This is a genomic window from Rhizorhabdus histidinilytica (assembly GCF_900167915.1).
GTDB lineage: Bacteria > Pseudomonadota > Alphaproteobacteria > Sphingomonadales > Sphingomonadaceae > Rhizorhabdus > Rhizorhabdus histidinilytica.
The window spans coordinates 1-110,754 of sequence record NZ_FUYM01000011.1 but is presented as its reverse complement, the minus strand read 5'-3'; the positions used below and the strand labels follow the sequence as shown (position 1 = coordinate 110,754).

At 68.8% G+C, this 110,754-nt stretch carries 108 protein-coding genes, 1 tRNA gene and 1 pseudogene (1 of these 110 only partly in view); 34 read left to right on the top strand and 76 right to left on the bottom strand.

Annotated features, from left to right (window positions below):
* Positions 1–16: the 5' end (the start) of a hypothetical protein gene (locus B5X82_RS20935; RefSeq protein ID WP_079650118.1), read on the bottom strand. It extends 290 nt beyond the left edge of the window; 16 of the gene's 306 nt are visible here — the first part of the coding sequence; it begins with the start codon at positions 14–16; its stop codon lies off the left edge, out of view.
* Between the two features lie 132 nt (positions 17–148).
* Complete coding sequence (locus B5X82_RS20930; RefSeq protein ID WP_079650117.1) at positions 149–1,429, bottom strand: Xaa-Pro dipeptidase; 1,281 nt, start codon at positions 1,427–1,429, stop codon at positions 149–151.
* A gap of 68 nt (positions 1,430–1,497) precedes the next feature.
* On the opposite strand from B5X82_RS20930, the gene B5X82_RS20925 reads away from it, so the two are divergent.
* Both B5X82_RS20925 and B5X82_RS20920 read left to right on the top strand, forming a co-directional pair.
* Positions 1,498–2,046 (top strand): hypothetical protein, encoded by a 549-nt coding sequence (locus B5X82_RS20925; RefSeq protein WP_079650116.1) that lies wholly within the window; start codon positions 1,498–1,500, stop codon positions 2,044–2,046.
* Between the two features lie 60 nt (positions 2,047–2,106).
* The gene (locus B5X82_RS20920; protein WP_079650115.1) at positions 2,107–2,292 is read left to right on the top strand and encodes a hypothetical protein; all 186 of its coding nucleotides are present in this window, start codon (positions 2,107–2,109) and stop codon (positions 2,290–2,292) included.
* A 69-nt stretch (positions 2,293–2,361) separates the two neighbouring features.
* Here B5X82_RS20920 and B5X82_RS20915 read toward each other — a convergent pair whose 3' ends face one another.
* Genes B5X82_RS20915 through B5X82_RS20905 form a run of 3 tightly spaced genes read right to left on the bottom strand, consistent with a single transcriptional unit; the run spans position 2,362 to position 7,673 of the window.
* Positions 2,362–5,427 carry a CHAT domain-containing tetratricopeptide repeat protein gene (locus B5X82_RS20915; RefSeq protein WP_235862755.1) on the bottom strand — a complete coding sequence of 1,022 codons (3,066 nt, stop codon included), beginning with the start codon at positions 5,425–5,427 and terminating at the stop codon, positions 2,362–2,364.
* A gap of 5 nt (positions 5,428–5,432) precedes the next feature.
* Positions 5,433–7,256, bottom strand: a complete 1,824-nt coding sequence (locus B5X82_RS20910; protein WP_079650113.1) for a M48 family metalloprotease — start codon at positions 7,254–7,256, stop codon at positions 5,433–5,435.
* Between the two features lie 39 nt (positions 7,257–7,295).
* Positions 7,296–7,673 (bottom strand): hypothetical protein, encoded by a 378-nt coding sequence (locus tag B5X82_RS20905; protein WP_235862754.1) that lies wholly within the window; start codon positions 7,671–7,673, stop codon positions 7,296–7,298.
* Between the two features lie 334 nt (positions 7,674–8,007).
* On the opposite strand from B5X82_RS20905, the gene B5X82_RS20900 reads away from it, so the two are divergent.
* Positions 8,008–8,901, top strand: coding sequence for a TonB-dependent receptor domain-containing protein (locus B5X82_RS20900; RefSeq protein ID WP_079650111.1), 894 nt, complete (start codon positions 8,008–8,010; stop codon positions 8,899–8,901).
* Between the two features lie 19 nt (positions 8,902–8,920).
* On the opposite strand, the gene B5X82_RS20895 is transcribed toward B5X82_RS20900, so the two are convergent.
* Positions 8,921–9,238 carry a DMT family transporter gene (locus B5X82_RS20895; protein WP_029548761.1) on the bottom strand — a complete coding sequence of 106 codons (318 nt, stop codon included), beginning with the start codon at positions 9,236–9,238 and terminating at the stop codon, positions 8,921–8,923.
* 46 nt (positions 9,239–9,284) lie between these two features.
* Here B5X82_RS20895 and B5X82_RS20890 point away from each other — a divergent pair, with 46 nt between their 5' ends.
* The gene (locus B5X82_RS20890; protein WP_079650110.1) at positions 9,285–9,929 is read left to right on the top strand and encodes a DUF1345 domain-containing protein; all 645 of its coding nucleotides are present in this window, start codon (positions 9,285–9,287) and stop codon (positions 9,927–9,929) included.
* 46 nt (positions 9,930–9,975) lie between these two features.
* Here the strand turns inward: B5X82_RS20890 and B5X82_RS20885 are convergent, their stop codons facing one another.
* From B5X82_RS20885 to ispG, 3 genes are read right to left on the bottom strand one after another with little or no spacing between them, the layout of a single operon-like run.
* Positions 9,976–10,455 (bottom strand): GNAT family N-acetyltransferase, encoded by a 480-nt coding sequence (locus tag B5X82_RS20885; protein WP_079650109.1) that lies wholly within the window; start codon positions 10,453–10,455, stop codon positions 9,976–9,978.
* Complete coding sequence (locus B5X82_RS20880; RefSeq protein ID WP_079650108.1) at positions 10,452–11,339, bottom strand: DMT family transporter; 888 nt, start codon at positions 11,337–11,339, stop codon at positions 10,452–10,454. Before B5X82_RS20880 ends, B5X82_RS20885 begins: the two co-directional genes overlap by 4 nt.
* Before the next feature lie 43 nt (positions 11,340–11,382).
* Positions 11,383–12,507 carry a flavodoxin-dependent (E)-4-hydroxy-3-methylbut-2-enyl-diphosphate synthase gene (gene ispG, locus B5X82_RS20875; RefSeq protein ID WP_079650107.1) on the bottom strand — a complete coding sequence of 375 codons (1,125 nt, stop codon included), beginning with the start codon at positions 12,505–12,507 and terminating at the stop codon, positions 11,383–11,385.
* A gap of 179 nt (positions 12,508–12,686) precedes the next feature.
* On the opposite strand from ispG, the gene B5X82_RS20870 reads away from it, so the two are divergent.
* The 3 genes from B5X82_RS20870 to B5X82_RS20860 all read left to right on the top strand — a co-directional run bounded on the left by B5X82_RS20870 (position 12,687) and on the right by B5X82_RS20860 (position 15,044).
* A complete protein-coding gene (locus B5X82_RS20870; RefSeq protein WP_079650106.1) occupies positions 12,687–13,643 on the top strand; it encodes an isoaspartyl peptidase/L-asparaginase family protein in 957 nt (318 codons plus the stop codon).
* Entirely contained in the window at positions 13,643–14,485 is an 843-nt protein-coding gene (locus B5X82_RS20865) for a S1/P1 nuclease (protein ID WP_079650105.1), read from the top strand. Before B5X82_RS20870 ends, B5X82_RS20865 begins: the two co-directional genes overlap by 1 nt.
* Positions 14,486–14,591: 106 nt before the next feature.
* Positions 14,592–15,044 (top strand): hypothetical protein, encoded by a 453-nt coding sequence (locus B5X82_RS20860; RefSeq protein WP_079650104.1) that lies wholly within the window; start codon positions 14,592–14,594, stop codon positions 15,042–15,044.
* Between the two features lie 152 nt (positions 15,045–15,196).
* Here B5X82_RS20860 and B5X82_RS20855 read toward each other — a convergent pair whose 3' ends face one another.
* The 26 genes from B5X82_RS20855 to B5X82_RS20730 form a co-directional block, all read right to left on the bottom strand.
* On the bottom strand, positions 15,197–15,394 hold the full coding sequence (locus B5X82_RS20855; protein ID WP_079650103.1) for a hypothetical protein: 198 nt from the start codon (positions 15,392–15,394) through the stop codon (positions 15,197–15,199).
* Positions 15,395–15,401: 7 nt separating this feature from the next.
* Positions 15,402–16,304 carry an SPFH domain-containing protein gene (locus tag B5X82_RS20850; protein WP_079650102.1) on the bottom strand — a complete coding sequence of 301 codons (903 nt, stop codon included), beginning with the start codon at positions 16,302–16,304 and terminating at the stop codon, positions 15,402–15,404.
* Positions 16,305–16,441: 137 nt separating this feature from the next.
* Positions 16,442–16,969, bottom strand: coding sequence for a peptidoglycan-associated lipoprotein Pal (gene pal, locus B5X82_RS20845; protein WP_079650101.1), 528 nt, complete (start codon positions 16,967–16,969; stop codon positions 16,442–16,444).
* A gap of 66 nt (positions 16,970–17,035) precedes the next feature.
* Positions 17,036–18,355 carry a Tol-Pal system beta propeller repeat protein TolB gene (gene tolB / locus B5X82_RS20840; protein WP_079650100.1) on the bottom strand — a complete coding sequence of 440 codons (1,320 nt, stop codon included), beginning with the start codon at positions 18,353–18,355 and terminating at the stop codon, positions 17,036–17,038.
* 67 nt (positions 18,356–18,422) lie between these two features.
* On the bottom strand, positions 18,423–19,229 hold the full coding sequence (locus tag B5X82_RS20835) for a hypothetical protein (protein ID WP_235862753.1): 807 nt from the start codon (positions 19,227–19,229) through the stop codon (positions 18,423–18,425).
* Positions 19,229–19,732 carry a protein TolR gene (gene tolR, locus B5X82_RS20830; RefSeq protein ID WP_079650098.1) on the bottom strand — a complete coding sequence of 168 codons (504 nt, stop codon included), beginning with the start codon at positions 19,730–19,732 and terminating at the stop codon, positions 19,229–19,231. Before tolR ends, B5X82_RS20835 begins: the two co-directional genes overlap by 1 nt.
* Positions 19,732–20,430, bottom strand: a complete 699-nt coding sequence (gene tolQ / locus B5X82_RS20825; RefSeq protein WP_079650097.1) for a protein TolQ — start codon at positions 20,428–20,430, stop codon at positions 19,732–19,734. Before tolQ ends, tolR begins: the two co-directional genes overlap by 1 nt.
* Positions 20,430–20,894 (bottom strand): YbgC/FadM family acyl-CoA thioesterase, encoded by a 465-nt coding sequence (locus B5X82_RS20820; protein WP_079650096.1) that lies wholly within the window; start codon positions 20,892–20,894, stop codon positions 20,430–20,432. The genes tolQ and B5X82_RS20820 overlap by 1 nt, the downstream gene beginning before the upstream one ends.
* Positions 20,895–20,992: 98 nt before the next feature.
* Positions 20,993–22,024, bottom strand: coding sequence for a Holliday junction branch migration DNA helicase RuvB (gene ruvB, locus B5X82_RS20815; RefSeq protein WP_079650095.1), 1,032 nt, complete (start codon positions 22,022–22,024; stop codon positions 20,993–20,995).
* Between the two features lie 66 nt (positions 22,025–22,090).
* The gene (locus tag B5X82_RS20810) at positions 22,091–24,097 is read right to left on the bottom strand and encodes an O-linked N-acetylglucosamine transferase, SPINDLY family protein (RefSeq protein ID WP_235862752.1); all 2,007 of its coding nucleotides are present in this window, start codon (positions 24,095–24,097) and stop codon (positions 22,091–22,093) included.
* A gap of 11 nt (positions 24,098–24,108) precedes the next feature.
* A complete protein-coding gene (ruvA, locus tag B5X82_RS20805) occupies positions 24,109–24,738 on the bottom strand; it encodes a Holliday junction branch migration protein RuvA (RefSeq protein WP_079650093.1) in 630 nt (209 codons plus the stop codon).
* Entirely contained in the window at positions 24,735–25,232 is a 498-nt protein-coding gene (ruvC, locus tag B5X82_RS20800) for a crossover junction endodeoxyribonuclease RuvC (RefSeq protein WP_079650092.1), read from the bottom strand. The genes ruvA and ruvC overlap by 4 nt, the downstream gene beginning before the upstream one ends.
* A complete protein-coding gene (locus tag B5X82_RS20795; RefSeq protein ID WP_079650091.1) occupies positions 25,229–25,630 on the bottom strand; it encodes an endonuclease domain-containing protein in 402 nt (133 codons plus the stop codon). The genes ruvC and B5X82_RS20795 overlap by 4 nt, the downstream gene beginning before the upstream one ends.
* A gap of 59 nt (positions 25,631–25,689) precedes the next feature.
* Entirely contained in the window at positions 25,690–26,433 is a 744-nt protein-coding gene (locus B5X82_RS20790) for a YebC/PmpR family DNA-binding transcriptional regulator (protein WP_079650090.1), read from the bottom strand.
* Positions 26,434–26,506: 73 nt separating this feature from the next.
* Positions 26,507–27,835, bottom strand: a complete 1,329-nt coding sequence (locus B5X82_RS20785) for a dihydrolipoamide acetyltransferase family protein (RefSeq protein WP_079650089.1) — start codon at positions 27,833–27,835, stop codon at positions 26,507–26,509.
* 6 nt (positions 27,836–27,841) lie between these two features.
* A complete protein-coding gene (locus tag B5X82_RS20780) occupies positions 27,842–28,846 on the bottom strand; it encodes an alpha-ketoacid dehydrogenase subunit beta (RefSeq protein WP_079650210.1) in 1,005 nt (334 codons plus the stop codon).
* 133 nt (positions 28,847–28,979) lie between these two features.
* The gene (locus B5X82_RS20775) at positions 28,980–30,239 is read right to left on the bottom strand and encodes a 3-methyl-2-oxobutanoate dehydrogenase (2-methylpropanoyl-transferring) subunit alpha (protein WP_079650088.1); all 1,260 of its coding nucleotides are present in this window, start codon (positions 30,237–30,239) and stop codon (positions 28,980–28,982) included.
* Positions 30,240–30,434: 195 nt separating this feature from the next.
* Positions 30,435–31,865 (bottom strand): ATP-binding protein, encoded by a 1,431-nt coding sequence (locus B5X82_RS20770; protein WP_079650087.1) that lies wholly within the window; start codon positions 31,863–31,865, stop codon positions 30,435–30,437.
* Positions 31,862–32,569, bottom strand: coding sequence for a response regulator (locus B5X82_RS20765; protein WP_079650086.1), 708 nt, complete (start codon positions 32,567–32,569; stop codon positions 31,862–31,864). Before B5X82_RS20765 ends, B5X82_RS20770 begins: the two co-directional genes overlap by 4 nt.
* On the bottom strand, positions 32,566–33,261 hold the full coding sequence (locus B5X82_RS20760) for an EF-hand domain-containing protein (protein ID WP_079650085.1): 696 nt from the start codon (positions 33,259–33,261) through the stop codon (positions 32,566–32,568). Before B5X82_RS20760 ends, B5X82_RS20765 begins: the two co-directional genes overlap by 4 nt.
* Positions 33,258–34,466, bottom strand: a complete 1,209-nt coding sequence (locus B5X82_RS20755; protein WP_079650084.1) for an ABC transporter permease — start codon at positions 34,464–34,466, stop codon at positions 33,258–33,260. Before B5X82_RS20755 ends, B5X82_RS20760 begins: the two co-directional genes overlap by 4 nt.
* Positions 34,466–35,194, bottom strand: coding sequence for an ABC transporter ATP-binding protein (locus B5X82_RS20750; RefSeq protein ID WP_079650083.1), 729 nt, complete (start codon positions 35,192–35,194; stop codon positions 34,466–34,468). Before B5X82_RS20750 ends, B5X82_RS20755 begins: the two co-directional genes overlap by 1 nt.
* Positions 35,184–36,596 (bottom strand): efflux RND transporter periplasmic adaptor subunit, encoded by a 1,413-nt coding sequence (locus B5X82_RS20745; RefSeq protein ID WP_079650082.1) that lies wholly within the window; start codon positions 36,594–36,596, stop codon positions 35,184–35,186. Before B5X82_RS20745 ends, B5X82_RS20750 begins: the two co-directional genes overlap by 11 nt.
* The gene (locus B5X82_RS20740) at positions 36,596–38,101 is read right to left on the bottom strand and encodes an efflux transporter outer membrane subunit (RefSeq protein WP_223811189.1); all 1,506 of its coding nucleotides are present in this window, start codon (positions 38,099–38,101) and stop codon (positions 36,596–36,598) included. Before B5X82_RS20740 ends, B5X82_RS20745 begins: the two co-directional genes overlap by 1 nt.
* A 247-nt stretch (positions 38,102–38,348) precedes the next feature.
* Entirely contained in the window at positions 38,349–39,191 is an 843-nt protein-coding gene (locus B5X82_RS27310; RefSeq protein ID WP_079650080.1) for an OmpA family protein, read from the bottom strand.
* A gap of 22 nt (positions 39,192–39,213) precedes the next feature.
* Positions 39,214–39,555, bottom strand: coding sequence for a DUF4398 domain-containing protein (locus B5X82_RS20730; RefSeq protein ID WP_139385151.1), 342 nt, complete (start codon positions 39,553–39,555; stop codon positions 39,214–39,216).
* A 134-nt stretch (positions 39,556–39,689) separates the two neighbouring features.
* Between B5X82_RS20730 and B5X82_RS20725 the strand changes: the two genes are divergently transcribed.
* The 4 genes from B5X82_RS20725 to B5X82_RS20710 all read left to right on the top strand — a co-directional run bounded on the left by B5X82_RS20725 (position 39,690) and on the right by B5X82_RS20710 (position 43,049).
* The gene (locus B5X82_RS20725) at positions 39,690–40,667 is read left to right on the top strand and encodes a retroviral-like aspartic protease family protein (protein ID WP_079650078.1); all 978 of its coding nucleotides are present in this window, start codon (positions 39,690–39,692) and stop codon (positions 40,665–40,667) included.
* Between the two features lie 60 nt (positions 40,668–40,727).
* A complete protein-coding gene (locus tag B5X82_RS20720; RefSeq protein ID WP_079650077.1) occupies positions 40,728–41,279 on the top strand; it encodes a peroxiredoxin in 552 nt (183 codons plus the stop codon).
* A gap of 2 nt (positions 41,280–41,281) precedes the next feature.
* The gene (locus tag B5X82_RS20715) at positions 41,282–41,947 is read left to right on the top strand and encodes a hypothetical protein (RefSeq protein ID WP_079650076.1); all 666 of its coding nucleotides are present in this window, start codon (positions 41,282–41,284) and stop codon (positions 41,945–41,947) included.
* A 67-nt stretch (positions 41,948–42,014) separates the two neighbouring features.
* Positions 42,015–43,049 carry an LLM class flavin-dependent oxidoreductase gene (locus B5X82_RS20710; RefSeq protein ID WP_079650075.1) on the top strand — a complete coding sequence of 345 codons (1,035 nt, stop codon included), beginning with the start codon at positions 42,015–42,017 and terminating at the stop codon, positions 43,047–43,049.
* A 151-nt stretch (positions 43,050–43,200) separates the two neighbouring features.
* On the opposite strand, the gene B5X82_RS20705 is transcribed toward B5X82_RS20710, so the two are convergent.
* The 4 genes from B5X82_RS20705 to B5X82_RS20690 form a co-directional block, all read right to left on the bottom strand.
* Positions 43,201–43,998, bottom strand: coding sequence for a DUF72 domain-containing protein (locus B5X82_RS20705; RefSeq protein ID WP_079650074.1), 798 nt, complete (start codon positions 43,996–43,998; stop codon positions 43,201–43,203).
* A complete protein-coding gene (locus B5X82_RS20700; protein WP_079650073.1) occupies positions 43,998–44,348 on the bottom strand; it encodes a GFA family protein in 351 nt (116 codons plus the stop codon). The genes B5X82_RS20705 and B5X82_RS20700 overlap by 1 nt, the downstream gene beginning before the upstream one ends.
* 17 nt (positions 44,349–44,365) lie before the next feature.
* Positions 44,366–44,719: a DUF1428 domain-containing protein gene (locus B5X82_RS20695; RefSeq protein WP_079650072.1), complete on the bottom strand. Its 354-nt coding sequence runs from the start codon at positions 44,717–44,719 to the stop codon at positions 44,366–44,368.
* A gap of 75 nt (positions 44,720–44,794) precedes the next feature.
* On the bottom strand, positions 44,795–45,691 hold the full coding sequence (locus B5X82_RS20690; RefSeq protein WP_079650071.1) for a LysR family transcriptional regulator: 897 nt from the start codon (positions 45,689–45,691) through the stop codon (positions 44,795–44,797).
* A 93-nt stretch (positions 45,692–45,784) separates the two neighbouring features.
* On the opposite strand from B5X82_RS20690, the gene B5X82_RS20685 reads away from it, so the two are divergent.
* The 3 genes from B5X82_RS20685 (at position 45,785) to B5X82_RS20675 (ending at position 50,739) form a co-directional block, all read left to right on the top strand.
* Complete coding sequence (locus B5X82_RS20685; protein ID WP_079650070.1) at positions 45,785–46,936, top strand: acyl-CoA dehydrogenase family protein; 1,152 nt, start codon at positions 45,785–45,787, stop codon at positions 46,934–46,936.
* A 151-nt stretch (positions 46,937–47,087) separates the two neighbouring features.
* Positions 47,088–48,689, top strand: a complete 1,602-nt coding sequence (locus tag B5X82_RS20680; RefSeq protein ID WP_079650069.1) for a carboxyl transferase domain-containing protein — start codon at positions 47,088–47,090, stop codon at positions 48,687–48,689.
* Between the two features lie 181 nt (positions 48,690–48,870).
* Entirely contained in the window at positions 48,871–50,739 is a 1,869-nt protein-coding gene (locus B5X82_RS20675; RefSeq protein WP_079650068.1) for an acetyl-CoA carboxylase biotin carboxylase subunit, read from the top strand.
* A 3-nt stretch (positions 50,740–50,742) separates the two neighbouring features.
* Here the strand turns inward: B5X82_RS20675 and B5X82_RS20670 are convergent, their stop codons facing one another.
* The 8 genes from B5X82_RS20670 to B5X82_RS20630 all read right to left on the bottom strand — a co-directional run bounded on the left by B5X82_RS20670 (position 50,743) and on the right by B5X82_RS20630 (position 58,217).
* Positions 50,743–51,441 carry a class I SAM-dependent methyltransferase gene (locus B5X82_RS20670; protein ID WP_079650067.1) on the bottom strand — a complete coding sequence of 233 codons (699 nt, stop codon included), beginning with the start codon at positions 51,439–51,441 and terminating at the stop codon, positions 50,743–50,745.
* Positions 51,434–51,892: an RrF2 family transcriptional regulator gene (locus tag B5X82_RS20665; RefSeq protein WP_079650066.1), complete on the bottom strand. Its 459-nt coding sequence runs from the start codon at positions 51,890–51,892 to the stop codon at positions 51,434–51,436. The genes B5X82_RS20670 and B5X82_RS20665 overlap by 8 nt, the downstream gene beginning before the upstream one ends.
* A gap of 84 nt (positions 51,893–51,976) precedes the next feature.
* A tRNA-Gly gene (locus B5X82_RS20660) sits at positions 51,977–52,050 on the bottom strand.
* 256 nt (positions 52,051–52,306) lie between these two features.
* Entirely contained in the window at positions 52,307–53,317 is a 1,011-nt protein-coding gene (locus B5X82_RS20655) for a copper resistance protein B (RefSeq protein ID WP_079650065.1), read from the bottom strand.
* Positions 53,314–55,005 (bottom strand): copper resistance system multicopper oxidase, encoded by a 1,692-nt coding sequence (locus B5X82_RS20650; protein ID WP_079650064.1) that lies wholly within the window; start codon positions 55,003–55,005, stop codon positions 53,314–53,316. Before B5X82_RS20650 ends, B5X82_RS20655 begins: the two co-directional genes overlap by 4 nt.
* Before the next feature lie 75 nt (positions 55,006–55,080).
* Positions 55,081–55,686, bottom strand: coding sequence for a hypothetical protein (locus B5X82_RS27095; protein ID WP_235862751.1), 606 nt, complete (start codon positions 55,684–55,686; stop codon positions 55,081–55,083).
* 65 nt (positions 55,687–55,751) lie between these two features.
* On the bottom strand, positions 55,752–57,131 hold the full coding sequence (locus B5X82_RS20635; protein ID WP_079650062.1) for an amidohydrolase family protein: 1,380 nt from the start codon (positions 57,129–57,131) through the stop codon (positions 55,752–55,754).
* A gap of 72 nt (positions 57,132–57,203) precedes the next feature.
* Complete coding sequence (locus B5X82_RS20630; protein WP_079650061.1) at positions 57,204–58,217, bottom strand: helix-turn-helix domain-containing protein; 1,014 nt, start codon at positions 58,215–58,217, stop codon at positions 57,204–57,206.
* Positions 58,218–58,441: 224 nt separating this feature from the next.
* On the opposite strand from B5X82_RS20630, the gene B5X82_RS20625 reads away from it, so the two are divergent.
* From B5X82_RS20625 to B5X82_RS20615, 3 genes are all read left to right on the top strand, one after another.
* Positions 58,442–60,757 carry a TonB-dependent receptor gene (locus B5X82_RS20625; RefSeq protein ID WP_079650060.1) on the top strand — a complete coding sequence of 772 codons (2,316 nt, stop codon included), beginning with the start codon at positions 58,442–58,444 and terminating at the stop codon, positions 60,755–60,757.
* Positions 60,758–60,830: 73 nt separating this feature from the next.
* Entirely contained in the window at positions 60,831–62,948 is a 2,118-nt protein-coding gene (locus B5X82_RS20620; protein ID WP_079650059.1) for a PQQ-dependent dehydrogenase, methanol/ethanol family, read from the top strand.
* A 39-nt stretch (positions 62,949–62,987) separates the two neighbouring features.
* Positions 62,988–63,467 carry a GlcG/HbpS family heme-binding protein gene (locus B5X82_RS20615; protein ID WP_079650209.1) on the top strand — a complete coding sequence of 160 codons (480 nt, stop codon included), beginning with the start codon at positions 62,988–62,990 and terminating at the stop codon, positions 63,465–63,467.
* Between the two features lie 12 nt (positions 63,468–63,479).
* Here B5X82_RS20615 and B5X82_RS20610 read toward each other — a convergent pair whose 3' ends face one another.
* Complete coding sequence (locus B5X82_RS20610) at positions 63,480–63,674, bottom strand: hypothetical protein (protein WP_079650058.1); 195 nt, start codon at positions 63,672–63,674, stop codon at positions 63,480–63,482.
* Positions 63,675–63,942: 268 nt separating this feature from the next.
* Between B5X82_RS20610 and B5X82_RS20605 the strand changes: the two genes are divergently transcribed.
* Positions 63,943–65,331 (top strand): OprO/OprP family phosphate-selective porin, encoded by a 1,389-nt coding sequence (locus B5X82_RS20605; RefSeq protein ID WP_079650057.1) that lies wholly within the window; start codon positions 63,943–63,945, stop codon positions 65,329–65,331.
* 46 nt (positions 65,332–65,377) lie between these two features.
* On the opposite strand, the gene B5X82_RS20600 is transcribed toward B5X82_RS20605, so the two are convergent.
* From B5X82_RS20600 to B5X82_RS20580, 5 genes are all read right to left on the bottom strand, one after another.
* Positions 65,378–66,220 (bottom strand): TorF family putative porin, encoded by an 843-nt coding sequence (locus B5X82_RS20600; protein WP_079650056.1) that lies wholly within the window; start codon positions 66,218–66,220, stop codon positions 65,378–65,380.
* A 214-nt stretch (positions 66,221–66,434) separates the two neighbouring features.
* The gene (locus B5X82_RS20595; protein WP_079650055.1) at positions 66,435–67,952 is read right to left on the bottom strand and encodes a SulP family inorganic anion transporter; all 1,518 of its coding nucleotides are present in this window, start codon (positions 67,950–67,952) and stop codon (positions 66,435–66,437) included.
* Positions 67,949–68,638: a carbonic anhydrase gene (locus tag B5X82_RS20590; protein ID WP_079650054.1), complete on the bottom strand. Its 690-nt coding sequence runs from the start codon at positions 68,636–68,638 to the stop codon at positions 67,949–67,951. Before B5X82_RS20590 ends, B5X82_RS20595 begins: the two co-directional genes overlap by 4 nt.
* Before the next feature lie 251 nt (positions 68,639–68,889).
* The gene (locus tag B5X82_RS20585) at positions 68,890–70,221 is read right to left on the bottom strand and encodes an ATP-binding protein (RefSeq protein ID WP_176152646.1); all 1,332 of its coding nucleotides are present in this window, start codon (positions 70,219–70,221) and stop codon (positions 68,890–68,892) included.
* Complete coding sequence (locus B5X82_RS20580; protein WP_079650053.1) at positions 70,218–70,928, bottom strand: response regulator transcription factor; 711 nt, start codon at positions 70,926–70,928, stop codon at positions 70,218–70,220. The genes B5X82_RS20585 and B5X82_RS20580 overlap by 4 nt, the downstream gene beginning before the upstream one ends.
* A 241-nt stretch (positions 70,929–71,169) precedes the next feature.
* On the opposite strand from B5X82_RS20580, the gene B5X82_RS20575 reads away from it, so the two are divergent.
* Positions 71,170–71,433 carry a hypothetical protein gene (locus B5X82_RS20575; protein WP_235862750.1) on the top strand — a complete coding sequence of 88 codons (264 nt, stop codon included), beginning with the start codon at positions 71,170–71,172 and terminating at the stop codon, positions 71,431–71,433.
* Positions 71,434–71,513: 80 nt separating this feature from the next.
* On the opposite strand, the gene B5X82_RS20570 is transcribed toward B5X82_RS20575, so the two are convergent.
* The 6 genes and pseudogenes from B5X82_RS20570 to B5X82_RS20550 form a co-directional block, all read right to left on the bottom strand.
* Entirely contained in the window at positions 71,514–73,085 is a 1,572-nt protein-coding gene (locus B5X82_RS20570) for an AMP-binding protein (protein WP_079650052.1), read from the bottom strand.
* A gap of 48 nt (positions 73,086–73,133) precedes the next feature.
* Entirely contained in the window at positions 73,134–73,598 is a 465-nt protein-coding gene (locus B5X82_RS20565; protein ID WP_079650051.1) for an SRPBCC family protein, read from the bottom strand.
* An 11-nt stretch (positions 73,599–73,609) separates the two neighbouring features.
* Entirely contained in the window at positions 73,610–74,662 is a 1,053-nt protein-coding gene (locus B5X82_RS20560; RefSeq protein ID WP_079650050.1) for a Rieske 2Fe-2S domain-containing protein, read from the bottom strand.
* 11 nt (positions 74,663–74,673) lie between these two features.
* Complete coding sequence (locus B5X82_RS20555) at positions 74,674–76,761, bottom strand: TonB-dependent receptor (RefSeq protein WP_079650206.1); 2,088 nt, start codon at positions 76,759–76,761, stop codon at positions 74,674–74,676.
* 186 nt (positions 76,762–76,947) lie between these two features.
* Positions 76,948–77,087 (bottom strand): annotated as a pseudogene (locus tag B5X82_RS27380) (arsenical resistance protein ArsH); the annotation flags it as partial.
* A gap of 100 nt (positions 77,088–77,187) precedes the next feature.
* Positions 77,188–79,887: a LuxR C-terminal-related transcriptional regulator gene (locus B5X82_RS20550; RefSeq protein WP_235862749.1), complete on the bottom strand. Its 2,700-nt coding sequence runs from the start codon at positions 79,885–79,887 to the stop codon at positions 77,188–77,190.
* Positions 79,888–79,957: 70 nt separating this feature from the next.
* Between B5X82_RS20550 and B5X82_RS20545 the strand changes: the two genes are divergently transcribed.
* Positions 79,958–80,641: a type 1 glutamine amidotransferase domain-containing protein gene (locus B5X82_RS20545; protein WP_079650048.1), complete on the top strand. Its 684-nt coding sequence runs from the start codon at positions 79,958–79,960 to the stop codon at positions 80,639–80,641.
* Between the two features lie 10 nt (positions 80,642–80,651).
* On the opposite strand, the gene B5X82_RS20540 is transcribed toward B5X82_RS20545, so the two are convergent.
* Positions 80,652–81,512 (bottom strand): acyl-CoA thioesterase, encoded by an 861-nt coding sequence (locus B5X82_RS20540; RefSeq protein WP_235862748.1) that lies wholly within the window; start codon positions 81,510–81,512, stop codon positions 80,652–80,654.
* A 69-nt stretch (positions 81,513–81,581) separates the two neighbouring features.
* Between B5X82_RS20540 and B5X82_RS20535 the strand changes: the two genes are divergently transcribed.
* The gene (locus tag B5X82_RS20535) at positions 81,582–82,097 is read left to right on the top strand and encodes a MaoC family dehydratase (RefSeq protein WP_079650046.1); all 516 of its coding nucleotides are present in this window, start codon (positions 81,582–81,584) and stop codon (positions 82,095–82,097) included.
* On the opposite strand, the gene B5X82_RS20530 is transcribed toward B5X82_RS20535, so the two are convergent.
* Genes B5X82_RS20530 through B5X82_RS20515 form a run of 4 tightly spaced genes read right to left on the bottom strand, consistent with a single transcriptional unit; the run spans position 82,043 to position 85,389 of the window.
* Entirely contained in the window at positions 82,043–82,675 is a 633-nt protein-coding gene (locus B5X82_RS20530; RefSeq protein WP_079650045.1) for an FMN-dependent NADH-azoreductase, read from the bottom strand. The genes B5X82_RS20535 and B5X82_RS20530 overlap by 55 nt on opposite strands.
* Positions 82,668–82,982, bottom strand: a complete 315-nt coding sequence (locus B5X82_RS20525) for a Rieske (2Fe-2S) protein (protein ID WP_079650044.1) — start codon at positions 82,980–82,982, stop codon at positions 82,668–82,670. Before B5X82_RS20525 ends, B5X82_RS20530 begins: the two co-directional genes overlap by 8 nt.
* The gene (locus B5X82_RS20520; RefSeq protein ID WP_079650043.1) at positions 82,982–84,142 is read right to left on the bottom strand and encodes an acyl-CoA dehydrogenase family protein; all 1,161 of its coding nucleotides are present in this window, start codon (positions 84,140–84,142) and stop codon (positions 82,982–82,984) included. The genes B5X82_RS20525 and B5X82_RS20520 overlap by 1 nt, the downstream gene beginning before the upstream one ends.
* Positions 84,143–84,168: 26 nt before the next feature.
* The gene (locus B5X82_RS20515) at positions 84,169–85,389 is read right to left on the bottom strand and encodes an aromatic ring-hydroxylating oxygenase subunit alpha (protein ID WP_079650042.1); all 1,221 of its coding nucleotides are present in this window, start codon (positions 85,387–85,389) and stop codon (positions 84,169–84,171) included.
* 87 nt (positions 85,390–85,476) lie between these two features.
* Here B5X82_RS20515 and B5X82_RS20510 point away from each other — a divergent pair, with 87 nt between their 5' ends.
* Together B5X82_RS20510 and B5X82_RS20505 are read left to right on the top strand one after the other, a co-directional pair.
* Positions 85,477–86,301, top strand: a complete 825-nt coding sequence (locus B5X82_RS20510; protein WP_235862747.1) for a sugar phosphate isomerase/epimerase family protein — start codon at positions 85,477–85,479, stop codon at positions 86,299–86,301.
* Positions 86,298–86,822 (top strand): VOC family protein, encoded by a 525-nt coding sequence (locus B5X82_RS20505; RefSeq protein WP_079650040.1) that lies wholly within the window; start codon positions 86,298–86,300, stop codon positions 86,820–86,822. Before B5X82_RS20510 ends, B5X82_RS20505 begins: the two co-directional genes overlap by 4 nt.
* Here B5X82_RS20505 and B5X82_RS20500 read toward each other — a convergent pair.
* Positions 86,814–87,293: a VOC family protein gene (locus tag B5X82_RS20500; protein ID WP_079650039.1), complete on the bottom strand. Its 480-nt coding sequence runs from the start codon at positions 87,291–87,293 to the stop codon at positions 86,814–86,816. The genes B5X82_RS20505 and B5X82_RS20500 overlap by 9 nt on opposite strands.
* Before the next feature lie 7 nt (positions 87,294–87,300).
* Positions 87,301–88,107, bottom strand: coding sequence for an SDR family oxidoreductase (locus B5X82_RS20495; protein ID WP_079650038.1), 807 nt, complete (start codon positions 88,105–88,107; stop codon positions 87,301–87,303).
* Between the two features lie 198 nt (positions 88,108–88,305).
* Here B5X82_RS20495 and B5X82_RS20490 point away from each other — a divergent pair, with 198 nt between their 5' ends.
* Positions 88,306–89,232, top strand: coding sequence for an SDR family oxidoreductase (locus tag B5X82_RS20490; protein WP_079650037.1), 927 nt, complete (start codon positions 88,306–88,308; stop codon positions 89,230–89,232).
* Positions 89,233–89,258: 26 nt separating this feature from the next.
* The gene (locus B5X82_RS20485; protein WP_079650036.1) at positions 89,259–90,032 is read left to right on the top strand and encodes an SDR family oxidoreductase; all 774 of its coding nucleotides are present in this window, start codon (positions 89,259–89,261) and stop codon (positions 90,030–90,032) included.
* Positions 90,033–90,228: 196 nt separating this feature from the next.
* Here B5X82_RS20485 and B5X82_RS20480 read toward each other — a convergent pair whose 3' ends face one another.
* Together B5X82_RS20480 and B5X82_RS20475 are read right to left on the bottom strand one after the other, a co-directional pair.
* Positions 90,229–91,575: an aromatic ring-hydroxylating oxygenase subunit alpha gene (locus tag B5X82_RS20480; RefSeq protein WP_079650035.1), complete on the bottom strand. Its 1,347-nt coding sequence runs from the start codon at positions 91,573–91,575 to the stop codon at positions 90,229–90,231.
* On the bottom strand, positions 91,572–92,927 hold the full coding sequence (locus B5X82_RS20475; protein ID WP_079650034.1) for an aromatic ring-hydroxylating oxygenase subunit alpha: 1,356 nt from the start codon (positions 92,925–92,927) through the stop codon (positions 91,572–91,574). Before B5X82_RS20475 ends, B5X82_RS20480 begins: the two co-directional genes overlap by 4 nt.
* A gap of 103 nt (positions 92,928–93,030) precedes the next feature.
* Between B5X82_RS20475 and B5X82_RS20470 the strand changes: the two genes are divergently transcribed.
* Positions 93,031–93,564 (top strand): VOC family protein, encoded by a 534-nt coding sequence (locus B5X82_RS20470; RefSeq protein ID WP_079650033.1) that lies wholly within the window; start codon positions 93,031–93,033, stop codon positions 93,562–93,564.
* Between the two features lie 71 nt (positions 93,565–93,635).
* Entirely contained in the window at positions 93,636–94,193 is a 558-nt protein-coding gene (locus tag B5X82_RS20465; RefSeq protein WP_047169499.1) for a carboxymuconolactone decarboxylase family protein, read from the top strand.
* A 49-nt stretch (positions 94,194–94,242) separates the two neighbouring features.
* Here the strand turns inward: B5X82_RS20465 and B5X82_RS20460 are convergent, their stop codons facing one another.
* Positions 94,243–96,720, bottom strand: a complete 2,478-nt coding sequence (locus tag B5X82_RS20460) for a TonB-dependent receptor (RefSeq protein WP_079650032.1) — start codon at positions 96,718–96,720, stop codon at positions 94,243–94,245.
* A 256-nt stretch (positions 96,721–96,976) separates the two neighbouring features.
* On the opposite strand from B5X82_RS20460, the gene B5X82_RS20455 reads away from it, so the two are divergent.
* From B5X82_RS20455 to B5X82_RS20445, 3 genes are read left to right on the top strand one after another with little or no spacing between them, the layout of a single operon-like run.
* Positions 96,977–97,273 (top strand): putative quinol monooxygenase, encoded by a 297-nt coding sequence (locus B5X82_RS20455; RefSeq protein WP_079650031.1) that lies wholly within the window; start codon positions 96,977–96,979, stop codon positions 97,271–97,273.
* A complete protein-coding gene (locus tag B5X82_RS20450) occupies positions 97,270–98,907 on the top strand; it encodes a class I adenylate-forming enzyme family protein (protein WP_079650030.1) in 1,638 nt (545 codons plus the stop codon). Before B5X82_RS20455 ends, B5X82_RS20450 begins: the two co-directional genes overlap by 4 nt.
* The gene (locus B5X82_RS20445) at positions 98,904–99,200 is read left to right on the top strand and encodes a putative quinol monooxygenase (protein ID WP_079650029.1); all 297 of its coding nucleotides are present in this window, start codon (positions 98,904–98,906) and stop codon (positions 99,198–99,200) included. Before B5X82_RS20450 ends, B5X82_RS20445 begins: the two co-directional genes overlap by 4 nt.
* Positions 99,201–99,344: 144 nt before the next feature.
* Here B5X82_RS20445 and B5X82_RS20440 read toward each other — a convergent pair whose 3' ends face one another.
* The 5 genes from B5X82_RS20440 to B5X82_RS20420 are packed head-to-tail and all read right to left on the bottom strand — an operon-like array spanning position 99,345 to position 104,885.
* Positions 99,345–100,757 carry a dihydrolipoamide acetyltransferase family protein gene (locus B5X82_RS20440; RefSeq protein WP_079650028.1) on the bottom strand — a complete coding sequence of 471 codons (1,413 nt, stop codon included), beginning with the start codon at positions 100,755–100,757 and terminating at the stop codon, positions 99,345–99,347.
* Between the two features lie 11 nt (positions 100,758–100,768).
* Positions 100,769–101,779 (bottom strand): alpha-ketoacid dehydrogenase subunit beta, encoded by a 1,011-nt coding sequence (locus B5X82_RS20435; protein ID WP_079650027.1) that lies wholly within the window; start codon positions 101,777–101,779, stop codon positions 100,769–100,771.
* 14 nt (positions 101,780–101,793) lie between these two features.
* Positions 101,794–102,768: a thiamine pyrophosphate-dependent dehydrogenase E1 component subunit alpha gene (locus tag B5X82_RS20430; RefSeq protein ID WP_079650026.1), complete on the bottom strand. Its 975-nt coding sequence runs from the start codon at positions 102,766–102,768 to the stop codon at positions 101,794–101,796.
* Between the two features lie 10 nt (positions 102,769–102,778).
* On the bottom strand, positions 102,779–104,110 hold the full coding sequence (locus tag B5X82_RS20425) for an aromatic ring-hydroxylating oxygenase subunit alpha (RefSeq protein WP_079650025.1): 1,332 nt from the start codon (positions 104,108–104,110) through the stop codon (positions 102,779–102,781).
* A gap of 13 nt (positions 104,111–104,123) precedes the next feature.
* On the bottom strand, positions 104,124–104,885 hold the full coding sequence (locus B5X82_RS20420; protein WP_079650205.1) for an SDR family NAD(P)-dependent oxidoreductase: 762 nt from the start codon (positions 104,883–104,885) through the stop codon (positions 104,124–104,126).
* 234 nt (positions 104,886–105,119) lie between these two features.
* Here B5X82_RS20420 and B5X82_RS20415 point away from each other — a divergent pair, with 234 nt between their 5' ends.
* Positions 105,120–105,815, top strand: coding sequence for a TetR/AcrR family transcriptional regulator (locus tag B5X82_RS20415; RefSeq protein WP_079650024.1), 696 nt, complete (start codon positions 105,120–105,122; stop codon positions 105,813–105,815).
* Here B5X82_RS20415 and B5X82_RS20410 read toward each other — a convergent pair.
* Positions 105,803–106,534: a ThuA domain-containing protein gene (locus tag B5X82_RS20410; protein WP_079650023.1), complete on the bottom strand. Its 732-nt coding sequence runs from the start codon at positions 106,532–106,534 to the stop codon at positions 105,803–105,805. The genes B5X82_RS20415 and B5X82_RS20410 overlap by 13 nt on opposite strands.
* A gap of 71 nt (positions 106,535–106,605) precedes the next feature.
* Between B5X82_RS20410 and B5X82_RS20405 the strand changes: the two genes are divergently transcribed.
* The 3 genes from B5X82_RS20405 to B5X82_RS20395 are packed head-to-tail and all read left to right on the top strand — an operon-like array spanning position 106,606 to position 109,333.
* A complete protein-coding gene (locus B5X82_RS20405; RefSeq protein ID WP_079650022.1) occupies positions 106,606–107,811 on the top strand; it encodes a CaiB/BaiF CoA transferase family protein in 1,206 nt (401 codons plus the stop codon).
* Positions 107,808–108,179, top strand: coding sequence for a Zn-ribbon domain-containing OB-fold protein (locus tag B5X82_RS20400; protein WP_079650021.1), 372 nt, complete (start codon positions 107,808–107,810; stop codon positions 108,177–108,179). Before B5X82_RS20405 ends, B5X82_RS20400 begins: the two co-directional genes overlap by 4 nt.
* A gap of 2 nt (positions 108,180–108,181) precedes the next feature.
* On the top strand, positions 108,182–109,333 hold the full coding sequence (locus B5X82_RS20395) for a thiolase (protein ID WP_079650020.1): 1,152 nt from the start codon (positions 108,182–108,184) through the stop codon (positions 109,331–109,333).
* Between the two features lie 75 nt (positions 109,334–109,408).
* On the opposite strand, the gene B5X82_RS20390 is transcribed toward B5X82_RS20395, so the two are convergent.
* Positions 109,409–110,533: an OmpA family protein gene (locus tag B5X82_RS20390; RefSeq protein ID WP_079650204.1), complete on the bottom strand. Its 1,125-nt coding sequence runs from the start codon at positions 110,531–110,533 to the stop codon at positions 109,409–109,411.
* Between the last annotated feature and the right edge of the window lie 221 nt (positions 110,534–110,754).

Sequence of the window (110,754 nt, the reverse complement as noted above, 5' to 3'; positions counted from 1 at the left end):
CGTTCAGCAGATCCATGACTACCCAATTCCGCACATCCTGAGGAGCCATTGAGCAAAGGCGAAATGGCGTCTCGAAGGAACGGTCAGATAAAGGGCGCGATGCTCTAAGGAAGGCTTGCCCGGGCTGGTTAAGCGGCGGACAACCGCGTTATCGGATCAGCACCCCGCCCTTCATGACATGATCGATCCGTTCGAGCGCGGCGATGTCGGCGATCGGATCGGCCTTCACCGCGACCATGTCGGCATAATGGCCCGGCGCCACCGCGCCGACGTCGGCCGACCAGCCGAGCAGCTCCGCCGCCGTCACCGTCGCCGCCTGGATCGCCTGCATCGGCGTCATCCCGTAGCGGACCATATATTTGAACTGCCGGGCGTTGAGGCCGTGCGGATAGACGCCGGCGTCGGTGCCGAAGCTGATCTTCACGCCCGCCTTCACCGCCTTGCGGAACCCCTCGCGCTGGGCGTCCGTGGTCTCGCGATTCTTGCGGAGATGGTCGGCCGGCCATCCCTCGCGGGTGCCGACCTCCTCGATATAGTCACCGTTATAAATATCCATGTCGAGGAACACGCCCCTGGCCTTGGCCAGCGCGATACCCTCGTCGTCGATCAGCGAGGCGTGCTCGATCGCACGCACCCCGGCACGGATCGCCGCCTTGATCCCCGCCGCGCCATGCGCGTGCGCCGTTACCCAGCCGCCATTGGCCTTCGCCGTCTCGACCGCGGCGCGCATCTCCTCCTCGCTCAGCTCCTGCACGCCCGGCTCGGTCCCTTCGGCGAGCACCGCGCCGGTCGCGATCAGCTTGATCGAGTCGACCCCGCGCTGGAAGAGCTGGTTGACCTTGAGCCGCACGTCCTCGGGACCGGTGACGACGCCAACCCGCATGTCGGCGGGCAGTTGCACGTCCGGGGCGAAGCCGGTGACCTCGCCGCCGCCGCCCGGCACGGTGATATAGGCGCCGACCACGCTCATCCGCGGCCCCTCGACGTCGCCGCGGCCGATCGCGTCGCGCAGCGCGACGTCGCTGTATGCGCGGAAGGTGCCGACATCGTGGACGGTGGTGAAGCCGGCGTGCAGCGTCTCGCGGGCGTGGCGCGCGCCGACATAGGCGATCTCCTGCTGGCTGTGCAGCAGGGGTTCGGCGACGTTGTTGGTCTGCCCCCAGTCGGCGAGATGGGTGTGCATGTCGATCAGCCCTGGCAGCACCGTATAGCCCGACCAGTCGAGCAACGCCGCACCCGGCGGCGGCGGGGCATAGGGGGTGACGGCGGTGACCCGGCCGTCGTCGATCCGGATCAGCCGGTCGGCCAGGACGACGCCCTTCTCGCTGTCGATCAGCCGCCCGGCGCGGACATAGCTGGTCTGCGCCTGCACGGCGCCCGCGGCGAACAGCGCGAGGCCGATCACGGAACAAAGACGACGCAAGGCCATTCCCAAGGCTCCCCCTAAGCGAAATATCGCTCTTTTCTTCCCGCAATTGCCGCCGCTAGGAAAGTGCCATGATCAAGCCCGCCCTCCGCATCGCCCTGCTGGCCATGTTCGCGGCCCCGCTCGCCGCCGCGGGCCGGGACGCCCCGCCGCCGGACAATGGCCAGGCCGGGAACGCGCAGGCCCCCGACGAGGAGGGGCGGCTCCAGTCGATGGGCAAGAGCGCCGGGCGGATCGCGAGCCAGCCGGCACGCGATGTCGGCGTCGCCAAGACCGGCATTCCGATCCCGCTGCAGAAGGCGTGGGACGCGCCCTACAGCCTGAAGGGCATCCGCACCTGCCGCGACATCTCGCGCGCCTTCCACGAGCTGACCGACGTGATCGGTCCCGACTTCAAGGCCGGCGATGTCAAGAAGGAGAACAAGGCCGGCAAGCTCGCCGAGGCGGGCGGCAAAACGATCGTCAACTCGATCATCCCGTTTCGCGGCCTCGTCCGCGAGGTGACCGGCGCGGCCCCCGCGCAACGCCGGCTCGAGCGCGCGATCGCGGCGGGATATGCGCGGCGCGGTTTCCTGCGCGGAATCCATCAGACCCGCAAATGCCGGACCAAGCTGTTCTGATCTTGTGGCCCACGCGCGCCGCGCTATCCTCTCTGCCCAAGGAATGAAGGAGAGGAAGACATGCTCGTCATGTTCGTCGGCACCGACCGGGTCGAAACCGCGATCAACGCCCATCAGGTGACCTTCATCTCACAGGTCAGCGACGGCACCCGCATCCGCTTCGGCGAGGGCCGCAGCGTCACCGTCACCGAACCGCTCGCCGAAGTCATCGAAAAGCTCAACACGGGCCTCCGCCCGCACGAGTGAAGCGATAGAGCGATTTCCAGGCAGATGGAAACATCTGCCGACTCGGAAATCGCGGCCGCTCCATATGGCTCAGCCGTCGTCGGAGCCGATGACGGTGAACGGCGCCCAGGCGGCCGGATGCGCCCAGGACGGCGACCAGCCGGGCAACGCCGATCCGTCGGCGCGGCGGCCGGTACGCACCGCGCGCATCGCCTGCTGCAACGCCGCCGCACGACTGAGCCCCGCCTTGCGCGCGACCAGCGTCTCGACCGTCAGCGCCGCCGTCGCGTCGTCGGCCACCCGCCAGCGGCTGGCGAGCAGCGACCCCGCCCCGGCATAGAGGAAGGCGCGGCCGAGGCTCGACAGGCTGTCGGCGCCGGGGGTGCCGTCGGCGGTGGCGGTGTTGCAGGCGGACAGGATCACCCAGTCGGCCGACAGATGCATGCCCGTCACCTCCGACGCCGCGAGCAGGCCGTCGTCCTCGGGCGATCCGGTCTCGGGCGGGGTGAAGGCGAGGCCAGGCTCGCGCAGGCCGCCGATCTCGCCCGGCAATATGCCATGGGTCGCGAAGGCGATGATCCGCGCGCTGCCGACCGCCTGGTCGCGGCGCACCGACCCCTCGGTCGCGGCGGTGCCGAGGTGCAGCAGCTCGGGGGTCGCGCTGAGCGTCGCGGCCATCGCCTTGAGCTCGACCTCGGTGCCCGGCAGCGGGCTCAGCTCGCGCAGCGCGGAAGGATCGGCCAGCCCCTGGCCCGCTCGATCGACCGGCTGCGGAATGCGCAGGAAATCATCGATGTTCCGCCCCTCGCCCGCCGGCCCGACGAAGGCGGGCGCGCCATAGCCGACGAACTGGACCTGCCCGCCTGCGGTCGCCGCCACCGGGGTCACGGGCGCCGCGCGCAGCACCGACACCGCCGGCAGCACGGTCAGCGCATAACGGTCGGCCAGCCACGGCGTGTCGCGCAGCGCCGCCGCGTCCGCGCTCCCCGTGGCCGGTGGCGCCGTCGGCAGCAGGCCGAGCGGCAGCTCGGCGAGCGCCCCGCCGGTCACCACGAACAGGCCGCGACTGCCGGCCAGCGCCGGTTCGACCGGGGCGATCAGGTCGCGATAGAGGCCGAACGCCGCCGTGCGGTCGAACGGCGGCCAGCCCGGCGCGGCGTCGCCGCAGCCCTTGGGATCGACCTGGCAGCGCAGCCGGCGGACCGTCTCCGCGACCACCGCCGCCCCGCCATGGCGCGACCAGCGAACGTCGCCAGGGCCCAGCGCGAAGCTGTAGAGATCATCCCCGGCCGCAACGATCAACAACAGGCCGTCCGCCGCGCCGAGGCGCCCGCGCGCCTCGCCGAGTGCGACGCTCTGCGCGCCGATCAGCCGCGCATAGCTGGGAAAGTCCTGTGCCAGGCGGCGATCGGCCTCGGCCAGGTCGCGCGCATTGGCGGCGATCAGGTCGCGGGTCTGGGCGATGCGCGCACCGTCGCCGGCGATGAGCTGGCGGAGCAGCCGCGCGTCGAGTTCGGCGGCTCGGTCGGACAGGTCCTGCTGGCGCCGGACCAGCGCGCCGAGCGGCCCCTCCCCGGCGGCGGTGCGGGCGGCGGTGCGCGCCATGCTGCGCGCGGCCGCCGAGACCGACAGGTCCTGCGCGGCGAGGAAGGCCTCGGCCCGGAGCGCCGCCGCCTGGCCGGGCGAGCGGGCCGCCTCGGCCCAGTTCGCGCGGATCAGCGTGGCGAAGGCGCCGGCCAGCGGATCGAAGCGGCTGGCGTCGCCGGCCTCGGCGCGCGCAATCGCCTGCTGCGCCCCGTCGCTGTCGCGCGCGTCGCCGATCCGCCCCGCGCGGCGGCGGCGGACGATCTCCGCGGCCTCGCGTGCCGCCTTCACCGCATCGGCCGGGCGGCCAAGCGACAGGTAGAGATCGGCGAGATCCGCCAGCGCCTCGGCCAGCGCGGGATGGTCGGCGCCGAACGCCGCGCGGCGTGCCGCCACGCCTTGCTCATAATAGGGCAAGGCGGCGTCGAAGCGGCCCTGCGCCGCCAGCACATGGCCGAGCCGCAGCCGCGCCGTCGCGATGTCGGGATGACCGGCGCGCAGCGTCCTGAGCCGGATCGCCAACGCCTGTTCGAACAACGGCTGCGCCTCGGCGGCCTTGCCCTGCCGCTCCAGGTTGACCGCGACGTTGGACAGGCCGATCGCCGTCACCGGATGATCGGTCCCATAGGTCCGCTGCCAGATGGCGAGCGCACGGGCATAGAGCGGCGCGGCGCCGGCATAGTCGCCCTGCCGGTTCAGATTGTGCGCGGCATTGTTGTAGCCGGTCGCGGCGGCGAGCCCGTCGGGGTCGATCGCGGTGCGGATATCGAGCGCGCGCCGATAGGCCGGGGCGGCGTCGGCATGGCGCCCCTGCCCGTCGAGGTTGAAGCCGAGATTGTTGTAGCTGGTGGCGACCGCCGGATCGTCGGGGCCCAGCTCCGCGATGCGCACCGCGAGCGACTGGCGGTAGAGCGGCTCCGCCTCGATCGGCCGGCCGAGTGCGTCGAGATTGGACGCGACATTGCCCTCGATGAGCGCGAGGTCGAGATCCTCGGGCTCCCAGCGCTGCGCGATGCCGAGCGCCCTGGCGTAGAGATCGCGCGCCTCGGTGAAGCGCCCCTGCCGGCCGAGCGCATAAGCGAGATTGTTATAGGCGAGCGCGGTGGCCCGCCCCTCCTCCCCTGCCTTCGCCCGCGCCCGCCCGAGCGCCGCGCGATAAAGGCCCTCCGCTTCGTCATAACTGCCGAGCGCCTGGAGATTGGCGGCAAGGTTGGAAGCGGCCTGCTCGCTCAGCCGGTCGTCGGGACCCAGCTTCGCGGCGAAGATGGCGAGCGCGCGGCGGTAGAGCGGGGTCGCCTCGGCCGGCTTGCCCTGCCGCACCAGCCAGCCGGCGATCAGCGACAGCGTGCCGCCCACCTCGGGATGGTCGGCGCCCTTCGCCGCCTCCTCGATCGCCAGCGCCTCGCGGCCGAGCGCGATCGCCTCGTCCCATCGCCGCGCGGCGGTGGCGGCGCCGATCCCCGCCTCGATCCGGGCCAGCCGCGTGTCGGCGTCCGGCTCCGCTGCGGACAGCGGCGCCGCGAGCACAAGCGCCAGCGCGGTGAGCAGGCCGCCTGCCCGGCCCGGTGGCATCGTCCTCATCCGCCGAAGGGCAGCTTGAAGCCGAGCGGGTTAGACGGCTGCTGCGCGGCCTGCGGCATCGCCGCCTTGCAGCGTTCGGTGATATAGTCGCGGCCCTTCACGGCCATGCAGGCATTGTAGACGAGCTGCGCGCCCGCCATGTCGCCGGCTGCGATGTCGCGCTTGATCTCGATGCTCTTGAAATGGTCGGGGTCCTTGAAGCGCGCCTTGCCCTCGGCGATCAGGGCGTTGCTGTCGCTCATGTCGCCCGCGCCGATCTCCATCTCGGTATAGCTTTCGTAGAGCTGGAGGTTCTGGACTCCGCTGCCGGTGCGCGCCGCCTGGAAGAAGCTCCCTGCCTGCGCGACATTGCCCTGGTCGCGCGCGGCGAGCCCGGCGACATAGTTGACGAAGGTCGGCGCGGTGCGGCTGCCGGCGCCGAGCGCGCGGAGCTGGGCCGAAGCGCCCGCATAGTCCTGCGCGAAATAGCTGGCCCGCGCCTTCATATAGGCGTTGCGCATCGCCACCGTGCGGGCGAATTCGGGCTTGCCCTTGATCCGGCCGATCAGCGCGCCGGTGTCGATCGGCGGATCGGCGGTCGGATAGCCGGCCTGGAAATAGGCGGCCAGACCCTTGCGCCGCTCCTCGGGCGGAAGATGGGTGTCGCCGCCCATCGAGCGGGTGATGTTGCCGAGGTTGGAGACCAGCGCCCCGCCCGCCGTCTTGAGCAGGCCCGACCCGAAGCCCTGCATGCCCGCCCCGCCAGTCGCGGCGAAGCCCGCCACATTGCTGGTGGCGAAGCCCTTCATCGCCTCGCCCATGCTGGCCTGCGCCGCGTCGGCCGCGGCCTTGCGCTTGTCGTAGGAGGCCTTCTGCGCCTCGAACGCCTTCTGGAGCCGCTCGAACACATTGGCGTAGCTGTCGATCGTCATGTTGCTGCGGATCAGCAGGTCGACCGCCAGCGCGTCGGCCTCATTCTCCTGGTCGCGGTTCCACGAGGTCGCGAAGATGTCGTCGACCGCGAAGCGCAGCGCCTCGGCCACCGGCGCTGCGCGGCGGGCGCCCGCGTCCATCCCGCTCTGCATCGTCGCCAGCGAGACGTTGCCGCCGCTCCGCTTCATCGCGGTGAAGGCGCTGCCCGCGCTCCACGCGACCGACACCGCCTGGGTCGCGCCGCGCGCGCCGGCGATCGTCTCCGCCTTGGCGAAATGCCCGAGCAGCAGGTGCGAATATTCGTGGGCGAGGACGAACAGCACCTCCGAATCGGACTGCGCCGCCTCCAGCAGCCCCATCGACACGACAATCGTGTTGTCGGGCAGCGCCTGCGCCTGATAGGCCTCGTCGGCGCGGAACAGCAGCTTGGGCGTGCGTTCGAGCGGGGCATAGGGCCAGGCCTTGCCAAAGGCCTCGAGCACCGGCCGCAGCTCGCGCTCGAAGGCGGGGATGTCGACCAGGTCCATCCGTGCCGAGCGGGTGTTCATCACCTGCGCCGACAGGCCCATGGATCCGGCGGTGTCGCCCGCCCCGCTGCGCATCTTGTTGCCGGAGACGCATAGGTCGCCAGCGTCGAGGGTCGAGATGAACGGTGCCTTGTCGATCGAGAATTTGCCGCGCGCCTTCTTGTCGACCTTTTTCACCGCGGCCAGCGATCCGGCCGGCGGCACCGGGCAGCCGGTGAGCGGGACATAGGGCGCGTCGGGGAGCGAAGCCACCACCGGTTCGGCCGGGGCGGCCGCGACCTTGGCGGGCGCGGCGGCGCGCTTCTTCTTGGGGGCGGCGTCGATCGTAGGGGCGGTGCCGAGCGCAATCGCCACGGCCGCCAGGATCATGCTGTGTCGCATCTGAAAAACCCTCCTGTTGTGCCCCCCGATCTCCCTTCGCTACTTGCCCCCGCCGCAGCCGAGCCCCAGCGACTGCTGCAAACCTTCCTCTTCCATTTTGGCGAAGCTCATCGCATTGGCGTCGCACTTGATCGCCGCGAGATCGCCGACATAGTCGACCGTCGACAGGCGCAGCCAGGCGAGCTTGCCGTCGAGCCGCACGCCGACGAAGCCGGCCTTGGCGCCGACCACCTGCGCCCCCGCCGATCCGGCCGCCGGCATCGACGCGACCGGCACGTCCCGCAGCTTGGTCCCCGCATCGTCGTAGATCGGCAACGGATCGCGCTTATAGGCCTTGATCGCCGGGGCGTCGGCCGCCTGCGCCACGGCCGGCAGAACCATCCCCGCCGCCAGCACGGCCATCACGGCAAGACGCATCGACTCTCGCAACATAGCATACCCCTGTCATGCCCCCCGTCCCCATCTCCTATACGGGACGGGAGAGCGCCCGGTTGCCCCAGGCAAGACGAAATCGTCGGCGGCCAGCCTTAACGTCCGGAAACGCCCGCCGCTGTCATCTCGATCACAGCACCGGCCATCTCGTCTTGCGCCGAGCATAGCATGGCGTTCGGGCGCTGGCGCGTGATTCGGGACACGGCCCCCGCCCCGCGCACGGCAATATTTCTGACGCCCGGATGACCCGCCTCCGACTCGCGGGCGCCATCGCGCGGTCATCGCTCGCGGCTAAAACCACGGGGACAGGGGGAAGACCATGCGACCGCTCATCGGACTGGCGACGCTCGGCCTCGCCATGCTGCCCGAACCGGCCATTGCCCAGCCGCTCGCCGTCGCCGATGCGCCGGCCGGCTGGATCGGCCTGCGCAACCGGCCATTCAGCGTCGGCCGGCTGATCGGCGAACCCCGCCCCCATCGCACCGATGTCGCCCGCGTCCGCGCGCTCGGGCCGGCCCCCGACGGGGAAAGGCTGATCAGCTTCGCACGCAGCAGCACCGATGCGCCGTCGCCATCGCTGCTGCTGCGCGATGCGCCGCGCTTCAGCCGCCTGCCGGGCAGGCAGACCGATGACTATGAGGTGGGGTTGCGCGGCACCCTCGCCGACCCGATCACGATCCAGGCGGGCTTCTCCTACAACAAGTTCCGCAACCTGGAGACCAGCCTGCGTCAGAACGGCCGGCTGATGACGGCCAGCGCGGGCAAGGCCAAGACCTATGGCGTGGAAAGCATGGCACGCTGGACGGCGAACGAGCATGTCAGCCTGTTCGTCGCCGCCGCCTATCGCGAGGGCCGGCTCAAGAACCGTGTTCGCGACGGCCGGAAATTCCGGCTCTCGTCCGACCGGTCGGCCTCGTTCGGCGCGGTGGTGCTGATCCCGGCCGGCGCAGGGCGGATCGCCTTCATTCCCAGCCTCGCCTATCAGTCGGCGATGAGCCTCGGCCGCGACGGCGGCGGCCTGGGTGCGGCCACGCTGGTCAACGCGCAGCTCGGCTACGCCTTTTCCGATGGTTTCGAGGTCGAGGCGCTCGCTGCCAACCTGCTGGGCGCCCGCCATGCCGGCCCGCCGGTACGGGGCGCCGCCGCGCAGATCGCCGGCGAACCGCGCGTCTTCGGCATCCGCGCGCGGCTTCGCTTCGGGACCGGCCTCTGAGCTTCGCGGCCCGGCCGCCTCAATGCGCGGTCAGCTTGAGCCCCGCGATGCAGGCGACGATCGCGAAGATAAGGACGATGCGCAGCGGCGTCGCCGGTTCGCCGAACCAGGCCATGCCGACGATCACCGTCCCGATCGCGCCGATCCCGCCCCAGACGGCATAGGCGGTACCCATCGGGATCGACCGGCTCGCGACCTCGAGCAGGCCCATCGACAGCGTCACCGAGGCGAGGAAGCCCAGTGTCCAGGGAATGTTGCGGAACCCGTCGACGAAGCGCAGGCAGGTGGTGAAGCCCACTTCGAAGCAACCACCGACGATCAACCATATCCAAGCCATGCGGCGGGCCATAGCGGGGCGATCCCGCTTAAGCTAGACGGGGGCCATGGCAGCCCCGCTCGATCTCGGCCACCGTCTCGCGCCGCCGCGCTTCCTCGCCTTCCTGGCGCTGGGCATCATCGGTTTCCTCGTCGCCTTCCGCTCGATGGGCTGGACCCGCGCGGCGATGATCGGCTTCGACATCGGCGCGATCGTCTTCCTGCTGTCCTGCCTCCCTCTGCTCGGCCGCGCGCCCGATGCGATGCGCGAGTCCGCCGAGCGCAACGACGCCAACCGCGTCACCCTGCTCGCGATCACCGGAACGGTGTGCAGCGTGATCCTGGTCGCGATCGCGGAGGAGCTGTCGGCGCGCGGCGCGGCGAACCCCGGTATCGTCGGGCTGATCATCGGCACGCTGCTGGTCGCCTGGCTGTTCAGCAACATGGTCTATGCGCTGCATTACGCGCATCTCTTCTACAGCCGCGACGCGAAAGGCGGCGACGCGGGCGGCCTCGGCTTCCCCAGCGAGGACGAGCCCGATTATTGGGACTTCATCTATTTCGCCTTCACGCTGGGCATGACCTTCCAGACTTCCGACGTCGAGATCGGCGGACGGGCGATCCGGCGCGTGGTGATCCTCCACTGCTTCGCCGCCTTCATCTTCAACATCGGCGTGCTCGCCTTCACGATCAACGTGCTCGGCGGCGGGTAAGCGGGGGCGCCGACACTCTGCCCGTCATGAAGGGAAGGCCGAAGCCCTACTCCTTCAGCGCGGCCAGTGCGTCGCCGTCGAGCCGCCAGGGCTCCCAACCCTCCATGTGACGGCCGCCCAGTCGGCGGTAGAAGCCCTTGGCCAGTTCGTTCCAGTCGAGCACGCCCCAGTCGATCCGCGCGCAGTCGTGCGCCTCAGCCTCGCGGCCCAGCGCCTGGAATAGCGCGCGGGCGACGCCGCCGCCCCGCGCGTCGGGATCGACGAACAGGTCCTCCAGATAGAGGCCGTGACGGCCCGTCCAGGTCGAGAAGTTGAAGAACCACACAGCGATGCCGACCACCCGGCCGCCCTGTTCGGCGACATGGGCGAACACCTTCGCCCCGTCCCCGAACAGCAACGCCGCGAGCCCCTCGGGAGTCGCCTCGACGGCATCGGGCGCGCGCTCATAGACGGCAAGCGCGTGGATCAGGCGGAGGATGTCGTGCTCGTCGCCGGGGCGGGCGCGGCGGACGATGGGGTCGGTCATGGGATCACGTCTCTTTCCATATTGGGTGCCCGGGCCGCTATCAGGCAGCCGGCGACGATCAGCGCCGCCCCCGCCAGGGTCGCCAGCCCCACCTTCTCCTCGAAGAAGACAAAGCCCCACAGGCTGGCCCAGATGAAGGCGGTGAACTCGACGGGGGCGAGATAGCTCGCCTCGGCGCGCGCATAGGCCCAGCTCAGAAGCACCAGCGAGACCGTCGCGAGCAACGCCGCGAACAGGATCAGCGGAACGTCGCCGGCCGGCGGCAGATGCGCGAACCAGGGCATGGCGAGGGCGAGGCACAGCGCCATGAACACGCTCTGGAAGAAAGCGACCTCATAGGGATCGGCGACCTGCGCCTGCCGCCGCATCAGGATGATGTTGTAGGCGTAGGCGACCGCCGACAGCAGCACCGCCAGCGCGCCGAGCAGGGCATCGGGCCCCATCGCGGCATGCGCCTGCCCCCAGAGGATGACGAGCACGCCACCGAACCCCATCGCCGAGCCGAGCAGCGCGCCGCGCTTCATCCGTTCCTTGAGCAGCAGCACCGCCAGCCCCTGCGCGATCAGCGGAGCGATGAAGGTCAGCGCGATCGCCTGTGCCATCGGCGTGCGCGCGAGCCCCCAGAAGAACAGCATCGCCATCACCGCCGACACCGCCCCGCGCTCGACGTGCAGCCGCATCGCCGCGCGCGATGGACGGACAGGGCGCGACCACAGCCAGGGAATCGCGCCGAAGCCGATTCCGGCGAAACCGCGCCAGAGCAGCGTGTCATAGGTGCCGATCGCGAGCGCGAGCGCCTTCACCACCGCGTCCATCGACGAAAAGACGGCGATGCCGAGGCAGGCGACCGCGAAGGCGATCGCCGGGGAGGCCTGCCTGCTCATCGGGCGGGACGGCCCCGGCCTCGGCCGGGGCGACGGACTGGCGTCATTCGGCCGCTTGCGCCTGTGCCGCCTCGGCTGCCTCGATCTCGGCGGCCTTCGCCTCGACCAGCCGGACGATATGGTCGACCATGTCGGCGCCCTGCACGGTGTGGTCGGTGACACCCGACAGATAGACCATATGCTTGCCGGCGCCGCCGCCGGTCAGGCCGATGTCGGTCTCGCGCGCCTCGCCGGGGCCGTTGACGACGCAGCCGAGCACCGACAGCGACAACGGCACGCGGATATGCTGGAGCCGTTCCTCGAGCGTCTGGACGGTGCGGATCACGTCGAAGCCTTGGCGCGCGCAGGACGGGCAGGAAACGACGCGGACGCCGCGATTACGGATACCGAGCGCCTTCAATATCTCGAAGCCGACGCGGACCTCCTCCTCGGGTTCGGCCGACAGCGAGACGCGGATCGTGTCGCCGATCCCGGCCCAGAGCAGGTTACCGATGCCGATCGCCGACTTGACGGTGCCGCCGATCAGCCCGCCCGCCTCGGTGATACCCAGGTGGAGCGGGCAGTCGACCGCCTCGGCCAGCCCCATATAGGCCGACACGGCGAGGAACACGTCCGACGCCTTCACCGCGACCTTGTACTCGTGGAAATCATGGTCCTGGAGCAGCTTGATATGGTCGAGCGCGCTTTCGACCAGCGCCTCGGGGCAGGGCTCGCCATATTTCTCCAGCAGGTCCTTCTCGAGGCTGCCGGCGTTGACGCCGATCCGCATCGAGCAGCCGTTGGCCTTGGCGGCGCGAACGACCTCGGCCACGCGTTCGGCCGAGCCGATGTTGCCGGGGTTGATGCGCAGACAGGCGGCGCCCGCATCGGCCGCCTCGAGCGCGCGCTTATAGTGGAAATGGATGTCGGCGACGATCGGCACCTTTGCGGCGCGGACGATCTGCTTCAGCGCGGCGGTCGACGCTTCGTCGGGACATGAGACGCGGATGATGTCGGCGCCCGCATCCTCGCAGCGGCGGATCTGGTCGATCGTCGCCCTGGCGTCCTCGGTCGGGGTGTTGGTCATCGTCTGGACGGTGACCGGCGCGCCGCCGCCGACGGCGACGTTGCCGACCATGATCTGGCGCGACTGACGGCGCTGGATGTCGCGCCACGGGCGGATGGACATGGTATTCCGTTCTTTGAAAAGCCTCGGCGCCCGTATAGGCTGATTCCATCCATTGGAACAGCCGTCACGCCGGCCCCCGCCGGCATCCTCGCGGAGCATCGCTCCGCAGCCGGGACGGCTGGATCCATTCGACATTGCGGGCGTCCCGCGGGGCGCCCCTCCTGCTCAGGTGATCAGACGTGACCGAACTACGCTCCCTCACATCCTATTGGAGCGGCCCGGCCGAAGGCTGGACGCTCGTCATCCACGGCGGCGCAGGCCAGCTCCGCCGCCTGCTGCTCGGCAGCGACGCCGAGGCGCACGCCACGACGGTGCTGACCGCCGCGCTCGACGCCGGCGCGACGATCCTCGCGGGCGGCGGCACCGCCGTCGACGCGGTCGAGGCCGCGGTGCGCGTGCTGGAGGACGACCCCTATTTCAACGCCGGCCGCGGCGCGGTGTTCAGCGCCGACGGGATCAACGAGCTCGACGCCGCGATCATGGACGGCGCCACGCGCGAGGCGGGCGCGGTCAGCGCGGTAACCAAGGCGCGCAACCCGGTGACGCTCGCCCGCGCGGTGATGGAGCAGAGCCCGCACGTGATGCTGACGGCATCGGGCGCCGACCGCTTCGGCGCCGAGCACGACATCGAGCAGGTCGCCCCGGCCTGGTTCCACACCGACGAACGCTGGCGCCAATATGAGGAGCTGCGCGCGGGCGGAACGTTCGACGCGGACCTCAAATATGGCACGGTCGGCGCGGTCGCGCGCGACGACAAGGGCCGGCTCGCCGCCGCCACCTCGACCGGCGGGCTGACCGGCAAGCGCTGGAACCGGATCGGCGATTCGCCGGTAATCGGCGCGGGCACCTGGGCCGAGGACGCCGGCGCCGCCACCTCCTGCACCGGATCGGGCGAGCATTTCATCCGGGTGGGCGCGGCGCACGAACTGTCGGCGCGGGTGCGCCTCGCGGGCCAGTCGATCGGCGAGGCGGGCGCGGGCGTGATCGGCGAGATCGGCGCGCTGGGCGGCATCGGCGGACTGATCAGCGTCGATGCCCAGGGCCGCGGCGGATGGTGCTTCAACAGCCAGGGCATGTACCGCGGTCTCGCCCGCGCCGACCAGCCGCACATCGTGGCGATGTACGGGGACGATTGATGTGGCGATGGCTGATCCTGCTGGCGGCCCTGCTGGGGCTCGCCAGCCCTGCCCATGCCTGGTGGGAATATGGGCATGAGACGGTCGCGACGATCGCGATGCAATCGGTCCGGCCCGACACGCGGCAGGCGATCCGCCGCCTGCTCGCGCGCAGCGACCTGCTCGAGACCCCGACCTGTCCGGCGCGCACGATCGAGCAGGCGTCGGTCTGGGCCGACTGCGTCAAGACGCTCAAGGACCGCTACAGCTATGCCTATAGCTGGCACTATCAGAATGTGGACGTGTGCCGGCCGTTCGACATCAAGGCCAACTGCCCCGACGGCCATTGCGTGTCGCGCCAGATCGAGCGCCAGTTCCGCCTGCTCAAGGACAGGAGCCAGCCGCAGCGCGTGCGGGTCGAGGCGCTGGTCTTCCTCGTCCATTTCATGGGCGACCTGCACCAGCCGCTCCACGCCGGCGACCGCCACGATCGCGGCGGCAACGACATGAAGGCCGATTACGGCTTCCGCCCCAACACCAACCTCCACAGCATCTGGGACGGGCTGCTCGCCGACCGGGCGATATCGACCCCGCCGGCCGGGCCGGGCGGTATCCTCGCCGAAGTGCCGCCGGCCGATCGCACGACCGAGGCGGCGGGCTCGGTCGAGGACTGGAGCCGCGAGAACTGGCAGGTCGCGCACGAGGCCTATGCCGCCCTGCTCGGCGACGCCTGCGCGCCGGTCCCCGCGACCCGGCCGGTGCTGACCAACGCGACGATCGCCGCCCTCGTGCCGGTGATGCGCCACCAGATCGCGCGCGGCGGCCTCCGCCTCGCACGGCTGCTCGACGAGGCGCTGGGATAGATTTTAGGACGTCATCCCAGCGAAAGCTGGGATCTCCCTTCCCTTCGTGCGACAGGCGGAAGGCAGGGAGATTCCGGCTTTCGCCGGAATGACGATGGGAGCCCGAATGCGCTACTTCCTCGATACCGAGTTCAACGGGTTCGGCGGCGACCTGCTCAGCCTTGCGCTGGTGCCCGAGCATGGCGACCAGGACTATTATGTCGTGATCCCGAACGAGGGCCCCTATCATCCCTGGGTCGAGAAGCATGTCGTCCCCTATCTCGACATGGTGCCCCGCAACCTGCTCAACCGGCTCGACCGGGTGGCGGCGGCGCACGACGTGGCGGCCTATCTCGGCAACGATCCCGACGTGACGATCGTCGCCGACTGGCCTGAGGACATCGCCCTCTTCTGCCGGCTGCTGCTGGTCGGCGAAACCGAGATCGTCGACGTCCGCCACATGCGCTTCGAGTTCCACCGCACCCCCGGCTTCTCGACAGCGCGCAACAGCCAGGTGCCCCACAACGCGCTCCACGACGCCCGCGCGTTGCGGGATCATCTGCTGTCGCTGGAGGATTGAAGGAACGGGCGGATGAGCGACACCTCATCTTCCGTCATTCCCGCGAAGGCGGGAATCCATCAGGCCGCCTGGTCGAGCCTCTGTCGGTTCGGAGTTCGTCCGCCGGTAGATTCCCGCCATCGCGGGAATGACGAAGAAGAAAGGGTCGTCCGCTAATCCTTCCCCACCGCCGGCCGCCCGCGCGGGCGCTTCTCGGCCGGAGCGAGCCTGACCCCGCGCCGGGCGAGCGCCTCGCGCAGCAGGCATTCGATCTCGGCATTGACGCTGCGCAGGTCGGCCGCCGCCGCGCGTTCGATCGCGTCGAACAACGGCTGGTCGATGCGCAACGGATAGGCCTTCTTCGCCGGCATGGCCCGCCTATTGGTAGAGCGTGCCGGCGTTGACGATCGGCTGGGTGTCGCGCTCGCCGCACAGCACCACCATCAGGTTGGACACCATCGCCGCCCGACGTTCGTCGTCGAGCTCGACGACGCCGCGCGTCGACAGCTGTTCGAGCGCCAGCTCGACCATAGACACCGCGCCGCTGACCAGCGTCTGGCGCGCGGCGACCACCGCCTCGGCCTGCTGGCGGCGAAGCATCGCGCCGGCGATCTCGGGCGCATAGGCGAGGTGGGTCAGCCCGCATTCGTCGACGGTCAGCCCCGCCACCGCGAGCCGGGCCTTGAGCTCGGTCTTGAGCGCGGCGTTCACCTCCTCATGATGGCCACGCAGGGTGATCTCCTCGGGCCCCATGTCGTCATAGGCATAGGCCGATCCGATGGTGCGCACCGCTGCCTCGATCTGGACGATCACGAAGTCGCGATAATCGTCGATGTCGAACAGCGCCTGGGCGGTGTCCGACACGCGCCAGACGACCTGCGCCGCGATCTCGATCGGGTTGCCGCGCCGGTCGTTCACCTTCAGCGCTTCCGACACGACGTTGTTGGCGCGGACCGAGATCAGCCGCCGCGACATCCACGGCCAGACCCAGCGCAGCCCGGTCGCGCGATCGGTGCCGCGATAGGCGCCGAACAGCAGGATCGCCGCCGCCTGGTTGGGCTGGAGGATGTAGAAGCCGCTGATCGAGAGGACGAAGCCGAGCATCGCGAGGATCGCGACCGGCAGCATCGACAGTGGCCCCTCGTTCGCGATCAGGCCGACGATGGTGACGATCGCGATGCCGAGCAGGACCAGCGCGACGAGCAGCATGAACCAGCCGCTGGCGGTGGCGGCGGGTCGCTCGCGGCTCGCCTGCAGTTCGGCGAAAGAGGATTCGTCCATTCCACTCTCCTCCTATAAATATGATATCATATTTATATCAAATCACCGGCATCGGCAACGCCGGCGCGCGCAGCAAAGAAAAGGGCCGCCGGCATCGTGCCGACGGCCCCATCCTTTTGGCTGTTCCGCGTGGCGTCTTAGTTGGGGACGACCGTCACGGCGCGGCGGTTCTGCGCCCAGGCGCCCTCGTCCGAACCGGTCGCGACCGGGCGTTCCTTGCCATAGCTGATCACCGAGATGCGCGAGGCGGAGACGCCCGCGCTGACCAGGAAGTTCTTCGCGGCATTGGCGCGCCGCTCGCCGAGGGCGAGGTTGTACTCGCGGGTGCCGCGCTCGTCGCAATGGCCCTCGACCGTCACCGCGACGTTCGGATATTTGGCCAGCCAGGCCGCCTGTTTGGTGAGGATCTCCTGATCTTCCGCATCGACGTCATAGGCGTCGGTGGCGAAGTGGATGGTGTCGGTGCCGGCCTGCGAAAGGAAATCGGCGCGCGAGCCGGGGACCGGACCGGTCGACGGCGGCGGCAGCGGCGCTTCCGGCGCGGGCGCCGGGGCGGTGGTGGCCGGCGGGGGCGGCAGCTCCTCCGGCTTCTTCTTGGCACAAGCGCTGATGCTCAGCGCCAGCGCCGAGACCAGCGCGATCTTCATCGTCGTACGCGCCATCATCAAATCTCCTTCCAACTGATTACGGATCAATAACGTGTTTTATTCCCAAAGGCTCCCGGAAAACCGTCAGGGCAGCAGCGGGCCCCATGCCGGATCCGACCCGTCGAGCGGCGTCGGCACCGGCCGCTCGTTGACCCCGGTCAGGTCGACCGACCAGAGATCGGCCTTGCCCGAACCCTGCGCCGTCCGGAAGAACATGATCACCCGGCCGTTGGGGGACCAGCTTGGCCCCTCGTCCTGCCAGCCGTTGGTGAGGATCTTCTCGCCCGATCCGTCGATGTTCATGATACCGACGTTGAAGCCGCCGCCGATCCTGGTGAACGCGATCAGATCACCGCGCGGGCTCCAGGCGGCGCTGCCGTAGCGGCCCGACCCGAAGCTGATGCGGTTCTGGTTCGAGCCGTCGGCGTTCATCACGTAGAGCTGCTGCGTGCCCGACCGGTCGCTTTCGAACACGATCTTCGATCCGTCGGGCGAATAGCTGGCGCCGGTGTCGATGCCGGGCGAAGTGGTCAACCGCTGCGGCGTGCCGCCGCTCGAGGACACGCGGTAGATGTCCGTGTTGCCGCCGATCGCCATCGAGAAGACGATGTAGCGGCCATCGGGCGAGAAGCGCGGAGCGAAGGTCATGTTCGGCTGGTCGACGACGAGCCGCTGGGTGCCCGATCCGATGTCGTACACATACACCCGTGCGCGGTTGTTGGTGTAGGACATATAGGTGATCGTCTGCTGGTTCGGCGCGAAGCGCGGCGTCAGTACGATCGTCTGGCCGTTGGTCAGGAAGCGGTGGTTGGCGCCGTCCTGGTCCATGATCGCCAGCCGCTTGATGCGGTTTGTCTTGGGGCCCGTCTCGGAGACATAGACCACGCGGCTGTCGAAATAAGGCCCTTCGCCGGTCAGGCGGGTGTAGACCAGATCGGCGCATTTGTGCGCGGCACGACGCCATTGCGCCGGCTGGACGACGAAGCCCTGGCGGGTCAGCTCGGTCCGTGCCAGCACGTCGTAGAGATAGCAGCCGACGGTCAACGATCCGTCGCCATTGGCCTGGACGAAACCCTGGATCAGCGCCTGCGCCCCGCTCTGCGTCCAGAACATGTAATCGGGCGCGGTCACCTGCGGATGGGTGACGGTCTGCAACGCGCTCTTGGGCAGCGGGCTGAACAGGCCGCTGTTCTTGAGGTCGTTGGTGACGACGTCGGCAACCCGCTGGCCGAGCGCGGCGGTGTCGCCGGCGGGCGTGTTGGCGACTGCCGGGGTCGGCATGCCGGGGATGGCGATCGGCATCGGCTGGGCGATGCCGCCGGTGATGTCGACTTCGAGCTGCGCCGCGGCGGGCGCGGCGAACAGGGCCAGGCTCAACAGCGACAGGGCAAGGCGAAAACGCATTCTCGTCTCCTCTGCCCCGTTCCGGGATGTAGACCCGAAATCGGGGGTACAAGTCAAATTCACGGGCTCAGCTCATCTGCGCCGGACGGAAGGTGAAGATCAGGTCCTGCCAGGCGTCGAACAGCTCGGGCGGCAGCTTGTACGGCGCGCAACGCTGGAGCGCGCGGGTCGCCGCCTCGTTCATCTGCCGCACATAGGGCTGGTTGGCGGGGGTGACGCCGAGATTGCCGATCACCTCTGGCGCCGCCGCGATCGATCCGTCCTTCTTCAGGCGCAGCCGGATGCGGCTGATGATGCTGGTCGTGTCGGTACCGCCGGCCGGGATGGTGTAGCAGGGCTTCACCTGACTGGCGATCAGCGCGACCAGGCCGTTCATCGCGATCGGGCTGATCGCGGCGGCACGCGGCGCGGCGGCCTTGCCGGTCGACTTCGCCACCGGGATGCCCTTCAGGAAATCGCTGCCCAGCGAAGTCGCCTTGGGCTTCGGCTTGGCCGGCGCGGGCGTGGGCTTCTCCGCCGCCTTCTCCGGCGCAGGATTCGGCGCCGGTTTCTGCGGCGTCGGCTTGGGCGCGGGCTTCGGGGTCGGCGCGGGCTTGGGCGGCGCTGGTTGCGGCTTCGGCGGCTCCGGTGTCGGCTCGGGCGGCGCTTCCTCGACGGTCGGCGCGACCTCGGGCGCCTCGGCCGCCTGCGGCGCTTCCTTCGACACCTCGGGCGCGGCCGAGGTCAGGCCGACCTTGTCGACGAGCATCACGTCCATCGGCTCGCTCAGCTTGGGCAGCTTGCGCACGCTCATCAGGTTGAGCGACAGGATCACGAGCAGGGCGACATGCCCCGCGATCGATATCCCCAGTCCGGCGCCTTCCGCCCGGTCCATCACGGCACCGCCGGCTCGGGAACCTCGTCCCCGTCGATCCGGCCGCCGGTCGCGGCCGGCGCGGCGCCATCCTCGCCCAGGGTCACGAGCGCGACCCGGTTGAGCCCGGCATGGTTGAGCGCGCCCATCACCGCCATCACCCGGCCATAGTCGAGCGCCCGGTCGGCGCGCAGGAAGATCTGCGGACTGTCCTTGCCCTTGCCCGCGGTGCTGGCGATCTGGGCGAACTGGTCGGCCATCGCCGAGATCTGGATCTCGCGATCGTCGATGAAGACATGGCCGTCCTTGTCGATCGACAGCTGGATCGGCTTCTTGTCCTGGTCGAGCGCGCCGGCCGAGCTTTCGGGCAGGTCGACGGGCACGCCCGCCAGCAGCAGCGGCGCCGTGACCATGAAGATGATCAGCAGCACCAGCATCACGTCGACCAGCGGCGTGACGTTGATGTCCGCCATCGGCGCGCGGCGCGCGCCGCGGCCGGAGACGGGACCGGAGCCCATGCCCATCAGGCGCGCTCCAGCTCGCGGCTCAGCGTCATGTGGATCGCGTCGCCGAAGCGATGGAGCTGCCCCTCGATCTTCGAGACGCGGTGGAGCAGCCGGTTATAGGCGATCACCGCCGGGATCGCCGCGAACAGCCCCAGCGCGGTAGCGAACAGCGCCTCGGCGATGCCCGGCGCGACGACGCCGAGCGAGGTGTTTTGCGAGGCGGCGATGTCGGTGAAGCTGCGCATGATGCCCCACACCGTGCCGAACAGGCCGACGAACGGCGCGACCGAGCCGACCGTGGCGAGGATGTTGAGCCGGTCGGACAGGCGATCGACCTCTGCCCCCGCCGCCGCCGCCATCGCATTGGCCAGCCGCGCACGGGTGCCGTCACGGTCGACCGGCTGTCCGTTGCGCACCGACCGGCGCCATTCCGCGACCCCGGCCGAGAAGACCTTGGCGGCGGGAATATCCTGCCGGCCGGGGCCTTCGTAGAATTTGTCGATGTCTTCGGATTTCCAGAAATCGGTCTCGAAGCCCCTGCTCGCCCGGAACGCGCGGCCCAGCGCCATGCTGCCCGAGACGATGATCGTCCAGGTCCAGATGCTAGCCAGCAACAGGCCGATCATCACCGCCTTCACGACGATGTCCGCCTGCAGGAACAACGCGATCGGCGACAGGGCCGATGTCGATGCGGAGACCGCCAGATCCTGCATCATCAGTTCAATCCATCCCTTTCAATCGTTCGCCCATTCAATCGCTCGAACGTCTCGATCCAGTGGCGGGGCTGCCGCTTGGGCCGGCCATCCGGGCCGACCAGCGCGACCGAGACTTCGGCCTCGGCCACTGTTTCGGTGCCCCGCATGACTCTCTGATGAACGACGCACAGGGCCCCCCGCATATTCCCGACCCGGCTGACAATAATCAGCTCGTCGTCGAGCCGGGCGGGCGCCCGGTAGCGGATCGTCATGCCGGTCACGACGTAATTGCCTTCGCCCCGTTCCATCGTCCCGCGCTGGTCGATCCCGGCGACGCGCATCATGTCGCTGCGCGCCCGTTCCATGAACCGCAGATAGCTTGCATGGTAAACGACCCCGCCCGCATCCGTATCCTCGAAATAGACGCGCAGCGCGAACAGGTGCGCACCGTCCTCGAAGCGACCGGAATAAGGCGTTTCATGCATGCAAAGCTTGTTTAGGCGATCGAGAGCCGAAATGAATCCCCTTTGACGGGATTTTCTTCGATTCAACGCGCGGGAGGGTCATCCCGGCGTCCCATCGGTCATACCCCGTCGAACAGGCCGTCCTGGCCCGCCTCGGGCGGCGGGTTGAGGCCGAGATGCTTCCAGCCGCGGCCGTTGAGGCAGCGGCCCCGCGCGGTGCGCGCGATCAGGCCGAGCTGGATCAGATAGGGCTCGATCACGTCCTCGATCGTGTCGCGCGGCTCGGACAGGCCGGCGGCGAGCGTCTCCACCCCGACCGGGCCGCCGCGGTAGATGTCGGCGATCATGTGGAGGTAGCGGCGGTCCATCGCGTCGAGGCCGAGATTGTCGACCTCCAGCCGGTTGAGCGCCTGGTCGGCGACCTTGGCGTCGACGATGTCGGCGCCCAGCACATGGGCGAAGTCGCGCACCCGGCGCAGCAGCCGCCCGGCGATGCGTGGCGTGCCCCGCGCGCGCCGGGCGATCTCCATCGCCCCGTCGGAAGCGATCGGCAGGTCGAGCAGGCGGGCGGCGCGGCTGACGACGCGCTCCAGCTCCTCGACCGTGTAGAATTGCAGGCGGATCGGGATGCCGAAGCGATCGCGCAGCGGCGTGGTGATCAGCCCCTGCCGCGTCGTCGCGCCCACCAGGGTGAAGCGCGGCAGGTCGATCCGCACGCTGCGCGCCGACGGCCCCTCGCCGATCATCAGGTCGAGCGCGCGATCCTCCATCGCCGGATAGAGCACCTCCTCTACCTGCGGCTGGAGGCGGTGGATCTCGTCGATGAAGAGGACGTCGCCGTCCTCGAGGTTGGTGAGCAGCGCGGCGAGGTCGCCCGACTTGGCGATGACCGGGCCGGAGGTGGCGCGGAACCCCGCCCCCATCTCCTTGGCGATGATCTGCGCGAGCGTCGTCTTGCCAAGGCCGGGTGGCCCGAAGAACAGCACATGGTCGAGCGCGTCGCCGCGCTGGCGCGCCGCCTCGATGAACACGCGCAGATTGTCGCGCGCCGCCTGCTGCCCGACGAATTCGTCGAGCGACCGGGGCCGCAGCGCGGCGTCGACATCCTCGGCGCGGCGGCCGGCGGACAGGAGGCGATCGGTATCGGTCATGCTCGTCGCCGTTCCCTAACCGTTCCCGGGGGCCGCTGTCGAGCGCCGTTGCCCTTCCCGTCCATCTCAGGGAGCGATTTCGATCGGGGCCGGCGGCAACCCCGCCAGCCGGCGGGCATGCGCGGCGCGATAGCCGGCCTCGATATGCCGGGCGAAGGCGGTGCTGTCGAACAGTGGCGCGGTGGTGCGCTGCGCGGCGAGCCGGGCGCGGATCGCCGCCAGCGCGGGGCGATCGGTAGCGAGGGCCAAAGCGAGCCGCTCATAGTCGGCGGCGCTGTCGGTGACGAGCTCGGGCAGGCCGACCGCGCGCAGCAGGCTGGCGCAGACCCGCGCGGCGAAGCCCTCGCCGATCCGGGTCACGATCGGCAGCCCCGCCCATAGCGCGTCGCTCGCCGTGGTGTGGGCGTTGCAGACGAAGCTGTCGAGGAACAGGTCCGCCAGCCGCTGCCGCGCCAGATGCTCGGCCACCGGCAGCTTGGCGGCGAACACCAGCCGGGCGGGATCGATGCCGTGCCGGCGCGCATGGCCGCGCAGGTTCGCTGCGGCGTCGGCGTCGTCGTCGAGCAGCCACAGCACGCTGCCCTCGACCCGATCGAGCAGGCGCATCCAGATCGCGAACAGATCAGGCGTGATCTTGTAGCTGGCGTTGAAGCTGGCGAAGACGAAGCCCCGTTCTGGCAGGCCGACGTCGGCGCGGCCGAGCGGCCGGTCGGCGATCGGGCGCCGGTCGTCGTTCACCTGATAGCTGTGGGGAAGCCAGATCGGCGCCTCGCTGTAATGCGCGAGCTGATCGGGCGGGATGACGGTGCGGTCGGCGACGATATAGTCGATGAACGGCGCGCCCATCGTCCCCGGATAGCCGAGATAGGCGATCTGCACCGGTGCGGCGCGCCAGGCGAACAGGGCCGATCGCGTGTCGGCGGTATAGCCCTTGAGGTCGATCGCGACGTCGATCCCCACGCGCCGGGCGAGCGCGACGATCGCGCGGTCGTCGAGCGCCCGGACGTCGTGGAAGTGCTCGACCGCGGCGACCAGCCGCCGTCGCATCGGATCGTCCGACGCCTGTCCGTAGGAGAAGGCGTGGACCTCGAAGCCGGCGCGATCGTGCAGCTCGAACAGGCGCGCCATCAGGTGCATCGTCGCATGATCGTGGAAATCGGCCGAGAAATAGCCGATCCGCAGCCGCTCGGCCGGTGCGATCGGCCTCGCGGGCACGGTTTCCGCTCCGACGACGCGGGGAAAGTTCGCCGCCGCATGGCGATCGGCGCGCAGCCGGTGCCGGGCGGGCGAATCATCGAGCGCCAGCATCATGAAGGGCGGGACCGGCGGCCCCTCGATGCCGAGCGCCGGCAGCCGCGCGGCGTCCTCGGCCATCGCGTCCCAGTCGCAGATGCGGGCGCGCAGATAGGCGCGGCGGATGCGGGCGGCGTCATGGCCCGGCTGGCGGGCAAGCGCCTCACCGAACGCCGCGATCGCCTCGGGAAACCGGCCGAGCTGCCGCAGCGCCATGCCCATATTATTGTACGTCCGGGCCGTGTCGGGAGCGAGATCGAGAGCGCGACGATAACAGGCCAGCGCCTTCTCCAACCGGCCGAGCGCGACCAGCGCGTCACCCTTCAGCGCATGCGCGGCGGCATAATCGGGCCGCAGCGCGATCGCTGCCTCGACGCGCGACAGCGCATCGGCGGAACGGCCGAGGTCGTAGAGGACGTTGCCCAGGTTGAAATGCGCCTGGGCTAGGCCGGGATCGATCGCGATCGCCCGCTCGAAGCTGCGGATCGCGGCATCGCGCCGGCCAAGGTCGCGCAGGCTGTTGCCCAGATTGACATGACCGGCGGCATTGTCGGGCTCGATCATGGTGATCCGCGCGAACAACGCCGCGCCGGCAGCCGGCTCGCGCAACCGGGCATGGGCGATGCCCAGCATCTGGAGCAGCGGCACCGCCTTCGGGAAGCGTTCGAGCAGCGGCAGCCCCTGGCCGAGCAGCGAGCGCATCTCGCCGCGCCGCTCGATCGCGCGCAATGCGTCCATCTCCGCCGCGGGCGGCTGCGCCGCTGTCGCCGGTTCCCTCACGGGGCGTCGCGTTATTTCGCCGCCTTGCGCAGTGCGAGACGGACGACCGCGTCGAGCGTGGCGCCGTCGCCCAGCTCCTCGATCGCAGCGCCGACCGCCGCGCTGGCCTCGGCCGGCTTGAAGCCGAGATTGGCGAGCGCCGACAGCGCGTCGGTCGACACGCCGCCCTTCGCGGCGGGCGCGGCACCGAGGCCCGGGCCGAGCACGACGCCGCCCATCTTGTCCTTCAGCTCATTGACGATACGCATGGCGAGCTTGGGGCCGACGCCGTTGGCGCGGGCGATCATCGCCTTGTCGCCGCTCGCCACCGCGCGCGACAGCTCGCCCGCGTCGAGCACCGAAAGGATCGCGAGCGCGACCCGGCCGCCCACCCCCTGGACGCTGGTCAGCAGGCGGAAGGAATCGCGCTCCCCGGCCGATCCGAAACCGTAGAGGGTGATCGCGTCCTCGCGCACCTGCATCTCCGTGAACAGCAGCACGTCGCCGCCCCCCGGCTCGCCTTGCGAGCCGTCACGTGAAGCGCCCCCTATCGCCGACAGGGTTCGGGCCGAGCACCAGACGAGATAGCCGACCCCGCCGACGTCGAGCACCGCATGGTCGGCGCCCGCTTCCGCCAGGACGCCGCGCAGCCGCGCGATCATGCGACCACCCGGCGCATCGCGCGCGCGCTGGCGAGGTGATGGGCGTGGGTGACCGCGACCGCCAGCGCGTCGGCCGCGTCGGGGCCCGACAGCTTCGCGCCGGGGAGGAGAACCTTGACCATCGCCTGCACCTGCCTCTTCTCCGCACCGCCCGTGCCGACCACGGCCTTCTTGACGATCGAGGGATGATATTCGCCGACGCTCACCTCGGCGAGCGCGGCAGCGAGCAGCACGACGCCGCGCGCCTGGCCGAGCTTGAGGGTCGACTGCGCGTTCGAGTTGCCGAGCACCTCCTCGACCGCCGCCGCCTCGGGCCGGTAGGTGCGGATGATCTCCGCCAGCGCGCTGTGAAGCAGGTAGAGCCGGCGGGACAACTCCATCGACGGCTCCGTCCTGATCTGGCCGTTGGCGACATGGCTCAGCCGATTCCCGTCGGCGGCGATCACGCCCCAGCCGGTCGTGCCGAGCCCCGGATCGAAGCCGATCAGGATCACAGCCCCCCCTCCCTTTCAAGGGAGGGGGCCGGGGGGTGGGTGAAGCGCGCCGGCATGGACCGCGCCTTGATCAGGATCGTATCGAGCACACCGTCGATGTTATCGCGCACGTCCACATTGGTGAAGCGCAACACGGTGAAACCCTGCCTCAACAGATTCGCGTCGCGCACGGCATCCGCCTCCGGATCATGCGTATCGCCGTCGACCTCGATCACGAGACCGATCGAGGCGCAGAAGAAATCGGCGATGTAGGGCTCCAGCACGATCTGGCGGCGGAACTTGAAACCATCAAGCTGGGAGGATTTCAGGCGGGACCACAGCCTGTATTCCATCGGGGTCTGTCTCGACCGCAGATTACGGGCGCGATCACCGAGATGGGCCTTGATCCTGAGCGCCACTCATTACCTCGCCACTCACCCACCCCCTGGCCCCCTCCCTTGAAAGGGAGGGGGAACTCTTACCCCAGCTTCGCCATCACCTCTTCGGGCACGTCGTAATTGCCCCAGACGGTCTGGACGTCGTCGTCGTCGTCGAGCGCGTCGATCAGCTTGAGGAGCTTGGCGGCGTCGTCCTCGCCGACCGTCACCTGGGTCTGCGGGCGCCAGGCCAGCTTGGCGCCGTCGGGCTCGCCCAGCACCGGCTCGAGCGCCTTGGCGACCTCGTGCAGCGCGTCCTGCGCGGTCCAGATCTCGTGGCCGTCCTCGGACGAGCTGACGTCGTCGGCGCCGGCCTCCAGCGCGGCCTCGAACACCTTCTCGGCGTCGCCCGCCGCGAGACCATAGTTGATCAGGCCGAGCCGGTCGAAGCCGTGGCTGACCGATCCGCCCGCGCCGAGATTGCCGCCATTCTTGGAGACGATCGTGCGGACGTTGGTCGCGGTGCGGTTGCGGTTGTCGGTGAGCGCCTCGATGATCAGCGCGACGCCACCGGGGCCGAAGCCCTCATAGCGGATCTCTTCGTAATTGGCGCCGTCGCCGCCCGCGGCCTTGTTGATCGAGCGCTCGATATTATCCTTCGGCAGCCCTTCCTTGCGCGCGGTGATCACCGCCTGGCGCAGGCGCGCGTTCATCGCCGGATCGGGCAGACCCATGCGCGCCGCAACCGTGATCTCGCGGCTGAGCTTGGAGAACAGCGCCGAGCGCTTCTTGTCCTGCGCACCCTTGCGGTGCATGATGTTCTTGAATTTGCTATGACCGGCCATTGCCGTCCCGTCCCGAGCTATCGTTGAGTGGCGCGCTCTCTAGCGCCCGGTACGGGGGGGTGGCAAGTCGGCTTCAATCCACGAACAGCAGCGCGGGCGTCTCGATCAGCCGCTTGAGCGCCTGGACGAAGCTGGCGGCGTCCCAGCCGTCGACGACGCGGTGGTCGCACGAGATCGACAGGTTCATCAGCTTGGCGGCGACGACCTGGCCGTCGCGAAACACCGGACGCTCGACCACCTTGTTGGGGCCGATGATCGCCACCTCGGGCCGGTTGATCACCGGCGTCGTCGCGATGCCGCCGAGCGGGCCGAGCGAGGTGATGGTGAGCGTCGATCCCGACAGCTCCCCCGACGTCGCCTTGCCGCTGCGCGCCGCCTCCGCCAGTCGGACGATCTCGCTCGCGAGCTGCCAGACATTGCGGTCCTGCGCGTTGCGGATCACCGGCACCATCAGCCCGGCGTCGGTCTGCGTCGCCATGCCGAGATGGACCGCGCCCGAGCGGGTGACGATCCCCGCCTCGTCGTCATAGCGCGCGTTGATCATCGGGAAATCGGGCAGCGTCCTGCAGATCGCGGTGATCAGCAGCGGCAGCATGGTGAGCTTGGGCTTGGCGCCGCGCGTCGCGTTGAGATCGGCGCGCAGTTCCTCCAGCTTGGTGACGTCGATCTCCTCGACATAGGTGAAATGCGGGATGTGACGCTTGGCCGCCTGCATGTTCTCGGCGATGCGGCGGCGGAGGCCGATCACCTTGACCTGCTCGTCGGCGCGGACGCCGCCCGCCGGTCGATAGCCGCCGCCGGCATTATAGGCGAGGAAGGCGTCGAGATCGGCATGGCGGACGCGGCCGTCCTCGGCGGCCTTGACGTCGGCGAGGTCGATGCCGAGGTCCCTGGCGCGCTGGCGGACGGCGGGGGAGGCGAGGACCTTCCTTTCCCCCCTTCCTGCAAGGGAGGGGCTGGGGGCGGGTACCGTCGGCGCAGCCGGCGGCTTTTCCCCGGCCTCGATCGGTGCAGGCTCGCTTCGCTCGCCACTCACCCCCGACCCCTCCCCGGAAGGGAGGGGGGAAGGGGAAGGCTCCGGCTTCACGACCTGGGCCGCTTCGTTCGGCGCGACCTCGACCGCGGGTGCCGGCTCGGCTTCGGCCTCGACCGGGCCCTCGCCCTCGACCTCGAACACCGCGAGGATCGAGCCGATCGCGATCTGCTCGCCGACTTCGCCCGCGATCTTCACCACCTTGCCGGCGACCGGCGCGGTCATCTCGACGGTCGCCTTGTCGGTCATCAGGTCGGCGAGCGGCGCATCCTCCTCGACCATGTCGCCGGGGGCGACGTGCCAGGCGACGATCTCGGCCTCGGCGATGCCCTCGCCGATGTCCGGAAGCTTGAAACTATAGGTGCCCATCTCGGATCAATCCTGCATCACGCGCTTGAACGCTTCGGTCAGCCGCACCGGACCGGGGAAATAGGCCCATTCGAGGCTGTGGGGATATGGCGTGTCCCATCCGGTCACGCGCTGTACCGGCGCCTCGAGCCAGTGGAAGCAATGCTCCTGCACCAGCGCCGACAGCTCGGCGCCGAAGCCGCTGGTCTTGGTCGCCTCGTGGACGACCATGCAGCGCCCGGTCTTCTTCACCGATTCGACGACCGTCTCGATGTCGAGCGGGACCAGCGTGCGCAGGTCGACCAGCTCGGCGTCAACGCCGGTCTCCTGGATCACGCTGTGCGCGACATGGACCATCGTGCCATAGGCGAGGACGGTGACGTCGTTGCCCTCGCGCACGACCCGCGCCTTGCCGAGCGGCACCGTATAATGGCCGTCCGGCACCGCGCTCTCGGCGAACTTGCTCCACGGCTGGACCGGACGGTCGTAATGGCCGTCGAACGGGCCGTTGTAGATGCGCTTCGGCTCGAAGAAGATCACCGGATCATTGTCCTCGATCGCGGCGATCAGCAGGCCCTTGGCGTCGTAGGGATTGGACGGGATCACCGTCTTGAGCCCGGCGACATGGGTGAAGATGCCCTCGGGGCTCTGGCTGTGCGTCTGGCCGCCGAAGATGCCGCCGCCGAACGGGGTGCGCACCGTGATCGGCGCGGTGTACTCGCCCGCCGAACGGTAGCGCAGCCGCGCCGCCTCGGAGACGAGCTGGTCGAGCGCCGGATAGATATAGTCGGCGAACTGGATTTCCGGCACCGGGCGCAGGCCGTAGGTCGCCATGCCGACCGCGACGCCGATGATGCCGCATTCGCTGATCGGCGTGTCGAACACGCGGGTCTTGCCGTATTTCTTCTGCAGCCCCTCGGTCGCCTTGAAGACACCGCCGAAATAGCCGACGTCCTCGCCCAGCACGACGATCTTCTCGTCGCGGCCCATCGCGACGTCGATCGCCGAATTGATCGCCTGGATCATGTTCATCGTGCGGGATTCGCCGGTCATGCGACGATCTCCCCACGCGTCGTCCCGGCGGAGGCCGGGATCTCGGGAGACTTCCGCGCGCCCTTGCCTCCTGAGGTCCCGGCCTCCGCCGGGACGACGATATGCGACACCCTCATATCCCCGCCGCCTTGCGCTCGTCGTGCATCTGGGCCGACTGTTCCTTCAGGTGCCACGGCATCTCCTCGAACACGTCCTCGAACATCGAATCGAAGGACTGCTTGAGGCCGTCCTGGAGGATGCCGTTCTTCTCGGCTTCCTTCTGCGCGGCCTTGACCAGCTCGGCGACTTCCAGGTCCATTGCCGCGTGCCGCTCCTCGTCCCAGATGCCGAGGCCGATGACGTGCTTCTTGAGCCGCGCGATCGGGTCGCCGAGCGGCCATTTGCCACCCTCCTCGGCCGACCGGTACTTGCTCGGGTCGTCCGAGGTCGAATGGCCCTCGGCGCGATAGGTGAAATGCTCGATCAGGGTAGGGCCGTGGTTGTTGCGCGCCCGGTCCGCCGCCCATTGCGTCGCGGCATAGACGGCGAGCGCGTCGTTGCCGTCCACGCGCAGGCCGGCGATGCCATAGCCTATCGCCCGCGCCGCGAAGGTCGTCGCCTCCGCCCCGGCGAAGCCCGAGAAGGACGAGATCGCCCACTGGTTGTTGATGACGTTGAGGATGACCGGCGCGCGATAGACGGCGGCGAAGGTCAGCGCCGAGTGGAAATCGCCCTCGGCGGTCGATCCCTCGCCGCACCAGGCCGCGGCGATCCGCGTGTCGCCGCGCGCCGCGCTCGCCATCGCCCAGCCCACCGCCTGCGGATATTGGGTGGTGAGGTTACCCGAGATCGAGAAGAAATTGGCCTGTCGCACCGAATACATGATCGGCATCTGGCGGCCCTTCAGCCGGTCGGCGCGATTCGAGTAGATCTGGTTGATCATGTCGACGATCGGCCAGTCGCGCGCGATCAGCAGGCCCTGCTGCCGGTAGCTGGGGAAGCACATGTCGTCATAATCGAGCGCGTGGGCGGCGCCGACCGAGGTCGCCTCTTCGCCGGTGCACTTCATGTAGAAGCTGGTCTTGCCCTGGCGCTGCGCGCGGTAGAGCCGCTCGTCGAAGGCGCGGGTCAACGCCATGCTGCGCAATATCTTGAGCAATGTCTCGGGCGCGAGGCGCGGGTCCCATGGTCCCTGCGCCCGCCCCTCGTCGTCGAGCACGCGGACCATCGCATAGGCCATGTCCCGGACGTCGCGCGGGCTGGCATCGATCGGCGGGCGGCGCACCGCCCCGGCGACGGGCATCTCGAAGTCCGCGAAGTCGACCGTGTCGCCCGGCCGGAAGGCCGGCTCGGGCACGTGAAGCGACAGCGGCGGCAGGTTACGGCCCGTCATGCGCAGCTCATCCTCATACCTAATCGGTCAGCACTGCTGACCCTTATCGAGCCTATAGCCCCTTGGAATAATATTACAACAGCCATTCCTAAAATTACAACGGCTCACGGACTCGCCGGACAGCGATCCTTCTACCGCCATTCCCGTCGTCACGAAATCTCCGTCGTCCTCGCTTTCACGGGAGGACCGGCCGCGTCAGTCCCGAATCGGCAGGCGGCAGATCGCCTCCAGCCCGCCGCCGGCCCGATTCGCGAGGACCAGGCTGCCGCCATGTTCCTGCGCGATGGCGCGGGCGATGCTGAGGCCGAGGCCGATGCCACCAGTCGCGCGGTTGCGCGACGGTTCGCCACGCTCAAACGGCCGGAACATCGCCTCCAGCGCCTTTTCGGGGAGTCCGGGCCCGCGATCGGCGATCCGGATCTCCGCCTCCGCCCCTATCCGGGCGACGCCGATCTCGACCCCGCCACCATAGGCGACGCCGTTGTCGACCAGGTTCTGGAACAGGCGCTTCAACGCCATCGGGTCGCCCGCCACCTCGGCCGGTTCGACCGTGCCGAGCGCCACCGGCCGACCAGTCTCGCGCTCGTCTGCGGCAAGGTCGGCGAGCAATCGGTCGATCGCGACCGGCTCGACGATGTGGACGCTGCCGGTGTCGCGAACGAAGGAGATGGTCGCGGCGATCATCGCGCGCATCTGCTCGATGTCGGCCTGGACCTTCTCGCGCATCTCGTCGGGTGCGCCCTCGATGCGGAACGCGATCCGCGCGAGCGGGGTGCGCAGGTCGTGCGCGATCGCGCCGATCATGTTGGTTCGCTCGGCCAGATAGGCCGACAGCCGCTGCTGCATGCGGTTGAGCGCATGGGCGGTGACGCGCAGCTCGGTCGGCCCCTCTTCGACGATCAGCGGCGCCTGCGGGTTGGCGCCCATCCGGTCGGCGGCATCGGCGATCCGGCGGATCGGCTTGGCGAGCGCGCGCGCGAAGAACCAGGCGAAGGGGATGACGGCGAGCAGGCTGAGCCCGAACAGCATCAATATGCGCTGCTGCCACGAGGCGAGCCAGGCGCGGGGCGGGGTCCGCACCACGCGCCAGCCGCCGTCGGTGCGCAGCCCGGCGATGACGGTATCGAAGAACAATGGCTCGCCGCGGCGGACGATCACGCGGCGGTCGCCGCGGCGCCCGAACGGCATGTTGCTGCGCTGGTCGGGCTCGAAGAACAGCCGGACATCCTCGATCGGTACGCCGATCCGGTCGGCGAGCCGGGCGGTGAAGACGTCCGAGCTGACCATGTTCGGATCGGGCAGCGGCGGCGCCGGCCGCTGCACCGCGCCGAGCCGCCGTTCGCGCTCATGATCGTCGGGGTCCGGCCGGGCGGGCGGCGCCGGCGACAGGTCGACCGGGCCGGCGCGGCCGCGGGGGACGACCATCACCCGCCAGCGGCGCTCGCGCGGGATCTTGCGGCCGGCCAGCGCTTCAGCGATGTCGGACAGGCTGTTGAAGTCGGGGCGCGGCGGCGGGGACCAGACGAACAGCGCGACGGTGACGACGAACACCACCGCGACGCTGGCGAGCAGCAGCAGCAGTGTCTGCCAGAAGATCGACAGGCCGCCGCCGCGGACGCGGGTCATTCGCCCTCGACCTTCAGCGTGAACATATAGCCTTCGTTGCGGATCGTCCGGATCGGATCGTCGGGGCCGAGCTTCTTGCGCAGCCGACTGATCGTCACGTCGATCGCGCGGTCGAACACGTCGCTGTCGACACCCTTGCCCGCCTCGATCAGCTGGTCGCGGCTCAGCACGCGCTGCGGCCGGTCGAGAAAGGCGGCGAGCACGCGGAATTCGGCGTCGGTGAGCGGCGCGGCCGGCGCATCGAGCCGCCGCACCTCGCGCTGGACGATGTCGAGCGTCCAGGCGCCGAAGCGGCGGACCGCCCCGCTGGTGCCTGCCGCAGCGGCCTCCTCCCCCCGGCGGCGCAGCACCGCGCGGATGCGGGCGAGCAGTTCGCGCGGGTTGCACGGCTTGGGCAGATAATCGTCGGCGCCGACCTCCAGCCCGATGATCCGGTCGGTGTCCTCGCCCATCGCCGACAGCATGATCACGGCTGGCCCGCCGGGCTTGCGCACCCGCCGCAGGATCGACAACCCGTCCTCGCCGGGCATCATCAGGTCGAGGACGATCAGGTCGGGGCGCTCGGCGGCGATGCGCGCGTCCATCTCGGCGCCGTCGGCGGCGCTCTCGACGCGCAGGCCGTTGGTGCGCAGGAAATCGGTGATCAGCGTGCGCAGGTCGCCATCGTCGTCGACCACAAGGATCAGCGGATTGCCGCCGCTCATCGCCGCTTCTCCTTCGCCTTCTCCTTGACCCGTTCGAGGCAGGCCGCGTTGGCGGCGATCTGCGCGGGCGTCCTGGGCAGCTGCGCGAAGCTCAGCGCCTTGGTCTGCTGCGGATCGAGATCGGCGAAGCGCTCGGCGGCGGCGGCGCGGAATTCCTGCGCGGTGATCGCGCGGTTGAGGTCGCCGTCGGCCGCCGCCACCGGATTGGGGATGTTGAGGAAGGCATAGCGGCCCGCACCGATCGCCCCGTCATAGCCGGCCCCCGCACCCGGCCGCCCGCTGCGCCGTTTCGCCGGACGCGGCCGATCACGATCCTCGTCCTTCGCGCCGCCATCGGCCGGGCGCTCGGGTCGCCGCTGGTAGAGGCGGATCTCGGGGGCGACATCCTGCTCATAGGCGCTGACCTCGTCGGGCAGCAGCTCGCCGCTCTTGTCCTTGTCGAGCGTCGCGAAGAAGCGGTCGCCGTCGAGCATCAGCTCGCCCACCGTCAGCACGCCGTCCTTGTTGCGGTCGGCCTGGTCGAACCAGCGCCGGACGGGATCGTCACCGTCCCCCTTGGGCCGGAACGGCTCGCCCATCGGCGAAAGGAACAGCACCGGCCGCACCGCCTCGGGACAGACCGGCGGCGGCCCGTCACGCCGGGCAGCGGCGGGCGATGCGAGCAGCAGGGCGAGGAGGAAGGCGCTTCTCATTCGTGCCGCAGTGCCTCGATCGGGTTGAGCGAGGCCGCGCGCCGCGCCGGGAAGTAGCCGAACACCACCCCGATCAGCGCCGAGAAGATGAAGGCGACGAGGTTGATCTGCGGATCGAAGATGAACGGCACCTTCAGCACCGGCGCGAGGATCAGCGTGGAGACCAGCGCCAGGAACAGGCCGAGCAGGCCGCCCAGGCAGGCGAGCGTCACCGCCTCGACCAGGAATTGCAGCAGCACCTCGCGCGCGACCGCGCCGATCGCCAGGCGGATGCCGATCTCGCGGGTCCGCTCGGTCACCGAGACGAGCATGATGTTCATGATGCCGATGCCGCCGACCAGCAGGCTGACGGCCGCCACCGCGCCGAGCAGCGAGGTGAGGATCTGGGTGGTGCCCGACAGCGTGTCCGATATCTGCTTGGTATCGAAGATGTTGAAATCGTCCTCGGCCGCGTCGGTCAGGTGGCGCCGCTCGCGCAGCAGGTCGCGCAGCGACGCCTGGACCCGCTGGCTGTCATAGTCGGCGTCGACCGAGACCATGATCATGCGGACGTCGCGATTGCCGGTCATCCGCCGCTGCACTGCCTTGTAGGGCATCAGGACGATGTCGTCCTGGTCGTTGCCGAAGCCGCCCTGCCCCTTCGGCGCCAGCGCGCCGATGATCTCGCACGAGATGTTCTTGATGCGGAAGCGCTGGCCGACCGGGTCCATGCCGCGGAACAGCCGGTTGCGGACGGTGTTGCCGACGATGCAAACCGCCTTGCCGGCCTGTTCCTCGGCCGGCGAGAAGATACGCCCGCTGGTGAAGGTCCAGGGCTGGGCGGTGAAATATTCGCGGTTGGTGCCATTGACCGTCGTCGACCAGTTGGCCGCGTTGTAGACGGCGGTGCCGGTCGACTGGACGAGCGGCGCCACCGCCTGCACGCCGACGATCTGGGTGCGGATCGCGTCGAGGTCCTCGATCTTGAAGTCGGGCGGCTGCGGCCCGCCGCCGCCGCGTCCGAAGCCCTGGCCGGGCCGGACTTGGAGAACGTTGGCGCCCAGGCTGGAGATCTGCTGCTTGACCGCGGCGGTGGCGCCCTGGCCGAGCGTCACCATCGTCACCACCGCCCAGACGCCGATGACGATGCCGAGGATGGTCAGGAACGACCGCAGCAGGTGCCGCCGGATCTCGCGCACGGCGAGCAGGAAAGTGGTGCCCCACATCAGGCCTTCACCCCGGCGCCTTCAGTCACCTCGAACCGCTCGACCAGGCCGTCGCGGAAATGGACGATGGTATGGGCATAGGCCGCCATGTCCGATTCGTGCGTCACCATCAGCACGGTGATTCCGCTGTTGCGGTTGAGGTCGGTCAGCAGCTCCATGATCTCGATCGAGCGTTCGGTGTCGAGATTGCCGGTCGGCTCGTCGGCGAGCAGCACGTCGGGATGGGTGACGATCGCCCGCGCGATCGCGACGCGCTGCTGCTGGCCGCCCGACAGCTCGGCGGGGGTATGGTCCCACCAGTCGGCGAGGCCGACCTTGTCGAGCGCCGCCATCGCGGCCGCGCGCCGCGCCGTCTTCTCCTCGCCGCGATAGACGAGCGGCAACTCGACATTCTCCAGCGCGGAGGTGCGGGCAAGCAGGTTGAATCCCTGGAAGACGAAGCCGAGATAGCGCCGACGGAGCAGCGCGCGCTGGTCGCGCTCGAGCTTCTCGACATGGTGGCCGCGGAACAGGAACTCTCCGGCGGTCGGCACGTCGAGGCAGCCGAGGATGTTCATCGTCGTCGACTTGCCCGATCCCGACGGCCCCATCACCGCGACGAAGTCGCCGCGCGCAATGTCGAGGTCGACGCCCTTGAGCGCGGCGAAGGCGGTCGGCCCCTCGCCGAACACCTTGGTGACGCCGCGGAGCTGGATCAGCAGCTCGCCGGGGGCGACGTCATTGGCCATTGCGCCGCTGCCCGCTTCCGCCCTGCCCACTTCCGCCCTGGCCGCGGCCGGAGCCGCCACCGCCGGCCGCATATTGGCCGATCACGACCTGCATGCCCTCGGTCAGCTTGCCGCCGATCACCTCGGCCTGGCTGCCGTTGCTCTCGCCGACCGTGATCTCGACCGGCTGCGGCTGGCTGCCCGAATCGGCGACGACATAGACGGTCTGCTTGCTGCCGCGGCCGATCGCCGCCTCGCGCTCGCTGGAGCCGCCGCGGCGGCGGACCCGTGGCGCGAGCACGCTGGTGATCCCGCCGCCGCCGCTGGCCGCGGCTTGCCGGTCGGGGGTGAAACGCAGCGCCGCCGCCGGGACGAGCAGCACGTTCTTCTTCTGGGTGGTGATGATGTCGGCGGTCGCGGTCATGCCGGGACGGAGCAGCCCGTCGCCATTGGCCACGGTGAGCCGCGCCGTATAGGCGACGACCCCACCGGTCGTGGCGCTGGCGGTGCTGCTCGACGACGCGCTTGACGAGCCGGTGCCGGTCGCATTGGCGCCGACGTCGACCCGCTCGATCGTCGCCGGGAAGGTCCGGCCGGGAAAGGCGTCGACGGTGAAGGTCGCCTTCTGGCCCTTCTGAACCTGCCCGACATCGGCCTCGTCGACCTTCACTTCGAGCCGCATCTGGCGCAGGTCCTCGGCGATGGTGAACAGCACCGGGGCGTTGAACGAGGCGGCGACGGTCTGTCCGGGCTCGATCGAGCGCGACAGCACCTGGCCGTTGACCGGTGATCGGATGAACGCCTTGGACAGCGCGGTCTGCGCCGAGGAGAGGGTCGCCTGCGCCTGGTCGACGGCGGCCCTCGCCGTCGAAACGCCGGCCGCCGCGCGGGCCGCATCGCCCCGCGCGACGTCGAGTTCGGTCGCCGACGGCACCTTGCCGCCCGATAGTCGCCAGACCTGTTCCTGTCGTCGCAGCGTCGCCCGCGCCTGCTGGGCGGTCGCCTCGGCCTGCTCGACCCCGGCCCGCGCCGACGCCAGCCCGGCCTCGGCCTGGTTGACCGCATCCTGCAACCGCGAGGTGTCGAGCTTCGCGAGGAGCTGCCCCTTCTTCACCCGGTCGTTGTTGTCGACATAGACCTCGACGATGATGCCCGATTGCTCGGAACCGACCTCGACCTGGTTGGTCGGCGCGAGGTTGCCGGTCGCCGAGACGATGACGGTCAGGTCGCCGCGCTCGACCGGGCGGGTCGCATAGGCGGCCTTGTCGTCGCCGCCGAAGATCAGCCGCCACAGGATGATCAGCACGACGACGATGGCCAGCCCGACGCCGATCCGGCGGAACAGCACCGCGCGCGGCGAGGTCGGCTCGACGCCGAGGAATTCGTCCAGATCCTGCTGGGGCTGCTTGTCGGGATCGATCATCAGGGTCTCGTCTCGGCAGGGGCGGGCCGTTTGCCGCCTTCATAGGGTCCGGGCGCCGGGATCGGCGCGGTCTGCCAGCCGCCGCCCAGTGCCTTGTAGAGCTGGATGGTCGCGCTCGCTCGCGCGGCGCGCGCGGAGGCGGCCGAGTCCTGGCTGGACAGGCGGGTGCGCTGGCTGTCGAGCAGCGACTGGAAATCGACCAGGCCCGACCGGTACTGGAGCTGCGCGTAGCGCGCCGAATTGTTCGCCGCCTCATAGCTGACGGCAAGGTCGGCCTCGCGCCGCTCGGCCACCTCGCGGCCCTTCAGCGCGTTCTCGACCTCTTCGAGCGCGGTCAGCACCGCCTGGCGATAGGCGTCGTAGGCGGCGTCGGTCGCGGCACGCTGGCCAAGGATCGCGGCACGGATCTGCCCGCCCTGGAAGATCGGCGCGGTGATGCCGGCGACGAGGTTGCCGATGCCGTCGCTGATCACGTTGCCGATCGAGGTCGACGAGCCCGAGAAGGAGCCCGACAGCCGCAGCGCCGGATAGAGCTGCGCGGTCTGCACGCCGATCCGCGCGCTTTCGGCGGCGAGCGCACGCTCGGCGCTGGCGACGTCGGGGCGGCGCTCGATCACCTGCGCGGGAATCGGCGCGTCGACGCCGGGAGCGAGCGGGATCGAAGCGGGAGGATCGATCAGCGCCGTGATCGCGCCGGGCGCCTCGCCCAGCAGCACGGCGATACGATTGGTCGCGGTCGCATAATCGTTCTCGATCGTCGGGATCGAGGCGGCGGTCTGGGCGCGGAGCTGGCGCGCCTGCTCATAGTCGAGGCTGGAGACGAGGCCCGCCTGGCGCCGCCAGCCGACCAGTTCGAAGATCTCGTCCTGGGCCGCGAGGTTCTCGCGCGCGATCCTCAGGCGGATCTGGGCGAGCCGCGCCTGGACATAGTTCAGCCCGACCTCGGACGCGATGCTCGCCTGGGTGAAGCGCAGGTCGGCCTCGCGTGCCTCGGCGGTGGCGCGGGCGGCCTGGATCGAGCGGCGGATGCCGCCGAACAGGTCGGCTTCCCAGGCGACGTCGAAACCGCCGCGATAGACGGTGGTGTCGCCGCCGCTGCCGATCGTCTGGCCGGTCGAGGGATCGATGATCGTGCGGCTGTCGGCGCCGACGCTGCGCGTGACCGAACCGCTCGCCCCGACGGTCGGCAGCGCCTGCCCCTGGGTGCCGCGCAGCGTGGCGCGGGCCTGGCGCAGCCGCGCGGCAGCGGCGCTGACGTCGAGGTTGCCGGCGAAGGCGCGGTCGATCAGCTGGGTGAGGACCGGATCCTCGAAGCTGTCCCACCAACGGGCGAGGTCGACCATGTCCTGCTCGGCGGCGATCGTCGACGACGACTGGAACTGTTCGGGTATCTTCAGGTCGGACACCGATGGCGGCCGATAGTCCGGCCCCGCATTACAGGCGGACAGCAGCAGCAGGCCCAGCCCGAAGGCGGGACGCACGGCGTTCGCAAGGCGTTCGTCCATCCTCATGCCGGCTCTGTTAGCGCCCTTTCATGTCCGGGGATTTCATCGCTGAAACGCGTATGTCGCATCGCACATAATCCGCGTCATTGCCCGATCGCAACAAGGACGAGCGCGGCAGGGTCTCCTTTCGACACTGTCCACCGCAGCCCTGCAACGGCGAGGACGCCCATGCAAAACCCCTTCCCGCCGAGGCGGGAAGGGGATCGGAGGTCATCTCGGCCTGCGCCGGGCGACGGCTGCGACGGGATCAGTCGAGCCCCGCGAAGGACGAGGCCTGCTGCCCGACGAGCGTCACCTCGACGCGACGGTTCTGCTGGCGGCCGGCGGCGTTCCGATTGTCGGCGACCGGTTGGGCCTCGCCATGGCCGACCGCGGTGATCCGATCGGGCGCGACGCCGAGGCCGGCGAGCGCGTTGCGCACCGACTGGGCGCGCGCCTCGGAGAGCTGCTGGTTGTAGCCGTCCGACCCTTGCGAATCGGTATGGCCGTCGATGCGGACCTTCACGTCCTTGTTCGCCTGCAGATATTGGGCGAGCGGCTGAAGGCGCTGCGCCGCGCCGGGCTTCAGATCGGCCTTGCCGGTCTCGAACACGACATCCTGCAGGACCAGCGTCGCGCCGAGCTGGGTCTGGCGGAGCTGATAGTCGCGCATCTCGGCCTTCAGCCGAGCGGCTTCGGCCTGCGCCGCGGCGGCATCGGCCTGGGCGCTGGCGGCGGCGGCCTGCGCGTCCGCGAGCTGGGCGTTGCTGCGCGACGCGGCGTCGGCCTTCGCCTGCTCGACGTCCTTCTTGAGCATCGCCACCTTGGCACGGGTCCGCGCGGTCTCGATCAGCGCGTCGATCTCGCCGGCCACGGCCTCGGCCTGGCCGGCCTTGTCGTTGTCGAGCTTCTTGTCGAGCTTGGCGATCCGTTCCGATGCGCGATCGAGATAGACCGCGCCATATTCGGCGACGCCGGGTTCGGCGCGCGCGACGGCGATCTTCTCGCGATACTGGTCGGTGACCAGCTTGTCGGTCTTGTCGGCGAGCGCCGGGGCGGCGAGGCCGGCCAGCGCGGTCGCGCCGGCGAGCGTCAGCATGAGCCTGTTCATCGCTTTTCTCCTCTCCGGGCTATCAGTTGGATGCGATCTTCGAGCGTTCGGCTTCGAGCGCCCGCGCCTCGGCGGTGGCGGTCGCAAGGTCGGCGAGCGCCTCGGCCTGGCGGGCGAGCGCAAGGGCGAAGCGATCCTCATCGTCGCGGAACTTGGCATTGGCCTGTTCCAGCGCCGTCCGGCTGCGGTTCAGCACGTCACCGGCATTGCCGCCGACCCCGGCCTTCTCCGCCGAATCGAGCTTCGCCTTGGCCGCCGCAATGGCGACGCGGGCATCGTCCTCATCCCCGGCCAGTGCCGCGCTGGGCGCGGCCGCGGCCGTCAGTCCCGCCACGGCGAGACCGATCAGAACCATCTTCCTCATCGTACACTACTCCGTACTGGATACGCCTTGCGCTCCAACGGGGAGAAGGTCGTTGCGGTTCCGCGGCGACCGCCGGCGCACGATTGTGGAATGCCGCGAAAAAGCTTATCCTGCGGGCCTGATCGGAGACGCCGATGGAGAGGATCTTTACCGTAATCAAGGGTTTGGCCGCGCTCTGCGCCGCCGGCCTGGTCGCCGCAACGGGCGCCGCCAGCACCGTTGATCCCGCACCGTCGGCCCCGGAGACGATCCAGGGCGGCCGCGACATCAACAAGCGGCTGACCGTACCGGTGACGATTGACGGCGGCGGCACCTACCAGTTCGTGGTCGACACCGGGGCGGAGCGCACCGTGCTGTCGCGCGAGCTGGCCGAGCGGCTGACCCTCGCCCCGGCGGCACCCGTCACCCTGCTGAGCATCGCCGGGCAGGACCAGGTCGCCACCGCGATCGTGCCTGGCCTCCGCCTCACGTCGAGCCGCAGCCGCATGGAAGCGTTCGAGGCGCCGCTGCTCTCCGAATTCCATCTCGGCGCGGTCGGCATGCTCGGCATCGACAGCCTCCAGACCAAGCGGGTCGTGCTCGACTTCCGGGCGATGCGCATGTCGATCAGCGAGGCGCCCCGGTCGACCCGGGTGGCGACCGACGAGATCGTCGTGACGGCGCGGCGCCGGCTCGGCCAGCTCATCCTCGTCGATGCCGAGGCCGAGGGGCAGAAGATCAACGTCATCATCGACACCGGATCGGCGGTATCGATCGGCAATCCGGCACTGCGCGAGCGGCTCGAACGTCGCAAGCGGCTGGGCCCGGTCGTGCCGATCAGCATCACCAGCGTCACCGGCGGGCAAACCCCCGCCGACTACAGCTCGGTCCACGAGATCCGCATCGGCGGCGTCACCTTGAAGGACATGCCGATCGCCTTCGCCGACGCGCAGATCTTCCATCGGCTGGGGCTCGACAATCGCCCCTCGGTGCTGCTGGGCATGGACGCGCTGCGGCTGTTCGACCGGGTGTCGATCGACTTCGCCAACCGGAACGTCCGCTTCCTGATGCCGGGCGACGCCTGGCAGGTGCCGCCGCCGCAGCTCGCCGGAATGGTGCCGCACCGGGGCTGAAACCGACACTGGACGCGGCGGCGCGGAGGACTAATCTGGCGCTTTCCGATGGAGAGTCCGATGCGCCCCCTGTTGCACGTCCTGAGCCTTATCGCCGCCCTCGCCCTGCCCGCCGCCGCGCCCGCCGCGCTCAAGGTCGGCGCCAAGGCGCCGTCGTTCGATACGCGCGCGTCGCTCGCCGGCAAGGATTTCGACTTCTCGCTGGCCAAGGCGTTGAAGAAGGGGCCGGTGGTGCTCTATTTCTTCCCGGCCGCCTTCACCAAGGGCTGCACGGTCGAGGCGCACGAGTTCGCCGAGGCGACCGACGACTTCGCCAGGCTGGGCGCGACGGTGGTCGGCATGGCCGCCGACCCGATCGAGAAGCTCAACCAGTTCTCGGTCCAGGAATGCCGCAACAAATTCGCCGTCGGCGTCGCCACCCCGGCGATGATCAAGGGCTATGACGTCGCGCTGGAGGCGGGGCTGATCCCCAACGTCACCGGGCGCACCAACCGCACCTCCTATGTGATCGCCCCCGACGGGCGGATCGTCTTCGTCCATTCGGAGCTGGGCGTCGCCGGCCATGTCAGCGGCACGATGAACGCGGTCAAGGCGCTCAAGGCCAAGCGCTGAGCATGGTCCCGAGGATGGCGGCGCGATCGGGCGCCGCGCTGCTGCTCGCGCTTGTCCCGGCCGGCGCGCGGGCGGTGCCGCTCGACGGCTATGTGCGCAGGCTCGAATATGCCGCGGTGGTCGGCGACCTCAACGCCCGGCTGCTCGCGACGCCGAGCGCGACGCGGACGCTCGAAGGCTGGTGCCGCGCGCATCGCCTCGCCGACCGGCCGGCGATCGTTGCCGACCGGATCGCCGGCACCGACAAGCCGATCAGCGCCGAGCAACGCGCCCGGCTCGGCATCGGCCCCGACGAGCCGGTCCGCTACCGCCATGTCCGGCTGCGCTGCGGCAACCGCGTCCTCTCGGAGGCCGACAACTGGTATGTGCCGTCGCGGCTGACGGCGGAGATGAACGCGCAGCTCGACGGCGGCGACATGCCGTTCGGCACCGTCGTCGCGCCGCTCGGCATCGCCCGGCGCACCGTCTCCGCCGAGCAATTGTGGCGGCCGCTGGCCGAGGGGTGGGAGATGTTCCGCGACGTCGAGGCCGCCGACCGCAGCGTACCGCCCGTCCCGGCCGAGCTGATCCGCCACCGCGCGATCGTCGTCGACCGGACCGGGCAGCCGATCGCCGAGGTCGCCGAGACCTATGGCGCGGCGCTGCTCGATTTCATGGGCGCCCGATAGTTTTTCTGTCGCGGCGGGCGGGCGCGGCGCGGTTGGCAGATCGGCCGCCCCTGCCTACCTTCCCGTCATGACCGATCCCGCGCCCTTCCGCCTCTCCGTCCTCGACCAGTCCCCTGTCGCCGACGGCAGCGACGCGGCCGAGGCTGTCCGCAACACCCTCGATCTCGCGCAGGCATGCGACGCGCTCGGCTATGACCGTTACTGGCTGGCCGAGCATCATGCGTCGATGAGCATCGTCGGCGTCGCGCCCGAGGCGCTGATCGGCCCGGTGGCGCTGGCGACCAAGCGGATCAGGGTCGGATCGGGCGGGATCATGCTGCCCCATTTCTCCCCGTTCAAGATCGCCGAAACCTTCCGGCTGCTCGGCGCGATCGCGCCGGGGCGGATCGACCTCGGCCTGGGCCGCGCGCCGGGATCGGACCAGCGCACCGCCTATGCACTCCAGCGCGACCGCTCGCGGCGCATCCCGCCCGACGATTTCCCGCAGAGCGTGAACGAGCTGCTCGGCTATCTCTCCGACAGCCTGCCCGCCGATCACCCCTTCGCCCCGCTCGCGCGATCGCTGCCCGACGGCACGCAAGGGTCACCCGATCCGTGGATGCTCGGCTCCTCGCCCGACAGCGCGCAATGGGCGGGCGAGCTCGGCCTGCCCTATTGCATCGCCGACTTCATCAATGCGCAGGCGCTGCCGCTCGCCGGCATCTACCGCCGCGCCTTCCGCCCGTCGCGCTGGGCGAGCAAACCGCACCTGATGGTCGCCTGCTGGGCGATCGCCGCCGACGACCGCGCCGAGGCCGAGGAGCTGGCGATGCCCTTCGCGATGATGTTCGCGCATCTGCTGCGCGGCGAGACGATCCGGGTACCATCGGTCGAAACCGCGCGCGCCTGGACCGCCGCCAACCCCGGAGCGCCCCGCCGCGACCGCCGCCTGCTGCTCGGCGATGGCCGCGAGGTGCGCGCGGGGGTCGAGCAGGTCGCCGAGCTGTATGGCGCGCAGGAGATGATGCTGGTCAACATCATGCCCGACCACGCCAGGCGCCGCCGCTCCTACGAGATGGTCGCGGAGGCGTTCGGGATGACGCGGACGCCGGAAGCGGCTTAAACGAAACGCATCCCTCTCTCGCCAACTCCGCTCATCCTGAGGAGCCATTGAGCGAAGGCGAAATGGCGTCTCGAAGGATCCTTCGAGACGGGCCTTCGCCAAAGCTCAGTCCCTCCTCAGGATGAGCGGGTCAGATAGAAAGGCCGATGCCCTACCCCAGCCGCTCGATCAGCGCCTGCGCCCCCGCCGGGTTGCGCTCCTTGGCCCCGGCGATGAGGAACAGGAAGACGTCGCGCCCGCCCGCGCCGTCGCCCGCTGGCGGACCCGCATAGGGCAGCCCCTCGGGCGCCTCGCCAGCCGCCCAGGACCGGGCGATCCCGGCCCAGCGGTCGAGCGCGGCATCGTCATAGCCGGTCGGCACCTCGGCGCGGGTCTGCTGGAGCCGCGCATAGACGAAGGGCGCGGTCAGGTCGGCGATCATCGGATAGGTCTCATGATCGGCGAACACGATCGCGCAGCCGCGCTCGCGCGCCAGGTCGACGAAGGCGGGGCAGACGAAGCTGTCGTGCCGCACCTCCAGCGCATGGCGCAGCGCCACCCCCTCCTGCTCGGCCGGCAGCAGGTCGAGAAAGCGGGCGAAATCGTCGGGCTCGAACCTCTTGGTGGCCATGAACTGCCACAGGATCGGGCCGAGCTTAGGCCCCAGCTCGGCGATCCCCTGCCCGACGAATTTGGCGATCGACTCCGCCCCGTCGGCCAGGACCTTGCGGTTGGTACAGAAGCGCGAGGCCTTGACCGTGAAGACGAAGCCGTCGGGCACGGTGGCGGCCCATTTCTGCCAGCTCTCGCGCTTCTGGGTGCCGTAATAGGTGCCGTTGATCTCGATCCCGGTCAGGCGCTGGCCGGCATATTCCAGCTCGCGGGCATGGGGCAGGCCCTTGGGATAGAAATTGTCGCGCCACGGCTCATAGGTCCAGCCGCCGACGCCGACATGGATGGCCCCCGCCATCAGAAGCTCGCCCCGTCGACCTTCTGGATCTCGAGCGCGTCGGGATCGGCGGCATCGACGCAGCGCAGGTTGACCGCCGCCATCTCGCTGCCGTCCGGCATCTTTCCCATCGCGAAGGGCTGGGTGCCGCAGGTCGTGCAGAAGCGATGCTCGATCGCGTGCTTGTAGAAGAAATAGCTCTTCAGATCCTCCTCGCCGCGCTCCAGGCGGAACTGCGCGGCGGGGAAGAAGGCGAGAAGGAAGCCCTTGCGCCGGCAATGCGAGCAGTTGCACGCCATCGCCTGGGTCGGCACGTCCGCATCGACCGTATAGGCCACCTTGCCGCAGTGGCAGCTTCCTTCGAACGCCATGATCCTCTCTCCCTCAATCAATTCTCGACGAAGGTCTTGAACCCGCCATAGATCAAGCGCTTCCCGTCGAACGGCGCATTCTCCATGTCGTGCTTCATCCGCGGATCCTCCATCACCTTCTTGTTGATGGCGTCGCGGGCTTCGCGCGATTCATAGGTGATCCAGGAAAAGACCACCGTCTCGTCCTCCTTCAGATGGACCGCGCGGGGGAAGCTGGTCAATTCCCCCACCGACACGTCGTCGGCCAGCGCCTCGACGTAGGACAGCGCGCCATGGCTCATCCACACGTCACGCGCCAGCTCGGCCAGCGCCGTGTAGTCGTCGAGCTTGTCCTTCGCCACCGCGACGATGAATCCGTCCACATAAGGCATGTCCGTCTCCTCTTCGTTTTCCGGACCGCAGCATAGCGCATCCGCAAGACAAGGACGGAGCCGACGACCCCGATCCTACACGCCGCGCCGCGCGAATCCGTCGACCGGTCGGCTTTCGATCAGGTCGACGAGGATTCGGATCGCCGGCCGGTCGCGCACGGCCCGGCCGGCATGCTCGCCGAACAGCAGCCCGATGTCGCGGGTGAAGGCGAAATCGGCCAGGCGCGGGCGCACCACGCCGGGCGCGTGGAAGCTCTCCGGCATCACCGTCACGCCCAGCCCGGCGCGGACGAGGCGCAGCGCGCGATCGTCGCTGGTGACGCGCGCCGGGAAGAAGGGGCGGACGCCGCGCGCGGTGAAATAGCGGCTGGTGTCCGACAGCAGTTCGCAATGGCGACGGACGATCATCGGCTCACCGGCCAGTTCCGCACCGTCGATCACGTCCCGGTCGGCGAGCCGGTGGGTCGCCGCCATCGCCAGCGCATAGCCCTCGGTCAGCAGCCGCTCAGCCGGCAGCCGGCTGTCGCCGCGCAGGATAGTCAGCGCGACGTCCATATTGCCGCGCGCCAGCCGCTCGGCCAGTTCGCGCTCGCGCCCCTCGATCAGTTCGACCCGCTCGCCGCCGCCGCCATCGCGCAGCCGCGCGACATAATCCTCGATCCACGCCGCCGGGATCGATCCGAGTATGCCGAGCCGCACCGTCGCCGGCGCGGCCGCCGACTGCACCGCGCGTTCGGCGGCCGCGAACTCGGCCTCTATCCGCCGCGCATGGCCGGCAAGGTCGACCGCTGCCGCAGTCAGCTCTACCCGCCGGTTGGTGCGAATGAACAAAGGACGGCCGAGCAGGGTTTCGAGCTTGGCGATGCCGGCCGACAGGGTCGGCTGCGAAACGTTGCATGACGCCGCCGCCTTGGAGAAATTGCCCTGGTCGATCACGGCCAGGAAGTAACGGAGCAGATAGCGGTCCACCATAGATGGGGTCTATGATGTTCCCTCATCGCTTTCAATTTTTCTTATGGACGCGACTGAATTATCAGGATGGTTCGGAATATCGGAGAGGGTGCCATGGCAGATTTCGACTTCGCGCTGGGCGAGATGGCGGATGCGATCCGCGACACGACGGCGCGCTTCGCCGCCGACCGGATCGCCCCGATCGCGGCGAAGATCGACGCGGACGACTGGTTCCCGCGTGAGATCTGGCCCGAGATGGGCGCGCTCGGCCTGCACGGCATCACGGTGGACGAAGCCGATGGTGGCCTCGGCCTCGGCTATCTCGAACATGTCGTGGCCCAGGAGGAGGTCGCCCGCGCCTCGGCGTCGATCGGGCTGAGCTACGGCGCCCATTCGAACCTGTGCGTCAACCAGATCCGTCGCTGGGCGACCGCCGAGCAGAAGGCCCGCTACCTCCCCAAGCTGATCTCGGGCGAGCATGTCGGCAGCCTCGCCATGTCGGAGGCGGGGGCCGGCTCCGACGTCGTCTCGATGAAGCTGCGCGCCGAGAAGAAGGGCGACCGCTACGTCCTCAACGGCACCAAATTCTGGATCACCAACGCGACCTATGCCGACACGCTGGTCGTCTACGCCAAGACCGGCGAGGGATCGCGCGGGATCACCACCTTCATCATCGAGAAGGACTTCAAGGGTTTCTCGATCGGGCAGAAGATCGACAAGGTCGGCATGCGCGGATCGCCGACCGCCGAGCTGGTGTTCGACGATTGTGAGGTGCCCGAGGAGAACGTCATGGGCCCGGTCGGCGGCGGCGTGGGCGTGCTGATGTCGGGGCTCGACTATGAGCGGACCGTGCTCGCCGGCATCCAGCTCGGCATCATGCAGGCCTGCCTCGACACGGTCCTCCCCTATGTCCGCGACCGCAAGCAGTTCGGCCAGCCGATCGGCGCCTTCCAGCTCATGCAGGCCAAGGTCGCGGACATGTATGTCGCGCTCAATTCGGCGCGCGCCTATGTCTATGCGGTGGCGAAGAATTGCGACGCCGGGCGGACGACCCGCTTCGACGCGGCGGGCGCGATCCTGCTCGCCAGCGAAAATGCGGTGAAGGTCGCCAACGAGGCGGTCCAGGCGCTGGGCGGCGCGGGCTACACCAAGGACTGGCCGGTCGAGCGCTACATGCGCGACGCCAAGCTGCTCGACATCGGCGCCGGCACCAACGAGATCCGCCGCATGCTGATCGGCCGGGAAGTCATCGGGGGCGTGGCGTGAGGCCGCACGTCACTCCCCCTCCCTTTCAAGGGAGGGGCGTAGGGGTGGGTGACGGAGCAAAGGGCTCGATGCCCTTTGCGGAGTTCTACGGAACGATGGAGCAGGCTCGCTGCGCTCGCACCCACCCCTCCCTTGAAAGGGAGGGGGGGCTATGACTCGGCTCACGACCCTCGCGGACACCGCTTCGGAAGCTTTCGCCGCCAACGCCGCGCATAACCGCGCGCTGGCCGACGAGTTGCGCGCCCGTGTCGCCGCCGCCGCGCTGGGCGGATCGGAGGCGCATCGCGAGCGCCATGTCGCGCGCGGCAAGTTGCTGCCGCGCGACCGCGTGCATCGGCTGCTCGATCCGGGTTCCCCCTTCCTCGAGATCGGCCAGCTCGCCGCCAACGGCATGTACGACAAGGAAGGCGGCCCGCCCGGCGCGGGCATGATCGCCGGCATCGGCAGCGTCCGGGGCCGCCATTGCATGATCGTCGCCAATGACCCGACGGTGAAGGGCGGCGCCTATTTCCCGATGACGGTAAAGAAGCATCTGCGCGCGCAGGAAATCGCACGCGAGAACCGGCTTCCCTGCATCTACCTGGTCGATTCGGGCGGCGCCAACCTGCCCCACCAGGCGGAGGTATTCCCCGATCGCGACCATTTCGGCCGCATCTTCTTCAACCAGGCGCAGATGTCTGCCGAGGGCATTCCCCAGATCGCCTGCGTCATGGGAAGCTGCACGGCGGGCGGCGCCTATGTCCCCGCCATGTCGGACGAGACCGTGATCGTGCGCAACCAGGGCACGATCTTCCTCGCCGGCCCGCCGCTGGTGAAGGCCGCGACCGGCGAGGTGATCACCGCCGAGGACCTCGGCGGCGGCGACCTGCACGCGCGCAGGTCGGGCGTGGTCGACCATCTCGCCGAGAATGACGAGCACGCGCTGCTGATCGTGCGCGATATCGTCGCGACGTTGCAGCCGCCGTCCCCCACGCCGGTCAACCGGGCCGATCCCAGGGCGCCGCTGTTCGACCCGGCCGAACTTTACGGCATCGTGCCGCAGGACGTCCGCGCTCCCTATGACGTGCACGAGGTGATCGCGCGGATCGTCGACGGATCGGAGCTGCACGAGTTCAAGCCGCTCTACGGCACCACGCTGGTCTGCGGCTTCGCCCATATCTGGGGCCAGCCGGTGGCGATCCTCGCCAATAATGGCGTGCTCTTCTCCGAAAGCGCGCTCAAGGGCGCGCATTTCATCGAGCTCGCCTGTCAGCGCCGGGTGCCGCTGCTGTTCCTCCAGAACATCTCGGGCTTCATGGTCGGCGGCAAGTACGAGGCGGAGGGCATCGCCAAGAACGGCGCCAAGCTGGTGACCGCCGTCGCCACCGCCAGCGTGCCCAAGATCACCGTGCTGATCGGCGGCAGCTTCGGCGCCGGCAATTACGGCATGTGCGGCCGCGCCTATCAGCCGCGCTTCCTGTTCACCTGGCCCAATGCGCGGATCAGCGTGATGGGCGGCGAGCAGGCGGCGTCGGTGCTGGCCACCGTCCACCGCGACGCAGACAGCTGGACGCCCGAGCAGGCCGAGGCCTTCAAGGCGCCGATCCGCCAGAAATATGAGGACGAGGGCAATCCCTATTATGCGACGGCGCGGATGTGGGACGACGGGATCATCGACCCCGCCCAGACCCGCGATGTCCTCGGCCTCGCCCTCGCCACCACGCTGAACGCCCCGATCCCCGATCGCGCGGAGTTCGGCGTGTTCCGGATGTGAATATGGCCGATCGAAACCCAAAATTCCTCCCCGGAACGGGGAAGGGGACCGATCTTCTCCCCGGTCGTCATCCTGAACTTGTTTCAGGATCCACCCTTCAACGCAGGCAGGCTCCCGTGGCCTGGTGGATGCTGAAACACGTTCAGCATGACGGGTTCTGCACATCCCAGGGGAAGGCCCTATGATCCGCTCGCTCCTTATCGCCAATCGCGGCGAGATCGCCCGCCGCATCATCCGCACCGCGCGGAAGATGGGCATCCGCACCGTCGCGGTGCATTCGGACGTTGACGCCGCCATGCCCTTCGTGCGCGAGGCGGACGAGGCGGTCTGCATAGGCCCGGCGCCGGCGCGCGAATCCTATCTGGTCCAGGCGAAGATCCTGGAGGCCGCGAAGGCAACCGGCGCCGAGGCGATCCACCCCGGCTACGGCTTCCTCTCGGAAAATGCCGAGTTCGCCGAGGCCGTGGGGGCCGCCGGCCTCGTCTGGGTCGGCGCGCCCGCCCATTCGATCCGCGCCATGGGCCTGAAGGACGCCGCCAAGAAGCTGATGGTCGAGGCGGGCGTGCCGGTCACGCCCGGCTATATGGGCGAGGACCAGGATCCCGCCCATCTCAAGGCCGAGGCCGACCGGATCGGCTATCCGGTACTGATCAAGGCGGTCGCCGGCGGCGGCGGCAAGGGCATGCGCAAGGTCGACCGCCCGGAAGACTTCGCCGACGCGCTCCTGTCCTGCCAGCGCGAGGCGGCCTCCTCCTTCGGCGACGACCGCGTGCTGATCGAGAAGTACATCCTCGGCCCGCGGCACATCGAGGTGCAGGTGTTCGGCGACCGGCACGGCCATGTCGTCCACCTGTTCGAACGCGACTGCTCGCTCCAGCGCCGCCACCAGAAGGTGATCGAGGAGGCCCCCGCCCCCGGCATGGACGCGGCCACCCGCGCCGCCGTCTGCGAGGCGGCGGTCAAGGCGGCCAAGGCGGTCGACTATGTCGGCGCGGGCACGATCGAGTTCATCGCCGATGCCTCCGAGGGGCTGCGCGCCGATCGTATCTGGTTCATGGAGATGAACACTCGGCTGCAGGTCGAGCATCCGGTGACCGAGGCGATCACCGGCCAGGACCTGGTCGAATGGCAGCTCCGCGTCGCCTCGGGCGAGCCGCTGCCCAAGACGCAGGAGCAGCTCTCGATCAACGGCTGGGCGATGGAGGCGCGGCTCTATGCCGAGAATCCGTCGAACGGCTTCCTGCCGTCGACCGGCCCGCTCACCCGGCTGCGCCTGCCGCGCGGCATCCGCGTCGACAGCGGCGTCGAGGAGGGCGGCGAGGTGTCGCCCTATTATGATCCGATGATCGCCAAGCTGATCGTCGCGGCGCCGAGCCGCCCGGCGGCGGCGGCGAAGCTGGCCCAGGCGGCAGCGCGGGTCGAGGTCTGGCCGGTCCGCACCAACGCCGCCTTCCTGGCGCGCGCGGCGGCCGATCCCGATTTCGTCGCCGGCCATGTCGACACCGGCTTCATCGAACGACACGCCGACCGGCTCGTTCCCCCCGCCGAGCCCTCGGAAGCGGTGCAGCAAGCCGCGGCCCGCGCGCTGCTGCCCGAGGGCGCCGGCGCCTGGACCAGCCTGACCGGCTTCCGCACCAATGCGACGGCCGAGCGGCGGGTCGAGGTCGAGGTGGCGGGACACAGCCATCTCGTCGCGCTCGACGATGGCGCGGCCGGCGGCAAGCTGCGCGCGGTGGGCGGCGAGACGCTGCTGTTCCTCGACGGCGAGGCCTGGCCGATCGAAGCGCCGCGCGCCGACCATGCCGGCGGCGGCGGGGCCGTGTCCGACGGCGCGCTGCTGGCGCCGATGCCGGGCAAGGTGATCGCGGTCGAGGTCGCCGAGGGCGACGCCGTGACCAAGGGCCAGAAGCTGCTGGTGCTCGAAGCGATGAAGATGGAGCAGGCGATGCTCGCTCCGTTCGACGGCATCGTCGCCGAACTCAAGGCCAGCGTCGGCGGCCAGGTGAGCGAGGGCGCCATGCTGGTTCGGGTGGAGAAGGCGGAAGGCTGAGCCTCACGCCGTGCCGACCCAGCCGCGCCAGGTGAAGGCCGCGTAGAACAGGCTCAGATCGGCGAAACCCGCCGCGCGCAGGATCGTCTCGTCCTGCTCGGGTGTGAACATGTTGACGGCGCGGTCGACCGAATCGCGGGCATTCTCCGCCAGCGCGGGATCGACCCCCGACGAGACCGCGAAGGCCGCGTAGCGCGACAGCCAGAGCGCGCGTTCGCCCTTCCCTTGCGGGAAACTGCCGTGCATCGCGACGAAGGGCGCGCCCGGATGCAGCCGCTCGCGGATCGCGGCGGCGGTGCGGCAGCGCTCCTCGGCGTCGAGGAAATGGAGCGTCAGCAGGCAGGTCGCCCCGTCGAACGGCCCGGCGGGCGCATCGTCGATATAGCCCTCGACCAGTTCGACCCGCTCCATCAGCGGCCCCAACCTGCGTTCGGCGAGGGCGAGCATCTCCGCCGCCGGATCGACGCCGACGAAGCTCCAGCCCGGATGCGCCTCGGCCAGTGCCTTCAATTCCAGTCCACCGCCTGCGCCAAGCACCAGGACGCGGCCGTCGTCGGGCACCCGCTCGGCCAGCAGAAGGCCGGTCATGCGGTGGACCGCCTCCAGCCCCGGCACGAAGCGGCGCGGGCCGTCCGGATATTGGGCGACCTTCTCCGCGTCCCGGAAGCCCTTCATGAAATCCAGCGCACCGTCTTCAGCCATGGTCGATCTCCTTGCGGCCCAGTGGACGGGCCGTCATGCGTGCGTGGAAATCGGCGCTGAGCATCGCCAGCGTGACCTCCCCGAAACGCGCGAGCAGCAGCCCCTCGGCATCGTGGAAGGCCCGTCCGAGCGCCGCGTTGACCGCCTGCTCGACCAGGCAGCCCGGCGCCTCGGTCCGATGCCCCATCGCCAGCAGCGAGGGACCGCCCAACGCGTCGTAAATGTCCCGAAGCGTGATGCCGTCGAGCGGCCGGGCGATCGTCCAGCCGCCGCCATGGCCCTTTTCCGACCGGACCAGCCCCTGCTCGCGCAACCCCGCCATGACCCGGCGGACGACGACCGGATTGGTGTCCATCGCCTTCGCCAGCACCTCCGAGGTCACGGGGCCGTCCTGTTCCGCCATGTGCAACAGCACATGGAGCACGCCTGATAATCGACTGTCGCGCTTCATGTAACTTCAAATAGTACATGATCGGACAAAGTCAATCATGGCCGGGCTGACCCTGCGTCATTCACGAAGAAGCTGACGTATCGATGGAGCGGGCGAAGGGAATCGAACCCTCCTAGCCAGCTTGGAAGGCTGGAGCATTACCACTATGCTACGCCCGCTCATCGGTGCCCAGCGGCCGTACGGCCCGTGGTGAGCAGCCTTTAGCCCTGCCCTCGAAAAGCGTCAAATGCTGTTCGCGCCGCGCGCACGCTTCCGGCGCTTTACGCGAAACTTATCCGGCGGGGCGGCTATCCGTCTCGAAACTTCACGGTGGTCCGGGCGAAGGGAGCGCACCCCTCGCAACCGCTCCCTGTTCCTCCGGCCTGCGAGTCCCTCGGGTGGGCGGGGCATCGCGCCCCGCCCGCTCCCTTTGGGTCAGAACCAGAAGCGGATGCCCGCGACGACGCCCTTCGAGGTCACGTCCTCGCCGGCCAGCCGGGCGTAGCGGGCCGTGTCGCCGAACCGCCTTTCCCAGTTGAAGCCGACATAGGGGGCGAACTCACGGACGATCTCGTAACGCAGCCGCAGCCCGGCCTCGATCGTCGACAGGCCCGATCCGATGCCGCTTTCGGGCACGTCCTGCGCCGACAGCTCGACCTCCACCCGCGGCTGGAGGACAAGGCGCTGGGTGATGCGCTGGTCGTAGTGCCCTTCGAGCCGGGCGAGCAGGTCACCCTTGTTCGACAGGAACAGCCGCGCCTCCAGGTCGAACCAATAGGGGGCGAGCCCCTCGACACCAACCGTCGCATAGCTTCGGTCGGGCCCGCGCTGGACATCCTGCCGGACGCCCGCCTGCAGGTTCCAATAGGGATCGAGCGCGTGCGACCAGAGCGCCTGCACCTCGCCCGCCTCGACGCCCTCGCCCCGTGTCGCCTCGCCCTCGGTGGTGAGCAGGAAACGGTCGATGTCGCCGCCGAACCAGGCCTGCCCGTCCCAGCGATAGCCGTCGCGGCCGTCGCGGAACTGCCGCTCGAGCAGGTTGAGGATCACCTGCCGCTGCGGCATCGAGCCGTGTTCGTGGAGCATGTGCGCCTGCGCGGGCGCCATCGCCTCCGCGCCCCAGAAGCGATCGGCCAGGCGATCGCGCTGCACCGGCGGGGGCGGCGCGCTCCCGGCTGGCAGGTCGGTGCCCGTCGCATCGGCGGCCGGGGCGGGCGCCGGCGCTTGGCGATGGTGCGCATGCGGATCTGCCGGCGCCGGCGCCGGCTCCGGCTCCGGTGCCGGGGTCATGTTGTGGCCGGCATGTGGATCGGTCTGCTCTGGCTGGGGAGCCGACGCCGCCGGTGCTGGCATCGCCATGCCGGGTCCATGATGATGCGCATGCTGCGCGAAGGCCGGCGCGGCGAGCGCGAGGCCCGGCAGGGCGATGAGAAGGAGCGCCTTCATGCCGCGCCTCCCTCGGCCCGCACCTGCACGACGCGCATCATCCCGGCGTGCATGTGGTAGAGCATATGGCAGTGGAAGGCCCAGTCGCCCTCGACCCCGGTGACATCGAAGCTGACCAGGCCGCCCGGCGCGACGTTGACGGTGTGCTTGCGCGGCGAATGGTCGCCATGGCCGGTGACCAGCTCGAAGAAATGGCCGTGCAGGTGGATCGGGTGCGCCATCATCGTGTCGTTGATCAGGTTCACCCGCACCCGTTCACCCACCCTGATCGGTATCGGATCGCGCGCCTCCGACAGCGTCTTGCCGTCGAACGACCACATGTAGCGCTCCATGTTCCCGGTCAGGTGGACGTCGATCGAGCGCGTCGGCGCGCGCACGTCGGGATTGCGGTCGCGCGCGACGAGGTCGCGATAGACCAGAACTTTGTGCCCGACGTCGGCGAGGCCCTGCCCCGGCTCGCCGGTCCGGTCCTTCGGCATCGGCGAGATGGTCTGCACGCCGGGGCCCATCGCCACCGACGGGGCGTTGGCCGGGTTGCGCATCGACATGTCCATCTCGAAGCCTTCCATGCCGCTCATGTCCATGCCCATGTCGGTCATGTCGGCGACCGGGCGGCGGCGCAGCGGCGGCACCTCCGCGGCCATGCCGAGGCGCGGCGCGAGGGTCGCGCGGGCCATGCCCGAACGATCGACAGCCTCGCCGACGATCGTATAGGCGCGGTCCTCGGCCGGCTCGACGATCACGTCATAGGTCTCGGCGACGGCGATCTGCAGCTCGTCGACGGTAACCGGGCGGACATCCAGCCCGTCGGCCTGCACCACCGTCAGCTTCAGCCCCGGGATGCGGACGTTGAAGATCGTCATCGCCGAGGCGTTGACCAGCCGCAGCCGCACCCGCTCGCCCGGCCGGAACAGCGCGGTCCAGTTGTCGCGCGGGCCATGGCCGTTGACCAGATAGTCGTAGGTGCTGCCGGTGACGTCGGAGATGTCGGTCGGGTCCATCCGCATCGCGCCCCAATCGAGCCGGTCCTTCAGCCCCTGGTCGCGGCCCGCCAGCAGGCCCGCCAGCGTCTGCCGCTGCATGTTGAAGTAGCCGGGCTCCTGCTTGAGCTTGCGGAAGATCACATGCGGCGGAAGCCGGCTGTGGTCCGACAGCATCACGACGTGCTGGCGGTCGCTGGCGATCGGATCGGCCCCGGCCGGATCGATCACGATCGGACCGTAGAGGCCGAGCTGCTCCTGCAGCCCCGAATGGCTGTGATACCAATAGGTGCCCGCCTGGACGACCGGGAACTCGTAGGTGAAGGTCGATCGCGGCGCGATGCCGGGGAAGGAGACGCCCGGCACCCCGTCCATCTGGAAGGGCAGGATCAGCCCGTGCCAGTGGAGCGAGGTCTCCTCGTCCAGTGTGTTGTCGACGCGGATGCGGACGGGCCGCCCCTCGCGCAGCCGCAGGATCGGTGCCGGCGCGCCGCCGTTGATGCCGATCGCCAGCCGGTCGCGGCCGTCGATGCGCATTGTCGCCTGGCCGATGCGCAGGTGGATGTCCCCGCCCGACTCTTCGGGCAGGGGGTCGGCGATTCCGGGCGTCCCGGTCCTGGCCCAGGCCGGCCATTGGCCCAGCCCGGCTGCCGTCGCGCCCAATATGCCGGCGCGCAACATCGCGCGCCGGTCCCATGATCGGTTCATGATCGAATGTCCTGTTCGCCTTCCAAGGCGTGTAACGAATGGGAGGGGACGGCGCGCCGTCCCCTCCCCCGCACGTCAATGATCGTGCGTGTCGGTTGCGGATGCGGCCGCGTCCTTGGCCTTGTCGCAGCAGTCGCCGCCCTTGGCCTTGTCGCAGCAATCCTTGCCTTGCTTCGCCGCCATCTTGTCGCAGCAGCCCTTCGCCGTGTCGGCGGGCTTGGCGTCCGCATGGCCGGCATGCTGGGCGTGGGGATCGGCGGCGGTCTGCGCAGCCGCGGGAGCGGCGATCGCCAGCGCGATCGCGGTCATGATAAGCTTCATCGATAGTCTCCTGAGATGTGTGTTCAGATCTCGGGAGCGTTTCGGGGAGGGGGCGTCTCGCGGGCGAGGTCGACGCCGTCGAGCTGGGCGACGCGCAGCATCGCCGGCGGCACGCCGCCGAATCGACGGCGCCCGCACGATGAACGGCGCGCTGGCATGCAGCGCCGAGCAGGCCGCCGCACAATCGATCTTCAGGCTGTTCTTGCCGTCCGGCTTGCCGGGCAGCATGCCCGCGCAATGCACGTCCATCGTCATCGCCACCGGCTCGGCCGCCGGCATCGCCGCACCCGCGTCGGCCATCAGGACCGGCGACAGGAGCAGCGCGAAGGCCGCCAGGAACAGGGCGAGCGCACGAAACATCGCGCCTCTCCTAACGGATCGCGCGGCGATATCCAATGCCGAACTCGACGGACGCGCGGGCCGCGTCAGGAGACCGGCTTGCCGTCCGCCTTGACGACATCGCCGCCCTTCATGACGAAATCGACCTGTTCGAGCGCGGCGACGTCCTTCAGCGGATCGCCGGTCACCGCGATCAGGTCGGCAAAGCGTCCCGGCTGGACGAGGCCGACGTCCTTGCTGCCCAGCAGATCGGCGGCATGGCCGGTCGCGGTCTCGATCGCCTCCATCGGCGACAGGCCGGCGGCGACCAGCAGCTTGAACTCCTGCGCGTTCTCGCCATGCGCCGACAGGCCGAAGGTGTCGGTGCCGAAGGCGATCTTCACGCCCGCGGCGTGCGCGTCATGGGTGTTCTTCTGGAGCATCGGGGCGATCGCGAGCGCCTTCTGCGCGGTCGAGGGGTTGAGCCGCTCGGGGTGCGCCTTGGCGGTCTCGTAGACGCGCTGGCCGACCAGCAGGGTCGGGACCAGATAGGTGCCGTGCTGCTTGAACAGCTTATAGCTCTGCGCGTCGGCGAAGCTACCATGTTCTATCGAATCGACCCCCAGCCCGATCGCATGGTCTATCGCCTGCTTGCCATGGGCGTGCGCGGCGACCTTCATGTCGAGGCTGTGGGCGGTGTCGATCACCGCCTTGATCTCGTCGTCCTGCATGAGCTGGAGATTGGGATCGTCGCCGATCGACATGACGCCGCCCGACGGCATGATCTTGACGACGTCGGCGCCCTCGCGCTTGAGCCGGCGGACCGTCTGGCGGGCCTCCTCGGGGCTGTCGATCACCGCGTCGCGCGCGTGCGGCAGCTCGGCGATGTCGGGGATCAGGCCGTTGGCGGGATCGCTGTGGCCGCCGGTCGGGCCCAGCGCCTCGCCCGCCACCCACATGCGCGGACCAGGGATCGACCCGTCGGCCACCGCCTTCTTGAGCGCGACCACCGCGGCGGTCGAGTCGCCGACGCTGCGGATCGAGGTGAAGCCGGCGAGCAGCGTCGCGCGCACGTCCTTCACCCCGTCGATCAGGTCGTCATAGGAGGAGCGCGTCACCGCCTTGCGGATCGGATCGCCGGGATGGAAGGCCTGGGTGATGTGGACGTGGCAGTCGATCAGGCCGGGCAGGACGGTGCGGTTCGACAGGTCCACCACCGTCTCGCCCGCGCGCGCCTCGACGAAGCCGGGCTCGACCGCGCGGATGCGGTCATCGTCGATGACGATCGACACGCGATCGCGCGGGGCGCCGCCGGTGCCGTCGATCAGTCGGCCGGCATGGACGATCGTCGTCGCGGCGATCGCCGAGGTCGCGGTCGACATCAGCAGGGTGGCGGCAAGGAAGGCGTTGCGCAGGATCACGTGGGTCTCCGCTGGTTCAGGGGGGCGTCGGGAAGGATGGATCGTTGGCGGGAAAGGCTGGGGCAAAGCCGGCCCGGAAACCTATGCGTGGCCCCGGCAATCTTATGGATATCCCCATTTCGCCCCGGTCTCCGCCCCTCAGTTCAGGCTGGCGCGTCCGGCCCGCGGGGAAAAGCCGAAGGTTCGCTTGAACGCGGTGGCGAAATTGCTCGGATGCTCATAGCCGGCGTCGAACGCGATCTCGGTGATCGACAGGTCGGTGGTGCGCAACTGGCGCAACGCCTGCTCCATGCGCTGCCGCTGGCGGTAGCTGGCGATCGTCGTGCCGGTGATCTGCTTGAAGCTCTCCATCATCTGCGTCTCGTTCCAGGCGAGTTCGCGGCAGAGCTGGGCGATGTTCATCGCGCCGCCTTCCTTGCTGTCGAGCAGCGCACACAATTGCCGCACCTTGCGGCGGTCGCGCTCGCGCGGGGCGGCGGCGCTGGTCCCCGACAATTGCCGGAGCGCCAGGTAGAGCAGTTCGAGCGCCTTCGCCTCCAGCATCAGCTGGCCGAGCGAATCGCCCTGCAGGGCCATCATCTCCTCGACCAGCGCGCGGAGCTGCGGCGGCAGCGGCATATAGTCATGCGCGAAGCGCGAGGCCGGGCCCTTGAGATATTCGACGATCGGCGCGGGCAGGTCACCGTCGCCGGGGGACAGGAGCTGCCCGGCGAATTCGCGGCTGCACGCCATGGTGATGCAGCGCAGCCGCGCATCCTCGCGCACCACCTCATATTTCACGGTGCGCGGCGGCTGGACCAGGAAGGCCATCACGCCGGGCTCGACCGTCATGTTCTCCCGGCTGGCACCGCTGATCGCGCTCGGCCCGTCGAGCTTGAAGTGCAGCTTCAGATGATCGTCGCTGAGGAAGGTGACCTCCTTGCTCCGCGCCCGATAGATGTCGGTCATCACGAAGGAGAAGCCCGGCCGGACGGTCATGCCCTGGAACCAGCCCGAAGCCTCCGCCTCGGGCGGCTTCATCCGCGGCAGGCGCCGGGCGCCGGACAGCGGGTCGGGCGGAAGGCCGGCAAGGAATTTCCGGGTATCGTCGTCGAGCATCAACCCGAGCGTCGGATCGATGGCGCCATGATCGTGGATCGGATTGTCGCTCAAACCTGCTCCCCTGGAAAGAGGAGAGACTACACGCCGGCGGCCCGCCCTGTCCACAATCGCCGGGCCGAACCGGCGGTGGCGGCTCGGGACGAAGCGTCGTTTTGGCTTTTGCAAAGATATTTCGGGGATTCGGAAAGGACGGCCGGGCCCGCCCTCCGCAGTCTAGGGTCGACCCGCGACATGGACGAAGATTCCTGCGCGACCTTCAAAAGGGGACACCAAAGATGCAGCCCACCCTCGCCAAGTCCATTTCCCTGCCCGTCCTGCTGGCGATCGGCGCCTCCGCCGTGGCGCTCGCCGCGCCGGCCCGCGCGCAGGACGCCGTCGCGGCCGGCGACGCCAGCGAAGGCGGCGACATCGTCGTCACCGCCCGCAAGGCGCGCGAACGCCTCCAGGACGTTCCGATCTCGGTCAACGCGCTGTCGGGCGACCAGCTGCGCGATCGCGGCGCCGTCGACGTCAAGGACGTGCTGCGCAGCGTGCCCGGCCTGTCCTTCTCCGGCACCGAGCGCGGCCTCGGCAATTACAACATCCGCGGCATCAGCACCGTCGCCTCGGCGCCGACGGTCGGCATCTACCTCGACGACATCTCGCTCGTCACCATCGCCACCACCTTCAGCGGCGCGTTCGATCCCGTATTCTTCGATATGGAGCGGCTGGAGGTGCTGAAGGGTCCGCAAGGCACCCTCTACGGCGGCAGCTCGATGGGCGGCGCGATCAAATATGTCAGCGCCCGGCCGAAGCTGGACGAGGTCGGCGGCAGCGCCGCCGCCGGCGTGGCCACCACCGCGCACGGGTCGATGTCCTACAATGCCGAGGCGGTGGTGAACCTGCCGATCGTCCAGGATGTCCTCGCCGTCCGCGGCGGCATCTACTTCCGCCATGATGGCGGCTATATCGACAATGTCGCCGGCGGCTCCTTCACCAACTCGCGCTATTCGAGCACCGAGCCGGGCTTCACTCCCCAGCGCCAGAACGCGCTTTCCACGCGCAGCGCCTCCAACCAGAACGATGCCAACACCTATGTCGGCCGCCTGTCGCTGCTCTGGCAGCCCGACGAAAGCTGGTCGATCCGGCCGGCCGCCTTCTACCAGCATTACAAGCTCGACAATCCGGGCCAGTTCTTCCTGGGCGAGAAGAAGCTGACCTCCTCCTACCGGATCGCGCAGCCGACCACCGACAAGGCCGGCATCTACAGCCTCGACATCAACAAGGAACTGGGCGGCGTCCAGGCGACCTCGCTGACCGCCTATTTCGACCGCAAGCTGGATTATGTGCGCGACTACAGCTTCTTCATCGGCGGGCTCGTGCCGCCGCTGCTGGGGCTGACCAGCGATAACCTGTCGGCCAGCCGCACCAAGACCTTCAGCCAGGAATTCCGTCTCGCCTCGACGAACAGCGATGCGCCGCTGACCTGGATCGCCGGTCTCTATTACTCGCATCAGGACGACAATCTGTACCAGATCGCGACCACCCCCGGCGCGACGCCGGTGATCGGCACGGAGGTCGGCTATGTCGGCGACACGACCACCATCACCAAGCAGTACGCCGCCTTCGGCGAAGCGACCTACAAGCTGCTCGACAATCTGGACGTCACCGCGGGCGTGCGCCTGTTCCAGATCAAGCAGGTGGTCGACATCATGGGCGACGGCCCCTTCAACGGCGGCCTCACCCAGGTCATCGGCCGCAGGAGCAACGAGAAGGGCATCAATCCTAAATTCGGCATCTCCTACAAGGTGACGCGCGACAACCTGATCTACGCCTCGGCGGCCAAGGGTTTCCGCCCCGGCGGTCCGAACCGCTTCCAGATCAACCCCGTGCTGTGCGCGGCCGACCTGAACCAGCTCGGGCTGAGCAAGGCGCCGGACACCTTCGATTCGGACAATCTGTGGAGCTATGAGCTGGGTACCAAGAACCAGTTCGGCAACATCATGTTCAACGGTGCGCTGTTCTACACCGACTGGAAGAAGATCCAGCAGCAGATCAACCTGACGAGCTGCGGCTTCGCCTTTACCGGCAACGCAGGCGCCGCCCATGTGAAAGGCGCCGAGGCGGAAGCTCGGATCAACCTGACGCGCGCCTTCCAGGTCGGCGGCACCGCCACCTACAGCGATGCCAAGATCGTCGAGGCGGTGCCCGGCACCACCGCGGAGGACGGCGACCAGGTCCTGGCCGTGCCGAAATGGATGCTGAGCGGCTATGCGAGCTACGGCGCCGAGCTGATCGAGGGCTGGCGTGGCCAGATCCGCGGCGAGTACCAGTATCAGAGCCGCTCGCGCCGCCAGTTCAACCGCACCCTGGCGATCCTCTATCCGAGCGGCGCGGCGGGCACGACCCCGAACAGGGCCGAATTCCGCGGCGCCTATCAGGTGGTCAACGCCTTCGCCTCGATCAGCGACGGCGAGACCGAATTTCGGCTGTACATCAACAATCTGTTCGACAACCGGCCGTTCCTCGATACCGACCTGACGGCCGGCGTGGATCGTTCGACGACGATCCGGCCGCGCACCATCGGCCTGGAAGTGCGCCGCCGTTTCTGACGCGGTAAGGATGGATGATGATCCTCGGGAGGGCGACGCTCACGCCGCCCTCCCGACAGGGGAGCGTAAAGTGATGAAGTCGATCGAGGGGCGCCGCCGCCGCGCCATCATCCGCACCGCCCTCGCGGGCCTGATCGCCCCGGCGCTGGTGGCGGCCAGCCTGGCTGGCGGCTCGCAGCCCCCCGACTGGCGCGCCGAAACCGCCTATTCCTATCCGGGAACCCAGGTTGCGGCCGCCACCGCCGGCAAGCTGGGCGTCGCCTGGGAGTTCGACGACTTCGTCGTGCGCGGCAGCACCCATCGCGGGGTCGAGGCGACCCCCGTCGTGGTCGACGGAGTGATGTACCTGACCGGGCCGTGGAGCGTCGTCTACGCGCTCGACGCGCGTACCGGAAAGCAGCTCTGGCAATATGATCCCGAGGTCGACGGCCAGTTCGCCCGCCGCACCTGCTGCGACGCGGTCAACCGCGGCGTCGCGGTCGCCGACGGGGTGGTCTATGTCGCGGCCCTCGACGGCTATCTGGCCGCGGTCGACGCCAAGACCGGCAAGGAGCTGTGGAAGGTCGACACGATCACCGACCGCAGGATGAGCTATGCGATCACCGGCGCGCCACGCGTGGCGGGCAAGAACGTCGTGATCGGCAATGGCGGCGGCGAGATGGGTGCGCGCGGCTATGCCAGCGCCTATGACCGCAAGACCGGCAAGCTCGCCTGGCGCTTCTTCGTCGTGCCGGGCGATCCGGCGGCGGGCCCGGACGAGCACCCCGAGGTGACCGAGGCGCGCAAGACCTGGGACCCCAAGTCGCGCTGGGACTTGGGCGGCGGCGGCACGCCGTGGGATTCGATCGTCTACGATCCCGACACCAACATCGTCTATGTCGGCACCGGCAACGGCATGCCGCACCCGTCCTGGCTGCGCAGCCCGGCCGGCGGCGACAATCTCTATCTGTCGTCGATCGTCGCGATCGACGCCGACACCGGCCGCAAGAAGTGGCATTACCAGACCACCCCCGCCGACAGCTGGGACTATACCGCCACCCAGAACATGATCCTCGCGGACATCGAGATCGGCGGGCGCCAGCGCAAGGTGATCATGCAGGCGCCGAAGAACGGCTTCTTCTATGTGCTCGACAGGGTGACCGGCGAGCTGCTGTCGGCGGAGAAGTTCACCACCGTCACCTGGGCCGATCGGGTCGACCTCAAGACCGGCCGGCCGGTGCTCACCGACCAGAGCGACTATTCGAAGAAGACCAAGCTGGTCTGGCCGTCGGAGGCCGGTGGGCACAACTGGCAGCCCATGTCGTACAGCCGGGAGACCGGGCTGGTCTATATTCCGGTGCTCGAAGCGCCGATGACCTTCCAGATGCTGGAGCAACCGAAATACCGGCCCTACAGCAACCTGCAGGGATCGGCGGCCTCCTTCCCCAGCTTCGCCTTCGGATCGAACAAGACCGGCGGCGGTGAGGACATCCTCGCGGGCCAGCCGGCGCCGACCTTCCAGCAGATCGTCCGCGCCTGGGACCCGGTGCGCCAGAAGGAGGCGTGGGCGACGAAGCCGATGCCCTTCTGGAGCGGCGGCACGATGGTGACGGGCGGGCTCGTCTTCCAGGGTTCGGCCGATGGCTGGCTGACGGCCTATGACGCGGAGACCGGTGCCGTGGTCCACCGCATCAATGTCGGCACCGGCATCATGGCCTCGCCGATGAGCTACACGATCGACGGCGTCCAATATGTCGCGGTGACCGCCGGGCTCGGCGGCGCGCTCAACGTGTCCTATCCACCCGGCGCGGTGGCGATCGAGCGGCAGAACAGCGAGCGGCTGATCGTGTTCCGGATCGGCGGATCGGCCCCGAAGCTGCCCCCGCTGCGCGAGGCCCGGCCGTTCACCGTGGCGCCGGCCGAATATCGCGGCACCGACGCCCAGGTCCAGCACGGCGCCGCGCTCTACGCGCAGAATTGCGGGCGCTGCCACGGCGGACCGACCGGCGCGGGCGGCTATCCGAACCTGTGGAAGATGACGCCCGAGACGCATGCCGCGTTCGAGTCGATCGTCCTCGACGGCGCCTTCGCCTATGCCGGCATGGCCTCCTTCGCCGACGTGCTGAGCAAGCAGGACGCCAGGGACATCCATGCCTTCCTGGCCAGGCCGCACGACGAGAAGGCCCAGCCCACCGAGAACCGGATGCACTGACGCAGGACGGCGACCGCCCGTCCGCCCATGGAGAACGACATGAAGCTTTGGAAGATGGCAGGCGGCGCGGTCGCGCTGCTCGCGATGATGGCTGCCGCCCCGATCGCCGCCGCACCGGCGCTGCGACTGGGCGACGCGATGGCGATGGCGCAGGGTGCGGCCGAGGCGGCCGGGCGCGGCGGCCACGCCGTCTCGATCGTCATCGTCAACCGCGAGGGCCGGGTGATCCTGGCGCAGCGGATGGACGGCGCCTCCTACAAGAGCCTCGACGTCGCCGAGGGCAAGGCGACCACCGCCGCCGCGCTCGGCCTGCCGACCCGCCTGCTGCAGGAGGCGCTCGCCAAGGGAGATCAGTCGGTGCTGTCGGTGCCGGGCGCGATCGCGATCGCAGGCGGCGTGCCGGTGACGGTCGACGGCGCGACGATCGCCGCGATCGGCATCAGCGGCGGCGCGCCCCAGGACGACGAAGCGATCGCCGCCGCGGCGCGCGACCGTTATCCGGGCAGCAAGACGCGTTGACGACGCCCGCCATCAATGGGCGAGCGAGGCCCAGGCAGCGGCGCTGAGCGCCAGACATCCCCCCGCCGCCGACGCCGCCATCAGCCCATGGCCCACCAAGGTCAGGACCGGCGCGTCGGGCCGCGCTTCCCGGCGATTGCGGGAGAGGCTGGTCAGGATGAAAGTCGTCACAAAACCGTAAACGAGCGCGAAGATCGAAAGCGCCATGTCAGTCCCCACCGTGATGCTGCGACGCAGCAATCATGCGCGTCCGAGTCGGTCAACAGCCTTGGCCGCACCGGCTTAACGCTTTGCCGGCCGGTGCGCCGGACCGTGGTGCGAACGGGTTATTGCGCCGCCGGAAAGACAGTCACCAAAAGCGGCTTTTTTAAGGCGATTTGTTACAAAGTATTTCCAGGTTGCTCGATGTAACAAAAAGGACATGAAAGCGTCACATCGCCCCCCACGCGGCCGATCGCCGCCCGGGAGACGTTCCATGTTCCGAATTGCCCGCGTGGCGCTGGCCGCCACTGCCTCGCTGATCGCCATGCCGCTGGCCGCAGCGCCTCTGTCCGCCGAGGAGAGCCAGGCCCTGCGCGACGAGGTTCGTGCGCTACAGGCCCGGCTTGCCGCAATCGAGGCGCGGCTGGGTGAAGCGCCTTCCGGCAGCGCTCCGGCGGTCGTGCCGATGGCGACGTCGGCCCCGTCCGCATCGAGCCCCGCCGCAGCTTCGGCGCCCGCGACGGCGATCGGCTGGAAGGGATCGCCGCAATTCACCAGCGACGATCGCAGTTTCAAGGTGAAGGGCCGCATCCAGCTCGACGCGGGCTATGTCTCCAAGCCGCGCGGCATCGTCGATCGCGGCCTCGGCTTCTCGAACGAGGTCCGCCGCATCCGGCTGGGCGGCGAGGGCAAGCTCGGCAGCGGCTTCGGCTACAAGCTCGAGGTCGAGCTGTCGGACAACAAGGTCGGCCTGGTCGACACCTTCGTCACCTATGACCGGGGCCCCTGGCAGGTCTCGATCGGCAACCAGAACCAGTTCCAGTCGCTCGACGAGCTGACCGGCGACACCACCGGATCGCTCATGGAACGCGCTGCCTTCACCGACGCCTTCAACTTCGAGCGGCGGCTGGGCATCGCGGTCCAGTATCACCGCAAGGACATCCTCCTCCAAGCGGGCGTCTTCTCCGACGACATCGACGCCCTCGCCGACTCGAGCGACGGCCCGAACGGCGGCGACGAGAACAACAGCTTCAGCATCGATGGCCGCGCCGTCTATGCGCCGAAACTGGACGGCACCCAGATCCATCTCGGCGGCTCGGCGCACCTGCGCATGCTGAACCGGCTGTCGGACGCGCCGACCCGCTATCGGCAGCGTCCCTTCCTGCACAGCACCAACAGCCGCATCCTCGCGACGCCGAACATGTTCGTCGACCGCGAGTTCAACTATGGGCTCGAGGTCGCCGCCATCCATGGCCGCTGGCACACCGCCGGGGAGGCGAACTGGCTCGATGCGATCGGGCCCGGGCCCAATTCGCGTTTCTTCGGCGGCTATGCGGAAGTCGGCTATTTCCTGACCGACGACACCCGTACCTATCGCAACGGCATCTTCGGGGGAGCCAAGCCCTCCTCGCCGTTCGGCAAGGGCGGCATCGGCGCGATCCAGCTCAACCTGCGCTATGACTATCTCGACCTCAACGACGGCGCGATCCGCGGCGGCACCCAGAATGGCTGGTTCGCCGGCATCATCTGGACGCCGGTCGAATATCTGCGCTTCAACCTCAACTATGGCTATCTCGCCTATACCGGCGCCGCGATCCCGGCGGGCGGCCGGACCGATTATGGGATGCATGTCGGCGGAGCGCGGGTGGAACTCGATTTCTGATCGGTGAAGGGGCGCGCGGCAATCGCGCGCCCCTCGTTCCGTCGCCTCAGAAAGCGGCGGTCAGCGAGAAGACCAGCTTGCCGCTCGCGATCGACGAACCATTCTTCGTCGACGCGAAGTTCGGCAGCAGATAGGCCGATTCGCTCTTGCTGATGTCGGTGTCGACATAGGCGACACCCGCCGTGACCGGGGTCCCCGGAACGGCGACGTCGATTCCGACCAGCCAGTCGAGATATTTGCCGGTCGGCGCGATGCTGGTGCCGTTGGGGCCGAGACCCTTATTGCCGTTCGAATAGCCGAGATGCGCCTTCAGCGTGATCGGCGTTTCCGGGATGGCGCCCGAGATGTCGCCCCAGAGGTAGAGATTGTCCTCCTTGTCGCCCGGATCGTCGTAGACGCCGGTCGATGCCGACGCGCCCGACACGTACCAACGGCCGAGCGCCTGCTGCTTCGGCGCATAGGCGACGCCGCCGAGCAGGGTGACCGGGCCCAGTGTGCCGCTGAGCTTGGCATAGAGTTCGGCGAAGTCGGTCTTGTCGGCGCCGCCCGGATACATGAACCAGGTGAGGCCCGCATCGAGCGCGACTCCCTCGCCCAGCGCGACCTTGTAGCCGCCGAAGATGTCGAGCTCGGTGTTGGAGCCGCCGAAGGTGCCCCAGCCGGCGAGGTTCGATCCCCAGGTTCCGACATAGAAGCCGCTTTCATGCCCGACGGTGATGCCGCCCTGGATCGCCATCTCCTTGTCGGTCTGGGAAACGCCGCGGAAGCGGTAGTCGCTGGCGAGGCCGATGCTGCCGGACACGCTGAACGGCGAGCTTTCCTCCTGGGCCAGGGCCGGCGTCGCGACGAACAGCGCGAGGACGGCGGCGGTGATGTTCTGGAAACGCATAAGACAATCCCCTTTGATAAGGTCTCGGATCGTCCCTCCTTTCGTCGGCCTGCGCTTCCTCTGATCGGGTCGCGTCATGATCGACGCGGCCATTATGGAAAGGGGATTCTCAGCCCCCTGTTTCCCGTCCGTTACAAATCATTGCCGGGGTCCGGCGTCACGCCCTAAGGGGTAGCAGCGTGACGCCGGTGCAACACCTGACCGTTGGGGTAGGTCAGGCTGCAATCTTCCGGAGCTGGTCGTCCTCCGCGTCGAGGTTGACCGGCGTCCCTCCCGACCGGCGGCGCTGGATCCATTCGCCCAGCATCTCCGCCGAGCTGTGGTCGATCGCCGGCACCTTGCGGATGTCAAGGCTGACCGCGCGGCCGCCGGGGATCGATTCGAGCGTCTTGAGAAGCTTGGGCAGCGTCAGGAAGGTCGCCGCCCCCTCGAGCCGGATCTCGCTCCGCTCGTCGCCGTGATTCGCGTCGACCCGCAGCCGCAGCCGCCGCAGGTGCGGGACCAGTTCGAGCAGCGAGAGGCCGAGGCCAACGATCACGCCGGTCAGCAGGTCGGTCGCCACGACCATCACGAAGGTCGCCACCCAGATCACCACCGGCAGCACGCCATGATGGTGGAACAGGTGACGGACGTGCGACACCGACACCAGCCGCCAGCCGGTGACGACCAGGATGCCGGCGAGCGACGCCATCGGGATCTCGCGCAGCAGCCAGGGCAGCAACGCGACGAAGGCGAGCAGCCAGGCGCCATGGAGCACCGCCGACAGCCGCGTCGCCGCGCCGGCCTGGACGTTGGCCGAACTGCGGACGATCACCCCGGTCATCGGCAGCGCGCCCGCGAAGCCGCACAGCAGGTTGCCGACGCCCTGGGCGCGCAGCTCCTTGTCGTAATCGGTGCGGACGCCATTGTGCATCCGATCGACCGCCGCCGCGGAGAGCAGCGTCTCGGCGCTGGCGATGAAGGCGATCGCGACCGCCGTCACCAGCAGCGCCGGATCGAGCATCCGGCCGAGGAAGCCGGCGTCGGGCGGCACGATCGCGGCGACGATCGACGACGGCACCTCGACGCGGGTGATCGACAGGCCGAAGCCCCAGGCGACCAGCGTGCCGGCGAGGACGCCGACCAGCGCGCCCGGCACCAGCTTCATCGTCGCCGGCCGCAGCTTCTCCCAGGTCAGCATCGCGACGATCGTGACCAGACCGATCGCGAAGGCCATCTCGGCCGCGGCGACGTTCGACGCCGACAGACCAAGCAGCCGAGCCGGCATCGCGGCGAGATTCTGGAGCCCGTTGGGCAGCGGCTTGGCGTCGAACAGCACGTGGAACTGGCCGACGACGATCAGTGCGCCGATCCCCGCGAGCATGCCGTGGACGACCGCCGGGGAGATGGCGCGGAACCAGCCGCCCAGCTTGAGGATGCCGGCGACGAACTGGATCGCGCCCGCGAGCGCGAGGATCGGGCCGAGCGCCGACAGGCCATGGTCGCGGACCAGCTCGAACACGATCACCGCGAGACCGGCCGCCGGACCGCTGACCTGTAGCGGCGAGCCGGCGAGCGCGCCGACGACGAGGCCGCCGATGATACCGGTGATCAGGCCCTTCTCCGGCGGCACGCCCGACGCCACCGCGATGCCCATGCAGAGCGGCAGCGCGACCAGGAACACGACGATCGACGCCGTGAAGTCGCGCGAGAAGCTTACCGGAAGGAGCGAGGCGAGGCGCGCCGAGGTCATTCGGCGGCCTCCAGCACATCCGCGACGCGGCGCGACGCCGCCTGCAGCGCGACCGGCAGCGGCCGATCGGCGGCGAGCGGCAGGAAGCGCCCGGTCTCGCCGTCGAGCGCGAGCACCTCGCCGGCATGGATGTCGACATACCAGCCGTGCAAAGCCATCTCGCCCCGCGCGATCGCCGAGGCGACCGATGGGTGGGTGCGGAGATGGGCGAGCTGGCCGACGACGTTCTCGAGCGCGAGGACGCGGACCCGGTCCGCGCCGGAGACATGGGGATAGGCATCCTCGGCGACCTTCTGCGCGGCATGCGAATGGCGCAGCCAGGCGGCGACGTTGGGCATGCCGTCGAGCGAGCCCGGGCTGCACAGCGCCTTCATCGCGCCGCAGTCCGAATGGCCGCAGACGATGATGTCGCGCACGCCCAGCACCATCACCGCATATTCGACGGTCGACGAGACGCCGCCATTGGCTTGCGAGAAGGGCGGGACGATGTTGCCGGCATTGCGGCAGACGAACAGGTCGCCTGGCGCGGCCTGGACGATATATTCGGGAACGACGCGCGAATCCGCGCAGGATATCATCAGCGCCTTGGGACTCTGCCCGTCACGGGCGAGCTTGCCGTAGAGGTCGCTGTTGCTCGTGAACACATGCTCCTGAAAGCTGAAGACTCGACCGATCAGCTCGTTCATCGTGGGACTCCTGGGATATGGTCATGCGACCAGCATCATGGAGTCCGGAAATAGGGAGGCGTTTTTGCCGCAGCGCAGCGCCCCTGTAAGAAATGATTGCTGCGGGGCGCCATACGCCGCCGCTACCACCGCATATCCTGAGGAGCCATTGAGCGAAGCCGAAATGGCGTCTCGAAGGATCCTTCGAGACGGGCCTTCGCCAAGGCTCAGTCCCTCCTCAGATGTGCGGATCAGGTGATGAACCTGAGACTCTACGCCGCCGTAACGGGCCCGTCGATCGGTAGGTCGATCTCCGCCGCCAGGCCGCCGGTCGGCCGGTTGGAGAGGCGAAGGACGCCCGCATGAGCACGCACGATCCGCTCGACGATGGCGAGGCCGAGGCCAAGGCCCTCGGTATTGCGTCGGCGCGCGGTGTCGAGCCGGACGAAAGGCTGGCGCACCTCATCGAGCCGCGCCTCGGGGATGCCGGGCCCATCGTCGAGCACGCGCAGGACCGCGCGGTCGCCGCGCTGCTCGACCTGGACGACGACGTGCTTGCCGTGACGCAGCGCGTTGGTGACGAGATTGTCGAGCGCGCGCTTGACGTCGTAGAGACGGACGAAGGCGTCGAGATGCTCGGGCCCCTCATAGCGGACGCGATGCCCTTCGTCGGTGGCGTCGTCGACCCGCGTCGCGGCCATCACCGCCAGGTCGGTCCGCACGACGGGCTGGTTGCTCTCCTCCCCGCCGAGGAAGGCGAGCAGCGAGCCGATCATCGTTTCCATCTCGATCGCATCGCGCTGCATGGCGTCGCGCGCCGCGCCGTCGCTTATCATGTCGATCCGCAGCCGCAGCCGCGCGATCGGGGTACGCAGGTCGTGGCCGACCGCCGCGAGCGCCTGGGTGCGGTCGCTGATCAGCCGCTGGATGCGGTCCTGCATCGCGTTGAACGCGCGGATCACGCGCAACACCTCGCCGGTGCCGATCTCGGGCAGGATGACACGGTCGCCATAGCCGTAGCGCTCCGCCGCCTGGGCGAGCATGCGCACGGGCTTGAGCGTGCTGCGGATCAGCAGGCTGCCGATCACGAGCAGGCCGATCGCCGGGACCAGCGCCAGCATCACCCGCCCGATCGCGAGATCCCAGCCGCCGACCACGTCGCGCGTGCCGAAATGGATCCAGCTCCCGTCGGGCAGGGTCATCCCGCCGACCACCATCGAATTCAGCCCCGGCGACTTGAGCCGCAGCCGCATGTTCGAATCGGCCAGCGACGGTTCCCAGGCGACGATCTGGTCGCGCATCTCGCGCAGGTCGGGTGCCATCGGCGGCGGCGGCGGCTCGGTGGCGCCCCAGCGGACGTCGTAGCGGTCGGTGGTGAGCAGCGACGCCATCATCGCCCGCTCGCGCACGGGCCGCTCGGCGATCAGCTTGCGGGTGATGACGAGGTGCTCGGCCAGCCGGTGCGCCTCGTCCTCGCGCAGCGAGAACTGGCTCGCGCGCTCGTAGAGCAGGGTGCTGGTGCAGAACTCGACCGTGACCGTCAGCAGCAATATGGCCAGGATCCGCCCGACCAGCCCCAGCGACGGGCGCACCAGATGGATCAAGCGCGGGTCACTTCGGCGTTGAACATATAGCCGACGCCGCGAACGGTGGTGATCGGCGCGTCGCGGCCCTCGCCCTGCAGCTTGCGGCGCAGCCGGCTGACCAGCACGTCGATGCTGCGATCGGAGGCATCGCCCAGCCGGGTGCGCGACAGCTCGATCAGCCGCTCGCGCGCGATCACCCGCTGGGCATTGTGCAGGAAGCTCGACAGCAGGTCGAACTCGGCGCCGGTCAGGTCGACCACCGCGCCGCTCGGCGAGGTCAACTCGCGGCGCGGGAAATTGACCTGCCAGCCGTCGAAGCGCGCCTCGTTGCGGCGGCTCTGCTCGCTCTGCCGGTCCATGCCGCCGCGACGCAGCACGGCGCGCACCCGCGCCATCAGCTCGCGCGTACCGAACGGCTTGGCGAGATAGTCGTCGGCGCCGATCTCCAGCCCGATGACGCGATCGGTCTCGCTGCCCTTGGCGCTGATGAAGATGATCGGGACGTCGCTCTTCTGCCGGAGCTGGCGGCACAGCTCGATACCGTTGGTGCCGGGCAGCATGATGTCCAGGATGATCAGGTCGATCGGCTCGGCGTTGAAGGCGATCCACATCTCCGGTCCGGTCGCGGCGGGACGCACGATATAGCCGTTCTCCTGCAACGCCCGCGCCGTAAGGACGCGGAGCGACGGATCATCCTCGACCAGCAATATGGTACTCGACGTCACGATGGGCAGCCTCGTCTCGATACGGGGTGATCGCCTCCGCACCTATGTACGCCGGGCAGGAGCGTCAACGGTTGCACCGCGCAAAAACTGTTGCTGCATCGCCGCAGCAATAGTTTGAAATGGTCACGCAACCGCCCCGAGAGATTGCCGCCCGGCGCGCGGACATGATTTCTTACACGATCGCGATCCGGGAGCAACGCGGCCCGCCTAGCTGCACGTCGAAAACCGATATCGGAGATCGATGATGCGCCTGATCCTGTCCGCCGTTTCGCTCTCGCTGCTCGCGGCGTCGCCGTTGGCCGCCGCCGACCTGCGCGCGACGCATCGCGAGGTCGCGGTGCCACCGGGCAAGCTCCACGCCCGCGCCTTCCGCCCGGTCGCACCCCAGCCCTGCGCCGTCGCCCGCGACAATCCGTCCGGCAACCGCGTCGCGACCACCCTTCCGGCCCGCTCGCCCGAGGCCTGCCGCGCCGCCGAAGCCGCGAAGGGCGCCTCCGCGGGCTGAGGTCCCCCCGCCGCTCCCCGGTCCCGGAGCGGTACGGAAGCGGGCCCGGCTCCGCTCGGGCGGGCTCGCTTCCCTTGCCTTCAGGACGCGCGCAAATGGTCTCGATAGGCGTCGCGCAACGCCCGCTTGTCGATCTTGCCCGTCGCGCCCAGCGGCATGGCATCGACCCGGACGATCCCGTCAGGCACCCACCAGCGCGGCACCGTCCCGTCGAACGGCTCCAGCAGCGAAGCGTCGGAGCAATCCTCGCCTTCGCGCAGCTGGACGACGAGCAGCGGCCGCTCGCCCCAGCGATCGCAATCGGCGGCGATCACCGCACAATGCGCGACCGCCGGATGTTCGGCGGCGATCGCCTCCAGCCCCTGCGAGCTGATCCATTCGCCGCCCGACTTGACCACGTCCTTGTCGCGGTCGGTGATATGAAGGAAGCCGTGGCGGTCGATCACCGCGACGTCGCCGGTCTCGAACCAGCCCTCCGCGTCGGTGGCAGGGGTGTCGCGGCCGAAATAGCGGCCGACCGTGGCATAGCCGCGCGCGAACAGCCGCCCCGGGGTGTCCGGTCCGGCATCGGGATCGTCGCTGACCACCTTGAGGTCGACGCCCAGCGGCGGGCGGCCCTGCGACTGGAGCAGGCGACCGCCTTCCTCGGGCGACAACGCCGCCGACGCCGCGCTGGGGGCGGCAACTGTACCGAGCGGCGACAATTCGGTCATGCCCCAGGCGTGGCGCACCTCGATGCCGTAATGGTCGGTCAGGCGACGCTGCATCGACGGCGGGCATGCCGATCCACCGATCACCACCCGGCGCAGCGGCGCCAGCCCGCCGCCCACGCGATCGAGATGGTCGAGCAGCCCCTGCCATACGGTGGGCACCGCCGCCGACATCGTCACCCCCTCCCCGGCGATCAGCCGGTGGACGCTGGCGCCGTCAAGCCGCGCGCCGGGCAGCACCAGCTTGGCGCCGACCGCCGGGGCAGCGAAGGCGATGCCCCAGGCGTTGGCATGGAACATCGGCACGATCGGCAGCACGCTGTCGGCGGCGCCGATGCCGAACAGGTCGGGCTGGATGATCGCCAGCGTGTGGAGGAAGTTGGAACGGTGGGTGTAGAGCACCCCCTTGGGATCGCCGGTGGTGCCCGAGGTGTAGCAGAGGCCGGCGGGCTGATCCTCGCCGAAGCCGCCCCAGCGCGCCGGATCGTGCGCCGCGATCAGCGCGTCGGTGCCCGCGCCCAGCACGATGATGCCCTCGATCGCGGGGCAGAGCGCACGCATCGCCTCCGCCACCGGCAGCAGCGCCGGATCGACCAGCAGCAGCCGGTCCCCGGCGTCGCGCGCGATCCAGGCGAGCTGCGCCGCATCCATCCGCAGGTTGAGCGTGTGGCACACCGCGCCGATGCCCATGATGGCGTACCACGCCTCGAAATGCGGGAGCGTGTTCCAGCCCAGGGTGGCGACGCGGTCGCCGGGTTCGATCCCATGCGCGACCAGCGCCGCCGAGAGCCGCCGCGCGCGGTCGGCGCATTCGGCATAGGTCCGCCGCGCCATCGTCCCGTCGGGCGCGGCGCCGACCACCGCCTGATCGGGATGCCACCGCTCCGCATGGACCAGGATCCGGTCGAGCGTCAGCGGCCAGTCGAGCATCGATCCGTTCATGCCATCCTCCCCCCTTCTATCCAGGGTTTGGCGGCAAGCTGCCATCGATCAGGGCGATCCGACAAGCGCCTCCGTCGTCCCGATGTCGAGCGCGGCGCGGACATTGTCGAAATAGTGGCCGATATTGCCGCGCGACAGGCCGCGCAGCTCCTCTCCCCGCGCCGGGTCGAGCGGCAGGAAGCGAGTGCGGACGACGAGGATGCAGGCGCCGGAGCCGGCCGGCGTGACGGTGATCCGTCCGCCATAGTCGGCCCAGGGCAGCGGGCCATAGTCGACCATGTCATAGCCGATCGCACGCTCGACATCGTCGAGCTCGACGAGCCGTTCGACCACCGCGCCGCCACCGATCGACGGATCGAGATGATAGGTGCGACGGGCGCCGATGCCCTTCCCCGCGACCTCCACCCGCGCGACATAGCCGCGGGTCAGGACATCGCCGCCGAAATCGCCGACCAGCGCCCAGACCTTGTCGGCCGGGGCCTCGATGCGTTGCGCGATCGCCACCGTCTCCATATGCGTCTCCCCTATCGGATGAAGTCCGCGCCGGGATGCGCGCGCGGATAGGTCTTCAGATAATCGACGAAGCGGCCCAGCGCCTTGTCGCTGCGGGTGAACATGCCGCGGGTGAAGCGGATGCTGTTGAGGATCTCGACGTCCTGGTCGACCACCGCGATCTCCAGCTTCTGCGCGAAGTCGAGCGTCTCCGCCACACGGGCGTCGTCCTCGGGCGTACCGTCGGACTTGCGCGTGGCGATGACGAAATAGCTGCGCAGCGTGCCCGGACGGTGGATGCCGCACGGATAGAGGAAGGCGAACCAGCGCCCGTTCACGCTGCCCATCTGGTAGAAGATGTTCGAGCCGCGGATGCCGACCTTATACTCGATGGCGGCGCCGGTCTCCCTGAAGCGGCCCTTCAGGTCATAGTCGTAGCCGAATTCATGCCAGTTGATGTCGCTGGTCGCGTCACCCTGGATGTCGATCCCGTGGACGACCTCGATATGGTTGAAGTCGGACGTGTTGCACATGAACACCCAGGGATCGGCCAGCAGGTCGAGGCTGGGGATGTCGGCGTGGAAAGCGAGGTCCTCGTCGGGGAAACCGAGCTCGGGCAGGTCGAACAGCGGCTCGGTGCCGTTGAATGCCCATATCAGGCCGAAGCGCTCCTGCACCGGATAGCGGAAGACCTTCATACCCTCGACGATCCGGTCGCCCGTGGGGGTAGCGCTGCACCGGCCGCTCCGATCGAATTCCCAATGGTGGAAGGCGCAGACCAGCCGGTCGCCCGCCACCTTGCCGATCGACAGGTCGGCTCCGTTGTGCGGGCAATAGGCGCTGACCACGTTCGCCGTGCCGTCCTCGGTCCGGTAGACCGCGACCCGCCCGTCGAGGAAATTGCGGCCCAGCACCGCGCCGGGCGCCACCTCGCTCGACCGGCACAGCGGAAACCAGCTCTGGGTGAACAGGTCGCCGTCGCCTTCATAGGTGACGTCGCGCCCGTGGCGGCGGCGGTCGATCAACTCGATCGCCGCCGTCCGGCCGTGGAAGAACTCCTCTAGGTCGCGCGGGTGGGTCGACATGAATGGCCCCGTCAGAAGTTGAGGGTCGCCGAGACGCCATAGCGACGCGGTTGGCCCGGATAGCGGATGTCGGCGGCGCCGGCCGAGAATTCCTTGGCGAAGAATTCCTCGGTGTAGCGTTCCTTGAACAGGTTGGTGGCGTAGAGCGCGATCGAGTAGCGCTTGGCATCGTAGGTCAGCCGGGCGTTGACGAGGTGGACCGCGTCCTGCCGGTCGGCATTGTCGATGTGCCAGTAATTGCCGGACCGGCCCGAATAGTCGATGCGGGCGACGATGGCGCGGTCGTCGCCGAGCGGCGCCCGGTACTGGCCGAACGCGGTATAGGACCAGCGATAGGTCAGCGGCACCCGGTTGCCGCGGAACCGCGCGGTGCCGTCGAAATCCTTGATCTTCGTATCGATGAAGCCGAGCGACGCGCCGAGCTGGAGGTTACGGACCGGCCGCGCCTGCGCCTCCAGCTCGAAGCCGTATATATCGGTCTTGCCGACGTTGACGATGCCCTGGTCGGCGACGTTCAGGATGAAGACCTGCTGGTCCTTGTACCGCATATAGAAGGCGGCGGCGTTGAGCGTCAGCCGGCGATCGAGCAGGCTGTTCTTGCTGCCGATCTCCAGCGTGTCGGCGACCTCGGGCTTGTAGATCGCCGGGAAGACCGCGTTGGGCGGGTTGAAGCCGCCGCTGCGGAAGCCCCGCGCCGCGGTCGCATAGACCATGGTGTCGGGGGTCGGCGAATATTTGATCGAGACCTTAGGCTGCCATTCGTCGAAATTGGCCTTGCGCTTCGGGCCCGGCACGAGCCGGTTGGTCTGCTCGCGACGGTCATCGTCGTAGCGCAGCGCACCGGTCAGCTCGATCGCGTCGGTGACGCTGTAGTTGAGCTGGGCATAGGCGGCCTTGGTCAGGATGTCCTCGGTCGCGCGCGCAGCCGGCAGCGGAATATAGGCCGAGGCCGGCAGCCCCGACGCGGTCGGATCGGGCGAGATCAGGACGACCGTGTCGACCCGGCGCCGCGCGTCGAGCAGATAGGCGCCCGCCGTCCAGCGCAGCTTCTGCGCCGAAGGGGAAGCCAGCCGGAACTCCTGGGTGAAGCTCTCGTAGCGGCGGAGCTGGGTCGCGCCGAGGATCGACTGCGGGAACCAGTCGAGATCCTCGCTCAGGTCGATCCTGGTCGTGTTGAACGCGCTGATCGAGCTCAGCGTGAACGGATCGAACTCATAGTCGACCTTGAGCGACCCGTCCTTCACCGTGCGTGGGCTGCGGCCGAGGAAGTCGTTCTGGATCGGCACGCTGGTGTTGTTCGGCTGGCCGTCGGGCAGTGGGATGTACCAGGAGGCGCCCGCCTTCAGATCGCCATAGGAACCGCGCAGGTCGACCGTCAGCCGCTCGGTCGGCGTGAAGATCAGCCGGCCGCGCAGGTTGAGGTCCTCGACGAAGTCGACCTTCCGGTCGAGCGTGACGTTGTGGAAGACGCCGTCGAACTTGCGATAGTCGCCGGCGATGCGGAACAGCAGCCGGTCGGGCACCAGCGCGCCGCTCAGCGTCCCCGACAGCCGGCGGTCGTCGCCATTGGCATAGTCCACCGAGACGCGACCCTGCAGCTCGTTGGTCGGGCGCTTCGTGGTGATGTTGATCGCGCCGCCGATCGCGTTGCGGCCGTAGAGCGCGCCCTGCGGCCCCTTGAGCACCTCGATCTGGTCGAGGTCGAGCAGCGCCTGCTTGATCATGTCGGTCGAGGTCATCTGCACCCCGTCGACGACGAGGGCTACCGGCGCCTCGCCGTTGCGGACCTGACCGATGCCGCGGATGTTGATGGCGACCGTGCCGGCGTCCTGCGAATCGACCAGCGAGATGTTCGGCATCAACGCGGTGACGTCGTCGATGCTGCGGATCCCGGCCTCGTCGATCGTCCTGGCGGAAAAGACGGTGATCGAATCCGGCACCTGCTGCAGGCTCTCCGACCGCTGCCGCGCGGTGACGACGATGTCGTTGCCCTCGGCGGGATCGGCGCCATCGGCGGCATCCTGTGCGAAAGCGGCGCTGCCCGTGAACAGGCAGGCGGTGCCGAGCAGCCCGGCCAACATGCGGTTCCTGAATGTCATCTCCACGTCCCCCTCGATATGCCGCGCGCCGGGCTCTGACCCGTGCGTCGTGTCCCAAGGCTATGGCGAGGGAGGCGTCCGCGTATATCGGTAGAAAAGGTGGAGCGGCGGCGCGGGAATGGATGGAGCGCACGACCGGAAACTGGACCGGTGCGGTGGCGATGGGCGACGGGTCCGCAGCCCGCTCGGCCGGCTCCCTGGATTACGTTCGGAGTAGCGGTGGACGAGCTGCCCTGCATGGGGACGCCGCAGGACGGTGAAGCGCGCCAGTTCCCCATCGGGTCGACGATTCGGTCATGATAGCTCGACGGCAGTTCACGAGCGGCGGGATGGCCGTCGCCGGAGACCCGATCGGACAGCGGACGCACTCGGTCCATGCGGCTTCCTTCGGAGCGTCGGAAAGCTGATGTCGCGGGCGGCGACGACCTAGATCAGCCGCAGGTTGCGCGCCGCCGAGATCGCGCGCGACCGGGTGGCGACGTTGAGCTTGCGGTAGATGTTGATGCGGTGCGTCTTGATCGTGCTCTCGGCGACGCCCAGGCTGCGCGCCATTTCCTTGCTCGACAGCCCGTCGGCCAGGCCGCGCAGCACGTCGATCTCGCGCGGGGTGACGATGACGTCGCTCGCCGCGGGCGGGATCGCGGTCCCGCTCCGGCGTCCGGCGGGGACCGTCTGGCGCAACCGCGCGATGGTGCTGCGCTGCGCCGGTTCGAACAGGTGGAGCGCCTCCTCGCACGCCGCCAGCACCGGCGACAATAGCGCACCGAATTGCGAAACGATGCCGATCAGCCCCTCGCTCTCCGCCGCTTCCAGCGCCTGGCGGAAGGCGTGCGCCGCCTCGATCCGGCGCCCGGCTGCGACCGCCCCCGCCGCGCGCAGGATCGCCATCTCGATGTCGAGCGCGACCGACCCGGCTTCCGCGACGTCGGCATCGAGCGTGGCGGCCAGCGCCTCGTCCGGCTGCCCGTGCTGGACCGCGCAGGCGATCAGCGCGACGCGATAGTCGCAGAACAGCCGCCGGTCGCGCTGGCGGAACACCGCCGACGGCTCGCCCAGCTCGGCGAGCAGGGGAGCGGCCAGCTCGGCCCGGTCGAGGCAGAGCCAGATTCGCGCCCGCAGCAGGTCGAGCTGGTAGCGCAGGCGCGGCAGGCCGCGGCGCTCCGCCGTCTCGCGCCCCCGCTGGATGACCTGCTCGGCCGCCGCGAGGTCGCCGGTCCGCGCCGCGACCCAGGCCTGGGTCGCATAGGCAGCGACGAACACCTCGTGCCAGCCCTCGCTCACCTCGATCACCGGCACCGCCGATTCGAGCAGTTCGGTCGCGCTCGACAGGTCGCCCGACAGATAGAGCGTGTAGGCGAGCAGCGAGATCGCGACCGCGACCTGGGCGCTGCCTTCGCCGAAATGGCGGTTGGCCTGTTCGAAGCTGCGGCGGAAATAGAGCTCGGCCTCGCGCCGGCGGCCGGTGCGAATCTGGGACAGACCCAGATATTGATAGGCATAGACTTCAAGCAGCGGGAGCTGGTGCGACCGGGCGAGCTTGAGCGCCTTTTCGCCATGGACCCGACACCAGATGTCGTCCCCCCGGTCGAAGCTCGCCAGGCAGGACAGATGATGGAGCAGCACGCGCAGTGTCGGATCGTGCCCCTCATGGGCGAGCTGCCGTTCCAGGAAACGGCCATAGGCGGCTGGGATCGCGCGATCCTCGTAGATATGGGCGACGAGGTCGTTGCACAGCATCTCGCTGGCGAGGCCGGGGTCGCTCGCCTCGACACGGTCGAGCGGCAGCACCGCGAGCAGCCGGTCGAGCATCGCCCGCGCCTCGGGCAGGCGGCCGTTCTGCGCGGCGAAATAGACCCGGCCGAGGGTGACGCGAGGGAAGTCGGCCGGTGACACCTGATCGATCTCGTCGACGTGGCGGAGCAGCGCGAGGCCGCCGCGGATCGCCATCCGCCATCCCCCCGCCGCTTCCATGATCGCGGTCGCCGCTGTCCGATCGGAGACGCGCGCCGCGTGACCCAGCGCCTCGGGCAGCAGATTCTCCCCGGCCAGCCAGGCGGCGGCGCGCAGATGGAGAGCATCGAGCCGTGCCTGGCTGCCCCGCGCGAGCATGTCGTAGAGAAACTCGCGCAACAACGGGTGGAAGCGGTACCACACGCCATCATCGTCGAGCGGCGTCACCAGCAGGTTGCGACGGCGCATCTGGTCGAGCATGTCCGCGCCATCGTCGCGCCCCGAGATCGCGTCGCCGAGCCCGGTGCAGATGCGCTCGGCGATCGAGGTTTCGAGCAGGAACTGCTGGACGTCGACCGGCAGGCCGGAGAAGACCTGCTCGGCCAGATAGTCGGCAAGGTCGCTCGATCGCCGGGTCAGGTGATCGAGCGTATCGACCTGGTCGCGCCCCGCCAGCCACAGGCGCAGCAATTGCAGCGCGGCGGGCCAGCCCTGGGTCCGTTCGATCAGTTCGCCCCAATCGACCTTGCTCGACTGGTCGCTCAGGAAGCGGAGCGCCTCGCTGTCGGAAAAGCCTATGTCATTCTGTTCGAGCAGCAGGAGCTGGCCGCGGACCCGGAGGCTCGCCAGCGCGATCTCCGGCATGCCGCGCATCGCCATGATGATCGCAGCGTGATTCGGCATCCGCTCGATCACATAATCGAGGAAGCGGTTGGTCGCGGGTGAGGCGATGCGGTGATAGTCGTCGATGATCAGCCGGACCGGCTCCTCGCTGGCCTCCAGCGCGACGACGATCGCGCGCGCCGCCGCCTCGGCGGCGAGGCCGGGCAGGCCGGCGTCGATCGCCTCCTGCGAATAGGGCAGCGGCAGCCCGGCACGGTGCAGCGCGGCCATCAGATAGGCGAAGAACTGGTCGCTCTCGAACTTGGAATCGTCGACGCTGTACCAGGCGACCGCGACATCCTCGCGCCGCCACTGGGCATGGCATTGGCTGAGCAGGGTCGTCTTGCCGTAGCCGGCGGGCGCGGAGAGGACGGCCAGCCGCTCGGCCGCGCCGGTGATCCGCCCGACCAGCGCCTCGCGCCACAGCAGGTCGATCGTCCTGTTGGGCGGGGCCAATTTGGTGCGGATCAGCATCGTCGCATAATGCCACAGGCGTCGCCTGCTCCTATCCACCTAATTGGTGGATTGTCGCGACGTCCGCCGGACGCCACGCCAGACGAACCATTTTCGAGGACGCGTGACGATGACGAAGACCATATTGTTCGTGCTGACCGGCCAGGCCGAGCTTGGCGACACCGGTGCCAAGACGGGGGTGTGGCTGGAGGAGCTGGCGACGCCCTATCGCGCACTCGACAAGGCGGGGCACGAGATACTGTTCGGCACCCCCGGCGGCGTCCTCGCCCCGCTCGACCCGGCAAGCCTGGAGGAACCGTGGCTGCTGCCCGCCGGGCACTGGCTGCTCGGCCAGCCGGCGGCGATGGCGAAGCTGGAGGCGCCGCTCGACCTCGCCACGATCGATCCGGCGCGGATCGACGCGATCTTCCTGGTCGGCGGCACCGGCACGCTGTGGGACTTCCCGGCCTGCCACCCGCTCGGCGCGCTCGCGACCGCCCTCCACGCGCAGGGCAAGCCGGTCGCGGCGATCTGCCACGGCGTCGTGGGCCTGATGACCGCCACCGCGGCGGACGGGTCGCCGCTCGTCGCCGGCAAGGCGATCACCTGCTTCAGCAACGCCGAGGAGGCGATGCTCGAATATGACAAGCTCGTCCCCCTGCTCGCCGAGACGGCGCTGGCCGCACAGGGCGCCGACTATCGCTGCGCGGCGCCGTTCGAGCCGCTGGTCGTCGAGGATGGCGGGCTGATCACCGGCCAGAATCCCGGCAGCGCCGAACCGCTCGCCGCGGCGCTGCTCCGGCGGCTCGGATAAAGTATAGACATTATTGGACCAGCCGGATCAGCCCTTCCTGGGCGACCGACGCGACGAGCCTGCCGTCCCGCGCGAAGATCGTGCCGCGGCCGAGCGTGCGGGCGCCGCCGGCATAGGGGCTGTCGATCGTGTAGAGCAGCCATTCGTCGGCGCGGAACGGCTGGTGGAACCACAGCGCATGGTCGAGGCTGGCATCGTTCAGGCCATGATCCGACCAGCTGATCCCGAGCGGCAGCAGCCCGGTGTGGAGGATGTAGAGATCCGACGCGAAGGCGAGCATCCTCTGATGCTCGCCCGGATCGTCGCCGAGCCGGTCGCGGGTGCGGAACCAGAAGGAGCGGCGCGGTGGGGCGCGCGGCGGGTCGACCGTGCGGAACGGCTCGACCGCTCGAAAATCGATGCCGATGTCGCGATCCCAGAAGACGACGCGATGCGGCGGCATGTCGGGCAGCGCCGCGGCGATCGCATCGTCCTGCGGCGGCAGATCGAGCGGATCGGGCACGTCGGGCATGGCCGCCTGCTGCACCGGCCCGGGCTCGGCGTCGTGGAAGGAAGCCGACAGGGTGAGGATCAGCTCGTCGCCCTGCCGCGCCTCGACCCGGCGGGCGGAGAAGCTGCGGCCGTCGGTGTCGCGGCTGACGCTGAAGTCGATCGGCCGGTCGACCCGGCCGGCGCGCACGAAATAGGCGTGGCAGCTATGCGCCAGCCGCCCGGCCGCGACGCTGTGCTGCGCCGCCGCCAGCGCCTGCGCCAGCACCTGCCCGCCGAACAGCCGGAACAGCGGCCCGCCACTCGGCGCCGAGCGCAGCACGCCGCCTTCGCGTTCCTCGAAGCGGAACAGGGGGGCAAAGCGATGATCGGTTCCGTCCACAAATGACTCCCGTTTCCCTCTGTCCCTTGGCAAAGCAGGGCCGGCAGGCTTCCCGGCAGGAGAGGATCGATGACCGACCATGACGCCCCCTTCGTCCCCGCCCGGCCGACCCGCTGCTTCGAGGACCTCGCCGTCGGCGAGGCGCGCCGATCGGAGCCGCGCCTCGTCACCGAGGCGGAGATACTCGCCTTCGCCCGCCAATGGGACCCGCAATGGTTCCACAGCGATGCCGACCTCGCCCGCCAGTCGGTCTTCGGGGAGGTCGTCGCCAGCGGCATCCATACCCTCGCCCTGTGGCGGCAGATGGATCATGAGATCAATTCCGATATCGATTTCGTCTGCGGCGTGGGCTGGGACGAGGTGCGGATGAAGAAGGCCGTCCGCGCCGGCGACAGCATCCACGTGACCTCCGAGATCGTCGAGCTGCGCCCATCCGCCTCGCGCGCCGACCGCGGCACCGCCATCACCCGCTATGCCGTCGTCAACCAGCGCGGCGAGGAGGCGGTGAGCTTCCTGAGCATCAACCTGGTCTACACCCGCGCGGGCAGGGAGAGGGCGGAGAGCAGCGCGTCGACGTCGGCATAGGCGCGGTCCATTGCCGCCGCGACGCTCGCCTCGTCGCCATAGGTCGGACGGACGTGGATCGCATCGATCTCGGTGACGCCGATGAAACCGAGCCAGGCCTCAAGATAGGCGAGCTGGAAATCATAGGCCGCCATCGGCCCGCCCGGCCGGATGTCGAGCGCGCCCGAGGTGACCAGGATCGCGCGGCGGCCGGCTGCCAGCCCCTCGCCCTGCCCGTCGACCACCCGGAACGCCAGGCCCGGCTGGGTGATCAGGTCGATATAATGCTTGAGCCGGTACGGAATGCCGAAATTCCACATTGGCACGGTCATGATCCAGCCGTCGAACGACAGGAAATGATCGACCATCCGGCCGATCGCCGTCCAGTCGGCGCGCACCGCCTCGTCGACCGGCCGACCCTCGATCAGCGCATAGCGCCCTTCGATCGCGGCGCCGTCGAAGGCGGGCAGGTCGGCGTCGAACAATGCCAGCTGCTCGACCTCATGCCCGTCGAGCCCGGCGATCAGCCGGTCGGCCACCATGTTCGATCGCGAGCGGCCCCTGCGCGGGCTGGCGTCGACATGGAGCAGCCTAGCCATCGGGCAAGTCCACCACGATGTCGTCGCCTTCGACGCTGACCGGATAGACCGCGATCGGCTTCTTGGTCAGGGTCCCGTTCGGCGCGCCGGTGCGCATGTCGAAGCGGACGCCGTGCAGCGGGCAGAAGATATGCGGTCCCTTGACCTTGCCACCTTCCAGATGGGCGAAGGCGTGGCTGCACATATTCTCGACCGCGAAGACGCCGGCGCCGGTACGGCACAGCAGCACCGACTTGCCGCAGGCGTCGAACGCCTTGTTGCCGCCTTCGGGGACGTCGTCTAGCGCGGCGATCCGCTGTTTCGCCATCAGCGCCTCTGGTCGAAGCGGCGGCCGAGCATCGCCGCGGCGATGTTGACCTTCTGGATGTCGATCGCGCCGCCGGCGATGCCCCAGCCCCAGCTGTCGCGCAGCCGCCGTTCCATCGGGAATTCCTTGGAATAGCCATAGGCGCCCATCAGCTGGACGGCGTCGCCCGCTACCTCGCGCGCGATCGAGTTGGCGAAGCACTTGGCGGTCGAGCTGTCGAGGATCGAAGGCAGCCCGTCCTCGGCATTGGCTGCCGCGCGCCAGATCAGCAGGCGGGCGGCGTCGACCTTCATGTGCATCTCGGCGAGCTTGAGCTGGACCGCCTGGAACTCGACGATCGGCTTGCCGAACTGCTTGCGCTCCTGGACATAGTCGGTGACGTCCTCCAGCGCGCCCGACGCCTGGCCCAACGCCATGGTGGCATTGCCGCAGCGTTCGAGGTCGAACGTCTCCATCAGCTTCTTGAAGCCGCCCGCCGGCACGACGATGTTGTCGAGCGGCACCTCGACGTCGTCGAAGGTCAGGTCGGCCGACGGCACGCCGCGGAAGCCCATCAGTTGCTCGTTGGGACCGAAGCCGAAGCCCGGCGTCCCCTTCTCGACCAGCACCGCGCCGATCGCCTTGGGGCCGGGATCGTCCGACAGCCGGCAATAGACGAGATAGGCGTCGGCATGGCCGCCGCCCGAGCACCAGCGCTTGGTGCCGTTGATCACCAGCCGGTCGCCCTTCACCACGCCCTTGGTCTTGAGGTCGGTCAGCGCCGATCCGGCGTCGGGCTCCGACATGCCGATCGCGACCACCATCTCGCCCTTGCACACGGCTGGGACGATGCGCCGCTTGAGGCTGTCCGACCCGAAATGCTCGATCGCGCGGACCGGCCCCACCGAGGATTCGAAGATCGGGAAGGCGACCGCCGAGGATATCTTGGCGAACTCCTCCAGCACCACCAGCGCCTCGAGATTGCCGAGGCCGAGGCCGCCCAGTTCCGCCGGCACGTTGATGCCGAGGAAGCCCATCTCCGCATAGCGGCGGACCAGCTCATGGCTGGGCGGCTTGTTGTCGCGTTCGCATTCCGCCGCGATCGCCGGCAATTCGGCGCGGGCGAAGGTCCGCGCCGCCTCGCGCAGTTCCTGCTGCTCGGATGTGAGCCTGAAATCCATGCCTCTCCCCTATGATCCGATAGCCCTCAGCGCGTAACCCAGTCGTGCAGCACCTGCTCGACCCGCGCCTCCGGCGGCACCTGGTTGAGGCCGATGCGGCGATCGAGCTCCTCGTGCCAATGATAGATGCGCCGCTCCTGATAGTTGAGTGGCATACCGCGGAAACCGTCGCTTTCGAGCGATTCCTGGATCTGCGGGGCGAACTGGAGGTCCTCGTAGAGGATGCGCTCCCAATTGGCGATCCGCTTCTCCCACATCGGATGCGGGTTCTCCGGGTCGTGGTCGGGCCCGATCCAGCTCGACACGACGCGCGACGAGCGCGGGCCGGTCGGCCAGAACTGGAGCAGCGGGATACCGCTGTCGGACGGCGGCATCACGAAGTTCGGATAGATCTGGTAGCTGACGTTGTTGTTGGCCGGCAGGTCGGTGACCGTGTCGATCTTCGGCATGCCGATCGTGCCCGGGTCCTTCCAGTCGGGGCGGCTGTTCGGCGTCACCATCCGGCTGTGCCCGTTCGGCCAGAGCGTCACGATCATGCCGCGATGGTCGAGGAAGCGATCCACCGTGTGCTGGTGGATCGACTTGATGTGATAGACCTCCAGGAAGGCGTCGAGCAGCACCTTGACGTTGCAGCCGACATCGTAGCTGCGACTGTCGACGAGGCGGAGGCGGTCGAGCTGATACTGGTCGAGCTCCTTGGCCATCGGGCCGATATGCTCGATCAGCGGCTGTGCCTCGACATCTTCGTTGACGAAGATCAGGTTGCCCAGCGTCTCGCAGCGGACCGGCACCAGCGACCGGCAGGAGAAGTCGAGGTCGACGAAGTCGCGCTTGTCGCGGACGGCGGTGAGCTTGCCGTCGAGCGTATAGCTCCAGCCATGATAGCCGCAGACGAAGCCGCGCGCCTCACCCGCCTCCGCCGTCACCAGCGGCGCGCCGCGATGCTGGCAGGTATTGAAGAAGGCGCGCAGATCGCCCTGCAGGTCGCGCACGACGATGACCGGCGACCCGGTGTTGCGGGTCAGGAACCAGGAGCCGGGATTGGGAAGCTGGTCGACATGGCCGGCATAGAGCCAGGCCCGCTTCCACATCCGCTCCTTCTCCAGCGCCAGGAAATCGGGGTCGACATAGCGGCGGCCGGGAATATCGGGGAGCTTGGGAAAGCCCTCCGGCGCGGCCTTGCGGCCCCGCTCATAGTCCATCCGGGCATAGTCCGGCCCGGCACTGTCATGGCTGATGGCGTCCATCGATCCTGTCCCGTAGCGTCCTTTGTCTCTTCCGATTGACTCGCCCTACCACAGCCGCGCATAAAAACAATCATGAATGATTTTTTATTGGCCCCGGCGACGCTCTCGCTCCACCACCTGACGGCGCTCGACGCGTCGCCGACGGAACTGGCCGCGATCGCGGGCCGGCTGGGGTGCGACCATGTCTGCCTGTTCACCCATGTCCCCGAGGCGATAGCACGCCTCTTCCCCTGCGTGGGCGAGGCGGACGTGCCGGAGCTGTCGGCGGCGCTGGAGCAGGCGGGGGTGACATTGTGCAACCTGGAGGTGTTCCCGCTCGACGCCGATCCCGACTGGGCCGGCTTCGAACGGGCGCTGGCGGTGGGACAGGCGCTCGGCGCCACGCGCGCGACGGTCCATATCCACGATCTGGACGACCACGCGGGGGCGGCGGCGCTGGCCCGCTTCTGCGACCTGGCGGCCGGGTTCGGCATCGTCGCGGGGCTGGAGTTCAACGGCTTCTCGGCGGTGCGCACGCTGCCGCAGGCGGCGGCGATCGTGCAGGCGGCGAACCGGCCCGGCGCCTCGCTGGTGTGCGACATGCTGCACCTGGTGCGGAACGGCGGCGGCCCCGCCGATATCACCGCCGCGCGCGACCGCATCGGCTATCTCCAGATCTGCGACGGCCCGCGCGAACGCGCGCGCGACGAGGCCTGGCACGAGGCGATCCGCGAGCGCGGCCTGCCCGGCACCGGCGACTTCCCGCTCGCCGCCGCGCTCGCCGCGCTGCGCCCCGGCACGATCGTCGACGTCGAGGTGCCGCAGCACGCCGCTCGCAAGGCAGGGATCCCGCCGTTCGAGCGCGCCCGCCGCGCCGTCGAGGCGGCGCGCACCCTGATCGCCAACCATATGCCGCACGAGGCCGCACGATGAGCTTCCAGCCCCGCATCATCCAATATGCCTGGGTCGTCCCCGACCTGGCCGAGGCCGCCCGCCGCTGGCATGCGGCGACCGGGATCGGCCCCTTCCTGGTCAACCGCGACCTCAAGCTCGACGAGCCGCGCTATCGCGGCGCGCCGAGCGCGACCCGCTTCTCGACCGCCGTCGCCCAGCATGGCGAGGTGCAGATCGAGCTGGTCGAGCAGCATGACGACGGCCCCTCCGCCTATCGCGACACGGTGCCGGCGGGGGCGACCGGCTTCCACCATGTCGCCTTCATCGCGGAGGACTTCGCCGCCGACCTGGCCCATTATACCGGCCAGGGCTTCGCGGTCGCGGCGGACGGGCTGTTCGGGCCGATGCGCTATGCCTATGTCGACACCTCGGCGGCGCTCGGCCACATGATCGAGATCGTCGAGGACAAGCCCGCTATCCGCGCCTTCTTCGCTGCGGTGCGCAAGGCCGCCGAACGCTGGGACCGCGACCCCGCCACCCTGCTGCGCGAGCTAGGCTGACGGCTCCAGGGCTTTCGCCCGGTCGAATCCGAAGCCACAGCCCTCGTCGACGATCTGCAGCAACTCCACGACATTGCCGTCGCAATCGCGGCCATAGGTGGCGCGGGTCGCGGCCGATCCGCCGGGCGGGCCGTTGAATTCCATGCCGAGCGCGGTCAGCCGCTCATATTCGGCGAAGACGTCGTCGCAATAGAGGCAGAGGTGGATGAGGCCATGGTCGCACATGCGCGGCCGCACCGCTTCCCCGCGCGGCGCGCTGTATTCGAACACCTCGACATAGAGATTGCCGAGGCGGAGCATCTGGTAGCGCGCGGCGCTGTCCTTGAGCCCCACCATCGTGTCGATCCGTTCGTTGCCGCGCTCCCACGCGCCGCCGCCGCAGCACTCGAAACCGAACCAGCGCCGATAATGATCGACGAAACGATCGAGGTCGGGCGTCGAGACGGCGAGGTGGTGGACGCCGCGGATCATCGCCGGGTCATGCCTGGGGCGCCGCCGCGGCGCGCGCGGCCTGCACCGCGGCGACGATCTCGGCGTTGCGCGGGTTGCGGCGCAGGGTGACGCCGCCGTTCACCTGCAAGGTCTGCCCGGTCATGAAGCAGGCGTCGGAGACGAGCCACGCCACCGCCTCGGCGATATCCTCGCTCGTTCCCACCCGGCCGAGCGGATATTCCTTGGCGAAGGCGCCGATCACCGCCGGGTTGCGGCCGGCCTTGCCGGTCATGGGGGTGACGGTGAAGCCCGGCGCCACCGAATTAGCGCGGATGCCGCGATCGCCGAATTCGTTGGCGATGCAGCGGATGACATGATCGGCGCCCGCCTTGGTGCCCATATAGGCGGCATGATCCTCCAGCATGATCGTCGCCGTCGCCGAGGATATCTGGACGAGCGATCCGCCGTCGCGCATCGCCCGCAGCATCGCCTGGTAGAACAGGATAGCGCCGGTGAACTGGAGCGCGGTGATCTTCTCGATCTCCTCCTTGCTGGTGTCGAGGAACGGCTTGAGCAGGCCCCAGCCGGTGGCGTTGACGGCGATGTCGATCCCGCCGAAGCGATCGACCGCGGCCGACGCCAGCCGCGCCAGATCCTCCTCGCTGGTCAGGTCGCACTGTGCGACGGCGAGCCCGCCAAGCTCTTCGGCGAGTTCGGCGAGCGGTTCGGGATCGCGCCCCGCCACCACGAGTCGCGCGCCGCCGGCCGCGAGTCGCCGGGCGATCGCCTGCGCCATGTTGCCCCGCCCCGCCGCGCCGATCACCACCGCGACCTTGCCGTCCAGTTCCGCCATTGCCCAGTCTCCTCTCTCCGCGCCATTAAAAACAGGCATGCTTGCCTTTTTCAAGACCAGTATCATTGTCGCACCCCTGCGAGGCGATGCGAGAGGCTACGGCTGTTCCGGGCAAAAGCCGGTCCAATAAAAAAGACATTTGTGATTGTTTTCTTCATCGGCGATGCTAAGCCATGTCGGGAGGAGCCTGAACGATCGATGGATGCGAATTCCACCCAGCCCGCGCCCGGCGGCCATGTCCGGCCGGACCCGAACGACCCGACCCGGCCGAAACGCGGCCTGACGCCCGACGACCTGGCGACGCATGAAACGGTGTTCCGGCCCGACCTGCTGGCCGGCCACCGCATCCTGATCACCGGCGGCGGCAGCGGCATGGGCAAGGCGGCGGCGTTCCTCGCCGCGCGGCTGGGCGCCGAGGTCGCGATCTGCGGCCGCAACGCGGACAAGCTGGCCGTCACCCGCGACCAGATCCACGCCGCAACCGGGCGCGAGGTGATGATCGCCGCGATGACGATCCGCGACCCCGAGGCGTGCGAGGCGCTGATCGCGTCGATCCACGACCGGATGGGCGGACTCGATACCGTCGTCAACAATGCGGGGGGGCAATTCCCGCAGGATGCGATCGACTTCAGCCGCAAGGGCTGGCTGGCGGTGATCGACACCAACCTCAACGGCACCTGGTGGATGATGCAGGAGGCGGCGAAGCGCTGGCGCGACAGCGGCACGCCGGGCCACGTCATCAACATCGTCGCCAATGTCGAACGCGGCATGCCGCAGGCGGCGCACACCTGCGCGGCGCGCGCGGGGGTGATCTACCTGTCGAAGACGGTCGCCACCGAATGGGCGCCGTTCAACATCAGGGTCAACTGCATCGGCCCCGGCGTGATCGAGACCGAGGGCTTCGGCGTCTATCCGGAAGAGGCGCTGGTCCGCTTCCACAAGGCCAATCCGATGAAGACGCGCGGCAATGCGTGGGACGTGGCTGAGGCGATCGCCTATCTCGCCTCCCCCGCCGGCCGCTTCGTCAACGGCGACCTGCTGGTGATCGACGGCGGGCAGGCGCAGTGGGGCGTCGTCTGGCCGGGCGGCATGCCGGATTATTTCAACGAGGACGGCGCGGCCTGATCGTCCGCCGACAGACGGAGAGGGATATGGCACAGGATCGCGCGGGCCGGGTGGCCGGCAAGGTCGCGCTCGTCACGGGCGGCGGATCGGGCCTCGGCAAGGCCGATTGCGAGGCGCTGGCGCGCGAGGGGGCGACCGTCGTCGTCACCGACGTCAAGATCGAGCCCGCGCTGAAGGTCGCCGACGCGATCGGCAACGGCGCGCTCGCGCTGGCGCTCGACGTCGCGTCGGAGGACCAGTGGATCGCGGTGATCCGGGCGATCGAGGAACGCTTCGGCCGGCTCGACATCCTCGTCAACAATGCCGGCGTGGTGCTGTCGGCCGATGTCGAGGGGACCACGCTCGACCAGTTCCGCTTCGTCAACGCGGTGATGAGCGAGGGCGTTTTCCTCGGCTGCAAATATGCGATCCCGCTGATGAACCGCAACGACGGCGGATCGATCGTCAATATGTCGTCGACCGGCGCGCTGCTCGGCTATCCGATCTTCCTCGCCTATTCGGCCGCCAAGGGCGCAGTGCGATCGATGACCAAGTCGATCGCCGTGATGTGCCAGGAGAAGGGCTACAAGATCCGCTGCAACTCGATCCATCCCGGCGCGATCGAGACGCCGATGGTGCAGGAGGCAGAGGGCCGCATCGGCCAGGAACAGGCGGTGCCCAAGGGCGTCCTGCCCGCCGGCGCCAAGGGCGCGCCCGAGGACGTGGCCGCGATGGTGGTGTTCCTCGCCTCCGACGAAGCGCGCTTCGTGACGGGGGCGGAGTTCGTCGTCGACAACGGGGTGACGATCCGGCCGTTCTGACCTTTCCTTCCGCCGTCATGCTGAACCCGTTTCAGCATCCACCGGGCCGCAGACGGCGGCGATGCGAATGATCAACTGATTTTCCTGCCGGCACCCCAGCGCAGGCTGGGGTCCATGTCCCTATCCTCCCCGGTGGTCATCTGGCTGATGAGAGACATGGGCCCTTGCCTCCGCAGGAGCGACGGTAAGGGAGAGACTACCGTCCCATCCAGCGGTCGAGCTCGACGTGAAAGTGGCGCAGCCGCGCCTCCTGCTCACCCCACAGGGGACCGCGGAAGCCGCGCGAGCGGGCGCCGGCCTGGACGATCGGCAGCAGGTCGGAATCCTGGTCGAGCACCTCACCCATGCCCGGCGGCTCGCCGAGCCCGGTGTGGACGACGTCGGGCCGGGTCTCCCCGGTCAGGTCGACATCGTCGCCCAGCCCCATCCACAGCGGCGCGCCATAGCCGGGCACGTCGACATGGCGGTAGAGGATCGTCGTTTCATAGGTGAAGCGTTCGGGGTCCTCGGCGTCCGGCTTGAAGCGGTGGAGGAACACCGCCTCGGGGTGGCAGCCGATCTGCGCGTTGGGGAAGATGCCGAAGATCACGCTGTCGGTGAGCTGCGCGTCGCTGAACCGTTCATAGCCGAGCCCGAGCCGCGCCGAACGGTCGCGCTTGGCCATCGCGATCGCCGAGCGGCTTTCCCGCGCGCTGCCCTGGAAGGTCGCCGGATCGAGCCCCGCATCCTCCAGCATCACCGCGATGCCGGGGTTGATTCCCTCCTGGTCGGGGAAGTGCGAATTGGGCTGGCCGAAGGGCACGAACTGCCGGCTCATCCCGCCCGGATAGAGATCGATATGGGTGCGGTCGTCGAGCATCCCCATCGTCTGGGGGTGGATCGCATGGAGATGATAGCTCTCGTAGAAGGCGTCGACCCCGCCCTTCCAGTTGGCCGCCCAGTCCGACCGGCGGTGCTGGACGACGTTCATCTCGCCGATCCGGTAATTTTCGAGCATCGGCAGGATCGGGCCCAGATAGTCTCGGAGCGGCGGTGGGTTCTCGGCCATCGAGAGGAAGACGATCCCCGCCGCCTCCTCGACCTTGACCGAGCTGAGGTCGGTGCCGTGGCACAGCACCTCGGGCCGGAAGGTCTCCGGGTCGGTGACGGCGAGGTTGCGGCCGTCCAGGCCGAACCGCCAGCTATGGAAGGGGCAGGTGAAATCGTCCTGCGACCCGACGTCGCCCTGCACGAGGCGGCTGCCGCGATGCGGGCAGACATTGTAATGCGCGGCCAGCCCGCCATCGGCCGTGCGGACGATGATGAAGCTCTCGACGCCGATGTCGAAGCGCATCCAGTCGCCCGGCTCGCGCACGTCGCTGACCGGGCCGGCCATCAGCCACGCCTGGACGAACACCTTCTCCCATTCCTGCCGTGCGAATTCGCGCGAGGTGTAACGGACGGGATCGGGGCGAACCGCGCCATTGTCGACATGGGGAGCAGGCGTGTCGAACGGATGGGCCGAGTCCTTGTGGACCGCCCAGCCGCGGACATCGTAGTTCATGCCGGTTCCCCCAGCCCCATGCGCCGGTCGAGCTCGGCATGGAAATGGCGCAACCGCCCTTCCTGCTCGCTCCACAGCGGACCGCGGAAGCCGCGTGAGCGGGCGCCCGCCTGGACGATCGGCAGCAGGTCCGAATCCTGGTCGAGCACCTCGCCCAACCCCGGCGGCTCGCCCAATCCGGTGTGGACGACATCGGGCCGCGTCTCCCCGCTGGTGTCGATGTCCTCGCTCAGCCCCATCCAGGCCGGCGGCGTGTAGCCCGGCGCATCGACGTGGCGATAGAGGATCATCGTATCGTAGGTGAACTGGTTGGGATCGCTCGCATGCGGCAGGAAGCGGTGGAGGAACACCGCCTCCGGATGGCAGCCGATCTGTGCGTTGGGGAACAGGCTGTAGACAGTCGAATCGCTGAGCTGCGAATCGCTGAACTTGTCATAGTCGAGGCCATGGTCGGCGGCGCGCTTGCGCTTGGCGGCCTGGACCGCGGCGCGCGTCTCCTTCGCGGTGCCGCCATAAGTCGCGGGATCGATGCCGGCGTCCCTGAGCATCAGCGCGATGCCGGGGTTCACGCTCTCCTGGTCCGCGAAGCGCGGGCTCGGCTGGGCGAAGGGGACGAACTGGCGGCTGAGCCCGCCCGGATAGAGATCGATCTGGGTGCGGTCGTCCATCAGGCACTGGGTCTGCGGATGGACGGCGTGGAGATGGTAGATCTCGGCGAAGGCGTCGACGCCGCCCTTCCAGTTGGCGCCCCAATCCGACCGGCGGTGCTGGATGACGTGCATCTTGTCGATGTCGTACAGCTCGAGCTGCGGCAGGATCGGCGCGAGCCACTCCTTCACCGGCACGATGTCGGGGTCCATCGAGATGAACACCAGTCCGGCGGCGACCTCGCAGCGGACCGAGGTCATGTTGATGTCGTGGCACAGCACCTCGGGCCGGAAGGTCTCCGGATCGGTGACGGCGACATTCTTCCCGTCCAGGTCGAATCGCCAGCTGTGGAAGGGGCAGGTGAATGCCGACTGGCTGCCGAAATCGTCAAGCACGAGCCGGCTGCCGCGGTGCGGGCAGACATTGTAATGGGCGTGGACCTCGCCGTCGTCGCCCCGGACGACGATGAAGCTCTCCCGGCCGATGTCGAACCGGGCGAAATCGCCCGGCTCGCGGATGTCGGAGACGGGACAGGCGACCAGCCAGCTCCGCGCGAAGACCTTCTCCCACTCCTCCGCCGCGAAGGCGGGATCATGGTAGCGGGCCGGCGTCGGCCGGGCGGTGCCGTTGTCGACATAGCTGTGCCGGTAGAACGGATGCGGGGCCCCGACGTGGATGTCCCACAGGCGGAAATCATAGTTCATCACGTCTCTCCTCGATTCCGTCTCGTCGCGGATCGACATGCATAAAAAAACATGCATGATTGTTTTGCAAGGTCAAATGTCAGGCCGTTACGGGAGAGAGCGAATGAGTCGGCTGTTCGGGCGGATCTTCCAGCTCGCCTATGTCGTCGAGGATATCGACGCGGCGATCACGCACTGGACGGGGACGATGGGCGTGGGCCCCTTCGTCCGCTTCCCCGTCCCGCTCGCGGCCGACTGGCTGGAGGTGCGCGGCCGGCGGGTGCCTGCCGACGAGGACATCTTCGCCGCGGTCGCGATCGCCTATAGCGGCGACACGATGATCGAGCTGATCCAGCCCGGCAGCGCCCCCTCCCCCTATCGTGAATTCCTCGCCGCCGGGCGGCGCGGTGCCCATCACCTCGGCACCTATGCCGACGATTACGACGCCCAGATGGCCGCCGCCCGTGCAGCGGGCATCGGGGTGGCGATGGAGGGCGTGCTGCCGATGTCGCGCTTCGCCTATCTCGACACCGACCTGTTGTGGCCCGGAACGATGGTCGAGATCATCGAGGCGACACCCGAGATGCACGCCTATTTCGGCGCGATCCAGGCGGCCGCGCGCAGCTGGGACGGAAAGACGCCGGAACAGGCGATCTGATTCAGGCGCGGCCGGGACGCGACGCCGGCCCATCGCGAACGCCGAAACGACACGTCGCGGAGGAGAGACAGATGCCCAACATTCAGGTCCCCACCGAGGCGCTTGCCGATCCGCTCGGTTATGCGCTGACCCAGCATTCGCCCGTGATCGGCGCGGCGGCAGGCGACTTCGTCCGCGCGGTCTACCAGTCGCTGCGCCTGTCGCTGCGTATCGCCGAGGCGGCCCGCTATCGTATCGCGCAGATCAACGGCTGCCTCGTTTGCCAGGGCTTTCGAGCCGCCGATCATCTCGACGCCTATCTCGCTTCGGCCGGCGGCGATCCGGCAAGCTCACTGGTCGCGCGCGGCGGCGAGCGCCCCGACGAAGCCTTCTATTCGGCGATCGACCAGTGGCGGACCAGCCCGCTGCTCGACGATCGCGAACGGCTGGCGGTCGATCTGGCGGAACGAATGGCCTTCGCCCCCAACGAGCTAGGTTATGACGACGCGTTCTGGGCGAAAATGCGCGCGGCCTATAGCGACGCGGAGATCACCGATCTGACCTTGGCGATCGGCATGTGGATGGCGATGGGCCGCTTCACCCATGCGCTCGGCCTCGACACGGTCTGTCTGCCGGCCGCGGCGGCCTGAGGAAAAGGGGAAGGACGGCGCCCGTCACGCGGGCGCCGTCCCCCAGGGGTTAGTTACCCAGCTTGAAGCCCACTTCCGCGCCGAAGTAGCGCGGCGGGCCGTACTGGCCGTTCGCCCACAGGCCGCCGACGACCTGCGACCCGGTCAGGTAGCGCTTGTCGCTGAGGTTGCGGCCGATCAGGCGGACATAATATTTGTCGTCGGCCTGCATCAGCGTGATCGACGCGTTGTACAGCGTCCGGGCGTTGAGGAAGGTGTTCTCCGCCGGGCTGGTGATCGACTGGGTGAACAGGTTGCGGGCGACATAGTTGATGTTGCCGTTGAACTGCAGCTTGAAGTCGCCAATCGGCAGCTCGTAGGTCGCGTCCGCCGTCCACTGCCACTTGGGCAGACGATCGAGCGGCGCGCTCGACAGGTCGTAGCCCGCCGGGATCGGCGTGACATAGCTCTTATACTTGCCGTCCTGATAGCCGACCAGGCCGCGCAGGGTGAGGCCCTGCACCGGGATCAGCGTGCTTTCCAGCTCGATGCCCTTCACCGTCGCCTTGGCGGCGTTGAAGAAGCGGGTGACCTGGAACTGCTGCCCGCCGACGACCAGCGGCACGACGATCTGCTTCTGCAGGTCGTTATAGTCGACGTAGAAGCCGGTCAGGTTGAAGCGCAGGTGCCGGTCGAACAATTCAGTCTTCACGCCCGCTTCGTAGCTGTCGGCGCGCTCGGGCTTGGTGGCCGAGGCCGCCGCGGCGAAAGCCGCCGGATTGTCGCTGCCATCGGCATTGACGAAGGGATGGAAGCTGCCGATCTGATCGTTGAAGCCGCCCGCCTTGAAGCCGCGCGAATAGGTCGCATAGGCGAAGACGGTCGGCGTCGCCTGCCAGCCGAGGCTGACCCGCCAGGTCGGCTCGCGCGCGCTGTCCTTCACCTTGATGACGCCGGCGGTATAGTCGAACACGTTCGCGTCGAGGGCATGCTCGAGCACGATGGACGGATCGAACCCCCCGTTGAGCTGCTGCGCGAACACCTGCTGGCGTCCGTACCAGCTCTTGTTCTCCCAGGTGTAGCGGAAGCCGCCGGTCAGGGTCAGCGTGGGAGTGAACTTGAAGGTGCCCTCGACGAAGGTCGCCTTCGAACGCGAGCGCTGCGCGTTGCAGAGCAGATAGGGGTTGTCGTTCCAGTTGCCGAAGCCCGGCCCGCCGCTGGCAAGGTCGAGGAAGCCGAGCAGCTGCGCCACGCAGAAGCTGGTCTTGTCCTTCTGGTAGAAGCCGCCCGCGACGAAGTTGAACGGCCCGTCGAACGAGGAGGCGAAGCGCAGCTCCTGCTGATAGGTCTTGCGGTTGTCGTCGCGCTGCGCGTCGAACAGCGAGAGGACGGTGCCGTCGGACGCCACCGGCGCGGTGCCCATATAGGTGTTGGGCAGGCGCGACCGCTGGTTGCGATAGCCGCTGACCGAGGTGAATGTGCCCCAGTCAGTCTTGTAGTCCATGTTCAGATAGGCGCCGTCGACATTGACGATCTGCCCGCTCTTCTCCTTGATCAGCGCACCCTGCCGGTCGGTCAGCGCGGCGTTCTTGAGCGGATCGCTGTTGCGGTTCGGCACCGAGCCGAGCCCGAGCGAGTGGAACAGGAAGCCGTTCGACGCCGGGGTCAGGTTGACCGAGGGGACGCTGTCCGACCGATCACGCAGATATTCGTACTGGAGCAGCGCGCTGAACGCGTCGCTCGGTTCCCACAGCAGCTTGGCGCGGGCGTTCCACACATCCTGCCCGCCAAGCGAGCGGCCGTCGCCGCAGCCGCTCTGCCCGGCGAACTTGGCCGCGAAGGCGGTGGCGGCGAAGGGGGTGACGGGGCCGAAGCAGCCGCCATTCTTGTAATAGCCGTCCGACTGGGTGTGGCCGATCACGCCGCGGAAGGCGAGCGTCTGGCCGATCGGCAGGTTGAACGCGGCCTGCGGGATCACCGTGCCGAAATCGCCGACCTGGAGCCGGCCCTCGACCTCGATCTTCTCGAGCTGGGGCCGCTTGGTCTTGACGACGACGGCGCCGCCGGTGGTGTTCTTGCCGAACAGCGTGCCCTGCGGGCCGCGCAGCACCTCAACCTGCGAGACGTCGAACGTGTCGAGCAACTGGGTCTGCACCGACGGCATGACGAAGTCGTCGACCAGCACCGCGACCGGCGGCTCGAAATAGACGATGATGCTGTTCTGGCCGACGCCGCGGATCGAGAAGGAAGCCGCGTTGAAGTTGGTGATCGTCGCCGCCGAGAAGTTCGGCACGAACGCGGCAAGGTCGCCGACGTTGCGCGGGCTCGCCTGGCGGATCAGCGATTCGTCGACCGCCGAGATCGCGATCGCAGTCGACTGGAGATTGGAGTCGCGCCGCGTCGCGGTGACGACGATCTCCTGAAGCGCACCATCCGAAGCCGTTTCCGCCGTTTCGGCAGGCGCCGACTGCGCCGCCGCCGGGACCGCCGTCAGCGCCGCCGCGAGCGCCGCGCACGCACTACCCATATACCAATGTCGCTTGAGCATCCCCGTCCTCCTCCGTGAAGCCCGGCTCTTGCGGCCGGGATCGATCAGAACGGGGCGGAGATTACCGCAGGCGACGCAAATTGCAATCAGTCATGTATGTTTTATTTTTTCTCCGTATCCCCCATGCAACAGTGGATTGATGCGTTGCAACAAAAGCGGCGGCCTGAAAATTGCCCTCTTGAAAAATCAGTCATGATTGTTTTCTAATGCGCCTCGACATGGCGCTCGAGCGCCGAATGGCGGAGAGGGTCGCCGAATGGCATACAGCTTCCTTTCGCGGTTCCGGATCAAGGCGGACCGCGAGGATCAATTCGTGGCACTGGCCCGGCAGATGGAATCGCTCGTCGATCGCGAGCCGGGCACGCTGGCGTTCAAATTCTTCCGGCTGGGCGAGCCCGGCATGTTCGCGGTCTACGAATCCTTCGTCGACGAGGCCGCCGACAAGGCGCATATGGAAACCGATCATGGCAAGCCGCTGATCGAGCAGATGATCGGCTGCATGGACGGCAGTTACGAGCGCGAGATGCTCTACGATCTGGAGCCGGCCCGATGAGCGCGCCGATCTACACATATGGCGCGATGCTGCGCGCCAGCGCCGCGGCGCGGGGCGATGCCGACGCGCTGGTCTTTCCCGACCGGCGGCTGAGCCATGCCGAGCTCCATGCCTCGGCCCGGCGCTGGGCGAAGGCGCTGCTGGCGATGGGGGTGGAGCCGGGCCAGAATGTCGGCATCCTGCTCACCACCCGCCCCGAATTCGTCGAGGTGATGTTCGGCATCGCCATGATCGGCGCGGTCGCGGTGCCGGTCAACGCACGCTACCAGGCGCATGAGCTGGCCTTCCTCGTCCGCGACGCCGACCTGGTCGCGCTGGTCACTACCGGCGCCGTCACCGACCAGCTCGACTTCTCGCGCCGCCTCCAGGCCGCCTTCCCGGCGCTGGCGGACGCCGATCCCCATGCGCTCGACCTCGCCGACGCGCCGCTTCTGCGGCGGATCGTCTGCATCGATCCGCCCTGCCAGCCCTTCATGGTCTCGGCCGAGGCGGCGCTGGCCGCGGGCGACCCGATCGACGACAAGGCGGTCGACGCGCGGATCGACGCGGTCGATCCCGAGCAGATCGCGCTGGTGCTCTACACCTCGGGCACTACCGCCAACCCCAAGGGGGCGCTGATCAGCCACCGCGCGATCGTCGGCAACAGCCGCAACCTCGGCAAGCGCTACCGCGTGACCGCCGCGGACAAGGTCTGGTCGCCGCTGCCGATCTTCCACATCGCCGGCATCCTGCCGCTGACCATGGTGATCGACGCGGGCGGCGCCTATCTGACGGTGCCGCATTTCGACGCGGCGACCGCGCTCGCCATGCTCGGGCGCGAGGGGGCGACCGTCGCCTATCCCAGCTTCGTCACGATCATGCAGGACCTGATCACCCATCCGAGCTTCGCCTCCACCGACCTGTCGAAGCTGCGGCTGATGAACTCGAACTTCGCGGTCCAGCCGGCCTGGATCAAGGAGGCGATGACCAAGGCGATGCCGCATACGATCCAGGTCGGCACCTACGGGCTGACCGAGGGCGCGGGCACGATCTGCACCAGCAACATCGACGACCCCTTCGAGCTGCGCACCGGCCGGCTCGGCGTGCCGCTCGACGAATGGGAGGTGCGCATCGTCGACCCCGAGACCGGGCGCGACTGCGGGCTTGGCGAGCAGGGCGAGATCGTCGCGCGGGGACCCAACATGCTCAAGGGCTATTACAACGCGCCGGACAAGACCGCCGAGGTGCTGCGTGGCGGCTGGTTCCACACCGGCGACATCGGCTCGTTCGACGAAAGCGGCCACATCATGTTCCACGGCCGTACCAAGGACATGCTCAAGGTGGGCGGCGAGAATGTCGCGGCGGCCGAGATCGAGGCGATGCTGCAGAGCCATCCGGCGGTGAAGCTGGCGCAGGTCGTCGGTCTGCCCGATCCGCGCTATGTCGAGGTGCCGGCGGCGTTCGTCGAGCTGGTCGACGGCGGCCAGGTGTCGGAGGCCGAGCTGATCGCCCATTGCAAGGGCAAGCTCGCCGCCTTCAAGATCCCGCGCCATGTGCGCGTCGTGAGCGAGTGGCCGATGTCGACCTCGAAGATCCAGAAGTTCCGGCTGCGCACCCAGCTCGTCGAGGAGTTGGGCCTGGGGGCGGCGGCATGAGCGGCAAGAGCTTCATCGCCGAGCTGCGCGCCAAGCCCGGTCGCGGGCCCGAGCTGATCCGGCTGCAGACCGAGCTCAAAGCGCTGGTGTTCAAGAGCGAACCCGACGCTCTGGTCTACGAACTTTTCCAGTCGGAGGAGGACCCCGACCTGTTCCAGGTGGTCGCCACCTTCCGCGACGACGCGGCGTTCGACCATCACATGCACATCGACTTCCACGACCGGCTGGTCCCGCCGATCCTCGACTGCCTCGACGGCGAGATGAAGATCGCCTTCTACCGATCGCTAGGGTGAGGATAACACATCCCACTTATCATCGTCATGCCAGCGAAGGCTGGCATCCATGTCTGCTCTCTCCCCGATGATCATCTCGGGTGAATGGAGACATGGACCCCAGCCTACGCTGGGGTGACGGCTTCAGAAAAGGGGAATGCCCCCCTACAACAACCCCGGATTCTCGATCAGCCCGGCCAGCGCCGCCAGGAAGCGGCCGCCGTCGGCGCCGTCGATCGCGCGGTGGTCGCAGGACAGCGACAGGTGCAGCACCGGCACGATGCGGATCGCGCCGTCGTCGTCGATCGGCTCGGGCCGGGCGGTGCCGACCGCGAGGATCGCGCCCTGCGGCGGGTTGATGATCGCGTCGAACTGCTCGACCCCGAAGCCGCCGAGGTTCGACAGCGAGAAGCTGCCGCCGGTGAACTCCTCGGGCTTGAGCTTGCCGGCGCGGGCGCGCTGGGCGAGGCCGGCCATGGCTGCCGAGATCTCCGCGACCGACAGCCGGTCGGCGGCGCGGACGATCGGCGTCACCAGCCCCTTCTCGGTCGCGACGGCGACCGCGACGTCGGCGTCGGCGAAGCGGTGGATCTCCTGGCCATGGACCTGGATGTTGACCTGCGGCACCTCCATCAGCGCCAGCGCACAGGCCTTGACCAGATAGTCGTTGACGCTCGGCCGCTGCCCCTGGACGGCGGCGCGCAGCGCGAGCAGCCGATCGGCGCGCACCCGTCGGCGGACGTAGAAATGCGGAATCTGCTGCTTCGCCTCGGTCAGCCGGCGGGCGATCGTACGGCGCATCGACGACATCGCCACGACCTCGACTTCGCCCGGCGCAGGAGCGGCCGGCGCGGCGACGGGAACCGGGGCGGGAGCCGGGGCCGGCACCGCCGCGAGCACGTCGGCCTTGCGGACCCGGCCGCGCGGGCCGCTGCCGGCAATGGTTTCGAGCGCCACGGCGTGGATCGCCGCGACCCGGCGCGCCATCGGCGTCGCGAACACGGGCGACGGTGGGCTGGGCGGCAGCACGCCGACCAGCGTCGGCGCCGCGGGCGGCGAAATCGCCCGGTCGACGTCCTGCGCGGTGATCCGGCCACCGCGGCCCGATCCGGACAGGCCGGCGACGTCGAGCCCCGCCGCGACCGCCTTGTCGCGCGCGACCGGGCTGATCGCGATTCCATCCGGGATGGCCGGGGCGGCCGGCGCGGCGGCCACGGGTTCGGGCGCGGCCGGCGGAGCGGCGGCGGGCGTCTCGTCACCGTCGGGCGCGAAGCTGGCGTCGACCGGCTTGAAGCCGGCGACCAGCGCATCGATCTCGGCCGGATCGGCCTCGCCGCCGTCGGACAGCACCGCCAGCAGCGCGCCGACCGGATAGGTCTGCCCCGCCTCAGCGATCAGCCGGACGAAACGCCCGTCGGCCTCGGCCTCGACCTCGTTGGTGATCTTGTCGGTTTCGATCAGAGTCAGCACCGTGCCCTTCGCGAAGGGCTGGTTCTCGGCCACCATCCATTCGGCGATGGTGCCTTCCGACATCTCGATGCCCCATTTGGGCATGGTGAAGGCTTTGAGCCTGGCCATCGTCGCGCCCCTCAGCCGGCGGCGAGGACGCGGCGGACCGCGGCCTCGATCTTCTGCGGCGACGGCACCCAGGCGCGTTCGAGCTCGCGCGCGAAGGGGATCGGGCTGTGCGGGCCGGTGACCAGCTCGGGCGGCGCCTTGAGGCTGCTGAACGCTTTGGTCGCGACCAGCGCACAGATGTCGGCGGCGAGGCTGCAACGCGGCGGGCTTTCGTCGACGACGACGAGCCGACCGGTCGCCTCGACCGAATCCAGGATCGCCTCCTCGTCGAGCGGGCTGGTGGTACGCAGGTCGATGACGTCGCAGCCGATCCCGTCGGCCGCCAGCTTGTCGGCCGCCTTCTCCGAGAAGTTGACCATCCGGCCACAGGTCACGATCGTCGCGTCACCGCCTTCGCGCACCATCCGCGCTTCGCCGAAGCGCTGGCGATGGTCGCCGTCGGGCACCTCACCCTTCACGCCGTAGAGCGTCTTGTGCTCGAAGAACATCACCGGGTCGTCGCCGCGCAGCGCTTCGGTCAACAGTCCCTTGGCGTCGGCCGGGGTCGCGGGCAGCACGACCTTCAGCCCCGGCATCGCGGTCAGCATCGCATAGACCGACTGGCTGTGCTGGGCGGCGGTGTTCATGCCCGCGCCGTAGACCAGGCGGATCACCGCCGGGCAGCGGGTCTTGCCGCCGAACATGTAGCGGAACTTGGCGATCTGGTTCCATATCTGGTCGAGGCTGACGCCGACGAAATCGGCGAACATCAGCTCGGCCACGGGCCGCTTGCCGGCCAGCGCCGCACCGGCCGCCGCGCCGACGATCGCGCTTTCGGAGATCGGCGTGTCGATCACCCGGTCGGGGCCGAACTTGGCATAGAGCCCGCCCGACGTGCCCCAGATGCCGCCGATCGCCTCGGGCCCGCCGGCGGTGCCGTTGCCGCCGACGACATCCTCGCCGAGCAGCAGGATATCGGGATCGCGTTCCATCTCCGCATGGAGCGTCTGGAGGATGGCATCGCGGATGGTCATGATCGCCATGTCAGCGGCCTCCCTCAGTAATAATCGACATAGACGTCGTCGGCGACGGTTGCCGGATCGGGCGCGGGCGCGGCGCGCGCCTCGACCACGGCCGCCTCGATCAGGGCCGCGACCTCGGCATCGACCGCGTCGAGATCGGCGGGGTCGAGCAGCTTCGCCTCCGCGACCTTCGCGCGGAACGCCTTGAGGCAGTCGCGCTCCTCGCGGATGCGATCGAGCTCGCCCTTGCCGCGATAGCGCTGCGGATCGCCTTCGAAATGGCCGAAGAAGCGCTCGGTATCGAGCTCGATCGCCGCCGGGCCGTTGCCGGCGCGGACATGATCGAGCAGCTCGCGCATCGTCTCATAGGTGTCGAAATAGTCGCAGCCGTTGGCGCGCCACGCCTTCATCCCGAACGCCTCGGCGCGGCTGGCGATGTCCCTGGCGGTGCCCACCGCATAGGCGTCGCCAGTGTGCTCAGAATAATGGTTGTTCTCGAACACGAAGATCGCGGGCGCCTTGGTGACGACCGCCATGTTCATCGCCTCGAAGGTGGTGCCCTGGTTGCAGGCGCCGTCGCCCGAGAAGGCGATCGCGACCCGCCCCTTGCCGTCGAGCCGGGCCGCCAGCGCCGCGCCAACCGCCTGCGGCGCGCCGCCGCCGACGATGCCGTTGGCGCCCAGCATGCCCACCGACAGGTCGGCGATGTGCATCGATCCGCCGCGCCCCTTGCAGGTGCCCCCGGCGCGGCCGAAAATCTCCTGCATCATCGCCTTCACGTCGCAGCCCTTGGCGATGCAATGGCCGTGGCCGCGATGGGTGGAGACGATCATGTCCTCGACGCTGAGCTGGTCGCAGATCCCCACGGCCACCGCTTCCTGCCCGGCATAGAGATGGGTGAAGCCGGCGATCTCGCCCGTCTTGATCTCCTCGTGCAGGCGTTCCTCGAACTGGCGTATCGTCGCCATCCGGCGGTAGGCGCCGACCAGCTCCTCGCGGCTCAGTTGCATCAGCTTTTCCTCAGAGATCGCCGGGGGACTTGCCGCCCGGACCGTAGACATAATCGTCCAGCACCTTGTGGAAGTGCCGGATGCGCAGCTCCTGGTCGCCGATCCACAGGCCGGGAAAGGCGTCCGAATGCATCCCCTTCTGGACCGTCGGCAGGTTGAACGCGTCCTGGTCGAGCACCTGGCCGATCGACTTCTCGCCGTGCCGGAAGCGCTTGTGCTTCGGCCGCTCGGGCCATTCCTCGCCCTCGGGCACCAGCTCGAACATCCAGATGTCGTAGAGCATCTTGTCGGGATCGGTCGGGTGCGGCCGCTGCCGGAACATCATCACGTCGTCGGCATGGACGTTGAGCGAGACGTTCGGGAAGATGGTGTAGTGATAGTCGTCGGTGAGCTGGTCGTCGTTGAGCTCCGAATAATCCTTGCCCTGCGACGCGCCGTGCTCGCGCTTGAAGAGCTGAACGTCGCGGCGGATGTCGCTGATCCGGCCGTCATAGTCGGCGGGATCCATCCCGGCCTTGACCATGATCTCATAGATCGCCGGCGGGATCGAGGAGGGCAGCGCGACGCGGCCCGAAACGCAGGCGAAGGGGACGAGGTAGCGGCTGTGCCGCTCATAGACGTCGATCTGCGCGTTGGTATCGTCGAGATACCATTGCAGCTGCGGATGGATGCCCTGGACGTGATACACTTCGCTGAACGCGTCGACGCTCGCCTTCCAGTTGCAGTCCCATTCGACGGTGATGTCGCGGACCCACGCCATCCGCTCCATATGATAGGGGCCGAGATGCTGCGGCATCGGCGCGAGATAATCCTCGAGCGGACCGACGTCGGGGTTGAGCGAGAACCACACGAAGCTGCCCCATTCGGCGCAGGGATAAGCGGGCAGCCGCATCCCCGGAGGGCCGCCCTGAGGGAAGGTGTCGAGATCGGGGATGCGGGCGATGCAGCCATCGAGTCCATAGGTCCAGTGATGGTACATGCACCGGAAATCCTCGGCATTGCCGAGCCCCTCCGGGCGCAGCCTGTTGCCGCGGTGCAGGCAGACATTGGGGAAGGCGCGGACCGATCCGTCCCGCTGGCGGACGATCAGCACGCTCTCCTTGCCGATATCGGTGCAGATATAGTCGCCCGGCTCCTTCAGGTCGCACGATCGGCCGCCGAGCAGCCAGACCTTGGTCCAGACCCTCTCCCATTCCAGCTTCATGAATTCGGGCGAGGTGTAGCGCGCGGCCGGGATGACGTCGTAGCCGAGGTCGGGATCCTCGGCCTTCCACGCCGGCGTGCCGTCGGGCCAGTCCTGGGGATTGACCCGGATCATGTCGACCTTGCGCTTCACGTCCATCGGGCGCGTCCTCTCAGAAGTGCGTCCGGTTGGTGAAGGCGCCGTCGACGACGAGGTGCGATCCGTTGCACCAGCTCGCCGCCGGGCTGGCGAGGAACACGACGCAGCGGGCGATCTCCTCGGGCGTGCCGAGCCGGCCGGCGGGCTGCTGGCGGAGCTGCGACTGGTAGAATTTCTCCATCGTGCCCTTGATCATGTCCCAGTTGCCGCCCTCGAACTCGACCGGGCCGGGGGAGACGACGTTGACGCGGATGCCGTCCTTGCCGTGGTACAGCGCGAGCTGCTTGCCCCAGGTGACGAGCGAGGCCTTCATCGCATTGTAGGGCTGCGGCCCGCCCATCGCCTCGCCGGCCGAGGTGGTGGCGATCAGGACGATCGAGCCCGACTGCTGCTCGGTCATCGTCGGCAGCACGGCGTCGACCGCGCGGACCGGGCCCATCACGTCGACCTCGAAGGCGTTGTTCCAATATTTCTCGCTGCCGAGGCCGCTCCCCGCCGAGGTGATCGGGATCAGGATGTCGCAGCCGTCGAGCGCCTCGATCGCCCAGGCGAGCCATTCCTTGTAATCGTCCGCCTTCTTCACGTTGACGGCCTTGCCGACGACATTGGTGCCGTAGCGCTTCAGGTTCGCCACCGCGTCCTTGACGCCGTCCTCGGACCGGGCGGCGATCGCCAGGTCGCATCCTTCGCGCGCAAGCGTCTCCGCCACCGCCATGCCGATGCCGCGCGCGGCGCCGACGACGATCGCCTTCTTGCCCTGCAAACCGAGATCCACCTTCACCTCTCCGCACGTCGCCGGCCATGCCACCTTGCCGCCGGCCTCTCCCCCTTCTTCTGCACCGCCTCCCCCGTCAGGGCAAGACGAAAACAAGCATGAATGTTTTTTATTTGGATTCCCACTATCCGCATATCATCAGGCCGGAGCTGTGCTATGGACAGGGTGATAAGGCTGCTTGACAGCCCACATCAAAAACAAACATGATTGTTTCTTGAGTAAGGATCGAAGTCCATGGCGTTGGCCGCAGTCCGTTCCGGTTCCCCCGCCCGCCAGCCGCGCGAACGCGGCCAGGGCGGCCAGACCCAGCAGTCGCTGAAGAGCGCGCAAACGCGCGCCCGGCTGATCGACGCGACGATCCGCTGCATCGTCAAGGTCGGCTATGCCAACACCACCACGCCGCAGGTCGCGGCCGAAGCCGGCTTGTCACGCGGCGCGATGCTCCACCATTTCGAGAACGGCTCCGCACTGATCAAGGCGGCGATCGTCGAGCTGCACGAGAAGCGGCTGCGCGCCTTCCGCCGCGCCGCCGACACCGAGAACCACGACGTCGACGCGCTGGTCCGCGCCTATTGGCGCCAGCTCCAGAAGCCCGCCTTCGTCGCCTTCCACGAACTGGCGCTGGCGGCGCGCACCCATGCCGATCTCGCCAAGATCCTGCAGCCGCTGCAGGTCGAGTATCGCGAGCGTTTCAACGCGCAGGCGGTGGCGCTCTTCCCCGAATGGCAGGGCGACCGCGAGCGGTTCGACCTCGCCATGGCGCTGTCGCAGACCATGCTCGAGGGCATGGCGATCAACGTCCTGACCGGCGCCATGGCCGAGTCGATGGTCGAGCCGATGCTGGGCCTGCTCGAGGACCAGATCCGGGCGATGAATCCCAAGCTCTCCAAGGGTGGGCGCGCGAAGTCCGCCAAGGATCAACCGGATTGAGGCAAGCCCCAGCGAATGCCGCGGCGGAGCAGTTCGGCGAACACCGGATAGTTCCAGGAGCAGCGCTGGGGGTGCGGCCAGAAATCGGCCAGCGGCCGCAGGTCGTAATGGCCGCGGCAATGGCCGAGGGTGAGGTAGAGGATCGCCCCCTCGCCCACCCGCCGTTCGTAGAGCACCGGCACTTCGGGCTCGTCCCATTCCGAGTCGCGGAATTCGGGGCAGGAGCCGGTGAAGCCGGTGTGCAGCAGCACGTCGATCTCGGCCGTGCGGTGGGTCAGGTAGAGCTCGTCCTCGACCCTGAAATCGCGCAGCCCGGCGGTCATCTCATGATCGCCGCGGGTCACGAAAACCTTGAACGGGGCGAGCGGCGGGTGGCCGGCGAAGCGGGTACCGAGCAGCGCGGTGAAGGCCGGCGCCGCGTCGGGCGTATCGACGACGCCGTCTGCGCCGAAGCGCAGCGTCGCATTGGTGCCGTGCAGCGCCAGCCAGCGGCCGCCGCGCGCCAGGAACGCCGCCAGCGCCTCGGTCTGCGCCGCGTCCGGCAGCAGGTCGCAGGTATAGGTGATCAGCAGGTCCGCCGCCGCGAGGCTGGCGAGGTCACCATAGTCCGACGCCACCGAGGTCCGCACCTCGGGCAATTCCGCCAGCAGCTTCAGCAACTCCAGACGCGCAAAGTCGATATCATGATATTTCCCCGCAGCGACCAGATGAACCTTCATGACCTCGCCTCCCTCACGTGCATGCGCATGAGGCTATGCCCCGCGCCGCGGCTGGCAAGGGGGGTCTCGCTATGAGCGGGAGGCTGCAGGGGCCGCTGGCCGGCGTCCGGGTGATCGACTGCACCAGCGTGCTGATGGGGCCCTACGCCACCCAGATCATGGCCGATCTGGGCGCCGACGTGATCAAGGTGGAGAGCCCCGACGGCGACACCACCCGCTATCTGCCGCCCGGCCCCGATGCGACGCGCGGCGGCATGTTCCTCAACGTCAACCGCGGCAAGCGCAGCCTGGCGCTCGACCTCAAGCAGCCCGAGGCGCGGGCGGCGCTGGTCAGGCTGGTCGAGGGCGCCGACGTGTTCGTCCATTCGATGCGGCCCGGCGCGATCCAGCGGCTCGGCCTCGACTATGCCGCGCTCAAGGAGGTCAATCCGGGGCTGGTCTACGCCAATCTCTACGGCTTCGCGCGGAGCGGCCCCTACCGCGACTATCCGGCCTATGACGACATCGTCCAGGCGGCGTCGGGGCTGGTCGACCTGCAGGCGCGGCTGTCGGGCGGGGAGCCGACCTATCTGGCGACCGTCGTCGCCGACAAGGTGACGGGGCTGACCGGTCTCTACGCGATCCTCGCCGCGCTGTTCGCGCGAACCCGCACCGGCGAGGGCCAGGAGGTCGAGGTGCCGATGTTCGAGACGCTCGTCTCCTTCACGATGATCGAGCATCTGTGCGGGTCGCTGTTCGATCCGCCGCAGGGGCCGCCCGAATATCCGCGCGTCACCGCCGCCGCGCGCCGCCCCTACCGGACGAAGGACGGCCATATCGGGGTGATGATCTACAACGACAAGCATTGGCGCGCCTTCTTCCACGCGATCGGCGACCCCGAATGGACGCGCGACCCGATGTTCGCGTCGATGCGCAGCCGCACCCAGAATATCGGCACGGTGCTGCACAAGCTGGCCGAGGTGATCGAGGAACGGACGACCGCCGAATGGATCGAGCTGTTCCGCCTCGCCGAGGTGCCCGCCATGGCGATCGCGACGCCGGCCGACCTGCTCCACGACGAGCATCTCGAGGCGACCGGCTTCTGGAACGAGCGCGACAGCGAGTTCGGCCGGCTGCGCTTCCCCGGCATCCCGACCCGTTTCTCGGCAACGCCCGGCGCGATCGGCGATCCGGGGCCGGCGCTGGGCGCCGACAGCCGCGCGATCCTGGAGGAGGCGGGGTTCGACGCGGCGACGATCGACGCGCTGGTCGCCGGTGCCAACCGGGTGCCGGCATGAGCGCGCCCGGGCCCGCGCGCCACTGGCGCGCCGCGCTCGCCGAGGGGCGCTTCCTGCTCCAGCGCGCCCGCGCCAGCGGCACCGTCTTCTTCCCGCCCCGGCTGATGGAGCCGGGCAGCGGCGACGACGAATGGGACTGGATCGAGGCGAGCGGCCTCGGCACCGTCCACGCCGTCACCGTCATCCATCCCAGGCCGCCGCATGAACCGCGCGCGGTGGTGCTGATCGACCTCGACGAGCAGGTGCGGCTGATGAGCGAGGTCGAGGGCGTGCCCGCCGAGGCGATCGCGATCGGCCTGCGCGTCCGCGCGCGGATCGGCGAGCGCGACGGCGCCCCCATCCTGCTGTTCGACGCGGCGGAGGCCTGACCATGGGCGGCAGCTTCCCCCGCGGCGCGACCGCGATCGCCGGCCTCGCCACCTTCGGCCTCGGCGAATGCCCCGGCTGGACCTCGCTCGAAATGGCGGCGAAGGCCGGCCAGCTCGCCGTCGCCGACGCGGGGCTGACGATGCGCGAGGTCGACGGGCTGTTCATCTGCCTGCCCGACGATGTCCTCGCCGGGCTGAGCCTCGCCGAATATCTCGGCCTGTCGCCGCGCTTCACCGACTGCAACCGCACCGGCGGATCGGCCTTCATGAGCCATGTCGCGACCGCCGCGATGATGCTGACAGCCGGCTATATCGACACCGCGCTGATCACCTATGGATCGAATCAGCGCAGCGGCGGCGGCAAGCTGTCGACCCCAGTCGGCAGCAATGCATGGGAAGCGCCCTACAAGCCGCTCTTCCCGGCCTCCTCCTACGCGCTCGCGGCGTCGCGCCACTTCCACCAATATGGCACGACCCGCCGCCAGCTCGCCGAGGTCGCGGTCGCCGCGCGCGCCTGGGCGAACGGCAATCCCGAGGCCTTCGCCCAAGGGCCGCTCGGCATCGACGACGTCCTGGCGGCGCGGATGCTGTCGAGCCCGATCTCGGTCAAGGACTGCTGCCTCGTCACCGACGGCGCCGCGGCAGTGGTGATGACGCGGATCGATCGGGCCCGCGACGCGCCCCGGCCGCCGGTGCCGGTGCTCGGCGCCGCGGCGGCGACCTGGCACAACGCCATTTCTCAGATGGGCGACCTGACGACGACGGCGGCGGCCGAGTCGGGCCCGCGCGCCTATGCGATGGCGGGGATCGGGCCCGGCGACGTCGACGTGGTCGAGCTCTACGACGCCTTCACGATCAACACGATCCTGTTCCTCGAGGACCTCGGCTTCTGCCCCAAGGGCGAGGGTGGCCGCTTTGTCGAGGACGGCGCGATCGCGCCGGGCGGGCGGCTGCCGGTCAATACCAACGGGGGCGGCCTGTCCTGCTGCCACCCCGGCATGTACGGCCTGTTCGCGATCGTCGAGGCGGCGCGGCAGATCCGCGGCGAGGCGGCCAACCAGATTCCCGGCGTCGACATCGCCCTCGCCCATGGCAATGGCGGAACGCTGTCGAGCCAGGCGACGGTGATCCTGGGATCGGCGGCCACGATCTGACCTCCAAAGAAAAGGGGCCGGCCCGAAGGCCGACCCCGATCCTACACGTCATCGACGGATCGATGACCGCAACGCTTACATACCGGTGCCGAAGGTGATTTCGACGCGACGGTTCTGCGGCTCGCGGACGCCGTCCGCGGTTTCGACCAGCGGGCGGCTTTCGCCGAACGCCTCGGTCGTGATCGCCGAGTCCGGCACGCCCTTGCCCGCGAGGTAGGCCTTCACCGCGTCGGCACGACGTTGCGAGAGACCGACGTTATACTGGTCGCTACCCGACTTGTCGGCGTGGCCGGCAAGCTGGACCCGCGCCTGGCCGGTCGTCGCATAGGCGTTGGCAGCGTTGTCGAGGATCGACGCGGCTTCCGCCGTGATGTCCGACTTATCCCAGTCGAAGAACACGATGAACGGACCCGGAGTCTCGACCACCGGCGGCGGCGGAGGCGGAGGCGGCGGGGGCGGAGGAGGCGGCGGCGGGGGCGGCGGCGGAGGCGGCGGAGCAGCCGGCGCGCCGATGTTGTAGATCAGGCTGAGCAGCGCGCTGTGCGAACGCCATTTGCCGCTGTACTGCGCGCCGACGACGTCGACCGGCCGCACCTTGGTGACGTTGAAGTAGCGATATTTCAGACCGACATCGACATGGCTGCTGACCGCGTAGCGGACGCCGGCGATCGCCTGCCAGGCGAAGCGCTTGGCAAGGTCATAGTCGAGGAAGTCGCCGCCCGACACATTATAGTCGTGCAGCTTCAGCGCGGCGATGCCGGCGCCGCCGCCGACATAGGCCGACAGGCCGTCCTCGTTGCCGAAGTCGAGCAGGCCGTTGATCATCACCCCGAAGGAGATGTTCTTGCCGGAAGCGTCCGGATAGACGCCCGGAGGCGCGCCGAAGCCGCCGGGGGCGGCCGGAGTGCGCGACGGGCCGGTGGTGATGCTCTTCACACGGTCACGCTTGTAGGAGATTTCCTCCTCCAGCCTGAACATGCCGAAGTCGTAGCCGAGGATGGCGTCGACATCATAGCCGAGCTTGTTGTCGATCGTCGTTCGGCCACCCGGCGACAGGGGCGAGGGCCCCACGTTGAACTTGGTGTCCTGCGGCTGCATCACGCCGCCTTCGATACCGACATACCAGCTGTTGTCGCGCGCAAACGCGGGCCCCGCGAGCGCCGTCGCGGCAAGCGCGGTCAGTAGGGCTAATCTACGCATCTCGTTCCCCTGTTCAAAGCTGTCCAACCGGACATGGGTTCTCCTTCCGAGGTCCGGCGACCGACCCGAAAACGAGATCCGAAAAATGAAAGACATTTCGGCCGCGCATCGGAGTTCCGAACGGCCGGTAAACGATGGAGTGGATGGCTCCCGCTCACCGGCTGAGGCAGACTGCCTCGGCTGAAGAGCGAGGAGACGGACGATGAGTGAGATTGTCACGA

Excerpts from the sequence above, each read along its gene's own strand:
- B5X82_RS20675 (WP_079650068.1), top strand. The coding sequence starts at position 48,871 with ATGATCCGCTCGCTCCTTATCGCCAATCGCGGCGAGATCGCCCGCCGC.
- B5X82_RS20620 (WP_079650059.1), top strand. The coding sequence starts at position 60,831 with ATGAAGTCGATCGAGGGGCGCCGCCGCCGCGCCATCATCCGCACCGCC.
- B5X82_RS20685 (WP_079650070.1), top strand. The coding sequence starts at position 45,785 with ATGGCAGATTTCGACTTCGCGCTGGGCGAGATGGCGGATGCGATCCGC.
- B5X82_RS20670 (WP_079650067.1), bottom strand. The coding sequence starts at position 51,441 with ATGGCTGAAGACGGTGCGCTGGATTTCATGAAGGGCTTCCGGGACGCG.
- B5X82_RS20720 (WP_079650077.1), top strand. The coding sequence starts at position 40,728 with ATGCGCCCCCTGTTGCACGTCCTGAGCCTTATCGCCGCCCTCGCCCTG.
- B5X82_RS20415 (WP_079650024.1), top strand. The coding sequence starts at position 105,120 with ATGGCGTTGGCCGCAGTCCGTTCCGGTTCCCCCGCCCGCCAGCCGCGC.
- B5X82_RS20750 (WP_079650083.1), bottom strand. The coding sequence starts at position 35,194 with ATGGCCAATGACGTCGCCCCCGGCGAGCTGCTGATCCAGCTCCGCGGC.
- B5X82_RS20880 (WP_079650108.1), bottom strand. The coding sequence starts at position 11,339 with ATGAGCAGGCAGGCCTCCCCGGCGATCGCCTTCGCGGTCGCCTGCCTC.
- B5X82_RS20715 (WP_079650076.1), top strand. The coding sequence starts at position 41,282 with ATGGTCCCGAGGATGGCGGCGCGATCGGGCGCCGCGCTGCTGCTCGCG.
- B5X82_RS20445 (WP_079650029.1), top strand. The coding sequence starts at position 98,904 with ATGAGCGGCAAGAGCTTCATCGCCGAGCTGCGCGCCAAGCCCGGTCGC.
- B5X82_RS20860 (WP_079650104.1), top strand. The coding sequence starts at position 14,592 with ATGCGCTACTTCCTCGATACCGAGTTCAACGGGTTCGGCGGCGACCTG.
- B5X82_RS20430 (WP_079650026.1), bottom strand. The coding sequence starts at position 102,768 with ATGCAACTGAGCCGCGAGGAGCTGGTCGGCGCCTACCGCCGGATGGCG.
- B5X82_RS20615 (WP_079650209.1), top strand. The coding sequence starts at position 62,988 with ATGAAGCTTTGGAAGATGGCAGGCGGCGCGGTCGCGCTGCTCGCGATG.
- ruvB (WP_079650095.1), bottom strand. The coding sequence starts at position 22,024 with ATGACCGATACCGATCGCCTCCTGTCCGCCGGCCGCCGCGCCGAGGAT.
- B5X82_RS20465 (WP_047169499.1), top strand. The coding sequence starts at position 93,636 with ATGCCCAACATTCAGGTCCCCACCGAGGCGCTTGCCGATCCGCTCGGT.
- B5X82_RS20405 (WP_079650022.1), top strand. The coding sequence starts at position 106,606 with ATGAGCGGGAGGCTGCAGGGGCCGCTGGCCGGCGTCCGGGTGATCGAC.
- B5X82_RS20765 (WP_079650086.1), bottom strand. The coding sequence starts at position 32,569 with ATGAGCGGCGGCAATCCGCTGATCCTTGTGGTCGACGACGATGGCGAC.
- B5X82_RS20925 (WP_079650116.1), top strand. The coding sequence starts at position 1,498 with ATGATCAAGCCCGCCCTCCGCATCGCCCTGCTGGCCATGTTCGCGGCC.
- B5X82_RS20690 (WP_079650071.1), bottom strand. The coding sequence starts at position 45,691 with ATGGTGGACCGCTATCTGCTCCGTTACTTCCTGGCCGTGATCGACCAG.
- B5X82_RS20520 (WP_079650043.1), bottom strand. The coding sequence starts at position 84,142 with ATGGATTTCAGGCTCACATCCGAGCAGCAGGAACTGCGCGAGGCGGCG.
- B5X82_RS20490 (WP_079650037.1), top strand. The coding sequence starts at position 88,306 with ATGGATGCGAATTCCACCCAGCCCGCGCCCGGCGGCCATGTCCGGCCG.
- B5X82_RS20785 (WP_079650089.1), bottom strand. The coding sequence starts at position 27,835 with ATGGGCACCTATAGTTTCAAGCTTCCGGACATCGGCGAGGGCATCGCC.
- B5X82_RS20895 (WP_029548761.1), bottom strand. The coding sequence starts at position 9,238 with ATGGCTTGGATATGGTTGATCGTCGGTGGTTGCTTCGAAGTGGGCTTC.
- B5X82_RS20570 (WP_079650052.1), bottom strand. The coding sequence starts at position 73,085 with ATGAACGGATCGATGCTCGACTGGCCGCTGACGCTCGACCGGATCCTG.
- B5X82_RS27095 (WP_235862751.1), bottom strand. The coding sequence starts at position 55,686 with ATGTTTCGTGCGCTCGCCCTGTTCCTGGCGGCCTTCGCGCTGCTCCTG.
- B5X82_RS20890 (WP_079650110.1), top strand. The coding sequence starts at position 9,285 with ATGGCAGCCCCGCTCGATCTCGGCCACCGTCTCGCGCCGCCGCGCTTC.
- B5X82_RS20500 (WP_079650039.1), bottom strand. The coding sequence starts at position 87,293 with ATGATCCGCGGCGTCCACCACCTCGCCGTCTCGACGCCCGACCTCGAT.
- B5X82_RS20395 (WP_079650020.1), top strand. The coding sequence starts at position 108,182 with ATGGGCGGCAGCTTCCCCCGCGGCGCGACCGCGATCGCCGGCCTCGCC.
- B5X82_RS20770 (WP_079650087.1), bottom strand. The coding sequence starts at position 31,865 with ATGACCCGCGTCCGCGGCGGCGGCCTGTCGATCTTCTGGCAGACACTG.
- B5X82_RS20625 (WP_079650060.1), top strand. The coding sequence starts at position 58,442 with ATGCAGCCCACCCTCGCCAAGTCCATTTCCCTGCCCGTCCTGCTGGCG.
- B5X82_RS20470 (WP_079650033.1), top strand. The coding sequence starts at position 93,031 with ATGAGTCGGCTGTTCGGGCGGATCTTCCAGCTCGCCTATGTCGTCGAG.
- tolQ (WP_079650097.1), bottom strand. The coding sequence starts at position 20,430 with ATGATGCAGGATCTGGCGGTCTCCGCATCGACATCGGCCCTGTCGCCG.
- B5X82_RS20390 (WP_079650204.1), bottom strand. The coding sequence starts at position 110,533 with ATGCGTAGATTAGCCCTACTGACCGCGCTTGCCGCGACGGCGCTCGCG.
- B5X82_RS20910 (WP_079650113.1), bottom strand. The coding sequence starts at position 7,256 with ATGCGACACAGCATGATCCTGGCGGCCGTGGCGATTGCGCTCGGCACC.
- B5X82_RS20655 (WP_079650065.1), bottom strand. The coding sequence starts at position 53,317 with ATGAAGGCGCTCCTTCTCATCGCCCTGCCGGGCCTCGCGCTCGCCGCG.
- ruvA (WP_079650093.1), bottom strand. The coding sequence starts at position 24,738 with ATGATCGCGCGGCTGCGCGGCGTCCTGGCGGAAGCGGGCGCCGACCAT.
- B5X82_RS20480 (WP_079650035.1), bottom strand. The coding sequence starts at position 91,575 with ATGAACTACGATGTCCGCGGCTGGGCGGTCCACAAGGACTCGGCCCAT.
- B5X82_RS20485 (WP_079650036.1), top strand. The coding sequence starts at position 89,259 with ATGGCACAGGATCGCGCGGGCCGGGTGGCCGGCAAGGTCGCGCTCGTC.
- B5X82_RS20605 (WP_079650057.1), top strand. The coding sequence starts at position 63,943 with ATGTTCCGAATTGCCCGCGTGGCGCTGGCCGCCACTGCCTCGCTGATC.
- B5X82_RS20600 (WP_079650056.1), bottom strand. The coding sequence starts at position 66,220 with ATGCGTTTCCAGAACATCACCGCCGCCGTCCTCGCGCTGTTCGTCGCG.
- B5X82_RS20790 (WP_079650090.1), bottom strand. The coding sequence starts at position 26,433 with ATGGCCGGTCATAGCAAATTCAAGAACATCATGCACCGCAAGGGTGCG.
- B5X82_RS20515 (WP_079650042.1), bottom strand. The coding sequence starts at position 85,389 with ATGGACGCCATCAGCCATGACAGTGCCGGGCCGGACTATGCCCGGATG.
- B5X82_RS20740 (WP_223811189.1), bottom strand. The coding sequence starts at position 38,101 with ATGGACGAACGCCTTGCGAACGCCGTGCGTCCCGCCTTCGGGCTGGGC.
- B5X82_RS20850 (WP_079650102.1), bottom strand. The coding sequence starts at position 16,304 with ATGGACGAATCCTCTTTCGCCGAACTGCAGGCGAGCCGCGAGCGACCC.
- B5X82_RS20905 (WP_235862754.1), bottom strand. The coding sequence starts at position 7,673 with ATGCGTCTTGCCGTGATGGCCGTGCTGGCGGCGGGGATGGTTCTGCCG.
- B5X82_RS20780 (WP_079650210.1), bottom strand. The coding sequence starts at position 28,846 with ATGAACATGATCCAGGCGATCAATTCGGCGATCGACGTCGCGATGGGC.
- B5X82_RS20440 (WP_079650028.1), bottom strand. The coding sequence starts at position 100,757 with ATGGCCAGGCTCAAAGCCTTCACCATGCCCAAATGGGGCATCGAGATG.
- B5X82_RS20560 (WP_079650050.1), bottom strand. The coding sequence starts at position 74,662 with ATGTCGACCCACCCGCGCGACCTAGAGGAGTTCTTCCACGGCCGGACG.
- B5X82_RS20475 (WP_079650034.1), bottom strand. The coding sequence starts at position 92,927 with ATGAACTATGATTTCCGCCTGTGGGACATCCACGTCGGGGCCCCGCAT.
- B5X82_RS20920 (WP_079650115.1), top strand. The coding sequence starts at position 2,107 with ATGCTCGTCATGTTCGTCGGCACCGACCGGGTCGAAACCGCGATCAAC.
- B5X82_RS20775 (WP_079650088.1), bottom strand. The coding sequence starts at position 30,239 with ATGACGGGCCGTAACCTGCCGCCGCTGTCGCTTCACGTGCCCGAGCCG.
- B5X82_RS20565 (WP_079650051.1), bottom strand. The coding sequence starts at position 73,598 with ATGGAGACGGTGGCGATCGCGCAACGCATCGAGGCCCCGGCCGACAAG.
- pal (WP_079650101.1), bottom strand. The coding sequence starts at position 16,969 with ATGATGGCGCGTACGACGATGAAGATCGCGCTGGTCTCGGCGCTGGCG.
- B5X82_RS20900 (WP_079650111.1), top strand. The coding sequence starts at position 8,008 with ATGCGACCGCTCATCGGACTGGCGACGCTCGGCCTCGCCATGCTGCCC.
- B5X82_RS20575 (WP_235862750.1), top strand. The coding sequence starts at position 71,170 with ATGATGCGCCTGATCCTGTCCGCCGTTTCGCTCTCGCTGCTCGCGGCG.
- B5X82_RS20505 (WP_079650040.1), top strand. The coding sequence starts at position 86,298 with ATGAGCTTCCAGCCCCGCATCATCCAATATGCCTGGGTCGTCCCCGAC.
- B5X82_RS20610 (WP_079650058.1), bottom strand. The coding sequence starts at position 63,674 with ATGGCGCTTTCGATCTTCGCGCTCGTTTACGGTTTTGTGACGACTTTC.
- B5X82_RS20700 (WP_079650073.1), bottom strand. The coding sequence starts at position 44,348 with ATGGCGTTCGAAGGAAGCTGCCACTGCGGCAAGGTGGCCTATACGGTC.
- B5X82_RS20450 (WP_079650030.1), top strand. The coding sequence starts at position 97,270 with ATGAGCGCGCCGATCTACACATATGGCGCGATGCTGCGCGCCAGCGCC.
- B5X82_RS20590 (WP_079650054.1), bottom strand. The coding sequence starts at position 68,638 with ATGAACGAGCTGATCGGTCGAGTCTTCAGCTTTCAGGAGCATGTGTTC.
- B5X82_RS20400 (WP_079650021.1), top strand. The coding sequence starts at position 107,808 with ATGAGCGCGCCCGGGCCCGCGCGCCACTGGCGCGCCGCGCTCGCCGAG.
- B5X82_RS20725 (WP_079650078.1), top strand. The coding sequence starts at position 39,690 with ATGGAGAGGATCTTTACCGTAATCAAGGGTTTGGCCGCGCTCTGCGCC.
- B5X82_RS20455 (WP_079650031.1), top strand. The coding sequence starts at position 96,977 with ATGGCATACAGCTTCCTTTCGCGGTTCCGGATCAAGGCGGACCGCGAG.
- B5X82_RS27310 (WP_079650080.1), bottom strand. The coding sequence starts at position 39,191 with ATGAACAGGCTCATGCTGACGCTCGCCGGCGCGACCGCGCTGGCCGGC.
- B5X82_RS20555 (WP_079650206.1), bottom strand. The coding sequence starts at position 76,761 with ATGACATTCAGGAACCGCATGTTGGCCGGGCTGCTCGGCACCGCCTGC.
- B5X82_RS20855 (WP_079650103.1), bottom strand. The coding sequence starts at position 15,394 with ATGCCGGCGAAGAAGGCCTATCCGTTGCGCATCGACCAGCCGTTGTTC.
- B5X82_RS20410 (WP_079650023.1), bottom strand. The coding sequence starts at position 106,534 with ATGAAGGTTCATCTGGTCGCTGCGGGGAAATATCATGATATCGACTTT.
- B5X82_RS20930 (WP_079650117.1), bottom strand. The coding sequence starts at position 1,429 with ATGGCCTTGCGTCGTCTTTGTTCCGTGATCGGCCTCGCGCTGTTCGCC.
- B5X82_RS20545 (WP_079650048.1), top strand. The coding sequence starts at position 79,958 with ATGACGAAGACCATATTGTTCGTGCTGACCGGCCAGGCCGAGCTTGGC.
- B5X82_RS20525 (WP_079650044.1), bottom strand. The coding sequence starts at position 82,982 with ATGGCGAAACAGCGGATCGCCGCGCTAGACGACGTCCCCGAAGGCGGC.
- B5X82_RS20495 (WP_079650038.1), bottom strand. The coding sequence starts at position 88,107 with ATGGCGGAACTGGACGGCAAGGTCGCGGTGGTGATCGGCGCGGCGGGG.
- B5X82_RS20835 (WP_235862753.1), bottom strand. The coding sequence starts at position 19,229 with ATGGACCGGGCGGAAGGCGCCGGACTGGGGATATCGATCGCGGGGCAT.
- B5X82_RS20760 (WP_079650085.1), bottom strand. The coding sequence starts at position 33,261 with ATGAGAAGCGCCTTCCTCCTCGCCCTGCTGCTCGCATCGCCCGCCGCT.
- B5X82_RS20885 (WP_079650109.1), bottom strand. The coding sequence starts at position 10,455 with ATGACCGACCCCATCGTCCGCCGCGCCCGCCCCGGCGACGAGCACGAC.
- B5X82_RS20665 (WP_079650066.1), bottom strand. The coding sequence starts at position 51,892 with ATGAAGCGCGACAGTCGATTATCAGGCGTGCTCCATGTGCTGTTGCAC.
- B5X82_RS20915 (WP_235862755.1), bottom strand. The coding sequence starts at position 5,427 with ATGCCACCGGGCCGGGCAGGCGGCCTGCTCACCGCGCTGGCGCTTGTG.
- B5X82_RS20535 (WP_079650046.1), top strand. The coding sequence starts at position 81,582 with ATGACCGACCATGACGCCCCCTTCGTCCCCGCCCGGCCGACCCGCTGC.
- B5X82_RS20820 (WP_079650096.1), bottom strand. The coding sequence starts at position 20,894 with ATGCATGAAACGCCTTATTCCGGTCGCTTCGAGGACGGTGCGCACCTG.
- B5X82_RS20730 (WP_139385151.1), bottom strand. The coding sequence starts at position 39,555 with ATGAGGAAGATGGTTCTGATCGGTCTCGCCGTGGCGGGACTGACGGCC.
- B5X82_RS20710 (WP_079650075.1), top strand. The coding sequence starts at position 42,015 with ATGACCGATCCCGCGCCCTTCCGCCTCTCCGTCCTCGACCAGTCCCCT.
- B5X82_RS20530 (WP_079650045.1), bottom strand. The coding sequence starts at position 82,675 with ATGGCTAGGCTGCTCCATGTCGACGCCAGCCCGCGCAGGGGCCGCTCG.
- B5X82_RS20650 (WP_079650064.1), bottom strand. The coding sequence starts at position 55,005 with ATGAACCGATCATGGGACCGGCGCGCGATGTTGCGCGCCGGCATATTG.
- B5X82_RS20460 (WP_079650032.1), bottom strand. The coding sequence starts at position 96,720 with ATGCTCAAGCGACATTGGTATATGGGTAGTGCGTGCGCGGCGCTCGCG.
- B5X82_RS20745 (WP_079650082.1), bottom strand. The coding sequence starts at position 36,596 with ATGATCGATCCCGACAAGCAGCCCCAGCAGGATCTGGACGAATTCCTC.
- B5X82_RS20595 (WP_079650055.1), bottom strand. The coding sequence starts at position 67,952 with ATGACCTCGGCGCGCCTCGCCTCGCTCCTTCCGGTAAGCTTCTCGCGC.
- B5X82_RS20705 (WP_079650074.1), bottom strand. The coding sequence starts at position 43,998 with ATGGCGGGGGCCATCCATGTCGGCGTCGGCGGCTGGACCTATGAGCCG.
- tolR (WP_079650098.1), bottom strand. The coding sequence starts at position 19,732 with ATGGGCATGGGCTCCGGTCCCGTCTCCGGCCGCGGCGCGCGCCGCGCG.
- B5X82_RS20680 (WP_079650069.1), top strand. The coding sequence starts at position 47,088 with ATGACTCGGCTCACGACCCTCGCGGACACCGCTTCGGAAGCTTTCGCC.
- ispG (WP_079650107.1), bottom strand. The coding sequence starts at position 12,507 with ATGTCCATCCGCCCGTGGCGCGACATCCAGCGCCGTCAGTCGCGCCAG.
- tolB (WP_079650100.1), bottom strand. The coding sequence starts at position 18,355 with ATGCGTTTTCGCCTTGCCCTGTCGCTGTTGAGCCTGGCCCTGTTCGCC.
- B5X82_RS20435 (WP_079650027.1), bottom strand. The coding sequence starts at position 101,779 with ATGGCGATCATGACCATCCGCGATGCCATCCTCCAGACGCTCCATGCG.
- B5X82_RS20425 (WP_079650025.1), bottom strand. The coding sequence starts at position 104,110 with ATGGACGTGAAGCGCAAGGTCGACATGATCCGGGTCAATCCCCAGGAC.
- B5X82_RS20695 (WP_079650072.1), bottom strand. The coding sequence starts at position 44,719 with ATGCCTTATGTGGACGGATTCATCGTCGCGGTGGCGAAGGACAAGCTC.
- B5X82_RS20865 (WP_079650105.1), top strand. The coding sequence starts at position 13,643 with ATGTGGCGATGGCTGATCCTGCTGGCGGCCCTGCTGGGGCTCGCCAGC.
- B5X82_RS20755 (WP_079650084.1), bottom strand. The coding sequence starts at position 34,466 with ATGTGGGGCACCACTTTCCTGCTCGCCGTGCGCGAGATCCGGCGGCAC.